Origin of the sequence: Methylobacterium sp. C1 (assembly GCF_001854385.1) — a bacterium.
Lineage (GTDB): Bacteria > Pseudomonadota > Alphaproteobacteria > Rhizobiales > Beijerinckiaceae > Methylobacterium > Methylobacterium radiotolerans.
The window spans coordinates 337,967-453,309 of the sequence record NZ_CP017640.1 but is presented as its reverse complement, the minus strand read 5'-3'; the positions used below and the strand labels follow the sequence as shown (position 1 = coordinate 453,309).

93 protein-coding genes and 4 pseudogenes (2 of these 97 running past the window's edge) are annotated in these 115,343 nt (G+C 68.5%); 48 read left to right on the top strand and 49 right to left on the bottom strand.

What is annotated here, in order from left to right; translation table 11 throughout:
- From BKE41_RS29945 to BKE41_RS29930, 5 genes are all read left to right on the top strand, one after another.
- Positions 1 to 898: the 3' portion of a TniB family NTP-binding protein gene (locus BKE41_RS29945; protein ID WP_083374269.1), read on the top strand. It extends 182 nt beyond the left edge of the window; only the last 898 of its 1,080 coding nucleotides appear in the window; the start codon falls outside the window, past its left edge; its stop codon occupies positions 896 to 898.
- A 17-nt stretch (positions 899 to 915) separates the two neighbouring features.
- Entirely contained in the window at positions 916 to 2,838 is a 1,923-nt protein-coding gene (locus BKE41_RS29940; protein WP_159392701.1) for a TniQ family protein, read from the top strand.
- Positions 2,835 to 4,349, top strand: a complete 1,515-nt coding sequence (locus BKE41_RS29935; RefSeq protein WP_159392700.1) for a TniQ family protein — start codon at positions 2,835 to 2,837, stop codon at positions 4,347 to 4,349. Before BKE41_RS29940 ends, BKE41_RS29935 begins: the two co-directional genes overlap by 4 nt.
- Positions 4,350 to 4,617: 268 nt before the next feature.
- Positions 4,618 to 6,786, top strand: a complete 2,169-nt coding sequence (locus BKE41_RS02005) for an AAA family ATPase (protein WP_063111990.1) — start codon at positions 4,618 to 4,620, stop codon at positions 6,784 to 6,786.
- Positions 6,786 to 6,989, top strand: a complete 204-nt coding sequence (locus BKE41_RS29930; RefSeq protein ID WP_083374266.1) for a hypothetical protein — start codon at positions 6,786 to 6,788, stop codon at positions 6,987 to 6,989. The genes BKE41_RS02005 and BKE41_RS29930 overlap by 1 nt, the downstream gene beginning before the upstream one ends.
- 329 nt (positions 6,990 to 7,318) lie before the next feature.
- On the opposite strand, the gene BKE41_RS02000 is transcribed toward BKE41_RS29930, so the two are convergent.
- The 20 genes from BKE41_RS02000 to BKE41_RS01910 form a co-directional block, all read right to left on the bottom strand.
- Entirely contained in the window at positions 7,319 to 8,062 is a 744-nt protein-coding gene (locus tag BKE41_RS02000) for a glutaredoxin (protein ID WP_043073051.1), read from the bottom strand.
- Positions 8,063 to 8,140: 78 nt separating this feature from the next.
- Complete coding sequence (locus BKE41_RS01995) at positions 8,141 to 8,533, bottom strand: DUF305 domain-containing protein (RefSeq protein ID WP_043073050.1); 393 nt, start codon at positions 8,531 to 8,533, stop codon at positions 8,141 to 8,143.
- Positions 8,534 to 8,557: 24 nt separating this feature from the next.
- Positions 8,558 to 8,923, bottom strand: a complete 366-nt coding sequence (locus BKE41_RS01990) for a hypothetical protein (protein ID WP_043073049.1) — start codon at positions 8,921 to 8,923, stop codon at positions 8,558 to 8,560.
- A 24-nt stretch (positions 8,924 to 8,947) separates the two neighbouring features.
- Positions 8,948 to 12,097 (bottom strand): efflux RND transporter permease subunit, encoded by a 3,150-nt coding sequence (locus BKE41_RS01985; RefSeq protein WP_070998396.1) that lies wholly within the window; start codon positions 12,095 to 12,097, stop codon positions 8,948 to 8,950.
- Positions 12,098 to 12,109: 12 nt separating this feature from the next.
- Positions 12,110 to 13,849, bottom strand: coding sequence for an efflux RND transporter periplasmic adaptor subunit (locus BKE41_RS01980; protein WP_063111992.1), 1,740 nt, complete (start codon positions 13,847 to 13,849; stop codon positions 12,110 to 12,112).
- Positions 13,850 to 13,938: 89 nt separating this feature from the next.
- Positions 13,939 to 14,367 carry a hypothetical protein gene (locus BKE41_RS01975; RefSeq protein ID WP_348628369.1) on the bottom strand — a complete coding sequence of 143 codons (429 nt, stop codon included), beginning with the start codon at positions 14,365 to 14,367 and terminating at the stop codon, positions 13,939 to 13,941.
- The gene (locus BKE41_RS32540; protein WP_083374265.1) at positions 14,364 to 14,687 is read right to left on the bottom strand and encodes a heavy-metal-associated domain-containing protein; all 324 of its coding nucleotides are present in this window, start codon (positions 14,685 to 14,687) and stop codon (positions 14,364 to 14,366) included. The genes BKE41_RS01975 and BKE41_RS32540 overlap by 4 nt, the downstream gene beginning before the upstream one ends.
- A 239-nt stretch (positions 14,688 to 14,926) precedes the next feature.
- Complete coding sequence (locus BKE41_RS01965) at positions 14,927 to 16,276, bottom strand: glycosyltransferase family 87 protein (RefSeq protein ID WP_083374264.1); 1,350 nt, start codon at positions 16,274 to 16,276, stop codon at positions 14,927 to 14,929.
- A gap of 74 nt (positions 16,277 to 16,350) precedes the next feature.
- Complete coding sequence (locus BKE41_RS29920; protein WP_083374263.1) at positions 16,351 to 16,755, bottom strand: GtrA family protein; 405 nt, start codon at positions 16,753 to 16,755, stop codon at positions 16,351 to 16,353.
- Between the two features lies 1 nt (position 16,756).
- A complete protein-coding gene (locus BKE41_RS01960) occupies positions 16,757 to 18,253 on the bottom strand; it encodes a UbiA family prenyltransferase (RefSeq protein WP_070998394.1) in 1,497 nt (498 codons plus the stop codon).
- A gap of 647 nt (positions 18,254 to 18,900) precedes the next feature.
- Positions 18,901 to 19,635, bottom strand: a complete 735-nt coding sequence (locus tag BKE41_RS01955; protein WP_043073023.1) for a DUF4396 domain-containing protein — start codon at positions 19,633 to 19,635, stop codon at positions 18,901 to 18,903.
- An 8-nt stretch (positions 19,636 to 19,643) separates the two neighbouring features.
- A complete protein-coding gene (locus tag BKE41_RS01950; RefSeq protein ID WP_280944530.1) occupies positions 19,644 to 21,980 on the bottom strand; it encodes a heavy metal translocating P-type ATPase in 2,337 nt (778 codons plus the stop codon).
- Positions 21,981 to 22,172: 192 nt separating this feature from the next.
- The gene (locus tag BKE41_RS01945; protein WP_043073021.1) at positions 22,173 to 22,670 is read right to left on the bottom strand and encodes a DUF305 domain-containing protein; all 498 of its coding nucleotides are present in this window, start codon (positions 22,668 to 22,670) and stop codon (positions 22,173 to 22,175) included.
- A gap of 55 nt (positions 22,671 to 22,725) precedes the next feature.
- The gene (locus BKE41_RS01940) at positions 22,726 to 23,058 is read right to left on the bottom strand and encodes a four-helix bundle copper-binding protein (protein WP_043073020.1); all 333 of its coding nucleotides are present in this window, start codon (positions 23,056 to 23,058) and stop codon (positions 22,726 to 22,728) included.
- A gap of 509 nt (positions 23,059 to 23,567) precedes the next feature.
- Positions 23,568 to 24,005, bottom strand: a complete 438-nt coding sequence (locus BKE41_RS29915) for a hypothetical protein (protein WP_245295883.1) — start codon at positions 24,003 to 24,005, stop codon at positions 23,568 to 23,570.
- 130 nt (positions 24,006 to 24,135) lie between these two features.
- The gene (locus BKE41_RS01930; protein WP_043073018.1) at positions 24,136 to 24,348 is read right to left on the bottom strand and encodes a heavy-metal-associated domain-containing protein; all 213 of its coding nucleotides are present in this window, start codon (positions 24,346 to 24,348) and stop codon (positions 24,136 to 24,138) included.
- Between the two features lie 225 nt (positions 24,349 to 24,573).
- Entirely contained in the window at positions 24,574 to 26,283 is a 1,710-nt protein-coding gene (locus BKE41_RS01925; RefSeq protein ID WP_043073017.1) for a DUF2326 domain-containing protein, read from the bottom strand.
- Positions 26,273 to 26,515 carry a hypothetical protein gene (locus tag BKE41_RS01920; protein WP_043073038.1) on the bottom strand — a complete coding sequence of 81 codons (243 nt, stop codon included), beginning with the start codon at positions 26,513 to 26,515 and terminating at the stop codon, positions 26,273 to 26,275. The genes BKE41_RS01925 and BKE41_RS01920 overlap by 11 nt, the downstream gene beginning before the upstream one ends.
- Positions 26,508 to 27,467: an SMEK domain-containing protein gene (locus tag BKE41_RS01915; RefSeq protein WP_043073016.1), complete on the bottom strand. Its 960-nt coding sequence runs from the start codon at positions 27,465 to 27,467 to the stop codon at positions 26,508 to 26,510. Before BKE41_RS01915 ends, BKE41_RS01920 begins: the two co-directional genes overlap by 8 nt.
- 482 nt (positions 27,468 to 27,949) lie before the next feature.
- On the bottom strand, positions 27,950 to 29,161 hold the full coding sequence (locus BKE41_RS01910) for a Fic/DOC family N-terminal domain-containing protein (protein WP_043073015.1): 1,212 nt from the start codon (positions 29,159 to 29,161) through the stop codon (positions 27,950 to 27,952).
- Positions 29,162 to 29,304: 143 nt separating this feature from the next.
- Here BKE41_RS01910 and BKE41_RS32535 point away from each other — a divergent pair.
- A pseudogene (locus tag BKE41_RS32535) lies at positions 29,305 to 29,379 on the top strand (arsenical resistance protein ArsH); the annotation flags it as partial.
- A gap of 92 nt (positions 29,380 to 29,471) precedes the next feature.
- On the opposite strand, the gene BKE41_RS01905 reads toward BKE41_RS32535, so the two are convergent.
- The 8 genes from BKE41_RS01905 to BKE41_RS01870 form a co-directional block, all read right to left on the bottom strand.
- Positions 29,472 to 29,948, bottom strand: coding sequence for a DUF411 domain-containing protein (locus BKE41_RS01905; RefSeq protein WP_043073037.1), 477 nt, complete (start codon positions 29,946 to 29,948; stop codon positions 29,472 to 29,474).
- Between the two features lie 20 nt (positions 29,949 to 29,968).
- Entirely contained in the window at positions 29,969 to 33,130 is a 3,162-nt protein-coding gene (locus BKE41_RS01900) for a CusA/CzcA family heavy metal efflux RND transporter (RefSeq protein WP_043073014.1), read from the bottom strand.
- A complete protein-coding gene (locus BKE41_RS01895; RefSeq protein WP_070998392.1) occupies positions 33,127 to 34,659 on the bottom strand; it encodes an efflux RND transporter periplasmic adaptor subunit in 1,533 nt (510 codons plus the stop codon). Before BKE41_RS01895 ends, BKE41_RS01900 begins: the two co-directional genes overlap by 4 nt.
- On the bottom strand, positions 34,656 to 35,060 hold the full coding sequence (locus BKE41_RS01890) for a FixH family protein (RefSeq protein WP_043073013.1): 405 nt from the start codon (positions 35,058 to 35,060) through the stop codon (positions 34,656 to 34,658). The genes BKE41_RS01895 and BKE41_RS01890 overlap by 4 nt, the downstream gene beginning before the upstream one ends.
- An 81-nt stretch (positions 35,061 to 35,141) precedes the next feature.
- Positions 35,142 to 35,546: a hypothetical protein gene (locus BKE41_RS01885; protein ID WP_043073012.1), complete on the bottom strand. Its 405-nt coding sequence runs from the start codon at positions 35,544 to 35,546 to the stop codon at positions 35,142 to 35,144.
- Positions 35,547 to 35,601: 55 nt separating this feature from the next.
- Positions 35,602 to 35,835, bottom strand: coding sequence for a hypothetical protein (locus BKE41_RS01880; RefSeq protein ID WP_043073011.1), 234 nt, complete (start codon positions 35,833 to 35,835; stop codon positions 35,602 to 35,604).
- A 164-nt stretch (positions 35,836 to 35,999) separates the two neighbouring features.
- Positions 36,000 to 36,650: a DUF1109 domain-containing protein gene (locus BKE41_RS01875; protein ID WP_070998390.1), complete on the bottom strand. Its 651-nt coding sequence runs from the start codon at positions 36,648 to 36,650 to the stop codon at positions 36,000 to 36,002.
- Positions 36,647 to 37,201 (bottom strand): sigma-70 family RNA polymerase sigma factor, encoded by a 555-nt coding sequence (locus tag BKE41_RS01870; RefSeq protein ID WP_107645284.1) that lies wholly within the window; start codon positions 37,199 to 37,201, stop codon positions 36,647 to 36,649. Before BKE41_RS01870 ends, BKE41_RS01875 begins: the two co-directional genes overlap by 4 nt.
- A gap of 524 nt (positions 37,202 to 37,725) precedes the next feature.
- On the opposite strand from BKE41_RS01870, the gene BKE41_RS01865 reads away from it, so the two are divergent.
- From BKE41_RS01865 to BKE41_RS01815, 11 genes and pseudogenes are all read left to right on the top strand, one after another.
- On the top strand, positions 37,726 to 38,484 hold the full coding sequence (locus tag BKE41_RS01865) for a DUF2231 domain-containing protein (RefSeq protein ID WP_043073010.1): 759 nt from the start codon (positions 37,726 to 37,728) through the stop codon (positions 38,482 to 38,484).
- Positions 38,485 to 38,681: 197 nt separating this feature from the next.
- Positions 38,682 to 39,128, top strand: coding sequence for a hypothetical protein (locus BKE41_RS01860; protein WP_043073009.1), 447 nt, complete (start codon positions 38,682 to 38,684; stop codon positions 39,126 to 39,128).
- 177 nt (positions 39,129 to 39,305) lie between these two features.
- Positions 39,306 to 39,602, top strand: a complete 297-nt coding sequence (locus BKE41_RS01855) for a hypothetical protein (RefSeq protein WP_043073008.1) — start codon at positions 39,306 to 39,308, stop codon at positions 39,600 to 39,602.
- 47 nt (positions 39,603 to 39,649) lie between these two features.
- Complete coding sequence (locus BKE41_RS01850) at positions 39,650 to 41,179, top strand: TolC family protein (RefSeq protein ID WP_043073007.1); 1,530 nt, start codon at positions 39,650 to 39,652, stop codon at positions 41,177 to 41,179.
- 41 nt (positions 41,180 to 41,220) lie between these two features.
- The gene (locus BKE41_RS01845; protein ID WP_043073006.1) at positions 41,221 to 42,639 is read left to right on the top strand and encodes a copper oxidase; all 1,419 of its coding nucleotides are present in this window, start codon (positions 41,221 to 41,223) and stop codon (positions 42,637 to 42,639) included.
- Positions 42,640 to 42,806: 167 nt separating this feature from the next.
- Entirely contained in the window at positions 42,807 to 43,097 is a 291-nt protein-coding gene (locus tag BKE41_RS01840; protein ID WP_043073005.1) for a copper-binding protein, read from the top strand.
- Positions 43,098 to 43,175: 78 nt separating this feature from the next.
- Entirely contained in the window at positions 43,176 to 43,877 is a 702-nt protein-coding gene (locus BKE41_RS01835) for a copper-binding protein (RefSeq protein WP_070998388.1), read from the top strand.
- A pseudogene (locus tag BKE41_RS31890) lies at positions 43,877 to 44,290 on the top strand (transglycosylase SLT domain-containing protein); the annotation flags it as partial. The gene BKE41_RS01835 and the pseudogene BKE41_RS31890, both read left to right, overlap by 1 nt.
- A gap of 425 nt (positions 44,291 to 44,715) precedes the next feature.
- Positions 44,716 to 45,510 carry a GNAT family N-acetyltransferase gene (locus BKE41_RS01825; protein ID WP_043073004.1) on the top strand — a complete coding sequence of 265 codons (795 nt, stop codon included), beginning with the start codon at positions 44,716 to 44,718 and terminating at the stop codon, positions 45,508 to 45,510.
- A gap of 66 nt (positions 45,511 to 45,576) precedes the next feature.
- Positions 45,577 to 46,881 carry a multidrug ABC transporter ATPase gene (locus BKE41_RS01820; protein WP_070998386.1) on the top strand — a complete coding sequence of 435 codons (1,305 nt, stop codon included), beginning with the start codon at positions 45,577 to 45,579 and terminating at the stop codon, positions 46,879 to 46,881.
- A gap of 377 nt (positions 46,882 to 47,258) precedes the next feature.
- The gene (locus BKE41_RS01815) at positions 47,259 to 47,669 is read left to right on the top strand and encodes a MerR family DNA-binding protein (protein WP_043073002.1); all 411 of its coding nucleotides are present in this window, start codon (positions 47,259 to 47,261) and stop codon (positions 47,667 to 47,669) included.
- 561 nt (positions 47,670 to 48,230) lie between these two features.
- On the opposite strand, the gene BKE41_RS01805 is transcribed toward BKE41_RS01815, so the two are convergent.
- The 8 genes from BKE41_RS01805 to BKE41_RS01770 all read right to left on the bottom strand — a co-directional run bounded on the left by BKE41_RS01805 (position 48,231) and on the right by BKE41_RS01770 (position 59,584).
- Entirely contained in the window at positions 48,231 to 49,025 is a 795-nt protein-coding gene (locus BKE41_RS01805; RefSeq protein ID WP_043073000.1) for a copper resistance protein B, read from the bottom strand.
- A complete protein-coding gene (locus BKE41_RS01800) occupies positions 49,025 to 50,824 on the bottom strand; it encodes a copper resistance system multicopper oxidase (protein WP_070998383.1) in 1,800 nt (599 codons plus the stop codon). The genes BKE41_RS01805 and BKE41_RS01800 overlap by 1 nt, the downstream gene beginning before the upstream one ends.
- Before the next feature lie 403 nt (positions 50,825 to 51,227).
- On the bottom strand, positions 51,228 to 52,511 hold the full coding sequence (locus BKE41_RS01795; RefSeq protein ID WP_107645283.1) for a type II restriction endonuclease: 1,284 nt from the start codon (positions 52,509 to 52,511) through the stop codon (positions 51,228 to 51,230).
- Between the two features lie 630 nt (positions 52,512 to 53,141).
- Entirely contained in the window at positions 53,142 to 55,586 is a 2,445-nt protein-coding gene (gene gyrB, locus BKE41_RS01790) for a DNA topoisomerase (ATP-hydrolyzing) subunit B (protein ID WP_012317341.1), read from the bottom strand.
- 179 nt (positions 55,587 to 55,765) lie between these two features.
- Positions 55,766 to 56,728: an aldo/keto reductase gene (locus BKE41_RS01785; protein WP_024827729.1), complete on the bottom strand. Its 963-nt coding sequence runs from the start codon at positions 56,726 to 56,728 to the stop codon at positions 55,766 to 55,768.
- Between the two features lie 5 nt (positions 56,729 to 56,733).
- On the bottom strand, positions 56,734 to 57,378 hold the full coding sequence (locus BKE41_RS01780) for an MBL fold metallo-hydrolase (protein ID WP_012317339.1): 645 nt from the start codon (positions 57,376 to 57,378) through the stop codon (positions 56,734 to 56,736).
- Between the two features lie 89 nt (positions 57,379 to 57,467).
- Positions 57,468 to 57,851, bottom strand: coding sequence for a hypothetical protein (locus BKE41_RS01775; RefSeq protein WP_012317338.1), 384 nt, complete (start codon positions 57,849 to 57,851; stop codon positions 57,468 to 57,470).
- A 65-nt stretch (positions 57,852 to 57,916) separates the two neighbouring features.
- Positions 57,917 to 59,584: an alpha-amylase family protein gene (locus BKE41_RS01770; protein WP_024827731.1), complete on the bottom strand. Its 1,668-nt coding sequence runs from the start codon at positions 59,582 to 59,584 to the stop codon at positions 57,917 to 57,919.
- Between the two features lie 156 nt (positions 59,585 to 59,740).
- Here BKE41_RS01770 and BKE41_RS01765 point away from each other — a divergent pair, with 156 nt between their 5' ends.
- On the top strand, positions 59,741 to 62,776 hold the full coding sequence (locus tag BKE41_RS01765) for a transglycosylase domain-containing protein (RefSeq protein WP_012317336.1): 3,036 nt from the start codon (positions 59,741 to 59,743) through the stop codon (positions 62,774 to 62,776).
- Positions 62,777 to 62,804: 28 nt separating this feature from the next.
- Entirely contained in the window at positions 62,805 to 63,866 is a 1,062-nt protein-coding gene (locus tag BKE41_RS01760) for a hypothetical protein (protein ID WP_063111006.1), read from the top strand.
- Positions 63,867 to 63,879: 13 nt separating this feature from the next.
- Here the strand turns inward: BKE41_RS01760 and BKE41_RS01755 are convergent, their stop codons facing one another.
- On the bottom strand, positions 63,880 to 64,098 hold the full coding sequence (locus tag BKE41_RS01755) for a hypothetical protein (protein WP_012317334.1): 219 nt from the start codon (positions 64,096 to 64,098) through the stop codon (positions 63,880 to 63,882).
- A gap of 268 nt (positions 64,099 to 64,366) precedes the next feature.
- Between BKE41_RS01755 and BKE41_RS01750 the strand changes: the two genes are divergently transcribed.
- On the top strand, positions 64,367 to 64,615 hold the full coding sequence (locus BKE41_RS01750) for a hypothetical protein (RefSeq protein WP_012317333.1): 249 nt from the start codon (positions 64,367 to 64,369) through the stop codon (positions 64,613 to 64,615).
- A gap of 175 nt (positions 64,616 to 64,790) precedes the next feature.
- The gene (locus tag BKE41_RS01745; RefSeq protein ID WP_012317332.1) at positions 64,791 to 65,429 is read left to right on the top strand and encodes a hypothetical protein; all 639 of its coding nucleotides are present in this window, start codon (positions 64,791 to 64,793) and stop codon (positions 65,427 to 65,429) included.
- 15 nt (positions 65,430 to 65,444) lie between these two features.
- Here the strand turns inward: BKE41_RS01745 and BKE41_RS01740 are convergent, their stop codons facing one another.
- Positions 65,445 to 66,023 carry a polysaccharide biosynthesis/export family protein gene (locus tag BKE41_RS01740; protein ID WP_024827735.1) on the bottom strand — a complete coding sequence of 193 codons (579 nt, stop codon included), beginning with the start codon at positions 66,021 to 66,023 and terminating at the stop codon, positions 65,445 to 65,447.
- A gap of 189 nt (positions 66,024 to 66,212) precedes the next feature.
- Here BKE41_RS01740 and BKE41_RS01735 point away from each other — a divergent pair, with 189 nt between their 5' ends.
- On the top strand, positions 66,213 to 68,426 hold the full coding sequence (locus BKE41_RS01735; RefSeq protein WP_070998382.1) for a GumC family protein: 2,214 nt from the start codon (positions 66,213 to 66,215) through the stop codon (positions 68,424 to 68,426).
- Positions 68,427 to 68,439: 13 nt separating this feature from the next.
- Here BKE41_RS01735 and BKE41_RS01730 read toward each other — a convergent pair whose 3' ends face one another.
- Positions 68,440 to 69,591 carry a GNAT family N-acetyltransferase gene (locus tag BKE41_RS01730; protein ID WP_234741264.1) on the bottom strand — a complete coding sequence of 384 codons (1,152 nt, stop codon included), beginning with the start codon at positions 69,589 to 69,591 and terminating at the stop codon, positions 68,440 to 68,442.
- A gap of 273 nt (positions 69,592 to 69,864) precedes the next feature.
- On the opposite strand from BKE41_RS01730, the gene BKE41_RS01725 reads away from it, so the two are divergent.
- Positions 69,865 to 70,926: a polysaccharide deacetylase family protein gene (locus BKE41_RS01725; RefSeq protein WP_029358503.1), complete on the top strand. Its 1,062-nt coding sequence runs from the start codon at positions 69,865 to 69,867 to the stop codon at positions 70,924 to 70,926.
- A 24-nt stretch (positions 70,927 to 70,950) separates the two neighbouring features.
- Here BKE41_RS01725 and BKE41_RS01720 read toward each other — a convergent pair whose 3' ends face one another.
- A complete protein-coding gene (locus tag BKE41_RS01720; protein ID WP_012317327.1) occupies positions 70,951 to 71,607 on the bottom strand; it encodes a DUF2155 domain-containing protein in 657 nt (218 codons plus the stop codon).
- A 128-nt stretch (positions 71,608 to 71,735) separates the two neighbouring features.
- Complete coding sequence (locus BKE41_RS01715; RefSeq protein ID WP_012317326.1) at positions 71,736 to 72,152, bottom strand: NADH:ubiquinone oxidoreductase subunit NDUFA12; 417 nt, start codon at positions 72,150 to 72,152, stop codon at positions 71,736 to 71,738.
- Between the two features lie 513 nt (positions 72,153 to 72,665).
- On the opposite strand from BKE41_RS01715, the gene BKE41_RS01710 reads away from it, so the two are divergent.
- Entirely contained in the window at positions 72,666 to 76,397 is a 3,732-nt protein-coding gene (locus tag BKE41_RS01710) for a vitamin B12-dependent ribonucleotide reductase (protein ID WP_029358504.1), read from the top strand.
- 278 nt (positions 76,398 to 76,675) lie between these two features.
- Here BKE41_RS01710 and BKE41_RS01705 read toward each other — a convergent pair whose 3' ends face one another.
- Positions 76,676 to 77,071: a tautomerase family protein gene (locus tag BKE41_RS01705; RefSeq protein WP_070998381.1), complete on the bottom strand. Its 396-nt coding sequence runs from the start codon at positions 77,069 to 77,071 to the stop codon at positions 76,676 to 76,678.
- Positions 77,072 to 77,195: 124 nt separating this feature from the next.
- Here BKE41_RS01705 and BKE41_RS01700 point away from each other — a divergent pair, with 124 nt between their 5' ends.
- The 7 genes from BKE41_RS01700 to BKE41_RS01670 all read left to right on the top strand — a co-directional run bounded on the left by BKE41_RS01700 (position 77,196) and on the right by BKE41_RS01670 (position 85,758).
- The gene (locus tag BKE41_RS01700) at positions 77,196 to 78,080 is read left to right on the top strand and encodes a LysR substrate-binding domain-containing protein (protein WP_070998379.1); all 885 of its coding nucleotides are present in this window, start codon (positions 77,196 to 77,198) and stop codon (positions 78,078 to 78,080) included.
- 356 nt (positions 78,081 to 78,436) lie between these two features.
- The gene (locus BKE41_RS01695; protein WP_070998377.1) at positions 78,437 to 78,820 is read left to right on the top strand and encodes a tautomerase family protein; all 384 of its coding nucleotides are present in this window, start codon (positions 78,437 to 78,439) and stop codon (positions 78,818 to 78,820) included.
- Positions 78,821 to 79,098: 278 nt separating this feature from the next.
- Complete coding sequence (locus tag BKE41_RS01690) at positions 79,099 to 80,310, top strand: ABC transporter substrate-binding protein (RefSeq protein ID WP_012317321.1); 1,212 nt, start codon at positions 79,099 to 79,101, stop codon at positions 80,308 to 80,310.
- A 102-nt stretch (positions 80,311 to 80,412) separates the two neighbouring features.
- Positions 80,413 to 81,285, top strand: a complete 873-nt coding sequence (locus BKE41_RS01685) for a branched-chain amino acid ABC transporter permease (RefSeq protein WP_010682997.1) — start codon at positions 80,413 to 80,415, stop codon at positions 81,283 to 81,285.
- Positions 81,286 to 81,323: 38 nt separating this feature from the next.
- Complete coding sequence (locus BKE41_RS01680; protein ID WP_051252236.1) at positions 81,324 to 83,372, top strand: branched-chain amino acid ABC transporter ATP-binding protein/permease; 2,049 nt, start codon at positions 81,324 to 81,326, stop codon at positions 83,370 to 83,372.
- Positions 83,365 to 84,087 carry an ABC transporter ATP-binding protein gene (locus tag BKE41_RS01675; protein WP_024827743.1) on the top strand — a complete coding sequence of 241 codons (723 nt, stop codon included), beginning with the start codon at positions 83,365 to 83,367 and terminating at the stop codon, positions 84,085 to 84,087. The genes BKE41_RS01680 and BKE41_RS01675 overlap by 8 nt, the downstream gene beginning before the upstream one ends.
- Positions 84,088 to 84,402: 315 nt before the next feature.
- A complete protein-coding gene (locus BKE41_RS01670; protein WP_083374475.1) occupies positions 84,403 to 85,758 on the top strand; it encodes a hemolysin family protein in 1,356 nt (451 codons plus the stop codon).
- Positions 85,759 to 86,194: 436 nt separating this feature from the next.
- On the opposite strand, the gene BKE41_RS01665 is transcribed toward BKE41_RS01670, so the two are convergent.
- Positions 86,195 to 86,446, bottom strand: a complete 252-nt coding sequence (locus BKE41_RS01665) for a hypothetical protein (protein ID WP_012317316.1) — start codon at positions 86,444 to 86,446, stop codon at positions 86,195 to 86,197.
- A gap of 785 nt (positions 86,447 to 87,231) precedes the next feature.
- On the opposite strand from BKE41_RS01665, the gene BKE41_RS01660 reads away from it, so the two are divergent.
- Positions 87,232 to 87,489 (top strand): hypothetical protein, encoded by a 258-nt coding sequence (locus BKE41_RS01660; RefSeq protein WP_012317315.1) that lies wholly within the window; start codon positions 87,232 to 87,234, stop codon positions 87,487 to 87,489.
- A 144-nt stretch (positions 87,490 to 87,633) separates the two neighbouring features.
- Positions 87,634 to 87,885, top strand: a complete 252-nt coding sequence (locus BKE41_RS01655; protein WP_012317314.1) for a hypothetical protein — start codon at positions 87,634 to 87,636, stop codon at positions 87,883 to 87,885.
- Between the two features lie 208 nt (positions 87,886 to 88,093).
- Here the strand turns inward: BKE41_RS01655 and BKE41_RS01650 are convergent, their stop codons facing one another.
- A complete protein-coding gene (locus tag BKE41_RS01650; protein ID WP_012317313.1) occupies positions 88,094 to 88,378 on the bottom strand; it encodes a hypothetical protein in 285 nt (94 codons plus the stop codon).
- A 318-nt stretch (positions 88,379 to 88,696) separates the two neighbouring features.
- Here BKE41_RS01650 and BKE41_RS31885 point away from each other — a divergent pair.
- Positions 88,697 to 88,897: pseudogene (locus BKE41_RS31885) on the top strand (MOSC domain-containing protein); the annotation flags it as partial.
- A gap of 97 nt (positions 88,898 to 88,994) precedes the next feature.
- On the opposite strand, the pseudogene BKE41_RS30705 reads toward BKE41_RS31885, so the two are convergent.
- Positions 88,995 to 89,435 (bottom strand): annotated as a pseudogene (locus BKE41_RS30705) (FAD-dependent monooxygenase); the annotation flags it as partial.
- Positions 89,436 to 89,823: 388 nt separating this feature from the next.
- Between BKE41_RS30705 and BKE41_RS01640 the strand changes: the two are divergent.
- From BKE41_RS01640 to BKE41_RS30700, 3 genes are all read left to right on the top strand, one after another.
- A complete protein-coding gene (locus tag BKE41_RS01640; protein ID WP_071000618.1) occupies positions 89,824 to 91,446 on the top strand; it encodes an adenylate/guanylate cyclase domain-containing protein in 1,623 nt (540 codons plus the stop codon).
- A 446-nt stretch (positions 91,447 to 91,892) separates the two neighbouring features.
- Complete coding sequence (locus BKE41_RS30980) at positions 91,893 to 92,288, top strand: substrate-binding domain-containing protein (protein ID WP_133250864.1); 396 nt, start codon at positions 91,893 to 91,895, stop codon at positions 92,286 to 92,288.
- Between the two features lie 26 nt (positions 92,289 to 92,314).
- Positions 92,315 to 92,455, top strand: a complete 141-nt coding sequence (locus BKE41_RS30700; RefSeq protein ID WP_085985305.1) for a LacI family transcriptional regulator — start codon at positions 92,315 to 92,317, stop codon at positions 92,453 to 92,455.
- 26 nt (positions 92,456 to 92,481) lie between these two features.
- Here BKE41_RS30700 and BKE41_RS01625 read toward each other — a convergent pair whose 3' ends face one another.
- Entirely contained in the window at positions 92,482 to 93,015 is a 534-nt protein-coding gene (locus BKE41_RS01625; RefSeq protein ID WP_012317310.1) for a TetR/AcrR family transcriptional regulator, read from the bottom strand.
- Positions 93,016 to 93,182: 167 nt separating this feature from the next.
- Between BKE41_RS01625 and BKE41_RS01620 the strand changes: the two genes are divergently transcribed.
- The 5 genes from BKE41_RS01620 to BKE41_RS31520 all read left to right on the top strand — a co-directional run bounded on the left by BKE41_RS01620 (position 93,183) and on the right by BKE41_RS31520 (position 100,006).
- On the top strand, positions 93,183 to 94,343 hold the full coding sequence (locus BKE41_RS01620; RefSeq protein WP_070998375.1) for an efflux RND transporter periplasmic adaptor subunit: 1,161 nt from the start codon (positions 93,183 to 93,185) through the stop codon (positions 94,341 to 94,343).
- A gap of 25 nt (positions 94,344 to 94,368) precedes the next feature.
- Positions 94,369 to 97,527 carry a multidrug efflux RND transporter permease subunit gene (locus tag BKE41_RS01615; protein WP_070998373.1) on the top strand — a complete coding sequence of 1,053 codons (3,159 nt, stop codon included), beginning with the start codon at positions 94,369 to 94,371 and terminating at the stop codon, positions 97,525 to 97,527.
- A gap of 117 nt (positions 97,528 to 97,644) precedes the next feature.
- Positions 97,645 to 98,916 (top strand): MFS transporter, encoded by a 1,272-nt coding sequence (locus tag BKE41_RS01610; protein ID WP_245295882.1) that lies wholly within the window; start codon positions 97,645 to 97,647, stop codon positions 98,914 to 98,916.
- 9 nt (positions 98,917 to 98,925) lie between these two features.
- On the top strand, positions 98,926 to 99,666 hold the full coding sequence (locus tag BKE41_RS01605; protein WP_070998369.1) for a phosphatase PAP2 family protein: 741 nt from the start codon (positions 98,926 to 98,928) through the stop codon (positions 99,664 to 99,666).
- A gap of 172 nt (positions 99,667 to 99,838) precedes the next feature.
- The gene (locus BKE41_RS31520) at positions 99,839 to 100,006 is read left to right on the top strand and encodes a hypothetical protein (protein WP_164891327.1); all 168 of its coding nucleotides are present in this window, start codon (positions 99,839 to 99,841) and stop codon (positions 100,004 to 100,006) included.
- An 18-nt stretch (positions 100,007 to 100,024) separates the two neighbouring features.
- On the opposite strand, the gene BKE41_RS01600 is transcribed toward BKE41_RS31520, so the two are convergent.
- Complete coding sequence (locus BKE41_RS01600) at positions 100,025 to 101,995, bottom strand: M23 family metallopeptidase (RefSeq protein WP_083374258.1); 1,971 nt, start codon at positions 101,993 to 101,995, stop codon at positions 100,025 to 100,027.
- Between the two features lie 511 nt (positions 101,996 to 102,506).
- Between BKE41_RS01600 and BKE41_RS01595 the strand changes: the two genes are divergently transcribed.
- Both BKE41_RS01595 and BKE41_RS01590 read left to right on the top strand, forming a co-directional pair.
- Positions 102,507 to 102,836, top strand: a complete 330-nt coding sequence (locus BKE41_RS01595) for a CsbD family protein (RefSeq protein ID WP_012317303.1) — start codon at positions 102,507 to 102,509, stop codon at positions 102,834 to 102,836.
- Between the two features lie 613 nt (positions 102,837 to 103,449).
- Positions 103,450 to 103,710 (top strand): hypothetical protein, encoded by a 261-nt coding sequence (locus tag BKE41_RS01590; RefSeq protein ID WP_012317302.1) that lies wholly within the window; start codon positions 103,450 to 103,452, stop codon positions 103,708 to 103,710.
- Between the two features lie 64 nt (positions 103,711 to 103,774).
- Here BKE41_RS01590 and bcsS read toward each other — a convergent pair whose 3' ends face one another.
- Complete coding sequence (bcsS, locus tag BKE41_RS01585; protein WP_012317301.1) at positions 103,775 to 104,590, bottom strand: cellulose biosynthesis protein BcsS; 816 nt, start codon at positions 104,588 to 104,590, stop codon at positions 103,775 to 103,777.
- Between the two features lie 162 nt (positions 104,591 to 104,752).
- The gene (locus BKE41_RS01580) at positions 104,753 to 107,182 is read right to left on the bottom strand and encodes a response regulator (RefSeq protein ID WP_070998367.1); all 2,430 of its coding nucleotides are present in this window, start codon (positions 107,180 to 107,182) and stop codon (positions 104,753 to 104,755) included.
- A 435-nt stretch (positions 107,183 to 107,617) separates the two neighbouring features.
- Between BKE41_RS01580 and bcsA the strand changes: the two genes are divergently transcribed.
- The 4 genes in view from bcsA to BKE41_RS01565 are tightly spaced (at most 5 nt apart) and all read left to right on the top strand, a layout consistent with a single transcriptional unit that may run on beyond the window.
- Positions 107,618 to 110,002, top strand: coding sequence for a UDP-forming cellulose synthase catalytic subunit (gene bcsA, locus BKE41_RS01575; protein WP_012317299.1), 2,385 nt, complete (start codon positions 107,618 to 107,620; stop codon positions 110,000 to 110,002).
- Positions 110,003 to 110,007: 5 nt separating this feature from the next.
- Positions 110,008 to 112,596, top strand: a complete 2,589-nt coding sequence (locus tag BKE41_RS01570) for a cellulose biosynthesis cyclic di-GMP-binding regulatory protein BcsB (protein WP_053620694.1) — start codon at positions 110,008 to 110,010, stop codon at positions 112,594 to 112,596.
- A complete protein-coding gene (locus BKE41_RS29900; protein WP_029358354.1) occupies positions 112,593 to 113,747 on the top strand; it encodes a glycosyl hydrolase family 8 in 1,155 nt (384 codons plus the stop codon). Before BKE41_RS01570 ends, BKE41_RS29900 begins: the two co-directional genes overlap by 4 nt.
- Positions 113,732 to 115,343 carry the 5' portion of a hypothetical protein gene (locus tag BKE41_RS01565; RefSeq protein WP_083374257.1) on the top strand. Its footprint extends 398 nt past the window's final position, so only the first 1,612 of its 2,010 coding nucleotides appear in the window; the start codon lies at positions 113,732 to 113,734; the stop codon falls past the right edge of the window. The genes BKE41_RS29900 and BKE41_RS01565 overlap by 16 nt, the downstream gene beginning before the upstream one ends.

The following is a 115,343-nucleotide window of genomic DNA, read 5'->3' as shown; positions in this document are numbered from 1 at the left end:
ATCCACCGCACTGAAGATGCTCGAAGCCGCACACCCTCGCGAGAAAGATGCGGTCGAGATCAAGACGCCAGCGGGGATCGCAATTTGCGATCGGATCCCCATCCTGGCGATCGAGATGCCTGGACAACCTACGCCGAAGAAGATCGCGCGTGAACTTCTTAAAGCTTTGGGTGACCCGTTCTACAAGCGTGGTGAGCGAGAAGACCTCAGGGACAGGGTCGTGCATCTCGCCGGTCAATGTGGAGTCAAGGTCATACCGATCGACGAGGCTCAGCGGGCGGTCGACCGCGATGGCGAGGTGCGAAGCGAGGATATCGCGGAGTTCATGAAAGAATTGCACGGCATGATGAACGTGTCGTTTCTTCTGTTCGGTATGGGAAGAATCCGAAGGCTTCTGGATTTCGACGAGCAGATCGACAGACGATGGTGTTCGGAGAAGGAGATACTGCCGTACGAGTGGGGTGGATCCGAGGCCGATCCACCTGAAGATAGGCTCAATTTCATGGGCATTCTGGCCGCTTTGGCGGATAATTGCCCGTTTCCGTTCGCTGAAGAACTCGATATCATGTCGTACGACTGTGCCAAACGGTTCTATTATGCTTCCCGCGGATTGGTTGGCTTGTTAAAGAAGCAGTTGAACGCGGTCGTCTGGGATGCAGTAGTTCACGGCGAAAAACAAATCACTCAGGAACTGCTGGAGTTTTCGTACAATCGCGTCTTCCGAACTCAGAAAGCGCACGAGGTACTCATAAACCCTTGGGGCTGCGACTGGTCGGGCCAACTTCCGCCCGCACTACGCCACCATTCGCTTCCCCTGGCATCGAAGCAGCGCCTATCGGCGCTGAAAAGGAAATCGGCTCGGCGTACCGAACTCGTCTCCGCCCTGACGAAGGCGTGACTTCGATGTCTCCCCGCTTGGTCGTCCGCCCCCGGATCCATCCGCGAGAGTCGCTGCAGCAGTTCATCGTGCGGGTCAGCGAGACCAATGGCTTCGGCCATCCCGCTCGGCTCCTCGCCCTCGCCGCGCTGCCCGGCTCCATCCTGTCGCGGCGTTGCGATCTGACCTCTCTAGCGGCGCTGCTTGCGATGGACGATCCGGCCGCACTCTCCGACGCCGCTTATTGGGCCGACGAGAGCCGAGACGGCCTTTTGGCCTTCGGGAACTCCTTCGTGCCAACCTGGGCAGTCAACTTCAGCCGCTCACGCATCTGTCCATCGTGTGTGCGCGAGACCGGGACTTGCAGCCGACTTTGGGATCTTGGCGTCGTCACCGCCTGTCCGGCTCATGGAACTCCGCTCGTCGATGGTTGCGCCTGCGGCCGAGCCCTTTCACCGCTCAGGTCGGCCATTGCCGCCTGCCGCTGCGGCCGCGTGATCGAGGTGCCGGAGCAGGCCGCTCCCGCAACTCTCGTTGCCGTCGCCGCCACGCTGTCCCAGTTGGCTGACGATCGGCCGCCAACAGGATGCGCACCCGTTGCCGATCTGGCGGCAGGCCTTCGCCTGCTCCGGTTCGCGGTCGCGGCGAAGGTTCGTCATCCCTCGTCGAGACATGCGGCTACGGTGTCGAAACCCGGCACTACCGAGATGGCGGCACGCCTCGAACGATCCGCCGACGTGTTGCTGGACTGGCCTTCTGGCCTCCACGAGCTGTTGGCGGAGCACGCCACCGTCCAGGTCGGCCAATCCGGTCGAGTGGGCCTGGACGCGGCCTTCGGCACTTTCATACACCGTCTGAAGGCGGTGCTGTCGGAACCCGGTCTCTCGCTCGTCGCGGACGAGGTTCGGAAGTGGCTGAGCAGGCGTGTGGATGCACCCGCGATCAAAGCATGGGCGTTCTTCAGTCCATGTCGGGTCGAGCACGAACGCCTGACTGCGGCGGGTGCAGGCCGTATTCTAGGCATCTCGCCCGATAGGGTTGCCGCTCTCGTGGATCGGGGCGTGTTGGCGGGGCACGTCCTACCGGCCGGTTCTCGACGGGTCGTACTCGTCGAAAAGACTTCTGCCGAACGCATCTGCGCTTCGCGTGCATCGCTCATCACCGCCGAGGCCGCCGCGGCGTCGCTCGGCATCGGTGTCAAGCAGCTCCATAAGCTCCGACTACACAGTCTGCTGGTCGAGTTCGGCTTGATCCGAGATGGTCGCGGTACGCTTTATCCGCCGACCTTTGCAGCCGATCTGGACGCCAGGCTCGCCGCCCTGGCAAACGGTCCGGGCTGTACCGGATCCATTGACCTCGGAAGCCTCCCGAGGCTGAGGCGCGTCAAGCTACATGACGTTCTCCGCTCGGTTCTATCCGGTGACATTCCACTGCTGCACGCGCGCGCGACCGGAGATGGGGTTCCAGTCCTCGCCAGATATTCTGTTCCCGCGGACGCCACGTACAAGCTCGGCATCCGACCCGAGCAACCGGCGCTAGGCGCCGCACGAGCCGCCAGACTGTTGGGCGTCGCACCTCGGATGATCCCCGTCCTGCTTGCGGCAGGTTGCCTGACGTCGGCCGAGAAGCTTCGTGGCGGTCGAAAACGAGGTGTCACCTTAGAGTCGATCGAAGCGTTCAAACGGAAATTCACCCTTGCCCGGACCGTTGCACGTGAACATGGGACCAGCGCCCGAAGAGTGGCAGCAGAATTGGCGATCGCCAACGTAGCTCCAGTGATTGAAACGAACAGCGGACGCGGCATCTCCGCCGTCTGGACGGTAGATGCCATCGCCCACATCCGCCCCCTGTTGCAGCGATCTGTTTTGGTCCGCAGGAAGGCCGAGCGACCGCTCAGGGCTCGACGGATGCCCGCGGTGGAACGGCACGGCGATGCCCCGCACGGAAACGACCGCCCTTGACCTGGTCCAACATCCGTCTGGTCATCCGCTCCGACCCCCTACCTGGAGAAGGATTGCAGGATTGGGCGTTGCGCCTGTGCGAGCTCAACCGCATTCGAAACGTCTCTCAATTTCTGCTACCACCGGGCGTCCTCTCGCGCTGCGATGTCAGTCGCGACGAATGGATCACCTACCTGGTGGCTGCTACGGGCACCCCGGAGGACCTGATCGAGCTTCTGGTTGGGGAGGATGTCGGATCAGGTACATCCACCGCGATTCCGGGCGTGCCTCTTGCTCACAAATTCTTCAGGACGCATCCGGCCAGAGCTTGTCCGCTTTGCCTGCGCGAACAACCATACTCCAGAGCCGTCTGGCGGCTGAGGGCCTGGACTTGCTGTCCGCTTCATCGCGTCTACTTGGTGGATAGTTGCCCAAAATGTCGCAAGCATCTGGCTTGGCGGCGTCCCGGCGTCGATCGTTGCGTAGATACCGACTGCGATGGACGACCATCCGAAGCTTCAGCAGTCCCTGCCTCGTCCTTAGAACTGGAGTTGCTCGCCTTGATTGCGAGCGCACTCGGTCAAGCGGTTTCGCCAATCGTGGGTACAGAGAGCGACGTGTTTGGCCACCTTCCCGCTGAGGAGCTTCTACCGTTCGTCGGCTGGGTAGGCCGAATATGTGCAAAAGGCGTTCCTGACGATGCCGAGGTAGTTAGGCGAGCAGCCAACATCCTCGGCGACTGGCCGAACAACTGGCATGCGTTCATAAATCAAGATTATAGAGAGTGCAACGCGCGTCATGTTAATTTATCATCGCGGTATCCAACTATTTATTCGATGATATCCGCTCGCCATTGCTCATGGAAGACGTCACGAGCCGCTAGAAAGATCCTACATGACGAGTTCATCAACGTAGTTTGCTCTCTGGCGGGCAGCGAAGGCGTGGCTTACCGCAGTCATGGCCATAAGAGTCATTCTAATGGTACAATGATCTCTTTGAGGGAGGCGGCAAACATACTACATGTGGGAAGAGGCACTTTGTTGCGCATGGTGGATGCCGGCATCTTCAAGTCTGTCGAGGTGCTACACGGGAGCGGGCGAGTTTTACATTATCTCTACAGAAGCGAGGTGCACGCGCAGGCGGCGAGCATACTGGATTACGAGTCAGAGGGACTTATTAGTTTCGAACAATGTGTCAAGCAGCTGGAGATTAGTCCTGGCGTATTGAAATCGCTGATCGCCAGCGGGTATATAGAAATGATTAGTAACCATTTAACAAGAAAATTGTCAAACAGGTCGGTCGAAGTATTATATCAAAGACTCGATTGTTTGGCTGCTCCAATGGACTCGAGTTACAGCGTGCCAATTCATCACGCTTGTCGCAGACTGAAAGGTAAATCGATACCTGATATCATCGCACTCATGCTATCCGGCGGGCTAGTTTTTAGTATAGACCATAATCAGGGGCGCAGACTGCGGAGATATGTTTTTCAGGGGCGCAAACGATCTCAGAGGCAGTGTCAAGTTCGTTGAGTCGAGAGTCATTTGGGGGGCTTTCAGCTTCCTATGATTTCGAGACGCACTTTCATATTCCTAGGAATGGCGACCTGTGGACAAACGTTGGCGACGCTAGCCTTTGTTCTTGTTTTGTACCAGATTTGCTCATCGCCTATGAAGCAGGCGAACTCCTGAAGCCGACGCCTGCCAAGTGCTCCGAGTCGAGCCAGCCGCGTCGCCCCATCCATTCCAGCACCTGAGCTGACGGTCGACGTCCCTGTCGCACGGCCGCGGGAGATCTCGCATGCTTGCTTCACAAAAATCGGTACCGACGATCGTCTCGGATCCGCCGGACATGGCGCCGTCCGACCAACTCGCGCGCGCCTTCCTGCAGCAACTCGCCCAGGACGAGCGCAAGCGACTGAAGGGCCATCATCGGCTCCATTCCCTCGGCTTGGAGGACGACGCGCTCTTCGCCGAGAGCGACGCCGTCGAGAAGATCGTGGCTCGGGACGAGATCGAACGTCCCGAGACCACGCATGTACCCGTTCCCGCCGATCTCGCCGCCGTCGCCGTCATGCTCGCCCGTGCCGTCGCAAGCGAGCCCGACCTTGTCCGCCGTCTTCGCCGCGAAGCACCTGTCGTCACCGTCGCCACTCACGTTTCGGAACTCATAGAGCCGACCCGTATCGTCGCCGAGGCGTGCCTGTTCCGTCCGAACACAAAGGTCATGGATCTCGCGAGCGGACGAGCGCGCGAGCTGAGCCGGCGGCATGCCGCCCTTTTCGTTTGCGATGGAATCAGCCGCGATGCGCGGCCGGATAAAGGCAACGACATCATCGGCACGGCGCTGCATGTTCGGGTGCCGATCGTCGGCATTGCCCCCGACCCGAAGCGGCAGTTGCCGCGCGATCTGATGCGTTCCGCCGAACATCGGATCGCTCTGCAGAACCTCGACCAGGCCGGCCTCAATCTCGTCGTCGAAGCCGTCACCGGCGGCAAGCCGACCCGCTCGCTCGATCCAGATCTGCTCCGTATGATCGAGATCGCAGATCTGCCGGTCGCTTTGCGCAGGAGGGCTTCGCCGGACAGCTGCGTGGAAGCGATCGAGAGGATCATCGCCGCCAAAGCCGACTTCCTCGGTGCCGGCGCCGCACTCGAGGAACTCGACGGCTATGGGGCTGCAAAGACTTGGGGATTGGCGGTCGCAGCCGATCTGCAGGCTTACCGTTCCGGCCGTCTGTCGTGGGCCGAGATAGACCATCGCGGCCTGCTACTGTCGGGGCCGCCCGGCGTCGGCAAGACCAGCTTCGCGCGCGCGCTTGCCAAAAGCGCCCGGGTTCCCCTGGTGGCGACCTCCGTGGCCGAATGGAACGCAGCCGACTACCTGTCGGGCACGCTTCAGGCGATCCGCAAGGTTTTCGCACGGGCGCAGGCACAGGCGCCTTGCATCCTGTTCATCGACGAACTCGACGGAATCTCAGACCGAGGTCAGATCCGGGGCGAATACGTCCAATACTGGACGCAAATCGTCAATCTGTTCCTCGAGCTGCTGGCAGGCGTGGACGAACGGCCGGGTGTGGTGGTGGTGGCAGCCACGAACCACCCTGGGAAGATCGATCCTGCGGTAAAGCGGGCCGGGCGCCTCGACCGGGAGATCGCGATCGAGAAGCCGGACACGAACTCGCTTGCGCGGATCTTCCGGCACCATCTCGGTCGAGGGATCCTGCCCGATGCGTCGACCCTGCCGCTGGCGCTGGCCGCACGTGGCATGACGGGTGCTGATGCTGAGGCGTTCGTCCGGCGTGCCAAAGGAGCAGCGCGCCGCAATGGACGAAGCGTGACCCTGGACGATCTATTGGCCGAGATCCGCCAGGGACGTCGTCCACTCACGTCGGCGATCAGGCATCGAGTGGCAATCCATGAAGCCGGCCATGCAATCGTTGCCCGAGCACTGCGCTTCGGCGAACTTGTGGACCTGTCTCTTCACGACGACGGCGGGCAAGCCTGTCTGGAGAGCACCCGCGACGGCGGTGTGACGCTGACCCAATTGGAGGCGGGTCTGGCTGCGCTCGTGGCGGGTCGGATCGCAGAAGAGATCGAACTTGGTGACAGTTCCATCGGTGCGGGATCGGGGCCTAGCTCCGATCTCGCCATGGCGACCGGGATTGCCCGTGACATCGAGCTGAGATTCGGCTTCGGGATCTTTGGCAACATCTACCTTGAGGCCGTCGGGACCGAGACGGTCATGATCGCGGGCCTGCTTCCGGCGATCGTAGAACGGCTGCGTAGGGCGAGCGAGCGGGCACGCGGCATCCTGATGGAGCATCGATCGGCCCTGCAGACAGTCGGCCGCCTGCTTGAGGAAGCCGGCTACCTGACACGCGGCGAAATCGACCAAGTCCTTGAGAAGAAGATGCGGACGGATGCGATGCTGGTCGTACCGGCCGCGAGCGGCGGGGAGGTGTCGTGATGTTCGAAATCCCGCCTGCAGCCCCGGAGATCGACGACCTTCAGCCTATCTCCGATGCCATTGATGAATTGTGTGAGGTCCTCGAGGGGAACCGCGAGGCTGTCATCGAAGAATTGGCGGAAATCATACGGCGGCGAGCTGCCTTCGAACATTGTAGGCAGGCATGCGAAAACGATGGTGAGGACGGGTCATTCGTATTTTGATGTGGCCGAGCATGGCGGCGCTACCAGCTTCGCTTCCGTCGTAAGCGATAGAGTAACGCCGTCAGGCTTCCCGGCGTTCGATGCGTTGAACCACAACTGCTTTTTGGCATGTTGACGAGGCTCGATCGTAGCGAACCGGCCGTAGCAGAAGTAGGTCCTGAGCACGACGGGCGTACTGGATAGCGGCCGGGCCGGTCGGATGTCTTCTCCAGAAAATGTGTTGTGGCTGTCAGTTGCCCGCCACAACAGCCGCGGTTGCCGGACGCCTCTGGCAGGAACGACGCGACGGAGAGGGCATCGAAAGCCAGTTCTCCGCAGTGGAGATGGCACTAATGGTGCGCCGCCAGCATCCAGAGTGCCATGGCTATCATCATGACATTCTCGGTAAGCGAGACGAAGCCCAGCGGCACCTTGCTCGATCCGCCGACGCAGGCGCATTTGATGTCCCGCTTGTCGACATAGACCGCCTTGAACACCGAGACCGCCCCGATCGTGCCGATGAACAACGCCACCGGGATCGAGATCCAGTTCAGGGCGCCTGCCACCATCAGCACGCCGGCGACGCCTTCCAGGAACGGATACGCGTAGGCGTAGCGGACCCAGCGTCGGCCGAGCAGGTCGTAGCCCAGGAACATCGATGAGAAGCTCTCCACGTCTTGAAGCTTCAGGAGCGCCAACACGCACATGCTGAAGGCGATGAACCACTCGGCTGCGTGCATCGTCAGCGGCGTGCCGTAGACGGCGTAGCTGGCCGCCAAGGCCATCAGCGCCGTCATCGAGAAGACCGCGATGACGGGCGTGTAGGTCGTGGCGTTCGGGTCGTTGGCGGCCTTGCCGAAGTGGCGTTGCAGGTCGTCGAAGCCGCCGACGCGCTCGCCGTTGATGAAGGTCTGCGGCGTCGACTTCACCTGGTGCTCGGCCTTGAAGCGGTCGGTCTCCGCCCGGTCGGTCAGTAGGTGGTCCTCGACTTCGAAGCCCTGGCGTTCGAGGAGGTCCTTGGCCTTCAGGCCGTAGGGGCAAGTGTGTTCGGGGGTGACCATCCGATAGAGGACGGCCTTTCGGGTGGATTGCATTTCGGACTCCTGGGCGGACAGAAACTGCAACGGGGAAGCTGGCCGGGACCGCCCTGGCGGCGGTCCCGGGGTCGGCGGCTACTTTCCGTGCCGCTTCAGCCACGCCTCCATCTCCGAAATCTCCTTCTCCTGGTCGTCGACGATCTTCTGGGCCATCGCCTTAGTGGCTGGGTCTTTGGCGTGCTTCAGCGCGACCTTGGCCATGGCAGCCGCGCCCTTGTGGTGCGGGATCATGTGCGTGCGGAAGTCCACATCCGGATCGCCGGTGTATGGGACGTCCATGTCCTTCATCATCGCCATGTCGGCGGCCTTGAAGTCCCTTGTCGAGGCGTTGTCCTTTGGATCCGGCTTCATCGAGTCCATGTCCTTGCCGGGCATGGAGCCGTGGTCGTGCATGCCCTGCGCGAGGGCAGCGCCGGCCAGCCCGGCCGACAGAAGGGCGGAGGCGAAAAGGGTGCGGAATTGCGTCATGGATCTTCTCTCTCCGAGTGAGGATCAGTTGAATTTGCCGCTGGCGGCCGAGCCGTCCGGGCTGGTGATCTGCACGGCGCCTTTCGCGCTCTCACCCAACGCCGTCGCGGCCTTACCGGTCAGGCGGTTGCCGTCGGCGGCCTCCAGAGGCACGCGCGCAGGCTTGCCACCCACGACGAGAATCGCCGTGCCCCTGAATCCGGTCGATGGGACAGGCTTCTGTTCGCCGTCGGTTAGGAACACGTCGACGGTATCGCCCTTGGCGACAAGCTCGACGTGGAACTTGCCGGCGTCCGCCACCCGGCCCCCGTGCTGGCCGGCAGTCTCGTGGGCACACACGCCAGATGCTGCGAGAAGGGCAGCGATCAATGCCAGTCTGGGAAGGATCATGGAGGATCTCCTGAGGTATGCGGGTCAGTAGGCCTCGGCCGGGCGCGGGCGCGCGCTGTCCGAGAATGGTTGGGCCGGCGTCTCGGCATGGAGGACGCGCAGCCGCTCCAGCGGCTTGCGCCCGAAGCGTAGGAACAGGACCGGGGTCAGGAAGGAGTCGAGCAGCGTTGCGCTGACGAGTCCGCCGAAGATCGTCACAGCCACCGGGTGCAGGATCTCCTTGCCCGGGCTCGCCGCGTCGTAGAGAAGCGGCACCAGGGCGACGCCGGCCGAGAGCGCCGTCATGAGCACCGGAGTCAGCCGCTCCAGGCTGCCGCGCACCACCAGGTCGGGCCCGAACGGCACCTCCTCGTGCAGCGACAGGTTCAGGTAGTGGCTGATCTTCAGGATGCCGTTGCGCGCCGCGATGCCGGTCAGCGTGATGAAGCCGATCATCGACGCCACCGACAGCGGCTGCCCGACCAGCCACAGCGCGACCACCGAGCCGATCAGCGCCAGAGGCACGTTGCCCATGATGATCAGGGCGAGCGCCGCCGACCTGTAGCGGCTGAACAGGATGGCGAAGACGAGCGACAGCGACAGCGCGGAGAGCACCGCCATGGTCCGGCTCGCCTCCTCCTGCGCCTGGAAGGTGCCCTCCAGGCTGGTGAAGAAGCTCGGGGGCAGCGGCTCCTTAGCCACCGCCCCGCGAATGGCCGCTACGACGGTGGCCATATCACTCTCGCCGTTCGTATTGGCCTGCACCACGATGCGACGCCGGGCGTTCTCGCGCAGGATCTGGTTCGGGCCGTCGGTCTCGCGGATGTCGGCGACTTGGCGCGCCGGTACCCAGCCCGAGGGCGTCTCCAGCAGCAAGTCGCCCAGGCCCGTGGTGGTCCGGCGGTCCTCCGACAGGCGTAGCACCACGTCGAAGCGGCGCACGCCGTCGACCACGGTCGAGACCACGCGCCCGTTCGACAGGCGGCTGATCTGGTCGACGACCGCCGCCGGCTGGACGCCGTAGAGGGCGGCCCGGGTGTAGTCGACCCGAACCTCAAGCTGCGGGATACGAACCTGCCGCTCGACCTGGAGATCGACGAGGCCCGGGATCGCGGCCATCCGGTCGCGCAGGGAGTTGGCCACCCGGCGCAGGGCGTCGAGGTCCTCCCCGTACACCTTGAGCGCGATCTCGGCGCGCACGCCCGAGAGCATGTGGTCGAGCCGGTGGGAGATCGGCTGGCCCACGTTCACCGCCACCGGCAGGGCCGCGAGGCGCCCGCGGATGTCGGCGACGAGCGCTTCCTTCGGGCGTTTCGTCGCCTCGTCGAGGGCCACGTCGATCTCGGAGGCGTGGACCCCCTCCGCGTGCTCGTCGAGCTCGGCCCGGCCGGTGCGGCGGCCCACCGCCTTCACGCCCGGGATCTCCAGCAGCAGCCTTTCCGCGATCAACCCGACTCGGTTGCTCTCGGCCAGCGAGATGCCCGGGTTGAAGGTCATGTTGACCGTGAACGAGCCCTCGTTGAACGGCGGCAGGAAGGCCCGCGGCAGGTTCCAGGCGGCGACGCCGGCGGCGACCACCGCGACCGCGATCGTACCGACGAGCAGGCCCTGGTGATGGAACGCGACCCGTAGGAGAGCGGCGTTGCCGCGCTTGAGCAGCTTGAGGAAGCGGCTGTCGTGCTCCTCCAGGTTCCTCAGGCCCGGCAGCAGCAGGGACGCCAGCACCGGGGTCAGCGTGATCGAGGTTAGTAGGCTCGCCAGGATCGAGATGATGTACGCCTGCCCCAAGGGCGCGAAGAGGCGTCCCTCGATGCCTGACAGGGCAAACAGCGGCACGAACACCAGGATGATGATGAGCGTGGCGTAGACGATGCCGGAACGGACCTCGTTCGAGGCCTCCACCACCACCTGGAACACCCCCTTCGGATTGCCGGCCCGCCGGTTCTCGCCGAGGCGCCGGTAGATGTTCTCGACGTCGACCACCGCGTCGTCGACGAGCTCGCCGATGGCGATGGCCAGCCCCCCGAGGGTCATCGTGTTGATGGACAGCCCGAACAGGTGAAACACCGCCGCGGTCGTCAGCACCGAGACCGGGATGGCCAGCAGCGAGATCGCCGTGGTGCGCACGTTCAACAGGAAGGCGAACAGCACCACCGCCACCACCAGCACGGCCTCGACCAGGACGCGCTCGACGTTGCGGATCGAGGTCTCGATGAAGTCGGCCTGCCGGAACAGGACCTGGTCGGCCCGGATGCCGGACGGCAGGGTCGGGCCCATCTCCTTCAAGGCGGTCTCGATGCCTCGGGTGAGCTGCACCGTGTCGACGTCCGGCTGCTTCTCGACCGAGACGACGACCGCGGGCCGGGCCATGTAGCCGGCGTCGCCGCGCTTCACCTTCGCGGCGAAGGAGACCTCCGCGACCTGCCGCAGGTAGACCGGCGTGCCGTTGACCGTCGCCACGACGAGGTTGCGCAGGTCGTCGAGGCTCATGGTCCGGCCGATGTTCCGGATCAGGTACTCGCGCGCGTTCTGGTCGGTGAAGCCGCCGCCGGCGTTGGTGCCGAACTGGGCGAGCGCGGTCTCAAGCTGCGCGCTGGTCACGCCGAGCGAGCGCATGGCGGCGGGGTTCGGGCCGACCCGGAACTGGCGGACCTCGCCGCCGATGGGGATGACCTGCGCGACGCCCGGGATGGTCAGCAGCCGCGGCCGGATGGTGAAGTCGGCGACCTCGCGCACCTGCATCGGGCTCGCGGTGTCGCTCGTGACCGCCACCAGCAGGATCTGGCCCATGATGGACGAGATCGGCCCCATGACCGGGGTCACGCCCCGCGGGAGCTGGTCCTGCACCAGGGCGAGCCGCTCGGCGACCTGCTGGCGATTCCGGTAGATGTCGGTGCCCCAGTCAAACTCGACGTAGGTGATGGACAGGCCCACGCCCGAGACCGACCGCACCCGGGTGACCCCGGGGAGACCGTTCATCCGGGTCTCGATGGGATAGGTGACGAGCTGCTCGACCTCCTGGGGCGCGTAGCCCTCGGCCTCCGTCATGATGGTGACGGTCGGACGATTGAGGTCGGGGAAGACGTCGACCGGCAGCTTGGTCGCGGTGAAGGCGCCGTAGAGCACCAGCACGGCGGCGAGCGAGAGGACGAGCAGGCGGTTGCGGACCGACTGGCCGACGAGGAAGGTGAACATCGGACGGCCTCCTCAGCGGACCTGGTCGAGGAGTTCGGCGCCTTGGGTCACGACCCGCTTGCCGAGCCCGATTCCCTCGGCGACGAGCACGCGGCCGCCGTCGAGGGGCTCGACCCGCACGGGCCGCGCCTCGAAGCGCTCGGCTGAGGTGTGCTCGTAGACGACGTCCTGCCCGTTGCCGGCGCGCACGATTGCCGTGCGCGGCAGCGCCAGGCCGGCCTGCTCCGTGTCGGTCCCGGCAAGCACGGTGACGAACTGCCCGACCCGCAGGCCCGACGCGTCACCCTGGATCGCGAACTGCACCGGGATGGCCTGGTTGCGGTCGGCGAGCCCGGACCCCTGGTAGACGAGCTTCAGGGTGCGGCCGTCGGCGAGCCGCGCGGTCGCGTCCTGCGCCGGCGTCAGGGCGTCGAAGCTCAGCGCCTCGACCCAAAGCCGGTTCGGATCGACGACCTGGAAGACCATGGCGCCGGGCGCCGCCATCTGGCCGGCGACCGCGCTTGCCTGCGCGACGACGCCGTCGACGGGGGACACCAGCGTCTCGGGCTGCTGCCGGGCCCTGTCGAGGGCCGCGCGGCGGTCGTGCAGGCCGTTCAACTCGGCGACCGCGTCGTCGAGTTGGGTCGTCGCCACGGCGCCGGTGGTGGCGAGCTTGCGGTAGCGCTCGACCCGGCGCTCGACGATGGAGATCTGCTGGTCGAGCTCGCCCTGGCGTTGGCGCATGTCGGAGACGTCGACGGCCTGGACCGGTGGCGTCACGGTGGCGAGCACGTCGCCCTTCCGGACCTTGGTACCGAGGCGCGGGAACAGCCCGGACGCCGGCGGTGACAGGCGGCCTCCGACCGAGGACTGCACGACGCCGCTGGCGTTCGGGTCCGGGATGATGCGGCCGGGCATCTCGACCGAGCGATGGAAGCGGCCCTGCTCGGTCATGGTCGTGCGCAGGACGAGCAGCCGCTGTGTGGGCTTGGGCACGAACACGGAGCCATCGGGAAGGCGCTGGGCCAGGTCGGACGACGGGGCTGAGCCCCCACGCGGCTCGATCAGGGCGGCCCCTTGCACGGGCGGGCCGTGGTCCTCTCCGCCGTGCGCGAAGGCGGCGGTGCCAAGCACCAAGGTGATGCCGACGGCCAGCAGCGCCACGGCCGGAGCGCCACGGCGACCGCGGGCGAGCGCCGTCACGAGCACGCCGAGAAGGAAAGCCAAGGCGACCGCGGTCACTAGGATCGGGTCCTTCTCGCCGAGGCGCTCCCTGATCCCGCGCGCGACCTCGGAGAAGCGCGACATGGCGGCCTGTGCCGGATCCGGCTTGGCGGGCGCCGCGGCCGCAGCGGCCTTCGGGTCGGGCACGGTGACCGAGACGGTGAGCACGTCGACGGCGTCGCCGGCGGTGATGGTCGTGACGAACTCGTGCCGGCCGGGCTTCGACAGCCACGGTGCCGGCAGCACGTAGCCGCCCTCGCTCGTGGCGGTCGCCGTCCTCGGCCCGTCTGGCGTCTCGACCTCGACCGTCGCGTCCGGGACGGGCTCGTTCGTCCGGAAGCGGTCGAGGAATAGGTTCAGGGTGCCGTCGCGCGGGATGGCGACGAGCTCGAAGGCATCGGACAGGGCTTCGCCGCGGGGGGCGATGGACTTGGAGACGGGGGGTGGGGTCGCGTCGTGGTCGTGCCCGCCATGGGCAAGTGCGGGCCCCGCCATGACGGCGGCAAGCAGCGCCACCGCGCCGAGGGCGGCGGCAAATCGGGTGGACATGGATGGGAATCCTCGCGTCGGGGATGCCGGAAGCACGCCGCCGTTCGCGGACGCAATCCGGGTGTCGCGCGCCTCAGGCGCGCCTCATCTCACGCGAGGGTTCGTGGAGGCTCGGGCAGCGCCTCGGGGCCAGCGCCCGCGCGACCAAAGACGTCGTCCGGGATCAGCGTGATTGTCCGGAAGAAAGATGGCGATAGGGCGTAGGGACCGGACACGATGCCAGTGACGCAGCAGGCCATCGGCCCGCAGCAGCGCGTCTTGCAGGGCCCAGGGAAGTCGCCGCCGTCCTGGTCCGCATAGATGCGCGCGAACTCGACGTCAGCGATCGGGAGCGCGGCCGTCGACCAGGCAAGAGCCTCGGCCTTGGCCCCGGGCGTGAAGGACATGGGCGGGATGGCCGAAGTGCTCGCGGGGACCACCTTCGGCTGTGCCGCGGCCACGTGGTGGCCGTGATGCGCGTGCCCATCGTGAGCCAGGACGGTAGATGGCGCAGCGAAGGCGATGATCGCAAGGATCATCGCTGCCAACAGGCGCAGGATCTGCCGGTCAGAGCACATGGACAGGAGTTTACACCGGTTGGGGCGACGGGACTATATACGAGGCCGGGACGGGAACGTCGCACCGACGGTTTGGTTGCCGCGGCCTCGGTTCGAGCCGCCGCAGGCAGCGGCGTCGCCGGATAACCGGCAGCGATGATGGCGTCGGCAATCCGGTCGGACTGGATGGTGGCGGCGGATACGGCAACGAGCTTCGTCGCCAGGTCGACGTCCACGTGGGCGCCTGGCTCGACGGTTTGCAGGGCGCTGGTCACCGACTTGGTGCAGCCGCCGCACTCCATCTTCTCGACCTCGAAGCGGACCTTGACGCTCTCCTTCCGATGACGCCCGACGGGATAAGGCTTCCCATCGTTGGAAGGTCAAGGGCAGCGGTGAAGCGCGTCTCGTCCACTTGGTCACGGCCTTTGCTGCAGCACGACCCCGCCGGTCGTGTCGGAGGCTCCTCCAGACGCGCCGGCCGGCGTAGGGGCTGGTCGGTGCAATTCTGACGACCGAAGCAAAGAACCGAGAGGCAGCGACGCTAAATGGCTAATTGGGGTTGCCGCGACCTCTTTCGACTCTCCGCGCTCGCGCTGAGTGCATACAGGGTAAGCACACAGGCAACGAAAACCGCGATGCCGTTTCTGCCGCTCAGGAGAATCTGTGCGCCTTCGAGCACCGGCCACGTCGGTGAGACGACGAAAGGCACGATGACAGGCAGCGCGAATACCCAGAAAACGGCGCACCATCCTGCTGCAGCCATTATCCAGCGCCCTCGCTCTATCCGAGCCGTTGCTGGAGCACGCTGCGCGCACAAAACAGATCCGTAGAGGGCCGGCCAGATCAGGATCAAGTGATCACCTTCCAAAAGCGGGCCGCAACTCAGAGCGAGACCGACGGTAAGGCCGACTTCGGCGAGCTGTCTTCCGGCATTCAAGGTGTCATCGGCGGCCTCGGCGCGGTCGGGGTATGCCGCGATGGCGGTGAGGAAAATCGATACGGCGACTATGGCAGCTAGAACGCTGACGCACTGCGCCAGCACGGGCGCGTCGATCCATGGAATGCTAAACGGATTCTCGGTGAAGAGGCGCTTGGCGAGAGCCGGCAGCGACTGGTGATCGGGCCGCGCGCCTGCCGGAAGTGTGGTGTAGAAGGCTGATGCCGCAATCCAACCTCTGACCCCCGCCAGAGGGCTGCTGATCAACAGGAACGGTCCGGTAAATAGGACGGCTGCCATGCCTGCGGTCACTGCGGCCGCTCGCCACCCGCGCCGACATAGAAGGTAGAAAATCAGCACGCCCATAAACGGTTTGCAGACGATGACGAACGCCCAAGCGATCGCGCCCCGAATAGTCGCTCGATCGAGGAACGACCGAAGACCGATTAGAAGGACGAAAAGCAGGAGAATATTGATCTGGCCATGAAAAAGATCGGAGCGGATTGCACGGCTGCACAAGATTACGCCGGTCGCGAGTAGCAGCCATCCGTCAGACATGATGCGTCCGAAGCGGCGCAACAGCAGTACGCAGCCGGCTACGAGCACGACGTTCAAGCACGGCCAGAAAATCCAGAGCTTGCCGTAGCCTATGAACTGACCGATGGCAGCAACGATCACGCCGAGAAAAGGCGGGTAGGCAAATGGATCTCGGCCGTCAACTATAATATAGGGGTTCTGACCCTGCGTTAATAATTTGGCGGCGTCTAGATATAAATCCAGGTCCGCTGTGATAGGCCATCCGGGCTGCTTTGCGATAGAAAATAATGCGCTCGCGGTGCCTATTGCGAAAAGCGCCATGCCAACAAGCATTGCGCTGCGCTCGCTCTTCGTACTTTCTTTTTGTAGACTTGTGACGATGTTGGGCGCGACAAACGCGCTGCGTAGCTTGAGCATTGTTCGCTCCAGAGTCGCCTTAGCGATATGCGCCTTCAAACGTATTCCAAGATAATTTAGGCTTTTGACGTGGATCACGCAGTGTTGAATGTAATTGTTTTATGGCCGAGATAATTTGCGACTGCTCCTGCTGCGATGCCGATTGCATGAGAAGCCGGCGCCGCGGCAGCAAAACCGAGGGGTAAAAGTACATGATTGCATGTGAACATAGCTACAGCGACTGTCACCGCACCTCCGATTAGATTCACAACCAGAAATCCGCAAAGTTGCGCGATGAGCGGACGGCGTGAATCCGGGAACACGAGGTTCCGATAGGCGAAGAAGCCGAATATCATCCCCGTTGCGGTGGCTGCCGCAACAGCGGCCGGGTAAGGCAACGCAGTGCTGAAAAGGAAGCGTGCGACCCAACTCAATCCAGCGGCGGAGCCGCCGGCGAACAGGAACCGAACGCGCCGGTCGAGGTGCTCGAGACGCCACATCTCAGGCCGCAAGACCGGCCCAGGCCAGCACGAAGCAGACCGAGAGACCGCTTCCTGCCGCAAGCGCGAGCCTGTCTGTCAACGCGAAGACAACCGGATCGTCCTGCAACTCGCCACGCTGACAGGCGACCCAGATCCGTCCCACGATGATAGAGAGTGCAACCGGGAAACCCCAAAGCCAGGCGACATCGCCGTAGAAAGTCTGCTGGAACGCGTCGTTGATAATGTAGAACACGAGGACAAGAAGCGCTGATGTACCTGCTGCTACACCCGCCGCGAGAACCAGCGGCAGGTCTGCCGCGAAATAGCCGCGTCCGTTGATTCTCGCCGTGCCACGCTCGATGGCGCGTGCGATCTCCGTGTGTCGCTTGGCTAGTGCCAGCGATGTGAACAGAAATATCGAGAATACGAACAACCACGGTGACGCCTTGGCCGCGACCGCGACCGTGCCGACGGCCAGGCGGAGCGTGAACAAGAGGGCCAGCGTCAACGCGTCGAGAAGAACGACGCGTTTGACGTAGAAGGAGTAAAAGAGCGTCAAGACCGTATAGCAGGCCAACATCAGGACCACCTTGGGCCCGGCGACCGCTCCGAGAGCGAAGCCGGCAGCCAAGCCGATCGGGACTGCTGCAAAGCCGACAGCCATGGGCAATCGCCCGCTGGCGAGCGGCCGGTTCCTTTTCGACCAGTGCCGACGGTCGTCAGCGACGTCCCAGATATCGTTGAGTATGTATGTTGCGGAGGCAATCAAGCTCAGAGCTATGAAGCTAACTATAAGCTGCCAAACCGCGAGAACGTCGAAGATACGCCCAGCCAAAACAGCCGGCACCAGAACTAAAGCATTTTTAGCCCACTGATGGGGTCTCATGCTTTCGATGAGTGGCCCTAGATAAGAAGGTCGATGAAAGATACCAATGACATTCGCGACAGTACTAGCTGCTTTCTCGACCCGACTTGATGCTTCAACCACTATGGCCCGCCGGGCAGCATGCCATACGGGCAGGTCAGCTCTGCTGTCACCAGCGTAGTCGAAACCCATCGGGAAGCGGCGAGCGAGCTCAGCCGCCTTGGCGTGCCCCTTCAGATTTGTCGTACCGTCACTCGCGATGACTGTCGTTATGAACGGAAATCGTCGAGCGATTTGAGCGGCCGTCACGTTGTCGGTCGCCGTCGACATATGTACCGGCCGGCCGCCATTGGCCTCGGTCTGCGCAAATTCAATCAACTCAGCGTTGACCGGCAGTGTATCTATGTCCAGCTTGGCATCTTGTGCCATCCGCCGCTTCAGGTAGGCGCGGCCACCAAGGGACCAGTACACAATTTTGAAGATGTTCAGAGGGTCTGCCCGAACGAGGGACAGGGCTTTCTCGTAAAGGACATCTGCGCGCAGCAGCGTCCCATCGAGATCTAGGATCAGTGGAACTTGGTAGGATGTCGACGCTGTCGACTCCGCCGTCGTGACCACCGTGTTTGCCGGGTCGATTTGCGCCGTCAGCATTCGTTCGCCTCCGAAGCCGGATCGCACTCGACACGGCTCCTTCAAGGAAGGAAACGTATTCTTTGGCGGTACACGAATATGTTCCTATTGTAACTGGAATAGCGTCTCTCCACATATGAACGGTGGATAGTATGTGTCTGCCATATAGACTTCTGATGACCTCAAGGCATTCGGCGCAACGCGAGGATCCGAAACGCCTCCGGCGAAAGCTTTGATGCAGCTCAATAGGGGCACATCGCGAGCCAAATGGCCCTGCCGCGGTTGTGTCCCCTGCCGCTCCTGCTGGGGCGGCTCTTAAGCCAAAGGACGTACTTCGCGGTACGAACTTGTAGCCATACTTAAGCAACCGGGACCGGCGCGGCGGTCCCGAAGGTCGCCGTGGGCGAGACCGCTGCCGGACCTTTGCGACTCCGCGTGCTGTTCCGGCTCGGGCCGGCGGGCAGGCGTCCATGCTCCTGTCGAAGTGCGACCGCTGCGGGCGACCGATCCGCGCCAATGCGTCGAGGTGCCCGACGTGCTTGGCCGTCGCCGGGCCCGACCCGCGCCCGCCCCCCCGCGACGAGGTCCGCTACCGGATCGCCATGCTGGCGACCGCGTGCGCGATCCTCGTCTACCTCTTCTTGATCCGCCGGTAGGCGGCGGTCGGCCTACATCCGCTCCTTGATGCCAGAGCCGACGAGCCACCAGTTCACCGGGTAGCTGGTCAGGAATCCCGCGACCATGGCAGCTTGCATGGCGAACCAAAACTCCACCGAATTCACCGGTGCCCGCTGCCCGGCTAGATGCGGGTAGAGCCAGAACTGCACCAGCGCCATGAGACCGTACATGCCGATCTGCCACGCGATCAGCGAGGCGGTGTCCGCCTTCACGGCCGCCACGACGCCCTCGCCCGGCGAGAGGCCGCGCATCGGCACGATGGCGTAATACTGGAACACGATCCCGAGCGCGTAGGCGAAGACGAAGTCCAGCACCCAGACGGCGTACATCTTCTCCTCGAAGAGCGAGTGCCAACCGAACCACACCGCCACTTTCGGCACCAGGAATGCGAGCCACTCCGCGGCAACGTCGCCCAGCATGCAGCCGCTGCCGCAGTGGAGCGCGCCTTTGCCGACCATGACCGCAAATGGGGTGCCGGTCATGTTCGGTGGCTCCTCACCCCGCTCCTTGGCGTGGTGGTGCGCCTCCATGGTTGCGAGCCGTCCGTAGCGGAAATAGGCCCAGACCACGACCAGCGTTCCGAACAGCGCTGAGACCGGCCAGACCACGTTCATCACAGCCATGTGCTGCGGATGGCGGATGACCTGCACGGACAGAAGCAGCGAGCAGGCGGCACCCAGCAGCAACGCTGCGATTGAGAGGGCATGAAGCCAAATCGGGAACATCGGTACTCCTAGCGAGCGGAGAACGGGTCGAGCTTCGCCGCGCGAAGGCGAAGAGCGTTGCCGATCACGCTGACCGACGACAGCGCCATGGCGGCCGCTGCGAGGACCGGCGAGAGCAGGATGCCGAGGAACGGGTAGAGGATGCCCGCCGCAACCGGCACGCCGGCCGCGTTGTATATGAAGGCGAAGAACAGGTTCTGGCGGATGTTGCCCATCACCGCCCGCGACAGCCGCCGGGCTCGCACTATGCCGAGGAGGTCGCCCTTCAGCAGCGTGAGGCCGGCGCTCTCGATCGCCACGTCCGTGCCGGTGCCCATGGCGATGCCGACGTCCGCCGCCGCCAGCGCCGGGGCATCGTTCACGCCGTCGCCGGCCATCGCGACCACCTGCCCGGCCGCCTTGTGGCGCTCGATTACGTCGGCCTTCTGGTCGGGCAGGACCTCCGCCTCGACCTCCTCGATGCCGAGTCGGCGCGCTACCGCCTCGGCCGTCGTGCGGTTGTCGCCGGTCAGCATCACCACCCGGATGCCCTCGGCTCGGAGCGCGGCGAGCGCCTCCGCCGTCGTCGCCTTCACCGGGTCGGCGATGGCGATGACCCCGGCCGCTCGGCCGTCGACGCCTGCGAAGATCGCTGTTGCGCCGTCGCGCCGGAGTTCGTCGGCGGCGGCGTCGTGGGTCGAGACGTCGACGCCCTGCTCGCTCATGAAGGCGACGTTGCCGAGCGCGACGCGCCGGCCCTCAACCGTGCCGAGTGCGCCCTTTCCGGTCGGGCTGTCAAAGTCCGTGACGGGGGCGGTTGCGATCCCGCGCTTCCCGGCGGCCGCCACGATGGCGAGGGCGAGCGGGTGCTCGCTCGCACGCTCGACGCTCGCGGAAAGGCGCAGCACCGAGTCCTCGTCGAAGCCTTCGGCCGCCACCACCCGCGTCACAACCGGCCTGCCCTCGGTCAGCGTGCCGGTCTTGTCGACCACGAGGGTCGTGACCCGCTCCATCCGTTCCAGCGCCTCGGCGTTCTTGACGAGGACGCCGGCCCCGGCGCCCCTACCGACGCCGACCATGATCGACATCGGCGTGGCAAGCCCGAGCGCGCACGGGCAGGCGATGATCAGGACCGCCACCGCCGCCAGCAGCGCGAAGGTGAAGCGCGGCTCAGGCCCGAAGACCATCCAGGCGAGGAAGGCGAGCACCGCCACGCCGATGACCGCCGGCACGAACCAGCCCGCAACGTGGTCCGCAAGGCGCTGAATTGGCGCGCGCGAGCGCTGGGCTTCGGCCACCATCTGGACGATGCGGGCCAGCATGGTGTCGCGTCCGACCTTTGTCGCCTCGACGACCAGCGATCCGGACTGGTTGAGGCTGCCGCCGATGATGGAGGCGCCAGCCTCCTTGGCGACAGGCATGGATTCCCCCGTCACCAAGCTCTCGTCGACGGAACTGCGGCCCTCCACGACCGCGCCGTCGACCGGCACCTTCTCGCCGGGGCGCACCCGCAGGCGGTCGCCGACGGCGATGGCGTCGAGCTGCACCTCCTCGTCCGTGCCGTCGGGCCGGACGCGCCGCGCCGTCTTCGGCGCGAGGTCGAGCAGCGCCCGCAAGGCGCCGCCGGTGCTCTCGCGAGCTCGGAGCTCCAGCACCTGCCCGAGGAGCACGAGCACGGTAATGACGGCGGCCGCCTCGAAGTAGGCCGGCACCGCCCCGTCATGCCCGCGCAGCGCCTCGGGGAACAGCCTGGGGGCTAGCGTCGCCACCACGCTGTAGAGGTAGGCCGTGCCCGTCCCAAGGGCGACCAGGGTGAACATGTTGAGGTTGCGGGACAGAACGGAGTGCCAAGCACGGACGAAGAACGGCCAGCCGGCCCAGAGCACGACCGGGGTGGCGAGCGCGAGCTGGATCCAGTTGGAGGTCTGCTGGCCGAGGCGTTCCGTCAGGCCGAACAGGTGCCCGCCCATCTCCAGCACGAACACCGGCACGGTCAGGATCAGCCCGACCCAGAACCGGCGCGTCATGTCGACGAGTTCCTCGCTCGGGCCGTCGTCCGCGCCGACCATCGCCGGCTCGAGCGCCATTCCGCAGATCGGGCATGAACCGGGCCCGACCTGCCTGACCTCCGGGTGCATGGGGCAGGTGTAGATCGAGCTCTCGGAAACCGGTTCGGTCCTCGTCGCCCCTTGGGCTGGATCGACGTAGCGGAACGGGTCAGCCTCGAACTTGGCCCGGCAGCCGTTCGAGCAGAAGTAGTAGGGATGGCCGTCGTGCTCGGCCCGGTGCTCGGTCGCGTGCGGGTCGACCGTCATCCCACAGACCGGGTCCTTCACGCGTCGGGCGCCGGCTTCGTTCGCCACCATGCCGGCATTGCCGTGCGCGTGCGAGGCGGCGTGACCGGAGTGGTCGTGCCGGTGCCCACCGGAGCAGGCGTGGTTCGCCGTGGCGGGATGCGTTTCCGACGAATTGGTCATGGGTGGCCTTCGCGCGACTTCGTTGTCCGTGGTCCGCGCCTGACGGCGCAGGACGGGCCACGGACAGGCAATATTTCGGGGTTACTGCTTGCCTTCCTTCCGGGCATTCCTGTCGAGCCAGGCGGTCAGCTCCTTGATGCTCTTCTCCTGCTCTTGAATGCTCTTCTCGGCGATCTTCTTCGCCTCGGGATTGTCGCCGTTCTTCAGCCCGACCTGGGCCATGGCGATGGCACCCATGTGGTGCGGAATCATCGCGCAGATCCAGGCGACGTCGGGATCCCCGGCCATCATGCCCTGCATCATCGGGCCGTTCATCTGCATCATGGCGTGCTGCAGGCCCTTCTGCGTGTCAGTCGCTCGGCCGGACATGCCCTGCATCGCCATCGACATGTGGTCCTGCATAGCCTTCATCGAAGCCTCCTTGCCGGCCGACGCGGCCGTGCAGGCCGCGGGCAGCTCGAACGAGGGTGCCTGCATGGATCCGTGATCGTTGGAGCCGTGATCGTGGTCCGCGGCGAGGGCCGTGCCCGCTCCAGTCAGTGCCAGGGTCGCAGCTAGGGTCAGTGTAGGAACGCGCATGACGATCTCCTTCTGTGGACGAATGGCGACGGCCGGCTCGGCCGCCCCATAAAGTTCAGGCGGCCATCTTCCGGCAGCTCTCGGCGCAGCGGCGGCACTGCTCGACGCAGGCCTGCATGTCGCCGACCTGTTCGCAGCTGCGAGCGCAATCCTCGCAGACGTCGGCGCACTCGGCGCAGGTGTGCTTGTGGTGCGAGGTCCCGAGCAGCATGAAGTGCGCCGAGGTCCTGCAGATCTCGGCGCAGGCCAGCATCAGCCGGAGGTGACTCGGCTCGACATGCTTGCCGCCGGTCGGGAGGCAGTGGTTCGAGGCCATGCCGAGGCACGTCTGGTAGCATCGCAGACACTCGTCGATGCAGGACTGCATCTCGCTCGACATCTGATGCATTTGATATCTCCTCTTTTTGATAGAGCTTCCTCAAAGCGAGACTTAATATACCATCCTTATATAAGAACAGTATTGCAGTTATCGCGGCAGTTCAACCTACACAATCGTGTTAAGTTCAAAATTATATTTCCAGATAATCTCACCTAAGCCGGCGTGGTTCGGGAGCGGAGATGCACCACAACCGATGCCGGCCGGGCCGGGCCGAGCCGCTCACGATCCGCACGGCCGGGATGCCGGGAGGGTGCGAGGCTTCGATCCCTGGCAGCTCCCGAGCTGCAAGCCGGAGCGCACGCCGCCCGCGGGTTTGGGGCCGCTGAACCCGACCCGGCCATGCCGACGTGAAGCATGAACCCCAATGCGGTCCGTTGGGGCGGCCTCAAACGGCGCCGACGCGCCGAAGGCGGAAGGACGTTCCGGCATGCACAAGGAGGCCTCGCGGCAGGATGTCCGGGTGCGGACCATGTTGGCGGTCGCACCTCGGGCGTCGCGCGCCTCAGGCGCGCCTCATCTCACGCGAGGGTTCGTGGTGGCTTGCGTAGCGCCTCGGGGCCAATGCCCGCGCGACCGGGAAGGTCGTGCGGGATCAGCACGGCCGCCCGAAATACGGGGGCGACCAGGGATGCGGCTCCGGCGACGATGCCGACCGTGCCGCAGACCATCGCCCCGCAGCAGCCGCGCTTACAGGCGCCGGGGCAGCAGCCTCGGTCGGCACCGGCCGCCCGAAGCGAAGCGGTCGGCCGACCAGTCGCCGCCTGGAGGCGGGGCGTTGCAAGGAGCTTCACCGGCATTTCTGGGATGCGCGACGACGCGGCGGGAGCTAGGTTCTCCTCGGAAGCGGACGCCGTAGAGACCACCGATACCGCGCGCTTGTGGCCGGCGCAGTGGACGTGCCCCTCGTGCGCTTCGACGGCGAACGGCGCGACGAAGGCGATGATCGCGAGGACCATCACCGCCATCGAACGCACTATAAGCCTGTCGCAACCCATGCCGATCGCTGTTCTCGATCCCGGATGCCGGGGCGGCGTCGCCCCTGGCACGTGAATGCGCGCAGCCGGGTTTGGTTGCCCACCGGCCGTCTCACGTGATCGTGCCGAGCGTCTCGGCCGGGTAGCCCGCGGCGGCGATGGCCTGGGCGATGCAGTCGGCCGGACCGGCGGCGCCGGATACGGTCACCAGCTTGGCCCCCAGATCCACCTCGACTCGGGCGTCCGGCTCGATGCCATGGACGGCGCGGGTCACGGACTTGGCGCAGCCGCCGCAGCCCATCTTGTCGACCTTGTAGCGGTACATGACGCACTCCTCGTTGTAGCGTCCAACACAAATGGGGCTTCCAACGGTGGGAAGGTCAAGGACCCGGGAGCGCGCAAGGGCAGGTGGCACCAGTCTCGCTCCGAGCCCCGTCCCCCGACAGCTGACGGAAGCGTTGGACGCAGCTGTGCAGGGCCGGCGCGCGGCGGAACCAGCCTCGAGGCGATCATGGCAGAGTTCCGATGATCCGGATCCGAGCAGTCGATCCTAGCCAAGTTCCTGATATTGAGCTTTGAGAAAACGATTGCTTTTGGTAAAAGAGGCTCTGACGCTCTGTTCAAGCTCGTAGTACCATACTTCCTCTCGGGCATGCTCGATGCGGTCGACGTTCAGCGTTAGGATGTATTGTTGGTCGTCGTCGAACCTTGCGCGCGTGAGCACGAATTCCAAGCTCTTTTGCAGGGTATCGTCGTCCACATCGAAGATGTTGTCGTGAACCAGAATGCCGGGATGGCGTGATTTGGTGTACTCGTTCAGCAACAGCGCCATGTCGTAGATGAAGACTTTTTCTCTCTCGACGCTATGACTGCCGTCATCGTCGATCCGCAGGACGATGTCGACAACGTGCTTTCGGGAAGTGGTCCGTACCGCGAACGAAGCTTTACGATTGCCCTGGATGAACTGGTGGATGGTGAGGATCGTCCGTTCGAAAGATCGCAGGCGCTCCGCGGCGGCCGAGATGCTGGCCTGCAACGCCAAACGTTCGGCCTCGATCTCAGACCTCTTGGTCTGCCGTTCGATCAGCAGCTGGTCGTAACGGCTGAAGAAACTCCTAAGTTGTCCGAGCTCATCGCTCTTGGCCTGGAAGGAGGCGTAGGTCTGGCGAAGATTGCGCAGCTGCCCTTTCTGGTCGAGAACCGCAGTAAGTTTGGCGTACCTCCTGTCGAGCTCTGCGAGCTGTCTGTTCAGTCCTCGGATCTCGACGTCCACCACTCTCGACTTTTCATCCAGCAGGTGGCGCTGGAACTGCTCGATCTTGGACTTGAAGGCGATCACTTCCGTGAGTTCGCGGACGATGCTGGCACCCAAACCGGCGCGAAGCTGATCGTAGAAGGCGCGGATCTCGTCGCCGTCTATGCCGGGTTCGAGGGCGATCGGCGCCAGGTTCGCAGAGCGCCGAACCAGCACGTCCTTGCTACGGCGCAGCTCCGACATCCGGTCCTCGATCTCCAGGATTTCGCCCTTGACGATGTCGTAGGCCGGGGCGTTCTCCAGTGCATCGATGCCCTGACGGATCGTCTCGACCTCCTCGTCGAGGGCATTGAGGTCGGATCGGGCGTCGTCCAGGTTCTTCTGGCGGACGAGCTTCACGCTCTCCTTGATGCGAGCCTCCTCGATGGCGATCGCATCGAGTTCCTTCTGGATCCCCTTGATGGCACGGTAGATGTCGAGATCGATGCCCAGCAGCATGAGGTGGGGAGCGTAGTTGTCCGGGATGCGGGCCTTGGTGTCGAAGCAGGATACGATCGACTTGAACTCGGATCGTTCGTCGCGGATTAGCGGCCCCAGCATCTCCCGAAACCCCACCTGCGCCTCCTGGTCGGCAAAGAGCCTGCCTGTAAGGAAGTCGGTCGCATCCTTGAGCTTCGCGTAGACCGTCTCGCGTCCGTCCACGATGATGCGAGGGTGCTCTGCCTCTTCGAGGGATCGCTTGATGGTATAGTGGATCCCATGCAGCTCGAAATCGACGCAGATGAATGTGCGCGGGTCGAAACTCTCCCGCGGGATCTTGGCCACTCGGCTCTCCCCCTTGCGTTTGAGCAAGGCGAAATTCAAGAATTCGATGCAGAGCGATTTGCCGACGCCGTTGTTTTTTGAGCTTGTGGCATCGCTTTCACCAAGGATCACATTGATCCCCGGTGTAAAGACGATCGGGTCGATGGTGGCCGGCTCGGTGAAGAGGCGCTCAATCAACATCGCGGGCGATCAAATATGGCTCTTCGAATTCGATGAGGCCGACGGCGTACAGAAAGGTGATGCCATAGAAGAACGAATTCCAGGCGAACCAACTCTCGCGCTTGAAGCGCTCGACCACGTCGAAGATACTGATGCGGCCCTTGCCGGATTGTTTGATGTAACGTGCAATCTCGAACCCGACGATCGCGGGCGATTTCTCGAGGGCCTCGTCTTTTAGAAAGATGCTAGGCATCGAGCGCGCGCTTGTTCGGGAACACGTTGCAGGCGATCAACTGGTTGATGAGGTAGTATCGGATGGCGCCATCGTCGAAGGCAACCTCGCTGCTGCCCATCATCCTGAGAACCTTCCCGGCCAGCGCCTCGAGTGCGGCTTTGGGATCGCCTCCAAGCTCGCTAAGGACGCGGTCGCTCCAATTCATGAGGTAGACCTGGAGCTTGCGGACACGCACGTGTCCGAGGTCGGCATGCCTATTCACTTCAGCCAGCGCGCGTCCATATATCTCGTGCAGGTCGACGAACTGCTGCTCGAGAAACGCAGCGTGATCCGCGAAGCGGTCGCGGATCTTCCTATCGGGATCCGGGTCCTCCCGATTGTCGCCCGCCAGAATCCCTTCCTCGGCGGCGCTGAGAACCTCGATGAGACGGATCAGCGTACAAACCTCGTTCGACTGTCGGGGCTCGACGATGGCCAATTCGCTGCGCAGGAAGTCGCAGCAGCGCTCAAGCTTGCTTGATGGAAGATCGGCGACCTTCCTCAATAGTTCGTGAATGTCCCAGACATCGTCCACCAGCGACATGCTGAAGACGCCCTCGCCGCCTAGGGCCAACTCGCGGTATCGGAGCTTCTCTCCGATTATCAGGACCACCAACCGGTCGTATCTGCCATTGAGACCGCTCGCTACGAAGCCCTTGTGGGTATGCTTGATCTTTGCGAGTTCCGCGGTCGAGGTCACCTGAATGGCAATGCGCTCGTCTTCATCTCCGAGGTCAATCGCTCGTGCGTTCCTCTCGATGATGTTGATGTTCTTGAGATTATATCCGAGCGCAAGGTTCAAAAAGTCACGAAAGAATGTTTCCGAATGAACGTTGATATCTTGTAGGTTGAGGCTATTGAGCTGCCCAACCGACACCCTCAAGTGCGCCAGATAGTGCGAGATCACTCCAAGGAGGCTTGCGCGGTTCATGGTGTGGACAGAAGGTCGCCTGGAACTCACGAGTTCTAGCGGTGTAACGCGACCTTAGCTACGCCAATCATGCTGTTTTATGGAAGACGCTGCTCAAGGCCGAGATGCCACTCACCTAGCGAGCCTCTTCGTCGGCCGGCATGCTTTCGACGCCTAGTGGGTTCGGTTGTCCCAAGGTCTCCGCGGCGTCGATGAACGCCCGCGCCAATTCGCGACGGATGCTTCCTGCCGCAACGGCGACCGTCAGGACGAATGGCCGGCCCGCACGGTCGCGGCTGCCAACCTGGTCGACACTTAGGCGCCGTCAGGCGTGCGCGGTCTCGATGGCCCGGGAGAGTTCAGGCGTGGCCGCGAGCGGCGCGAAACAGTGTCCACCATCTCGTGGCCGGTCGGGAAGCCGTCGGTGGCCGGCACGTCCCGGCTCGCCGCCTCCAAGAGCGTTAGGTAGGCACGCCTCAGTCCGGAAAGCCGAAGGACTCGACCTAATCGGTTGGCTCCGCCTCCTCGTGCTCCACCGGAAGCGCGGGAGGATGCCCAAAGGGCCGGTTCACGATGGTGAGGACCTCCGTCGCGGCGAAGATGCGATTGCGTGCGTAGCCCGTGCGTTCGGAAAGGATCCCGGTCCCGACAAGTTGCTCGACCGCTTGGTTGGCCTGCGCGACGGTCACGTCGAGCAGGCCGGCGAGGCGCTTGACCGTAAGGACGGGATGGTCGGTGATCAGTTCAAGCGCGCGGGTCGAGGCCGCGCCCTTGCGGAACTTGCGGCGCCCGGACCAGTCCGCGCGCAGCGCGGCGAGTGCCGCGCGCGTGACCAGCAACTCGTCCACCGTGGCAACCACCGCGTCGGAAACGAAGCCGACGATGGCTTCCCATTCGAGCCGCTGCTGCGCGCGCTTCAGGGCCGCGTAGTAGTCGTCCTTGTGCGCATCGATGTAGGGCGAGAGGTACAGGGGCACTTGGCCCTCCGCCGCCATCATCAGCGGCAGCAGCAGGCGCCCGACGCGACCGTTGCCGTCCCTGAACGGGTGCACCGCCTCGAAGTGCGCGTGCGCCAACGCCATGCGGACCACGAGGTTCTGCGTCATGGACTGCATGCCCTCGTTCCGCAGGTAGTCGATGGTTTCGAGAAGGCAGTGGCGGACCTGGGCGGGCGGCGGGGGATTCCACGTGGAGTAGGCGATGTGGCCCTTGCCGCCGATCCAGACCACGCTGTCGCGAAGCTCGCCGGGCTCATCCTTGTAGTCCGGATCCGACCTCATCACCTCCGCGTGCAGACGCTGGATCAAGTCGAGGTCGAAGACCTCGTAGCCACGCTCCATCGCGTCCGGCAGCAGACGGTCCAAGAGCTGCGCATAGTCTCGGACCTGCCGCACCTCGGACCGACCGTCCTCGTCGGCATCCTCGACGACGAGGAGCTCGTCTAGCGTGCTGTTCGTCCCTTCGATGGAGGACGAACTCACCGCTTCTTGGCGCTTAAGGATGCGGCTGATCAGGTACGGGTCGGCCATCTCCCGTGCGATGGCCTGCACCTTCCCGAGGGCGGCGCTGGCCGCGACGAGGCGGTCCAACGCACCGTCGAGCGTTACATGGTTTTCCGGTGGGGAAATCGGCACCACGCCGTAGTGGCTGTCGTGCGGGGCCGGTAGGCGCACCAAGCGCTGCCGCACGGCGTGGATCAGGTGATCCCGCTTCACAAAAATCCATCCTATGGCGTCACTATCCCAGCCATATTATGGTTTTTTTCCAAAAGCCACAACACTAGCCGCCGTAGAGCGCTTTGATATGGCTTTTCCGGCTGTTGCCGTACAGCAGGTCGACCGCCGTCCTCAAAACCGGCAAGGAGCTGATGAAGTTCACGCTGCTGAACCGCGGATGGGCCGATCGCCTCGTCGCCCGCTACTCCGATCGCTAGGATCGCGAACCCGGACGCCTCAAGGCCGTCGCCGCCCACGTCGGGTTCGCCGAGCGTTGGCGCACATCCCGCATCGATGCCGCCGGACCGCCTCAAATCGCCTGGCCGCCGCGGTAGCGCGCGAAGGTCGTCCGGCCGTCAGGCCCGAACAGCACGACCTCGTAGGTGTCCGGCACCATGCCCTCGACCTCCATGCCGGGCGAACCGGCCGGCATGCCTGGCACGGCCAGACCCGTACCCTTCGGGTGCTCCGCCAGCAACCGCTTGACCGCATCGGCCGGCACGTGTCCCTCGACGACGTAACCATCAACGACAGCGGTGTGGCAGGAGGCGAGGTCCCGCGGCACGCCGAGGCGCGCCTTGACCGGGTTCACGGCTCCCTCGGTCACCGTCACCGTGAAGCCGGCCTCGCGCAGATGGTCCACCCACTTCCGGCAGCAGCCGCAACTCGGGTCCTTCGTCACTGCGACCGTCGGCAATCCCTCCGCCGCTACGGACCGCCCGACCGCCAGTCCCACCGCCAAGCCTGCGAGCACGGCTCGCCGGGACGGCGTCACATAAGATCTCATCGTCTGCTCCTGTCGGTTCCTCATTCGGCGGCCAGCGGCATCCGTGCTTCGTCCTTGGTCTCCGCGGCACCCTGCGGCAGCCCGCGCCCCTTCACCAGCGCGTAGACGGCCGGAATCACGACGAGGGTCAGCACGGTCGAGGAGACCATCCCGCCGATCATCGGCACCGCGATGCGCTGCATGACCTCGGAGCCCGAGCCGGTACTCCAAAGGATGGGCAGGAGACCCGCCATGATGGCGACCACCGTCATCATCTTGGGGCGGACCCGCTCGACGGCGCCGACCATGATGGCCCGCCGCAGATCTTCCCGAGTGAGCGGGCGATCTTCGCGCCGGCAGCCGGCCCGGACTTCGTCGAGGGCGTGGTCGAGGTAGACCAGCATGATCACGCCGGTCTCGGCGGCGACGCCGGCGAGCGCGATGAACCCGACCGCCACCGCGACCGACATGTTGAAACCCATCCACCACATCAGCCACACGCCTCCCACAAGGGCGAAGGGCAGCGACAGCATGACGATCAGCGTCTCGGTCAGGCGCCGGAAGTTCAGGTAGAGCAGCAGGAACACGACCAGCAGCGTCAGGGGCACCACGATCCTCAGGCGCGCCTCGGCCCGCTCCAGGTACTCGTACTGTCCGCTCCACTGCAGGGTCGTGCCCGGCGGCAGCTTGACTTCGCTGTCGACCGCGGCCCGCGCGTCGGCGACGTAGCCGCCGAGGTCCCGGCCCGCGAGATCGACGAAGATGTAGACCGCGAGCTGCCCGTTCTCGGTGCGGATCGAGGTCGGTCCCCGCGTGAGCTCGACCTTGGCCACCTCGCGCAGCGGCACCGTTCCCCCCGCAGGCAGCGGCACCTGCACCTCGTCGGCAATGGCCCGCGGATCCGAGCGGAAGGCGCGCGGGTAGCGCACGTTCACCGTATAGCGCTCGCGACCCTCGACGGTGTTCGTGACGGACTGGCCGCCGAGCGCCGTCGCGATGACGTCCTGCACGTCGCCGACGCTCAGGCCGTAGCGCCCGAGCGCCTCCCGGTCCGGCGCGATGTCGAGGAAGTAGCCGCCGATGACCCGCTCGGCGTAGGCGCTCGACGTGCCGGGTACGCTTCGCACCACGGCCTCAACCTGACGGGCCACCTTCTCCATGGCGCCGAGGTCGGTCCCGAGCACCTTGACGCCGACAGGGGTGCGGATGCCGGTCGCCAGCATGTCGATGCGGGCGCGGATCGGCTGCGTCCAGGCATTCGACACGCCCGGGAACTGCAGCGCTTGGTCCATCTCGGCCTTCAGGCTCGCCAGCGTCACGCCCGGGCGCCACTCCACCTTCGGCTTGAGGCTGATGATGGTCTCGGCCATCTCCATCGGCGCCGGATCCGTCGCCGTGTTGGCGCGCCCGGCCTTCCCGTAGACCGACGCCACCTCCGGGAAGCTCTTGATGATCCGGTCCTGGGTCGCCAGCAGTTCGGCGGCCTTCGTCACCGAGATGCCGGGCAACGTGGTCGGCATGTACATCAACGTCCCCTCGTTCAGCTCCGGCATGAACTCCGAGCCGAGCTGACGCGCCGGCCACACCGTGGCCGCCAGCACGCCGATGGCCAGCACGATGGTCAGGACCCGGGCCTGGAGCACGCCGGCGATGAGGGGCCGGTAGAGCCAGATCAGGAGCCGGTTCACCGGGTTGCGGTGCTCCGGGACGATGCGCCCTCGCACGAACAGCGTCATGAGGGCCGGCACCAGGGTCACCGACAGGAGCGCCGCCGCCGCCATGGCGAAGGTCTTGGTCAGGGCGAGCGGCCCGAACAACCTGCCTTCCTCGCCTTCCAGGGTGAAGATCGGCAGGAAGCTCACCGTGATGATGAGCAGCGAGAAGAACAGGGACGGGCCGACCTCGGCGGCGGCCTCGACCAGGATCTCGACGCGCGGCTTGCCTTCGGGCGCCCGCTCCAGGTGCTTGTGGGCGTTCTCGATCATGACGATGGCGGCGTCGATCATCGCGCCCACCGCGATGGCGATGCCGCCGAGCGACATGATGTTCGCGCCGAGCCCCAGAGCCTTCATGCCCGCGAACGCCATCAGGATGCCCACCGGCAGCATCAGGATGGCCACCAGCGCGCTTCGGACGTGAAGCAGAAAGACGATGCAGACCAGGGAGACGACGACGCTCTCCTCGACCAGCGTGTGCCGCAGCGTCTCTATGGCCGCGTCGATGAGCTGCGAACGGTCGTAGACCGGCAGGATCTCGGTGCCGGCCGGCAGGCTCTTGGCCACCTCGGCGAGCTTCGCCTTCGCGTTCTCGATGACGCTGAGGGCGTTCGCGCCGAAGCGCTGCAGGACGATGCCGCCCGCCACCTCGCCCTCGCCGTTCAGCTCGGTGATGCCGCGGCGCTCGTCCGGCCCGAGCTCGACCCGGGCTACGTCCCGGACCCGCAGCGGCGTGCCGCCGGAGGTCTTCAGCACGATGTTCTCGATGTCAGCGACGCTCCGCAGGTAGCCGCGACCGCGCACCATGAATTCGAACTCGGAGAGCTCGACCGTGCGGCCGCCGACATCGGCGTTGCTCGACCGGATCGCGTCCCGGAGCTTGTTGAGCGGGATGCCCTGGGCACGCAGCCGGTTGGGGTCGACGACCACGTTGTACTGCTTCACGAACCCGCCGACGCCGGCGACCTCGGCCACGCCCTCGGCGCGCGAGGCCCCGAAGCGGATCACCCAATCCTGCAGCGAGCGGAGCTCGGCGAGCGTCCGCTCTTTCGCCACCACCACATACTGGTAGACCCAGCCCACGCCGGTCGCGTCGGGCCCCAGTGTCGGCGTCACGCCGGCCGGCAGGCGGCTCGCCGCGCCGTTGAGGTACTCCAGCACGCGCGACCGGCCCCAGTACGGGTCGGTGCCGTCCTCGAAGATCACGTAGACGAAGGACACGCCGAAGAACGAGAAGCCCCGCACGACCTTCGCCTTCGGCACGGTCAGCATGGCGGTGGTCAGCGGATAGGTGACCTGGTCCTCGACCACTTGGGGAGCCTGGCCCGGGTACTCGGTGTACACGATGGCCTGCACGTCCGAGAGGTCGGGGATAGCGTCGAGCGGCAGCGTCCGCAGCGCCATGACGCCTGCTGCGACGGCGAACACGGTCCCGACCAGCACCAGGACGAGGTTGCGGGCCGACCATCCGATGAGACGTGCGATCATGGCTTGGTCTCCATGTTCGCGGCCTGCCGGTCGTCCGCCTTCGGGGACGCCATCGATTGCAACGCAGCCTTGAGGTTGCTCTCGGCGTCGATCAGGAAGTTCGCCGCCGTGACCACCCGATCACCAGCCGTTACGCCCTCGCGGATCTCGGTGTAGCCTGGGCCGCGTGCCCCGATCTTGACCTCGCGCGGCTCGAACCGGCCCTCGCCGCGGTCGAGCAGCACCACCTGTCGCGCGCCCGTGTCGATGACCGCGTCGTCGGGGACCGCCACGACGGGCTTTCCGGTTCCCGTGGCGATCTCGACCTCGGCGTACATGTCCGGCAGGAGCGCGCCGTCTGGGTTCGGCAGCTCGATGCGGACCCGTGTGGTGCGTGTGTCCGGGTTCACCTGCGGGTAGATCACGCCGACCTTGCCCGAGAACGTGCGCCCCGGGGCCGAGCGGACTCGGAGGGTCACCGGCTGTCCGACCCGCACCCCGGCGAGGTCGCGCTCGGGCACGTCGGCCAGCACCCACATCGTCGAGATGTCGCCGATGCGGAACAGCGTGTCGCCGGCCGCGGCCTTCATGCCCTCGATGGCGGTCCGCTGTAGGACCACGCCGTCCCGGGCCGACGACCAGGTGATGGCCATCGGCACCTTCCGGGTACGCTCCATCTCGTCGATCACCGCCTCGGAGACGTTGAGGTTCTGCAGGCGACGCCGGGCGCCGTCGAAGCCGGGATTGGCGATGAGCTGGGCGGCCGCGGCGTTGATGTCGGGCGAGTAGATGTGGACGAGGGGTTGACCCCTGCGGACACGGTCGCCGGTGGTGACGTCCTCGACGTGGTCGACGTACGCGTCCGAGCGGGTCGCGATGACGGTCACGCGCCGCTCGTCGAGGGCGACGGTGCCGGGCACGCGCACGGGCTGGGCGACGACCCGGCGCTCCACCGTCTCGGTCCGGACGCCTGTGCGCTGGACCTTGCCGGGCGACACGGTGACGACGTTGCCGCCCTCGTCCTCGCCCGCGTAGACCGGGATGTAGTCCATCCCCATCGAGTCCTTCTTCGGCACCGGCGAGGTGTCGGGCAGGCCCATCGGGTTGCGGTAGTACAGGATTCGCCGGTCGCCGGAGCCGGGCTTGGACGACCCGGCCGGCTGGCCGTCGCCCGCCATGCCGTGGGGGGCCATGTCGACGGACATGGCCTCCGCGTCCTCGCCGTCGAAGCGGACGTCCTCGCTGGCGCGGACGGCCCGGAACTCGCGTCCGTCCGTCGTGACCATCGGCGCGAGCGAGTAGACCGGCTTCCCGTCCGGGTCTTGGTAGTAGACGACCGGGCCGGACGGGGCGGCCCTCGCGGGGCCCGCCGCGGGGGGCAGGAGATGCGCGAGCCCGTCGCGAGCCCGGTCCGCGAACGCGGTCGGCAGCCCCGAGACCGCGCGTCCGGCGAGTTCGGACACGGCGGGGCCGTCGTGCCCCGCCCAATACCCGACGCCCGCGGCCGCGAACGCGGCGAGGGCCCCGGCGAGCCATCCGGACCGGCTCATTTCGCGGCCTGGACGGTCAGATCGCCCTCGACCGTGCCGGTCTCGCCCTGGACCTTGGCGGCCAGCGACAGTCGCCAGCGGCCCTGCATGCCGAGGTGGGCCTTGAAGCGGTAGATGCCCGGTTCGGTCGATGGCACCTGCTCGACCTTGGTGGCCATCTCCTCCATGGCGTCCGGAGCCATGTCGAGGCGCTTGGCGAAGATCACGGCGTCGGTCACCGGCTCGCCGCTGCGCTTGTCCACGAGCCGGACGGCGAGGACCGCGTCCCCGACCTTCGCCTCGGGCTGGACGAGCTGGAACTGATAGTCGTCGATGCCGGCGAGCGCCGGCAAGGCTTGGGCCGACATCGAGGCGCCGAGCAGCGCAGCCGCAAGGGCGCGCGCGAAGGGATTCCTGGTCACGGGTGCAGTCTCCTGAACGCGATGGTCGCCGGCGCGCGGTCGCGCGCCATCGTGCCGGCGCTCACGCCGGCGGCATCGGGTTCAAGCTCGGGGGGGCTCGGGTAACGGTGGCCCGTGCATGCTGGCGAAGAACGCGGCGTTGGGCCACGCCCGGCTCGTCCGCGTCGCGACCGGTGCCGGTACCGACACCGCGGACGGCGGGAGGGAAGCGATGCCGGCGAGGCAGAGCGCCAGCAGTGGGCAACCCGCCTTGGCACAGTCGGGCTTCGCCGTCTTCACTGGCGGACAGCATGGCATCTCGGCCATGTCGATGTCCGCCATGTTGGCGGGGTCCGCGATCGGCATCGCCTCGTGCCCGACGCCTGCCTGCGCCATCGCGGACGCGCGCATGCCCGCGACGGCCGCGGGGACGGCCACCGGCGTCAGGGCGAGGCTGAGAACCGCAAGCAGCGGGAGCAGCCGCCGAAAGGCGAGCCAGAACGTCACGGACCCACGATGCCAGTTTTTCGGTCCTGGCGGAAGGCCAAGTGATTCGACGGCATCAGAAGTCCCCGGTGGGACGCGTGGGCCGGTCGGCGGAAGGACGCTGGGGCATCCCGGTGATCGACCCGGTCGCCGAGCCGATCTCCACCGGTTCGACAGGACGGGGCGGCGTCCGGTGCGTCTGGGGTACGAAGCGGGACGGGACGTTGTCCATCCACCCCGCGAGCGCATAACCTGGCAGTGCGGCAAGCATTGCAATGCCGGCGAAGACGGGAAGGATCTTGGTTCTCATGGCGGAACTCGATCATTACTCGGAAGCTCGCGGCTCCTTTCCTTGAGTCCGTACGTCCCGCGCTCATCGTTACGACATTGCGCGAATTCTTTTTCGTGCTGCGGCCGGCGCCATGGGACCCAGTCATCTTCGCCGACCGCCTTGGTACGCCCTTGGCTTGTTCGCTACCATCGGAGCAGGCGCGGTCCCAGGAGTGCCCCCGCCAGCGTGCACAGCGCGATGGTCCCTCCGTACCAGACCGCGACGAACGGCACGGTGTCGTCCATGCAGTGCAGGGAATAGCCGAGCGCGCTGACCGCGCCCGAGGCGAGGCCAACCAGGGCCCCGGCCCGCACAAGGTCCGTCGGCGCCCCGAACCGCCGGACCGCCCACGTGACGACGGCGAACGGCACGACGGCGATCAGCGGGATCGAGACGAGGCATTCAAGCCAGGTGTGGCCCGAGATCAGGCCGTGCCAGTGCTCGCGCGGGGTCATCGACAGGCTCGCCCCCGCAAGCGCCGCGACCGCGACGAACGGCAGGGCGGCGACCCCGAGATGGACGCGGCTCTCGCCGCCGGGCCTCGCGGCCCTGACGAGATACCGGAGCGCGAGGCCTCCGACCGCGGCCGCGAACGCAAACTTGAACGCGAGGAACAGGAGCGGCCGGGTCTGCGTCAGGCCGGGGCGCACCCCCAGCACCACAAGTGCGAGGCATAGCGCGGCCGCGGCGCCGACGGCGACCGCCATCCCGAGTCGGCGGGTCATCCACGGGGTCCGGACCGGCTCCTGCTCGAAGCTGTTGCCCAGGAGGCCGATGAGTTCGTCGGTCTTCATCGCGTCTTACCCCCCACCAGGTTCGCCAGCGCCTTCAGGCCGCGATGGACGCTCACCTTGACCGCGGTCTCGGTCATGCCGGAGCGTTCGGCCGCCTCTGCGGTGCTCAGTCCCTCGACCTTCGTCGACCGGATCGCATTCCTCATCTTGGCCGGCAGGTGCGCGAGGAGGCGCTCGACGTCGTGCGAGCTCTCCGCCGCGACGTGATCGTCATGGGCCACCAGCACGCCTGCATCCTCGACCGGGACGTCGGTCGTGGACGCGCGCGTGCGCCGGAGATGGTCGATGAGCTTGTACCGGGCGATGGCGTGGATCCACGGCGTCACCGGTTGCGTGAAGTCATAGGTGTGCCGGCGCGTGTGGATCACCATCAGGGTCTCCTGGACGAGATCCTCCGCTTCGGTGTCGCTCCGTCCGGAACGGACCAGCTTGCCCTTGTAGTACGCGCGTAGGTGCGCGCCGAGACGCTCGAGGAAGCGCCGGTAGTCGGCCGCATTCCCCCCGAGGCTGGCGATGAGCAGCCCGCGCAGTTCCTCCTCCGCCCGGGGCACCTGCGCTAGGCGAGCCGGCTCGTGGATGCCGGGCCAAAACTCGAGTTCCGTCGCATCATCCACCACCCCGCAGTGCCCCTCGCGACCGCCGCGCCGTGCCGCGTGGGCGCATATGTCGTCCGACGATCCGCATCACGCAGTCGGTCGCCGGGTCGCGACAGGGAACCGCCCCACCGCTCGAAGGTCAGTCCGGAAACGAGGCCCGAAAGGTTACAGCGCCCTGGGCATGCCCGCACGCGCAGGCATGTGCGGCGAATTATTGCCAAGCCTGGGCGCCGATCCCTAGACCGTCCCGGGCACGACGAGAGGGGGGCGGGCACGGGGCTCCCGAGCCTTCCGGCCGGCATGCACCGTCCGCGATGATCGGTCTTACGGATCGCATCCCAAAGGGGCCTTTGCTCCGGTCCGGCGACTGCGGCGGGGTCGTCTTGGCGCGACGCCCCGCTCGCCTCCTTTCACGCATCCGAACTAGTCCGGGCCAAAACCGGCCATCACGCAATTGAAGCCTTTCTGGGAGTACGGCCATGATCGAGGTGATCCCGAACTGGCATCCGGTCGCGGTCCATTTCACGATCGCCCTCCTCATCACGGCCAGCGCGCTGTTCGCCGCAGGGACGCTGTTCAGGACTTCGCCGTCCGGGGCCGCGCTCACGACGGCCGCCCGCTGGAACCTCGCGATCGGCATCGCGGTCACGGTCGCGACCCTGGCCACCGGCTGGACTGCGTACAACACGGTCGCGCACGACGCGGCCTCGCACGCGAACATGTCCGTCCACCTACGCTGGGCCGTCGCCACCGCGTCGGTCTTTCTCGTCGCCGGGGGCGTAGCCTGGCTGGAGCGCCGGAAGGGCGCCGGCGCGGGCTTCGCGCTGCTGGCGCTCCTCGCAGGAGGTTCCGGGGCGCTCGCGGTCACGGGCTGGCTCGGCGGCGAGAACGTCTACCGCTACGGCCTGGGCGTCATGGCGCTTCCGAAATCGGGCGACCACGTCCATCCCGGAAGTGGCGGCCACTCTCATGATCATGCCCACGATCATGCTCACGACCACGCGCCCGCAAACGGGACAGCCGCGCCAGATGCCGCCTCAGGCCAGGCAGGGACCGCCCCGGCTCCCACCGTTCCGCACGACCACGCCAACGGCCATGAGCACAGCCACGAGCACGGCCAAGTACAGGATCAGGCCCCCGCGGAAGGTTCGGTGACGCCCGATGCCGCCGCCGGCAAGGCCGAAGCGGCTCCGGATGCCGCCGCTCCGCACAACCACGATCACGACCACGCGCACTGACCGGCGCGTCGCCGGTCCGGTTCCAGCTCGACGAAATGCGTCGTCGCACGTCGGTGCATTCGCGATCGCCTCACCGAAACTGGCTTGTGGCGCAAATCCAACAGACTGTTCTTCCACGGCGCATGTCCGGTGCCGCGGATTGCCGCTTCCGCCAAGCCGTGCGAATGTCCGCCAAGATTAGGCCGGAACCCTGATCATTGAACATCGTGCGCACATTGCTGCTTGCCGTGCTCGCCTTGGCCTTGGCCATCGCGCCGGCTGCGCCGTGCACGATGGGCCGGCATGCCGCGATGGCCGACCGCCTGGTCGCCCAGGTTGCGGGGGCGATGTCCCACGCACGTCACGCGCAGACACGCCAGGGCGACGATGGTTGGGATGACGCCGCGCTTCAGGCTGGATCCCAGGACGTGGCGGCCGCGACCGCCGGCGATGACGGCTGTCCGGGACATCGGCACCGTTCGAAGCGCCCGGCCTGCCCGTCGCCGTGTTGCACCCTCGGGTGTCAAGCGGCGCTTCCGGTGGCTGTCTGGATGGACACGCCTGCGGACTATCGTCCTTCCGACCGGGTCCTGATCGTCCAGGAGGACGGGGCCGTCGACGCGCATCCGCTCCGGATCGAGCGACCGCCGAGGCGGGGCGCCTGACGTAAGGGCGGGTCTAGCGACCGCCCACGGCCGCTTCGGCGGGACGAGCAACCATTCCGTTCGACGACCCGACGCCTCGGTCGGGCGCGACCCCGTCGCCGGCACAGGCCACGCGACCGGCGCCGCGCCGCGCCGGGCCTCGCCCGCGGCCGTCCGCCTCAGTCCGGGAAATCCACAATGTTCAAGTTGCCGAGACCGGCCGCGCTCGCGGCGGTCCTGCCGCTCGCCGGCTGCATGCCCGCCGCGGTGCCGGTTGGGCTCGTCCTGCCCTCGGAACCGAACGTGCCGGTCCCGCCACCCCGCTACGCGAAGGTGACCGCGGGCGTGCAGGATTTCCGCGTCGTCGAGCCGAAGGACTGGCGGGAACTCAACCGACAGGTCGCACCCAAGGCGGGGTCCGGCGGGATGGAAGGCATGCCGGGCATGGACGGGATGCCCGGAATGGGCGGCAAGCGCGATTCCGGAGGCCGATGATGCTCCGTCGCTGTAACCGAACCGGCTTGCATCCCGGACTACCCGATATGGGACGCACCACGACCGCGCCGGAACGAGGCGGCAGGACCGCGCGCGCGCCGGGCGACCCCGTCCGGGGGCATCCCTGGCGCACGGCCGCGAGCTTGGCCGTCCTGGCAGGGCTCCTGGGAGGCTGCGCGAGCTTCTCGCCGGACGCGGGCCTGTCGGTCGCGGGTGACTACGCGTCCCTCGAACTGCGCAAGGACATCGTGAAGGGGGATGACCAGGGGATCGCGCCATCCGCGGAAGCGCAGGTAAACGAGCTGCTGCGGCATCCCCTGACGGCGGATGGCGCCGTGCAGGTCGCGCTGCTCAAGAACAGGGGCCTGCAGGCCGCGTTCAACGACCTCGGCGTCTCCGAGGCGCAGTTCGTGCAGGCCACGCTGCCGCCCGCCCCGCGCCTCTCCATCACGCAGTGGGGTCTGGGGTTCAACACGGACATCGAGCGCTCCGTAGCCGCGAGCGTGCTGGAGCTGGCGACGCTGCCGGTGCGCGCCGAGATCGCGCGGCAGCGGTTCAGAGCCGATCAATACCGCGCGGCGGAGCAGGTCCTGCGGCTCGGGGGCGAGGCGCGGCGGCAATACTACCGCACGGTTGCAGCCAATCAGGCGACCGCCTTCCTGGAACAGGCGCTGGCGGCTGCCGGATCGGCTTCGACGCTGGCGAAGCAGTTGGGCGAGACGGGCGCGCTGAACAAGCTGGAGCAGGCGCGCGAGCACGCCTTCTACAGCGAGCTGGGCGCGCAGCTCGGAAAGGCGCGCGTCCAGCAACGAGCGGAGCGCGAGCGCCTCACCCGCCTGCTCGGCCTATGGGGGCGCGAGATCGACTTCCGGCTGCCGAACGGCCTGCCAGCCCTGCCGAAGCGTCTCGTGGACGGCCGCGCCATCGAGGCCGAGGCGGTGAGCAAGCGGGCCGACGTGCAGGCCGCCCGGTTCGAGCTGCAGTCGCTCGTCGGGCAGTTCGGGCTGAACCAGGCCAGCGGCTTCGTCAGCGTCTTCGACGTCGGTTTCGCGAACCAGTTCGAGCGGTCGAGGACGTTCGAGAGTGGCTCCGCCCCGAAGGTCGACAAGAGCAGCCTGAACGGGTTCACGGCAGATCTGGTGATACCGATCTACGATTTCGGCACGACAGCCGTCCGCGGCGCAAAGGAAAGCTATCTCGCCACCGCCAACCGCCTGGCGGAGCGCGCGGTCAATGCCCGCTCCGAGGTCCGCGAGGCGTACCAGCGCTATCGCGGGCAATACGACATCACCCGGCACTACCAGACCAGCGTCCTGCCCCTGCGAAGGACGATCCAGGACCAGGCGCTGCTCCAATACAGCGGCATGCTCCTCGACGTGACCACGCTGATCGTGGACGCCCGGGCCAGGATCCTGAGCAACATCCAGGCGATCGAGGCCCAGCGCGACTTCTGGATCGCGGCGACCGACCTCAAGGCAGCCACCGTCGGCGGCGGGTTCTCGGCGGACAACTACGGTGGCGAGCCCGCCGGAGGGAGCCCGGGCACCAGCCTCGCCGTCGCGACGCCCGGCGGCTGACGCAGGCACCCCGGTCCGCCCATGACATTCGGAGAGACATCATGACCGACATCTCGCGCAGAGGGATCTTGGGAGCGGGCGGCCTCGTGCTCGCTGGCACGTCCATGATCAGCGGGCGGGTCCAGGCCGCGGGCCTGCCGGAGGCCCCGATCATGGACAAGGCGACCATGCAGCCGCCGCTCTACCCGACCAGCGGGCCGGACTATCAGCCGGTGGTGACGCTCAACGGCTGGACGCTGCCGTGGCGCATGCGCGGCGACTGGAAGGAGTTCCACCTGATCGCCGAGCCGGTCGTACGCGAGATGGCCCCCGGCATGAACGCGCGGCTCTGGGGGTACAACGGCCAATCGCCGGGACCGACCATCGAGGCGGTCGAGGGCGACAAGGTCCGCATCTTCGTCACGAACCGCCTGCCGGAGGCGACCGCCGTGCACTGGCACGGGCAGACGTTGCCCAACGGCATGGACGGGGTCGCCGGGCTGACCCAGCCCGGCATCCCGCCGGGCAAGACCTTCGTCTACGAGTTCATCCTCCGGCGCTCCGGCACCTTCATGTACCACCCGCACTCGGACGAAATGGTCCAGATGGCGATGGGCATGATGGGCTTCTTCGTCGTGCATCCGCGCGACCCGGCCGAGCGGCGGGTCGACCGCGACTTCGTCTGGCTGCTGAACGCCTACGACATCGAGGCCGGGTCCTACGTGCCCAAGGTCAACACGATGCTCGACATGAACATGTGGTGCTTCAACAGCCGCGTGTGGCCGGGCATCGACCCCATGGTCGCGCGCCAGGGCGACAAGGTCCGTATGCGCTTCGGCAACCTGACGATGACCAACCACCCGATCCACGTGCACGGCGTCGACTTCAAGGTCACGGGCACGGACGGCGGTTGGATCAATGAGGGCAACCAGCTGCCGGAGGTGTCGGTCGACGTCGCCGTCGGACAGATGCGGGCCATCGAGTTCAACGCCGACAACCCTGGCGACTGGGCGATCCACTGCCACAAGTCGCACCACACCATGAACGCGATGGGCCACTCGGTCCGGACCTACATCGGCGTGAATCTCAAGAGCACCGCCAAGCAGATCCAGAAGATCGCGCCGGGCTACATGCCGATGGGCTCGACCGGCGGCGGCATGATGTCCGAGATGGAGATGCCGCTCCCCGAGAACACGCTGCCGATGATGACCGGCGCGGGCCCGTTCGGGTCCGTGGAGATGGGCGGGATGTTCACTGTTCTGAAGGTCCGCCCGGGCCTCGCGGCCGGCGATTACCGCGACCCGGGTTGGTACCGGCACCCGGAAGGCACCTTGGCCTACGAGTGGACCGGCGAGCCGATGCCCGAGCCGGCCCGGGCCCCGGACACGCCCAAGGGTCGGCGCGCCCGCCAGACCGATCTGCGGGTCGTCGATCCGCGCACGCGCCGCACCGCCTCGAATTCGGGCAGCCACGAGCACTGAGCGGGCGGCCACGGGCCGCCCGATAGCCTGCTGGGGCGCCTCGCGCGCGGCGGGCAGACCCGTTCGGAACGGGAGCACTCCCTTCCGAAGCCCGCCGCGCCGGTCGCCGCTCCCCCCCCTCGAGCGGCCGGCGCGGCGGTTCGATTGACCCAAGGAGAAGAGAAGCCATGAGACGCAAGATCACGCTCGCCGTCGTTTCGGCGGCCTTCCTGGCGGTCGCAGCACCGGCGTGGGCACAGTCGGTGAAGGGCACCGTGACCAAGGTCGACCCGGCCGCCGGCAAGGTCACGCTCGACCACGCCGCGATCCCGAAGCTCGACATGGACGCCATGACGATGGCGTACCCAGTCAAGGATCCCGCGATGCTCAAAGATCTCAAGGCCGGCGACAAGGTGGACTTCGACGTCGCCGAGACGGGCGGCTCCTACACCGTCACGAAGATCCAGAAAACGAAGTAGCGCCCTGGAACGAGGCCCTCCGCGCGGTCGTCGCTCGATCCCGCGCGAGGGCCTCCGGACCCTTGAGATGGAGCAACCATGCGACGCCTGATCCTGTCCACCGCGCTGGCCGCCGCCCTCCTCGGCCCCGTCCCGCAGCACGCCGGCGCGCAGCCCGCGAGGGGCGCGCCAGCGGCCCTGGAACGGGCGCGCGAGACGATGGCGAACCGGTTCCGGGACACGAAGCTGACCGGCGACCCGGACCGGGACTTCGCCGAGCTCCTCATCGCGAGCTACGAGGAGACGCTGTTCCTGGCCAAGACGCAGCTCGACTACGGCGGGGACCGGCAGCTGCGCGAGGCCGCCCAGAAGATCCAGGACGAGCAGCAGGCGAAGATCGATGCGCTGAAGCAGTGGCAGGTCCGCAGCCGTGAGGCCGGGTACCGGCCGCAGCCGAACCAGACGCCCTCGGGCGAGGGACCGCTGGACCGACAGGCGCAAAAGGCCCCGCCGCAAAGCCAGCCCGCATCGCCGCCCACCACCGAGAAAGCGACGCCGCCGGCACCGCCGTCCAATGCCCCTCTCGTCGCCGGGACCGTGAAGAAGGTCGACGAGAGTGCGGGCAAGGTGACCCTCGATCACGAGAACATACCAAACATCGGGATGGACGCGATGACGATGGCCTACAAGGTCCAGGACCCTGCCCTGCTCAAGGGGTTGAAGCCCGGCGAGCGGGTGCGGTTCTCCGCCGACCGCGTGAACGGTTCGATCGCCATCACGCGCATCCAGAAGTCCAAGTGATGGGAGCCGGCCGGTACCGCCCGAGCCCGGCTGCGGCGGCTCGCGCCTCTGGCGTCCTCCTCGACGTCGCGGCGGCCGCCGGCGCGGCATCGGCGGAGGAAGGGCCGAGGGGTACCGCGGGAGCAGCCATGGGCGGTGGCGTCGAGGACGTCACGGCCGGTGGGCAAGCCGTCTATGGCGAACTCCTGGCGCGGGAGGCTTCGGCCCGCGGGGTCCCGCCCGCGCTCGCCGAGGCGGTCGCGTTCGTCGAGAGCGACTACGACGCCGGGGCTGTCGGAACGGTCGGCGAACTCGGGCTGATGCAAGTCCGGCCGGTGACGGCGGCGATGCTGGGCCACCGCGGGCCGGCCGCGGAACTCCTCGACCGGGCCACGAACGCCCGCTTCGGCGTCGCCTACCTCGCACGAGCCTGGAGACTTGCTGGCGGCGACGTATGCCGTGCCCTCGCCAAGTATCGCGCCGGCCGCGGCGATGGAGCGCATGACGCCGCGCTCCATCGCCTATTGCCGGCGCGTCCGCGACCGGCTGGCCGCCGTGGGGTCGCCGCTCGCGACGGTCGCGGCGACGGCCGGCCCCGCCGTCCCGTGGGCATCCGCATGGAGACCCCGCGCGGTGCCGACAGCCGTCTCGCTCCTGGCGAACCGGTTCTGGGCCGCCCACGTCGCGCGGGTCCGCGCCGTCGAGATCCGGACCGCCCGGATCATGGGGGGCGGCTGATGCGGCCCAGAAGGGCGATGCCCCCGCGGTCGGCTCAAGTGCGCCGGAGACCGCCAGGGACCGGTACCCGTCGGTACACGGTCGCCTTCGCGCGTCTCCGGACAGGTGAGGCAGGCCCGGCATGACGTTCAAGCCCTACCCACAAGCGCGCGGCGACGGCTCACTCGGTGCTGGATGGGCCATGCTGCGCGCCAGGTTGGCCCGCCGCATGGCCCTCGGCCTCTACTCCGAGCGCGTGTCGATAGGTTTTGAGCGGAATCTGACGGTCCCCGTCGAACCGCCAGCTGCCAGGATCCCGGTCCGGCTGCGCGATTTCCGATCCGAAGACCTGCCGGCCCTCTTCCCCGTTTGCGACGAGGCGGCGGAGCGCGAGCGCGACGACGTCTTGTGGCGATTGCGCGCCGCCGCGCATGGCGTCCTGCCGAGCCGATGCTACGTGCTCGTCGACGCCGGATCTGACCGAGCTTGTCACATGCAGTGGCTTACCGGGCCGGGTTACGGCGACGCGGTCCGGCGGTCCGGCGCCCTGCCGGTCCTGGCGGTCGACGAGGCCATGCTGGAGAATGCCTTCACGCCGGTGGGCTTCCGCGGCCTGGGCGTCATGGCGGTCGCCGTGCACCTGATCGCCGAACGCGCCCGGTCGGAGGGCAAACGACGCTTGGTGGCCTTCGTCGACGCCGACAACGCCGCCTCCCTCAAGGCCATCGAGCGGGCGGGCCTCAAGCCCTGTTCAATCCGCACCAGACGCCAGTTCGCCTTCGGGACATTCCAGACCGTCCGGTTCGAACCGAACACGGGGACCGTAGGTCGATGGGCGCGCCTCGCTGCACGGGACGTGGGCGACCGCGTGCCCGTCGAGGACGGCATCGCCTTGGAGTGGGACGCACGAAAGGCAGAGCCGCCGGGTGCCGACTGAGACCATCTCGAACGCCGGACCACGAACCGCGCCCTCCCGTCCCGACATTTCGAACCGAGCTGCCCAGTGACGGCAATCGAAGCCATCCATGCCCTCGCCCACAGGCTCACGGGTCTCGACTACCCGCACGGCCACTGGTGGATCGTCGCCGACGCCGTCCTCATCTTCGTCGTGGCGCCCGCGTGGACCGCGTGGCTCGTCGGCCGCGCCGCAATGCGCCGCCATCGGCGGTCGGCGGCCGGCCTCGGTGCCGGGGGATCCACCGATGGCCAGCGGACCGCGCCATCCCGCGGCCGTCGGCCTCGCGGCGTCGGGCTCCGACCGGGCCGGCGCCTGGAGGCATACGTCCTGGACGCCACCCTGGGCATCCAGTTCCGCTTGGTCTTCCTGTCGCTGGCGACGCTGCCGGCGGCCTGGCTGACCCTTGAGATACCCAAGCACATCGTCAACCATGCGCTCGCCGACGCGCGGGGCGACGGTCATCCCGGCATGACCTTCCTCGGCCTTCCGCTGGGCCGCACGGAACTCCTGTTCGCCCTGTGCGCCGGCTACCTCGCCGTCCTCACTCTGAACGGGCTCACGAAGTACGCGGCGAACCGGGTCCGCGGACGCGTCAACGAGCGCGTCGTGCGCCGCCTTCGCCTGGCCGTCCTACGGCGCGCGCGCACGGAGCGCTCGGCCGACCGCCGGACGACGCTCGCCGCCGTGGCGGTCCAGGAGGTCGAACCCATCGGATATTTCGGCGGCAGCCTCGTCGCGGTCCCCATCGTGCAGGGGGGCGTGCTGATCACGAGCGTCGCCTTCCTCCTGCTTCAGGACGTCGCCCTGGGCTTCGCCGCGCTGATCATGCTGCCTGTGCAGCTCACGGTCCTGCCCCGCCTTCAGCGACGCCTGAACGCGAAGGTGCGGCAGCGCGTCCTCGCCACGCGCACCCTGGGGGCCTTCGTCACGACGCCCGAGGGCGACGGGGCGCCGAGCCCGACCACGTTCGCGGCGGGGCGCGATCGGCACGCCTCGTCGTTGCGGCAGCGGATGGTCCACGTCGAGGAGCTCGAGCGGGTGCGGGTCGCCATCAACGACATGAAGGGCGGCATCAAGAGCCTGTACAACTACACGTCCAACCTGACGCCGTTCTTCTTTTTCCTGATCGGCGGATATCTCGTCGTGCAAGGTCGCCTTTCACTCGGGGCCCTCGTGGCGGCGCTCGCCGCCTACAAGGAGATCGCGCCCGCCCTCAGGGAGCTATTCGATTTCGCCCAGGATTGGTCGGACGCCGCCGCGCGCTTCGCCGAGGTCACGCGGGCCGTCGAGCTCCCGGCCGGCGTTCGGCCGGGCCTCGCGAGGTCGGTGTCGACGCGGGAGGCGGCCTAGCCGATGCGCGCTCTCGTCCTGCGTTTCCCCGATTGCGGACATGCCCCTTCCCCCTGCCCGGTTGGCGCGCCGGACGCGGTTCCGGTGCGGCGGCACCCGAGCGTGAAAGCGGACGGGCGCGCGGCGCTCGGGGTTCCATCGCCCTCGATCCCTGCCTCGGCGACGCCGCGGGACCTGCGACCGCGCGGACCCGGTCGCCCGCCCGCGATGCGACCGCGCCTCGTGTTCTTCCCGGGTTCGCCCGAGCCGGGCGTTCGCGGGGCCGGGTCGATCGCGGCGTTCGGGCCCGTCCGGGCGGGCCAAAGGGCCTCGACGAACCGGGAGGACGGGCGATGAGGATCGGGGAGGCGGCACGCGCCTGCGGGATTTCGCCCAAGATGATCCGCTATTACGAGCGCGCCGGCCTGATCCCGGCGCCGACCCGGTCGGTCTCGGGCCATCGGGTCTACGCCGAGGACGAGGTGCGCACGCTGCGGTTCGTGCACCGGGCCCGCCTGCTCGGCTTCTCCGTCGCCGACACCGCCATGCTGCTGCGCCTGTGGCGCGACGAGGCGCGCGCCAGCGCAGGAGTGAAGGATCTGGCCATCCGGCGCGCGACCGACATGGAACGACGCGCCGCCGCGCTCGCGGAGGCCGCGGCCTCGTTGCGGGATCTCGCAGGGACCTGTCCCGGTGACGAGCGGCCGGAATGCCCGCTGCTCGACGCCCTCGCCCGCGACCCGGCGCGGCCGGGGGGTGGGCCCGCTCCAGCCCCGTCGACGCGCGTCGAGGCCGGCTCGACGAAATGACGGGCTCGGTCCGGATCGGCTGGCGATCCGGGGCTCCGGCGCGCCACCCGTACGTACTTGGCGGACATCCGCGTCGGCGGGCTGCGGCTCAGCGCCTTTGGGCGGTGTTGCCCGGCTGGGTCCGGAGCGAACGCCGGAGTTGGTCGCACCGCGCGGCCAGCAACTCCGGGGTCTCGCCCGGAGCGAGGGCGGCCTCGCCTCTGTCGGCGGCGGCGCAGCGGCCGAGCATCTCGGGAAGCGTCCTCCCTTCCACCGCCCTGATCCCGAAGCCCTTCATCCCCGGCTCCGTGACAGCCTGCGCTTGCGCGGAACAAAGGCCGGCCAGTAGCCACAGCGCAGAGATGATCGGGCGGGAGGCGAGCGGCACGGTCGATGTCCTTGGTTTTGTGGAGAGAGGCATCGCGTCGGGCGTTTCAGACGCGCCCGATGTAGACGCCTGACACGTCAGCCGTGGTCTTCAAACGATATGCCGCGGCCTCGAACGCCTTCGCGGCATCTGGCGGCCACCCGGCGCCCCGGCTTCGCGACACGGTGCGGTGCCTCGGGCCGTCGGGACGCGGCTCAGTACCAGAGGCGCAGACCGGCCAGCGCCCGCAGGTCCCCGCTGCCCTCGCCAGACCGGCGCCGGTAGTCCGCCGTTCCGCCGAGGAACTGCTGGTAGGAGAGGCCCACGTAAGGCGCAATTTCGCGGGTAAATTCGTAGCGCAGGCGCAGGCCCATATCGATGTCCGAGACGCCCGAACCGAGTTCCCGACCACGATCGGCCTTCGAGTAGGCGTTCATCTCGATCTGCGGCTGCAGGATGAGGCGCTGCGTCAGGTAGAGGTCGTAGGAGGCGTTGCCTCGGAAGGCGAAGCGTCCGTTGTCGCTGGCGTAGCCGGTCAGTTCGAGGTTCCAGAACCCGATGGCGAGGCCCTGGATGCCGAAGGCAGCCCAGGTCCGGTTGCGCAGGCTGTCGATGTCCGAACGCACGCCGACCTGCATGTCGAAGTAGGTCGAGATCGGACGGGCGTAGAGGGCCTCGTGGTCGCCGTCCGAGAAGCGGCCCCGATTGTCGGCGTTGTAGCGGCCCTCCGACTTCAGCCAAAGCTTGTTGTAGTCGTCGCCGATCCAGGCCTGACCGTCGTAGCGGAAGTAGCTCTCGCTCCCGAGGCGGCCCTCGAACTGGTCGAGGAAGGCGTGGGCGTAGACCCGGTCGTCGCGGATGGGATTGCCATAGGGCGCAGCACCTTGGAGCGTGTCCGGCCCGAGGCGAGTGCCGCCGTTGAGGAGGCCCGTGACGCTCTGGGCGAATGCGGCCGAGGGAGCGAGGGCGAGGAGCGAGACCGCAAGGGAGAAGGTTGCCGGCGCGCGCATCAGGCCCCCTTCGGCAGGACGCGGAGGGTGCGGAACATGCCGGCTTCGAAATGGTACAGGATGTGGCAGTGCAGCGGCCACTGCCCCGTCGCCACGGGCGTGACCAGCATCGACAGCTTCTCGGCCGGTGCGACGCTGACGGTGTGGAGATAGGGCCGGTGCCGGCCGTGGCCGTTCTCCAGCTCCATCCACATGCCGTGCAGATGGATGGGGTGGCTCATCATCGTCTCGTTGACCATCACGAGCCGGAACCGTTCGCCGACCGTCACGTCGATGGGGCCGACCTCGGTGAATTTCTTGCCGTCGAAGCCCCAGATCATCCGCTGCATGTTGCCGCTGAGCCTGAGCACGATCTCGCGGGTCGGCGGGCGGTCGTCGACCGCAGGGTTGATCGAGCGCAGGTCCGCGTAGGTCAGCACGCGGCGGTTCAGCTGATTCAGGCCGTCGCCCGGGATGCGGGTCCGGTCCGTCAGCATCTTCGGCTTCATCTGGACCTCGACGCCGGTCTCGTCGAGTTCGACGCCTGGCGGCAACTTCGCCATGGGTTGGTGGCCGGCGAGGCGACGCTTGTCGGGGACGATCTCGTGGGTGTGCTCGCCGAGAATGCCGCCGATGCGCGAGCCGTCGGGGTGCGACGCGCCGATCTGGTCGCGGCCCATCATGCCCTGCATGCCCATGTCGGTCATGGTCCGCAGGGGCCGCGGGTCGAAGGGCGGGATCTCGGCCTCCATCCCCGGCCGGGGCGCAAGCGTGCCGCGGGCGTATCCGGAGCGGCCGAGGTCCTGCGCGAAGATCGTGTAGGCCCGCGCCTCGCGCGGGCGCACGATCACGTCGTATGTCTCGGCCACGCCGATGCGGAACTGGTCGACCTGCACCGGGACGACGTCGTTGCCGTGGACGTTGACCACGCTCATGGCCAGTCCCGGGATACGCACGTCGTAGTACGTCGCCGCGGAGGCGTTGATGATGCGCAGCCGGATCCGCTCCCCGGGCCGGAACAGCGCCGTCCAGTTGGCCCCAGGCGGCTGCCCGTTCATCAGGTAGGTGTAGGTCTCGCCGGACGGCGCCTCCAGGCCGGAGGGGTCCATGCGCGACTCGGACTCGTGCCAGCGCTCCTTGATCGTGTCGGCGAGCCCGCTTCGCTCGGCGTCGGCGAAGAACGTCCGGACTGTACGCTTGCCGAAGTTGTAGTAGTCGGCCTGGTACTTGAGCTTGTTCTGGATGCGCTCGGGATCCTCGTCGGTCCAGTCGCTGAGGAGCACGACGTAGTCTCTGTCCGCCTGGACCAAGTCACGGCCGCGCGGCTCGATGATCAGCGCGCCGTAGACCCCCTTCTGCTCCTGGTAGCCCATATGGCTGTGGTACCAGTAGGTGCCGCTCTGAAGCACGGGGAAGCGGTAGGTGAAGGTCTCACCCGGCTGGATACCCGGGAACTCCAGGCCGGGCACGCCGTCCATGTCGTTGGGCAGGATGATGCCGTGCCAGTGCATGCCCGTCATCTCGGGCAGTTCGTTGCGGACGTTGATGGTGACGACGTCGCCCTCGCGCCAGCGCAGCACCGGCCCGGGCACGCCGCCGTTGATGGTGTTGGCCCAGGTCGGGGTGCCGGTCTTGTCGACCGTGCCGCGGGCCAGGGTAAGGTCGTACGTGGCCGCGCGCGGCACGATGGGCTCGCCAGGGCTCGTGAGGGCGAAGGCGGAGCGGTCGCGCGCCGCGAGGCCCACGGCGGCGCAGGCGCCGAGGCCTGAGACGAACCTCCGACGCGTCGGAGAGGTATTCTTTCTTAGGGTCGATGCCACCTGCGGTCCCCCAGATGGGCCGCGGCATCGGGCCGGGCGACATGTCAGGTTGCTGAGAGGCTGCCGCCTTCCCACGTGGGAGGATCAAGCCGGCCGTCGCGCCGCTGGCGCGTTCCGCGGTCGATGTGATCGCGGGGCAACACCGCCGCCGGCGGCGCGGCCCGGCGTTTCGGCGGGGTGCCGTGCATTCCCGCTCGACCCTATGCGTTCCCAGACAGGCCTGTCGGCGCGCGCCGCATCCCCACCTTCATGTCGTGGGAGACCGGGCGGATGACTGCACCGGTGCTTTGACCTGCGTCGGACCGGCGTCCACGCTATGCAAGGTACGTCCGTGGCCGCGGCCGATCCGGCGACGTCGCAGGTGACGGCCGACGGCGGGGTGCCGCGGGCTGACTACGGGACCTCAAATCCCTGGCGAGATCGGCTTGGCGATGGCGAGCACGCCCTTCAGGCCGCTGCCGAAGCGGGCGATGGCCTCGCGATGGCCGCGGAGCTCGCTGTAGGGCAGATAGCGCAGGTCCAATTCCGCGACACGGGAGAACGCCGGCCGCGCGAACTGGGCGCGGACATCACCCTCACGCTCGTCGGGTGCGACCAGGAAGAAGTTGCGGGCCGTGGCACCCTCGACGCCGAGCGCGAGGTCGAGCATTCGCACGATGCCCGAGTAGATGCTGGTCGTGTGCTCCACCTCGAACGCGGCCGCCACGTCCGCGGTCCCCTTGCCGATCCAGAGCACGTCGATCAGGCGCACCGTCTCCGTCGACCCCTTCGCGGCGAGGCTCGCCGGAAGGCGGTCCAGGCACCCGTCGGACAGCCGCCCGGACCCGTAGGGCCGGTTGCCGTCGTTCGAAGCGATCCAGACGTCGTAGCCGAGAGCGAGCCCGAGGTCGCGCAGCCAGCCCTGGACCTCGGTGTGCGTATGGTCGGCCTCGCGCCCGGCCTGGACCGAACGCGACGCCGTCGCCGCGGCTTCCGTGCGGACGCGGTTGAGATCCTCCCGCCAGCGCGCCAAGGCTTGGTCTCCATCCAGGTCCGGCAACGGATAACGTCCCGATCCGACGTCGAACAGGAATCCCGCGACGGCCCCGAAATCGTTGGACAGCAGCGCCCGATGTGTTTCGTTGAGCTCCACGATGCCGCGCCGCATCGCCAGATACTCGTCCCAGCGCCCGAGCTTCACCTTCGCGCCTGTGAGCGCGTTGTAACCCTTTACGATGGCGGTGTTGAACGGCGGTACCCAGGTCGGGTGTAGAAAGTAAAGGAGGTTCGCAGCGGCCGGTCCCAGGCCCTTGATCCGCGCTTGATCGAGTGCTTGAACTGCCGCCAAAACCTGCGCCTCGGCGTTGCAGCACAGGCAGGCGTCTAGGAAACGCCCGAATGCAAGTTGGTTGTGCCGATCCTCGTAGATATCGGGAATGCGCAGCTTCGGCTTCCAGAGGAATGCATGATCGGCACCTTTGAATACCTGACGCTGCTCGGCGATCGAGTGGACAACAGTCTCCAGTGAGGAGCCCCGGTAGGTATTGCCAAAAGTGTCTGCTTGAATCTCGTCCACCACGGCATGAAGGCCGCGTCGGATCGACCGGAAGTTTTTGATGCGCTCTTCCCACAGGAACCACGTCCGATAGGAAGCGCCGGGATCATCGCGCCAGCATCGAATAAGATTAGCTACCCATGCGCTATCCACGTGCCAACCTCTTCCTTCCGAATTGTCGATGGTGCCATCTTAGGCCGGGGCGGGACGTAGCGGTGGGACCTACCATGCGAGGAAGCTAAAGATGGACAGTCAATCGTGGTGTTCCCAAAACAGTCATGTTGCCATGACGAACATGCAGTTACTCATACGATTGGTAACACAGTTTGCCAGATATCAGCTTCAAACAATCAACAAAATGTAGAGGAAAAACGCGTAAGAACGCCTAAGCGAATGCAAAACGAGCATGTCATTCGGCGCCATAAACATGACACGACAGTATCGGCTGACTAACTCACTGAAAAGCCGATGATTCCGCGCCACCGCGACGCGGCGATACGTAGAGCCGGTCGCATAGTCTTCCCGATCTCGCCTCCTAGGCGATCAACGTACCTTTGTTTTGGAGGACCCGCTCCCGACTTTAGCCGGAGGCGGGTCAGCGGATAATTGCCCGAACGCTCGCTTTTATTGCGATCGAAGCGCACGCGTTTGAGGAGCCACGAACGCAATCTTGAATGCGGGCAGCCAAACCGCTCAGTTTGAGTGCTTGAGCGTGTTTAGACATTTCTCAGGTAGTCTCAGATCTTTCTCACAAACACGTAGAATGGCCACCTCATGCACGCCTCAAACGTCCAGATTCGCGACGCTCAGTGCGTTCTCCTGGATGAACTCGCGCCGCGGCTCGACGACGTCGCCCATCAGCTTCACGAACAGGTCGTCGGCGTCGGTGACGTCCTTGACCCTGACCTGCAGCAGCGAGCGCACGTCGCGGTCCAGGGTGGTCTCCCAGAGCTGCTGGGCGGTCATCTCGCCGAGGCCTTTGTAGCGCTGGAGCTGCAGGCCCTTGCGGCCGAAGGCCATGACGGCCTCGAACAGGGCCACCGGCCCGTGGAGCACGGTCTCGTCGGACTTCCGCATGAGCGTGGCCGGCTCGCCGTAGATCTCCCGGAAGGCGTCGGCTCGCTCGGAGAGGCGCCGGGCCTCCTGCGAGGTGATCAGGCCGGCGTCGAGGATCGAGACCTGGCGGACGCCCCGGAGTGTCCGGCTGAGGCGATAGCCGCCCTCGAACGACTCGCCCTGCCAGCCCCGCTCGATCTCGTCCGCGATGGCGTCGAGCCGGCGGGCGGTCATGTCGGCCAGCACCTCGGCCTCGCCCGCCCGCGACGCCGCCTCGGCATCGAAGGCCCCGGCGAGCACCGCCTGCTCGACCACGGAGCGGTCGTAGCGCGTGTGCAGGCCCTGCAGGATGCTCCGGAACGTCCGGGCCTCCTCGACGAGGCTCTTGAGCTGCGCGCCGGCGAATTCCGCGCCGGATGAGAGGCGCAGGACAGCGCCCTCGGTGCCCTGGTCGATCAGGTAATCCTCGAGGGCGCGCTCGTCCTTCAAGTAGATCGCCCGGCGGCCGCGCTCGGCTTTGTAGAGCGGCGGCTGAGCGATGTAGAGGTGGCCGCGCTCGATCAGCTCCGGCATCTGCCGGAAGAAGAAAGTCAGCAGCAGCGTGCGGATGTGCGAGCCGTCCACGTCCGCGTCCGTCATGATGATGATGCGGTGGTAGCGCAGCTTCTCCGGGTTGAAGCCCTCCCGGTCCGTGGAGGAGCGCCCGATCCCGGCGCCCAGCGCCGTGATCAGGGTGCCGATCTCGGCGGAGGACAGCATCCGGTCGGCGCGCACCCGCTCGACATTCAGGATCTTGCCGCGCAGCGGCAGCACGGCCTGGAAGGTCCGGTCGCGGCCCTGCTTGGCCGAGCCGCCGGCGGAGTCGCCCTCCACCAGCAGGATCTCGCACTTGGTCGGGTCGCGCTCCTGACAATCGGCGAGCTTGCCGGGCAGCGAGGCGATGTCGAGCGCGCCCTTCCGGGTCACGGTCTCGCGCGCCTTGCGGGCGGCCTCGCGGGCGGACGCCGCCAGGACGACCTTGCCCATCACCGACCGCGCCTGGCTCGGATTTTCCTCCAGCCACGTGGACAGGCCCTCGTTGAGGACGTTCTCCACGGCCGGGCGCACCTCGGACGAGACGAGCTTGTCCTTGGTCTGCGACGAGAATTTCGGGTCCGGCACCTGCACCGAGATCACCGCGGTGAGGCCCTCGCGGCAATCCTCGCCGGTCAGCGAGACCTTCTCCTTCTTGGCGATGCCCGAAGACTCGGCGTAGCCGGTGACCTGACGAGTCAGGGCCGCGCGGAAGCCGGCCATGTGGGTGCCGCCATCCCGCTGCGGGATGTTGTTGGTGAAGGGCAGGACCGTCTCGTTGAACGAGTCGTTCCACCAGAACGCGACCTCGACGCGGATCCCGTCGCGCTCGGAGCTGACGACCACGGGGCTGGTCATCCCGTCGATCGGCTTGCGGGAGCGGTCGAGGTACCGGACGAAGGCCTCGATGCCGCCCTCGTAATAGAGCTCCTCGCGCTTCTTCTCGGCGTGCCGGGCGTCGGTCAGGACGATGCGGACGCCGGAATTGAGGAAGGCGAGCTCGCGCAGCCGCTTCTCCAGCGTCGCGTAGTCGAACTCGATCATCGTGAAGGTCTCGGTCGAGGGCAGGAAGGTGACTTCCGTGCCGCGCCGGCCGTTCCCGGGTCCGATGACCTCCAGGGGCGCCACGGCGTCGCCATGGCGGAACTCCATCGCGTGCTCCTTGTCGTTGCGCCAGATGCGCAGGCGCAGCCACGACGACAGGGCGTTCACCACCGAGACGCCGACGCCGTGCAGGCCGCCGGAGACCTTGTAGGAGTTCTGGTCGAACTTACCGCCGGCGTGCAGCTGGGTCATGATGACCTCGGCCGCCGAGACGCCCTCCTCCTTGTGGATGTCCACCGGGATGCCGCGCCCGTTGTCGGAGACGGTGCAGGAGCCGTCGGCATTGAGGGTCACGGTGACGAGGTCGGCGTGGCCCGCCAGCGCCTCGTCGATGGCGTTGTCCACCACCTCGTACACCATGTGGTGGAGGCCTGAGCCGTCGTCCGTGTCGCCGATATACATGCCGGGCCGCTTGCGGACGGCGTCGAGGCCCTTCAGCACGCGGATGGATTCCGCGCCGTAGACGGCGGGCTCGGTCTGGGGGGTGTCGGCCATGAACTTCCTCGGGCAGGCGGGCCTGATCGCGGCGGTGGCAGATGCGCCGTCGGGCGCCCGCGCCTGAACTCTCGCTTGGTCCGCCTGATATAGGGGTTCCGCGTTGAGATTGCACGATTTTACGGGTCCGCGGTTGGCCCGTCCCGTCGCTTTTGTGACGCCCGCCGCTTAACGCTGCGTTAGCCCTCGATGCCGCCCGCGCTCGCCGCATCCAGGCGGTCGATCGCCTCGGGCGCGAGGGTCAGCCGGACGGCGCCGAGGAGCTCGTCGAGCTGCGCCACCGAGGTGGCGCTCGCGATGGGCGCGGTGATGCCCGGGCGGGCGATGATCCAGGCGAGCGCCACCTGGGCCGGGCTGGCGCCGCAAGCCTGCGCGACCGCGTCGAGGACGTCGAGCAGCGCGAGGCCGCGCGGGTTGAGGTACTTGGCCACCCGATTCTCGCGCGCGCGCCCCGCCGCGTCCCGGGCGCTCCGGTACTTGCCGGTGAGGAAGCCGGCCGCCAGGGAGAAATAGCCGATCACGCCGATCTGCTCGGCGCGGCAGAGCGGCTCCAGCTCGGCCTCGTAGCCGCGCTGGGCGAGGCTGTAATCCGGCTGGAGGCACTCGTAGCGCGGCAGCCCCGCTGAGGCCGCGATGCCCAGCGCCTCCGCGAGCCGCGCCGCCGTGTAATTCGAGGCGCCGATGGCCCGGACCTTGCCGGCCGTGATCAGGCGCTCGTGTGCCCTGAGGGTCTCCTCCAGCGGCACCGTCGCGTCGTCGAGATGCGACTGGTAGAGGTCGATCCGGTCGACCCCGAGGCGCCGCAGCGAGGCCTCGCAGGCCCGCTCGATATGGGCCGCCGAGAGGCCTTGGCCGGCCCCACCCAGATCCATGCCGACCTTGGTCGCCAGCACGATCCGGTCGCGCGCACCCGGCCGGGCCGCGAGCCACTTGCCGATCACCGTCTCGGACTCGCCCCCGACGTGGCCGGGGGCCCAGCGCGAGTAGACGTCGGCGGTGTCGATGAAGTCGAAGCCGCTCTCGACGAACCGGTCGAGGATCGCGAAGGACGCGGCCTCGTCGGCCGTCCAGCCGAAGACGTTGCCGCCGAGGCAGAACGGCGCGACCGTCAGGTCGGAGCGGCCGATGCGGCGCCTGTCCATGCGCGTCAATCCTGCAGGAAGGGGTTGGACACGCGCTCCGCGCCGAGGGTGCTGGTCGGTCCGTGGCCGGGAATGAAGGCGACGTCGTCGCCCAGCGGCAGGACCTTCTCCTTGATGGCGTGGATGAGCTGCTCGTGGTTGCCGCCGGGCAGGTCGGTGCGGCCGACCGAGCCCTTGAACACCACGTCGCCGACGAGGGCGAAGCGCGCGTCCCGGCTCACGAACACGACGCTGCCGGGCGAGTGGCCGGGGCAGTGGAGGATGTCGAAGGCGAGCCCGCCGACCGTTACGGCATCGCCCTCGTCGAGCCACCGGTCGGGTGTGACGGGTCGGGCGGCGCCGAGGCCGTAATTGGCCGCCGTCTCGGGCAGGGAATCGAGGAGGAACTTGTCGGCCTGATGCGGACCCTCGATCGGCACGCCGAGGCGCTCGCGCAGCTCGTCGGCGCCGGCGGCGTGATCGACATGGCCGTGGGTCAGCAGGATCTTCTCAACAGTGACGCCCTGCTCGCGGATCGCCGCCTCGATCCGGTCGAGATCGCCGCCGGGATCGACCACGGCGCCGACCTTGGTCGCGTCGTCCCAGATCAGGGTGCAGTTCTGCTGGAAGGGCGTCACCGGGATGATCCCGGCGCGTGGCGTACCTGGCATGTCGTCCCGCGTGTTGGCAGCGTCGCTCCCGACGCTCTCGGCCCGAGTCTACCGCAGAACGCGGGTGGGCGGCACCCTGTGCGAGACGCTCAGGCCACGTCGCCCCTGTGGCGGCGCAGGCCGTCGTGAAGCGCCAGCGTTTCGGTCATGCCGAGCGCCCGCGAGCTCCAGCGGGTCTCCACGGCGTTGACCTGCGTGAACCGGTCGTGGGACCGTCCGCCATAGGCCCCGAACAGGGTTTTCCCCGCCTCGACGGTCCCGTCGCCGCGCGCCGTCTCGTCCGGCCGGTCGATCCGGTAAGACGGCGTCGGCGATCGGCCGGTCACGCCGATCCGCACCCAGGCGTCGCCGTAATGCTTCTGGCACATCCGCATGGTGACGAGCACCTGGCGCAGGTAGTCCTCACCGTCGGCGAGGTCCGGCAGGACGTCGGCGATCGTCGCGTCCGGGGGGTAGTGCTTCGTCCGGGCCATGTCCCACCTCTCGGAGGTGTCCTACCGTGTCGGCCGGCCGAGGGCGAGCCGGGCCCCGGTTTCCCTCACGCCGGCCGCCGCTTCAGCAGCGCGTCGAGCCCGCCGACGCGGAACCAGTGGTAGCCGTACCCTTCCATGAACAGGCAGTGGCGGCCGTCCTCACCGACCTCGCTGCGCGAGCCGGTGAGCACGTCGACGAGGATGTCGTGCTCCGGATCAGGGGATCCCGACGCCATCGCGACCTCGACGGGCTCCGGCGCGAGGTTGTGGACGCACAGGATGGCGTTACCGCGCCATTCGTAGCGCAGTGCCAGGACCGAGGGGCGCCCCGTCTCCATCGCGACGACGTCGCCCCAGCCAATCTCCGGCGCCTCCTTGCGCTGCCGGATCATGCTCTGCATCCAGTTGAGCAGCGAGCCCTCCTCGTGGCGCTGATCGGCGACGTTCACGTGCGCGTAGCCGTAGGGCCCGTGATCGATCAGCGGCAGCACGGTCCGTTCGGCCGTCGAGAAGCCGCCCTGGTGCTCGCTCGTCCACTGCATCGGTGTGCGGGCGCAGTCGCGCTCGGGCAATGCCAGCTCGTCGCCCATCCCGATCTCGTCGCCGTAGCGCAAGACCGGCGTTCCCGGGAGGGTGAACATCAGCGAGTAGGCGAGCCGGATGCGGCGCGGGTCGCCCGCCAGCATCGGCGCGAAGCGGCGACGGATGCCGCGGTCGTAGAGTTGCATCCCCTTCTCGGGGCCGAAGGCGTCGAACACGCTCTGGCGCTGCTTGCCGGTGAGGCGCCCCAGGTCGAGCTCGTCGTGATTCCGCAGGAAGATGCCCCACTGGCAGGAGAGCGGACGGGGCTTCGTCTGCTCGATCGCCTTGACCAGGGGCCGGGCATCGTGGGCCGCCAGGGCGTAGAAGGTCGCCTGATTGACCTGGAAATTGAACATCATGTGCATGCGGTCGGCGTCGTCGCCGAAATAGTCGAGGTCCTGCTTCGGCAGGATATTGGCCTCGGCCAGGATGATGGCGTCGCCCTGGCGCCACTGGAGGAACTCGCGCAGGTCGCGGAGCATCTCGAACTGCTCGCGAGGCTTGCCGCCGACATGGGCGCCCTTCTCGGCGATGACGAAGGGCACCGCGTCCATGCGGAAGCCGGAGACGCCGAGCTGGATCCAGAAACCCATGATCTTCAGGATCTCGGCGAGCACCTCCGGATTGGCGGTGTTGAGATCCGGCTGGAAGTTGAAGAAGCGGTGGAAGTACCACGCCTTGGCCTTCGCGTCGTAGGTCCAGGTGGTCTCCTGCACGCCCGGAAAGACCATGCCCTCGTCGGCGGTCGCCGGCCGCTCCTTCGACCAGACGTACCAGTCGCGGTAGGGCGAGTCCGGGTCGGACCGCGCCGACTGGAACCACGGGTGCTGGTCGGAGGTGTGGTTGACCACGAGGTCGATGAGGACGCGCAGGCCCCGCTGCTTAGCGGCGTGCGCGAAGGCGACGAAGTCTCCGAGCGAGCCGTAATCCGGATCGACGCCGTAATAGTCGGCGATGTCGTAGCCGCCGTCCTTCTTGGGCGAGGGCTGGAACGGCATCAGCCAGACCGCGGTGGCGCCGAGTCCCTGGATGTAGTCCAGGCGTCGCTCGAGTCCGGCGAAGTCCCCGATGCCGTCGCCGTTGGCGTCCATGAAGGTGCCGACCGACAGGCAGTAGATGATCCCGTTCTTGTACCACAGGTCGTTGATCATGGGCCCCCCGGCGTCGTCGCGCCTGACGAACGTGGGAGCCGGCCAAAGCGTTGCCGTTCGGCGTCACCTTAAATCAGCCGCGTTGTGCACGCCCTGTTCAGGCGCGCTCCCGAAAGGTCCGCGCCCGCCCCGTCGCGTCCCCCGAACCCGGCCCGTATGAACGCCATCCTGATCAAGCTGTTCGCGACTGCCCTGACGCTGAGCCAGGTCACGACACGGCCGGACGCGGTCCGGACGCAGTTCGATCCCGCGACGGACGGCCCGGAGGTGGTGCGCCTGTTGCGCGACGGCTGCGCCCACATGCGCAAGGCGTTCGACATCGAGGACATCAATCTCGATGAGTTGATCACCACCGCGATGGAGGATCCGTCGACGGTCGCCGGGCCGGCCGCGCCGAAGATCCTGCACGGGCTCGATCTGAACGAGCTGAACACGAGCTACAAGCAGTTCTGCAAGGGCGAGAACCCGGCGAACTCGCCCTTCGACGCGAAGGCTGTGATCGAGTTCTACGACAACGCCACCAAGGACCTGCCCAGCGCCGAGGCCCTGCGCGACAAGGCCCTGCCGGGCATGACCCGGATCCTCGACGGCGCCGGCAAGCCCTTCGCGGAGGCGTCGGAGCCGAACGGCCGCCGCATCGTGGTGCCGATCACCGCCGTCCCGAACCTCGTGCAGAAGGCCTTCATCGCCGCCGAGGACAAGCGCTTCGAGACCCATCACGGCATCGACGAGCGCGGTGTGATCCGCGCCTTCATCGCCAACCTCGCCTCGCCGGGGCGGCCTGCGGGCGGCTCGACCATCACCCAGCAGGTGGTCAAGAACCTCTCGGTCGGCGACGACGTCACCTACGAGCGCAAGATCCGCGAGATGATCGTTGCGTCGCGTCTGGAGCGCATCCTCACGAAGCCGCAGATTCTCGGGCTCTACCTCAACGGCATCTATCTCGGCCGCGGCGCCTACGGCATCGAGATGGCGGCGCAGAGCTATTTCGGGAAGCCGGTGGGACAACTGACCCTGCCGGAGGCGGCGCTCCTCGCCGGCATGCCCAAGGGGCCGAACTTTTACAGTCCCGACAAGTATCCCGACCGGGCACGGGAGCGGCGCGCCTACGTGCTCGCTCGCCTCAAGGAAGAGGGCACGATCACCGAGGCCGAGATGAACGCGGCGATCAAGGCCGATCTCGGCCTGAAGCCGATCGAGACCGCGCGGCGCGATTCCGGCTTCTACGTGGTGGACTTCCTCAACCGGGAGGCCCGCACCTTCGCGGGGGTGGATTCGCTGACTTCCGGCTCCCTGACCGTCCGCTCCACGATCAACGCGGGCCTGCAGCGCGCCGTCGAGGAGGCCCTGCAGGACGGCCTCGCCAACTACGAGCGCGGCACCGGCCGGCAGGTCTTCACGGGGCCCGAACTCAACCTCGCCGACAGCGTCCGCCGGATCCAGGCCGCGACCCCGGCACCGGAGGCCTCCGCCTCGGCCGCGCCGGCCGTCACCGGCGCGCGGCCGGAGGCCGCGAAACTCGACGCCAAGCCGGACGCGAAACCGCGCCGCGGTGAGAGGGTCGCGGCCGTGCCGCAGAAGAAGCCGGCGTGGCTGCTGGCGCTGGAGAGCGCCCGTCCGGTGCTCTACGACGTCCACTGGCCGCTGGCGGTGGTACTGGAGACCGGCCGCGGCGGCACGAAGGTCGGCCTGGCCGACGGCCGCACCGCCTTCCTCGACCCCGGCATCGCCCGCGGAAAGCTGCAACTCTACGACGTGGTCCGGGTGAAGATCAGTGCCGGCAAGGGCGGCCCGCGCGCGCAGCTTCGCGTCCGGCCGACCGTCCAGGGCGCGGCCCTGGTGATGGAGAACCGGACCGGCCGGATCCTCGCGATGGCCGGCGGTTTCTCCTATCCGCTGAGCCAGCTCAACCGGGTCACCCAGACGGTGCGCCAGCCCGGCTCGACCCTGAAGCCGCTGACCTATCTCGCCGCGCTTAACGCCGGGCTGCAGCCGAACACCCTGGTGATGGATTCCGCCGTGACCCTGCCGCCGATCGGTGGGACCGGCGATTCCTGGTCGCCGAAGAACTACGAGGGCGGCGGCTCGGGACCCACGACCCTCCGGCGCGGCCTCGAATTCTCCAAGAACCTCGTCACCGCCCGGCTCCTCCAGGGCGGGATCGCCCCGAAGGCACCGGCGAGCCTGAAGCGGGTCTGCGACATCGCCCTCGAGGCGCAGATCTATGCCGAGTGCGAGCCCTACTATCCGTTCGTGCTCGGCGCACAGCCGGTGCGGATGCTCGACCTCGCGGGCTTCTACGCGGCGGTGGCCAACGAGGGCGCGCGTCCGGCCCCCTACGCGCTCGAGTCGGTCGAGCGGGACGGCAAGCCCCTCTACACGCACGCGATCAAGGAGCCGGTGCGTATCGCGTCGGCGGACCGTGTGGCCTTCTACCAGCTCAAGACCATGCTGCAGGGCGTGACCCAGCACGGCACCGCCGCGGCGCTCGCGAAGGTCTCGGCCTACGTCGCGGGCAAGACCGGCACCTCCGAGAACGAGAACGACGCGTGGTTCGCCGGGCTGACCAACGAGATCAGCGTCGTGGTCTGGGTCGGCTACGACAACGCCGACGGCACCCGCAAGACGCTCGGCCGCGGCCAGACCGGCGGCCACGTCTCGGTGCCGATCGCCTCGGCGATCCTGCAGGCGGCCTGGGCGAACGGCGTCGCCAAGACGCCGCTGCGAGGCCCCTCCCCCGAGGCGCGCCCGTTCATCGCCGACCTGCCGATCGACCCGCGCAGCGGTGTGCGGGTCGCGGGCGGCGGCTTCCTCGAGCATTTCCGCACCAGCGGCGACGGGCAGATGGCGGACACGCAGTACCGCCTCGTGCCCCGCGAGACGCTCTACGCCATGCGGCCCGACGCGCAGGACGGCGATCTCGCGGGCGCCGACGACGGCGCGAGCGTCGCCGGCGACTACTACGGCAACATGACCGGCGAGCGGCCGCGGGCCGACTTCCTGGATCCGTTCGGCGAGCGTCCCGCGCCGCGCAGCCGCCGCGCGCAGGGCGATGTGGATCTCTACGGGCAGGATCCCTACAAGCCGTGGCCGGGGCAGACGAGTCGCTCGCCCTTCGGCGGGGATGACGACGTGCGCCGCCCGCGCCGCCGCGATCCCGACTACCTGTTCGGCGAAGACCCCGGTTACTGACAGCCCTCCCCGACAGACGAGTATCCCGTTGCGCCAGCAGCTTCCCGCGGCCCTGGCGGCCGCCCTCACGGTCGCGCTCCCGGCCTCCTCGGCCCGCGCTCAGACGCCCGCCGCCAACACCGCCCCGGCGCCCGGGCCGGAGCGGATCAAGGAGGTGCCCTCCGTCACCGCCGTCGATCCGGCAGCGATCAAGCCGGGCCAGATCCTGTTCACCGACCACCGCGACAACCCGTCGGCGCCGGAGAACGGCCTGATCCCGTATCTCGACTGGCTGAAGGCGCGGCCGGCTGAGGCGGCGGCGCTCGCCCCCTATCCCGGCTACAAGGAGCCGGACTACACCGTGACGGTGAACGGCGTGACGAAGCCGCGGCACGAGACCCTGAAGGTCTACGTCGCCGAGGGACGCTTCGTCGTCCCGCGACCGCCCGAGGCGATCGACCTCCAGGCCTTCGCCAACCTCGCCTTCGTCCAGAAAATGGATCCGGCGATCAAGCACCACACCCTGGCGGTCGCCGACGTGACCCCCAACAAGGATCCGGCCGCCGCCTTCGCCAAGCGGCCCGACCGCGCGTGGTGCGAGGGCGCGGGCGCCTGCATCGAGTCGCGCTACGACCTGGAGGGCAAGCTGCCGCTGGGCGTGAAACTCGCCAACAAGCTGGAGGAGGGCTCGGCCAAGAAGATCGCCGAGTTCGTCTCGTTCCAGAGCGAGCTGCGGGTGCTCGGGCCGGACCAGGGCGACCGGCTCAGGGCGCTCACGAAGATCGATACCGCGGTGACCGGCGGCCTGGAGCAGACGATCTTCTGGGTCAACCAGATCCTGCGCTTCGGCAAGTTCCTGGCCGTGCTCCAGCCGATGCCGAACGACCCGACCAAGACGGTGGTCACCGCCTACATGGCGCTGGCGATCAAGGGCGACGTGCTCGACCGCAAGGCAGAGTACGCCCGCGTGCCCGTGCTCAAGAACCTGCTCCCGGCGCAGGTGCTGATGGGTAATTCCAGCTTCAACACCGGCAATTCCATCAGCGCCGGCCTGCCGGTCTACGCCCGCAACCGGATCGCCACCTTCGCGGACGCGCTCACCAAGCGGTGACGCGCCGCGCGCCTCACATTCCGCGGTTGCCGATCGTCGGCAGCGTCGGCTGGGTGTAGGCGCGGTTCACGTCGCGGCGGGTCTGCGTGCCGTTGGTGTTCCCGGACGCCCGGTAGTTGTCGAGGTTGAAGGTCTCGGCGAGGCCGCTGCGGGTATCCGGGCCCTCGCTGGTGGTGCAGGCGCAGAGGCCGCCGAGGGTCAGCGCGGAGAGGGCGAGAAGGGTCAAGCGCATCGTCGATCCTGAAAGCGGGCCGTGGCCGGGCCGTACCCGGCGAGGGCCGGACCGAACCCTCACGGGGCGTCTGGCGGCATGGTCAGCGCGGCGGAGCGTCCGTCAAGGTCGCGCGCAAGATGTAAATCGGTTCTGCCGTCTCCGATGCGCAGCGGCCACGGAAAATGCACCACACGCCGGGATTGCGGCGGATAGGGGCGGTCATTCGTGTTGAGTCCGGTCCTCTCCCCCTGGCGAATCCCGGTCGTTTCGGGCGACAACCCACGCGATGAGCAACGTCTTGCCCTTCCGTCCGCGCCCGACCGTCACGCGTCTCGCTCGCTGCGAAGTTGTGACCGTGGCCGGTGATCTCCTCGCCCTGCTGGAGCAGCTCGAGGATGTGAGCGCCCGCGCCGCCGCGATGGGGCGTCCGGCGATCGAGGTCGAGCGCACCGTGCAGCACCTCCTGGATGCGGTGAGCGCCGTCGAGCGCGCACTCGACTGCATCGGCGAGGGCGAGCAGTCGGCGCCGGGCTAGCCCGCGTTCTCCGCGCCCAAACGCGCCGCGATGGCGTCGTCGGAAGCGTCGAATCCTGCACCATCGGGCCACTGCCCGTCGTTCCTGAGTAGACGCTAAATCATCCGGAACCCTCCAGTACGCCTTGCGGTTGAGGGTCGGATGCTCACGTCGGGCGTCGGTTCCGGAGGGTGCTATGAGGCTTCGCACGAGCAGCTTGCTGGCCGTCATGGCGGCCGGCGGTCTCCTCGCCGGAACGGCGATGCGCGCCCAGGCCGCTGAGGTCGGCTTCCTCGAGATGCTGTTCGGCGCCCGGCCGCCCGCGCAGCAGGCCCAGCCGGCCCCTGCCCCGGCGCCCGCCTTCGAGGGCCGCGCCTTCGGCCGCCACGCCACCCCGCGGCTCGGGGCGGCGCGCCGACGTTTCCAGACCCGCTACGCGGCGCTCCCGCTCAAGATCCGCGTGAAGGAGCGGGAGATCAGCGAGCGCCAGACGCCCATCGACATGAAGGCCGGCGCGACGGCGGCGCTCCTCAAGGATGAGACGCTGCGGCCCGGTGACATCGTGGTTCTGAATACCGGTGCCCGGGTCTTCACCGGGAATCCCGAGAAGCGCCACGCGATCCGGGACTTCGAGCCGGTTCAGAACTCGCGCTTCGTGAGCCGGGGCACGCGGAAGGTCCTGGCGGGCCTGTTCACGCCGGTCGGTGCGGTGCCCGCGCAGGAGGCGCGTCGGATGATGGCGCGCGCGCGTCAGCCGATGCCCGAGGTGGCGACGCCGATCCCGGCGCAGAAGACCGCCATGCGGGTCATCAACCCGTGGCAGAGTGGCCAGTGACCGTCGGGGCGCCGCTCAGAAGAATCGTTCCTTGATGACGATCGTGTCACCCGGTCGGACCGCGTAGGTCATCGGCACGATCCCGGAGATCAGCGAGCCGCCTGCATCGCGGGTCAGGACAGCGTAGTCCCGCGCGGCCCGGGGGCCGAAGCCGGCCGCGATCGCGACCGCCGTCTCGACGGTCATGCCATTCACGAATGGGTACTGGCCGGATGTCGTGACCTCCCCGAGGATGTAGAACGGCCGGTAGGCGTCCACCTCCACGGTGACGTGCGGCTCGCGCACGTATCCGGCGGCCAGCTTCGTCTCGATCGCCTTGGCGGCCTGCGCGGTGGTCTGGCCGCCGACCTGCACGGTCCCGATCAGCGGCATGGCGATGCGCCCGGCGCCGTCGACCGCGTAGATGTTGGACAGGTTGTCCTGGCCGAACACGATCACCCGAAGCTTGTCGCCGGCCGCCAGCGTGTACCGCGCCGCGATCGAGCCCGTGCCGGTGGCATCGAGCTGATCGGTGCGGAAGCTCGGTCGCAGGCAACCGCCGAGCGCCAGAGTCGAGCCGAGTGCGAGGAGCAGAGCGCGCCGGTTCATCACCATCGCCGTCATGGATGCAGTTGCGGGATCATCTAGGCCGTTAAGGTTAATGAACCTTGATCGCCGTTCGGCCGGCATTGCCCCGCCACCGGTCCCCGCGCGCCTTAACTCTTGAGCAACCTTAACATCCACTAATGGCGGCGGGACGGCAGTAATGCCTGTTCGGTTTGTCTCCGCGTTCAGAGCGTCCGCATGTCCACGATCCGTCAGCGCTCGATCTATGCCGTGCCCGGACCCCAGCCGCGCGCCGAGGAAGGCCTCGGCCTCGCGCAGCTGCCGCGGATCCTGCGGCGCTCGATCGGCTGGATCGTCGGGCCGACCCTGGTGGTCGCCCTGGGCGCGAGCGTCTTCGTCAACGTGGTCAGCCCCCGCTACACCGGCGAGGCGAAGGTTCTCCTCGAGAGCCGCGACCCGGCCTTCGCCCGGACCGCGCAGGAGCGCGGCGACCAGCTCGCACCGATCGACGAGCAGGCGGTGGCGAGTCAGGTGCAGGTGGCCATGTCCCGCGATCTCGCCCGCGAGGCGATCCGCCGGCTCAAGCTCGTCGGCAACGCCGAGTTCGATCCCGGTGCGGGCAGCATCGGCGCGGTTCAGCGCGTTCTGATGATGCTCGGCATCGGCGCCAATCCTCTCGACCGCCCCGCAGAGGACCGGGTGCTCGACGCCTATTTCGATCACCTGCTGGTCTATCCCGCCGGCAAGTCGCGGATCCTGACGATCGAGTTCCGCGCGAAGGACCCGAAGCTCGCGGCCGAGGCCGCCAACACCATCGCGAAGCTCTACATCGGCTCGCTCGAAGCCGATAAGGTCGACACCGCCCGGTACGCCTCCACCTGGCTCGGCGGCAACATCGACGGGCTGCGCAACCGCGTCGCCGAGGCCGAGGCCAAGGTCGAGGCGTTCCGCGCCAGGAACGGCCTCGTGGGCAGCACCGGCGTTGCCGGCCGGCCGCTCAACGCCCAGCAGCTCGGCGAATTGTCGAGTCAGCTCTCCGCGGCGCGGAGCCTGAAGGCCGACCTCGACGGCAAGGTGAAGGCCATCAAGGATCTGATCAAGGACGGGCGCGCCTTCGAGATCCCCGACGTCGCCAACAACGAGGTGATCCGCCGGATCGTCGAGAACCGGATCGCCGTGCGCGCGCAGCTCGCCCTCGAGTCTCGGACCCTCCTGCCGGCCCACCCGCGGATCAAGGAGCTGAACGCCCAGCTCGAGGACCTCGACGCGCAGATCAAGGCCTCGGCCGAGCGCGTCGTGCGCACGATGGAGAACGATGCCAAGATCGCCGGGGCCCGAGTCGAGAGCCTCCAGGCCGCCGTGGACGGCCAGCAGGACGTCGTCGTCCGCGGCAACGCCAGCGAGATCCAGCTCCGGGCGCTGGAGCGCGAGGCGAAGGCGCAGCGCGAGCAGCTCGAGTCCTATCTCGGCCGCTACCGCGAGGCGGCGGCGCGCGACGGCGAGGCCGCGACGCCCGCCGATGCCCGCATTGTGTCCCGCGCCGTGACGCCCGAGCTCCCGTCCTTCCCGAAGAAGCTGCCGATCGTCGCCTTCGCGACCCTGCTGACGCTCATGCTGTCGGTCGGCGGCGTCATCGCCAGCGCGCTGCTCGCGGAGTCCGGCCGCCCCGCCGGCGACCGCGACGGCGACCCGGCGGACGATCGCCGCCGCCGCGAGCCGGTGCTGGATCGGCCGTCCTTCACCTTCCCGGAAGCGACGCCGGCCGCGCACTGGTCCGAGCCTCCGCGGTCGGCCGCCGAGACGGCGCCCGTCGCGCCGACGGCGATCCGCAGCGCCGACACGTTCGATCTCGCGCCCCTCGTCGCCCGGATCGCGGCGACGCCCCGGGCCCCGGAGGCGCAGGCCGGTCGCCGGATCCTGATCGTCGAGACCGAGGATCGACGCGGCGTCCCGACGCTTCCCGAGGCTCTGACCCGCGCCCTGGGTCGTGAGGGTAGCCTCGTCGCCGTCGACCTGAACCTGCCGCACGACGGTACGGCAGGGCTCGGCTTCTCCGACCTCGTCGCCGGCGAAGCCGCCTTCCTCGACGTGATCCAGGCACGCCGGGACAGCGGCTATCACCGGATCGAGGCGGGCTTGCAGGATTCCGCCGTCCTCTTCGACGAGTTGGATGCTCTGGCGCTGACCTTCGAGGCCATGGCCGAGGCCTACGACTGGGTGATCTGCCGGCTCTACGCCGCGCCGCGGGCCGTCGACCTCCTCGAGCTGGTCGCCGGTTTCATGGACAGCGTCGTCATCGCGTCGAACGCCGATGCCGAGGATCCGGCGCTGGCCGACCTGTACGCCTTGGCCGAGGAGGCCGGTGCGGGGCAGATCCTAGTGGCGCAGGATCGTGCCGCCGCATCCGAGGTCGCGGACGCCCGGGCGGAATTGCGCCTCAACGCCGCCTAGGCCGGGACGCCGGTCACGATCGGCGCAGAGTGCGGAGCCGTTTCAGGAGGGCGTAGAGGCGCGGGTCCCGCTTGATCCGCCGCTTCGTGCGGTTCAGGCCGCGGCGGAGCGCACCGTAGATCCGGCCCCGGAGGGTGACCGGAATGATCGTCTCGACGAGGCCGATCGTCTCGTCGCAGATGCTGGCTTTGTAGCGGGCCTCACCGACGCCGAGGTCGAAGCCCTGCCGGCCGCGCGCGGTCTGGTCGCGCACCAGGTGCTGGAGCAGCAAGTCACCGGGGCTGTAGCGAGCGATCTCGGGGTCGCCGTCGAACGCCGTCATCATGCCGCTGAAGCGCCGCTCACTGACGGCGCCGCCGAAGGTCGCGAGGACGCGACCGCTCTCGGCGAGGCACAGGGCGTACAGCTCCACCGCGGGTTCGGCGCCGGTCGCCGCGGCCGTCAGGAAGGCCCGGATCGCGGGGTCGGCGTAGGGGTCGGACACCCCCATGCCGGCGAAGCGGGCCGATTTCTGCGCGAAGAACGCCGCCAGCAGGCGCCCCGCCTCGTCGGCGGTCTCGGCGCGGCGGTAGGTGATCGCGCCGTGCGCCTCCACGAGGCGCTTCTCCTTGGACCGCAGCTTCTTGCGGGCATCCGCGCTGAAGACCCGGCGTACGGTTGCCTCAGGGTCCGGCCCGAGCATGAGGCCGTAGGCGTCGCTGGCCTCCGCCTCGCCGCTAGCGGCGAGCGGGTTCGCCGCCCCGTCCCACATCCGGGGCTGATGCTTCAGGGCGAAGGCGTCGATCCCGTCCGCGCGGCCGGCGCGGATCAGGGCCGCGACGATGCTGCCGGGCGCGATGGCCGCCGCGCCGCGGGTGGCGAAGAGCGGCAAGTGATAATTGGCGTGGGTGTCGCCGACCGTGCGCGCGAGGCGCAGGCCGTGCTCCCGCTGAAGCGTGAACGGGATGAGGATGCGTGGCCGGCCGTCCGCGTCCCGCAGGACCGCGACTCGCGCGCGTTCGGCCTGCCCCGTCGCCCGCAGGTAGGCGCCGATCCAGTCGAACCGCTGGTAGGGTGTGCCGAGGCTCGCCGGATCGGCCTCGAGGCGCCGCCAGAGCGCCTCGGCCGCGGCGAGGTCCGGCATGATCTCCGCGACGAGCCCCCCGGCGATGCGCGTATCGACCATGTCCGTTCCCGTTACTTGGACGCCGACCGCCATGACCCGATCTCCCGGGGACCGCTCACGGTCCCGTGGCGCCCCAACCCTGACGGGAGGCGACTGAACAGCCCGTGACTTCAATCGACGATGGTATGATCCCGGTGCCGGATGGTCCGGCAAAGCTCAGTCGTGGCTAATGACAGCTTGCGATGAGCGCCGCTGCGCGTGCTTTCGGGTTTGTTTACCCCGGCACGCCAAGGCTGTGCCGCGCTGGGCCTCGGGCCCGAACGGTTCAGGGCCATGCTGTCGTCGCGTGCCAAGCATCGGGTCTTCGCGTCGGGCTTCCGCGCGATCCAGGCGCTGGGGGCAGACCGCTGGCTCAGCCCCGCGGCCCGCGGCCTCGGCGTGATCCTCACGTTCCACCACGTCAGCCCCGACCCGGTGCCGGCCTTCGCGCCGAACCGGCTGCTCGGCATCACCCCGGACTTCCTCGACCTCACCCTGCGCGAGCTCGACGCCCGCGGCTTCGAGATCATCGGCCTGGATGCGGTGCCGGAGCGGCTGGCCGAGCCGGATTACGGACCGCCCTTCGCCGTCCTGACCTTCGACGACGGCTATCGCGACAACGTCGTGCACGCCCGTCCCGTGCTGGCCCGCCACGGCGCGCCGTGGACGCTGTTCGTCACCAGCGGCTTCGCCGATCAGGCCGGCCGGCTGTGGTGGGTCGAACTGGAGCGGGCGATCGCGCGGCTGGACCGGGTGCGCATCGAGATCGGTGCGCGGAGTCTCGACCTTCCTGCGCGCAGCCCGCAGGAGAAGGCGCTGGCGTTCGAAGCTCTGTACCGCGACCTGCGCCACGGCGACGAGGCGGACCTCCTCGAGCGGATCGCCGCCCTCTGCCGGCAGGCCGGCTTCCCGCCGGGGCGCCTCGCCGCCGATCTGTGTCTGTCCTGGGACGAACTGCGCGACCTCGCCGTCGACCCGGCCGTCACCGTCGGCGCGCACACGGTCAGCCACCCGATGCTGGCTAAGCACGCCGCCGCGTTCGCATCGCGCGAGATCGCCGAGGGGCGCGCGCGGATCGAGACGGAACTCGGCCGACCGGTGCGACACCTCTCCTACCCGGTCGGAGACCCGTCTTCCGCCGGCCCGCGGGAATTCGCGCTGGCGCGGGAGATGGGCTTCGCGACGGCGGTGACCACGCGGCCGGGCCACCTCTTCGCCGAGCATGCCGGCCATCTCCAGGCCCTGCCCCGGGTGTCGGTGAACGGCTGCCACCAGACGCGCGCCGCCCTCGCCGGACTGCTCTCCGGCGTCCCGTTCCTGGCCTGGAATCGGGGGCGTCGCCTCAACGTCGCCTGAAGCGACGACGCGCTCGCGACGGCGTCAGCGGAACAGCGCGTCGAACAGGTTCTGCGGCTGCTGCTGCGGCGGCGGGGCCGGCGCCGGGCCCTCGTTCGACGGGAAGAACTTGCGCGAGGGCTTCTGGCGGGGCTGCACCGGCACGCCGCGCGGCGCCTCCACGTCGACCTGGCCGTTGGCGTTGAGCTGCTGGGCGGTCTTGGTCGCGTCCTTGCCGGGGCGCTTCGCCTTCTCGGGCTTGGCCGCCACGGCCGGGACGTCCTCCTGCTCCTTGGCCTCGGCGATCACGTCGCTGCCGCCCTTACAGTCGACCAGCCACACGTCGTAGATCGGGTGTTCGATCGCGTGGAGGCCGGGGCTCGACGCGAACATCCAGCCGGTGAAGATGCGGCGGTACTTGTTGTCGAGGGTGACCTCGTCGACCTCGAGGAACGCCGTGGTCTTCGCGCTCTCGGTGGGCGGGCGCGTATAGCAGACCCGCGGGGTGAGCTGCAGGGCGCCGAACTGCACGGTCTCGTCGACCGCGACCTCGAAATTGACGATCCGGCCGGTGATCTTGTCGAGCCCGGAGAACACCGCGGTCGGGTTCTTGATCTTGTCGGCAGCGGCGGGGCCGGCGCAGACGAGGAGCGCGAGGCTCGGGGCGAGCGCGCGGCGTGCGAGGGCGGTGATGCGGCTCAAGGCTCGGACCCCTAGACGAGGGTGGCCGGCCGCGCCAACGGCTGCGCGGCGGACGATCGGGATTGGCCCGTCATGAACACCGGAACGGTGGCGGCAAAAGGGCGCCCGGCCCGAGGCGGCGCGCGGACCTACTCGCCCGGCGTCCAGGACACGTAGTCGCCGGTCGCTGCCGGCCGCTGGCCCCAGGAGAGCTGCGAGCCCGCCGGCCGGTACGCGTTCGCGGTGCCGGTCTGGTTCTCGATATGCGGCTTCTGCCACGCCTTCGGCTGGTACTTCTCCTCGCTCGGCGCGACGTCGACGTTGTGGCAGAGCCAGCCCCGCCAGCCGGGGGGCACCTTCGAGGCGTCGGCGTAGCCGTTATAGACGACCCAGCGGCGCTCCGAGCCCACCGAGCGGTCGATCAGCGCACCTTCCGCCTTGTAGTACTTGTTCCCGAACTCGTCCTCGCCGACGAAGATGCCGGTGCGCGCGGTCTGGAGCGCGACGGAGACGGTCTGACCGTTCCACCACGTGAAGATGCGCAGCAAAGTGTCCTTCAGCGCCATCGCCGGTCCCGGAATCGTGCCGCGCCGCGAGGGCGCTCGTCGGCGCCGTTATGGTGACCGCGCGCGTGCGAGTCCAGCCGCATGACGGAAGTGTCGCTGCCGGGCAACGCTCGACCGCGGTTTCGGCCCCCGGGTCCGGCTGTTCGCCAGGTCCGCTCCCTAGGGTTGTGAATCTAAAATTTTCCCGATCCGATTCCCGAAAGCCGGAAGGACACTTATCCCGGTCCGGGACGATATCCACAGACTTTTGCGAGCCGGCACAACATCTAGCGGGGAACAAGCCCGCCGAACACCACTTGTTGACGTGAGAGTGAAGGCGGCGGTAATCTCCCTGCATCGGTCGCGCCCCGCGGAAGTGGTGCGTTGGGCAGGGGCGACCGTTCCTAATTTTCGTTCGCGGGACCGGGGCACGTCTCTCAGCCGGGCGTGGTCGGCCGCGAATCCCACTATCGGGCTAGACCCCGCGTCGCGCGGGGCCGGGACGTTCGCGTCCCGTCGGGAGAGGTGTGTTTCATGCGGTTCGAGCGTCGCTACACCACGGCCGGACAATCGCCCTACGCCGGGATCCCTTTCCGCAAGGCGCTGAGCGAGATCCGCAACCCGGACGGCTCGGTGGTGTTCCGCCTCGACGGCATCGACGTGCCGGAGAGCTGGAGCCAGGTCGCGAGCGACGTGCTCGCGCAGAAGTACTTCCGCAAGGCGGGCGTCCCGGCCCGTTTGCGCAAGGTCGAGGAGAACGCGGTTCCGTCCTTCCTGTGGCGCTCCGTTCCGGACGACGCCGCCCTGGCGGAACTCCCCGAGGACGAGCGCTTCGTCTCCGAATCCTCCGCCACACAGGTCTTCGACCGGCTCGCGGGTTGCTGGACCTACTGGGGCTGGAAGGGCGGCTACTTCTCCTCGGAGGAGGACGCCTCGGCCTTCATGGACGAGCTGCGTTTCATGCTGGCCCGCCAGATGGTGGCGCCCAACTCGCCGCAATGGTTCAACACCGGCCTCCACTGGGCCTACGGCATCGATGGACCGAGCCAGGGCCACTACTACTGCGACCCGCAGACTGGCGTGCTGACCAAGTCGGCGTCGGCCTACGAGCACCCGCAGCCGCATGCCTGCTTCATCCAGTCGGTCCAGGATGACCTCGTCAACGACGGCGGCATCATGGACCTGTGGGTGCGTGAGGCGCGCCTGTTCAAGTACGGCTCGGGCACCGGCTCCAACTTCTCGATGCTGCGCTCGGAGAACGAGAAGCTCGGCGGCGGCGGCAAGTCGTCGGGCCTGATGAGCTTCCTCAAGATCGGCGACCGGGCGGCGGGCGCCATCAAGTCGGGCGGGACCACGCGGCGCGCCGCCAAGATGGTGATCGTGGATATCGACCACCCGGACATCGAGGCCTTCATCGACTGGAAGGTGAAGGAGGAGCAGAAGGTCGCCGCCCTGGTGACGGGCTCGAAGGTCGTCTCCAAGCACCTGACGCTGGTGATGAAGGCCTGCACGCAGTGCGAGGCGGAAGGGGATGCATGCTTCGATCCGGAGCGCAACCCGGCTCTCAAGCGCGAGATCAAGGCCGCCCGCCGCGCCTCCGTGCCGGATTCCTACATCAAGCGCGTGGTGCAGTTCGCGCGCCAGGGCTTCACCAAGATCGAGTTCCCCGTCTACGACACCGACTGGGATTCGGAGGCCTACCTCACGGTTGCCGGCCAGAACTCCAACAACTCGGTTTCGCTGACCGACGACTTCCTGCGCGCCGTCGAGGCGGATGCCGACTGGCAGCTCACCGCCCGCACCACCGGGAAGGTCACCAAGACCCTCAAGGCCCGTGACCTGTGGGAGCGGATCGGCGAGGCCGCCTGGGCCTCGGCGGATCCGGGCCTGCACTTCAACACGACGATGAACGACTGGCACACCTGCCCGGCGGGCGGGCGGATCCGGGCCTCGAATCCGTGCTCCGAGTACATGTTCCTCGACGACACCGCCTGCAATCTCGCGTCTGCGAACCTGCTGACGATGTACGACCGGGAGACCAAGCGCTTCGACGCCGAGGCGTTCGAGCACCTCAACCGCCTCTGGACGGTGGTGCTCGAGATCTCCGTGATGATGGCGCAGTTCCCGTCGAAGGAGATCGCGGAGCTCTCCTACCGCTACCGGACGCTCGGCCTCGGCTACGCCAATATCGGCGGCCTGCTGATGACCATGGGCCTGCCCTACGATTCCGACGCGGGTCGGGCCCTGGCCGGCGCGCTCACGGCGATCATGACGGGTGTCGCCTACGCGACCTCGGCCGAGATGGCTTCGGAGCTCGGCACCTTCCCGGCCTACGAGGAGAATGCCGACGCGATGCTGCGCGTCATCCGCAATCATCGCCGGGCCGCGCACGGCGAGGCCGAGGGCTACGAGTTCCTGAACGTCGCGCCGGTCGCCCTCGACCACGCCAACATCCCGCAGGCGGATCTGGGTGACCACGCCCGCGCCGCCTGGGACCGGGCGCTGAAGCTCGGCGAGGAGCACGGCTACCGCAACGCCCAGGCCACCGTGATCGCGCCGACCGGCACGATCGGCCTCGTGATGGATTGCGACACCACCGGCATCGAGCCGGACTTCGCCCTGGTGAAGTTCAAGAAGCTCGCCGGCGGCGGCTACTTCAAGATCATCAACCAGGCCGCGCCGGACGCCCTGCGGGCGCTCGGCTACCGCGAATCCGAGATCGCCGAGATCGAGGCCTACGCGGTCGGCCACGGCTCGATGGGTCAGGCGCCGGGCATCAACCCGACGACGCTGCGGGCCAAGGGCTTCACCGACGAGAAGATCGCCGCGGTGGAGAAGGGCCTGAAGTCGGCCTTCGATATCAAGTTCGTGTTCAACCGCTGGACGCTGGGCGACGATTTCCTGACCCAGACCCTGAAGGTCCCGGCGGAGAAGCTGTCGGACCCGACCTTCGAGCTGCTGCCGTTCCTTGGCTTCTCTAAGAAGGACATCGAGGCCGCCAACACGCACATCTGCGGAGCGATGACGCTGGAGGGCGCTCCGGGCCTGAAGCTCGAGCACTACCCGGTCTTCGACTGCGCCAATCCGTGCGGCCGGATCGGCAAGCGCTACCTGTCGGTCGAGAGCCACATCCGCATGATGGCGGCGGCGCAGCCCTTCATCTCGGGCGCGATCTCCAAGACCATCAACATGCCGAACGACGCCACGGTGGAGGATTGCAAGGCAGCCTACCTGCTGTCCTGGCGCCTCGCCCTGAAGGCGAACGCCCTCTACCGCGACGGCTCGAAGCTGTCGCAGCCGCTCAATTCGGCCCTCATCTCGGATGACGATGACGAGGCCGATGAGGGGATCGAGGCCCTGATCCAGGCGCCGGCCGCCGCCAAGGCCGCCGCCGCCGCGGAGAAGATCGTCGAGCGGGTGATAGAGCGCGTCGAGCGAATCCGCTCCCGGGAGAAGCTGCCGGCCCGCCGGAAGGGCTACACCCAGAAGGCGGTGGTGGGCGGCCACAAAGTCTACCTGCGCACCGGCGAGTACGACGACGGCCGCCTCGGCGAGATCTTCATCGACATGCACAAGGAGGGCGCGACCTTCCGGAGCCTGATGAACAACTTCGCCATCGCGATCTCGCTGGGCCTCCAGTACGGCGTGCCGCTGGAGGAGTACGTGGAGGCCTTCACCTTCACGCGGTTCGAGCCGGCCGGCTTCGTCCAGGGCAACGACGCGATCAAGAACGCGACCTCGCTCCTCGACTACGTGTTCCGCGAGCTGGCAGTCTCGTATCTCGGCCGCGCCGATCTCGCCCATGTCAGCCCCGCCGAGATCGGCGGCACGGTGATCGGCGGCGGCGAGAGCGGCGATACGACCCGCGAGGGTCCGAAGCCGGCGCCGGCCTCCTCGGTCGTCTCCCGCGGCCTGCTGCGCGGCTCGGCCGACCGGCTCACCCTGATCCAGGGCGGCCCGGCCGGCGCTAGCCTCGGCGTGGGTGCGGCGAGCGCCGGACAGTCGGCTCCGGCCGGCGGTACGGTCCACGCGATCCGCGGCAGCGCGGCGCTGAAGGCGGAGCCGGCGACGGCTGGTCAGGCCGAGACGATCGCCGACACCCTCCCCTTCGCCAAGGCCGAGCGGAGCGTCGCCGACCGCCGCGCGGAGGCGAAGATGAAGGGCTACGTCGGCGAGGCCTGCCCGGAATGCGCGAACTTCACGCTGGTCCGCAACGGCACCTGCCTGAAGTGCGACACCTGCGGTTCGACGACAGGGTGCTCTTGAGCCCCTGACACTTCGAGCCTGAAGCGGCGGGCGAGCCATCGGTTGCGATGGCTCGCCCGCCGCGACTCGGTCGCTTCCGAGACCGCGAGCCTGCCGTCGCCGTCGGCGCAATCGCGGAGGGTGGCGCGAGATGCTCGGCGCAGCTGTGCCTCGCGAACGCGGCGATCGCGACCTCGACCGCGGCATCCGCGGGTGCGGCGGCGGCCTGTGTGAAGACCGCCGCAGTCCAGCCATCGAGACGGCATGCCTCCCCAACAGCGCGCGGCGCGCCGGTCGGGTCAGCGCACGTCGTTCTGGCTGTAGGACGCCAAGCCGTTGCCGAAGGACCACTCGTCGCGCGCGTTCGGCGACAAGACGATGAGCACGTCTTCCGGACGCAGGCCTGGATCGGCGACGAGGTTGTCGGTGATCGCCCTGTAGAGCGCCTTCTTCTGCGCCGTGTCCCGCCAGTTCCCCGCGACGATGTGGATGATCACCACGTCGTCCGTGCGGTGAAGCCCGAGATAGTCGGGATCGTAGATCAACTCGTCCGGCGCGTGCTGGTGGATGAGGTGGAAGCGGTCGTCGGCCGGTACGCCGTAGACGTCGCGCAGCCCGCGATGAACGCCGTCGGAGAGGGCGCGGATGTGCTCCGATGACTTGCCCTTTATGAGCGAGATCCGAACGAGAGGCATAGGTGACGGTCTCCAGCGAAGTCTCTCGGCACGATCCGGCCGGCTTGACGCCTCCCCCGATACCTGCCCATCATCGTCCGGAATATTTGAATTTCTGAAACTAAAACTTCCGTAAAACCGAACGATGGCCGCGCGCACCAATCTCGACATGGACGTGCTCAGAACCTTCGTGACCGGGTTCGAGCTCGGCAGCTTCGCCCGCGCCGCCGAGCGGCTGGGACGGTCGCAATCCGCCGTCAGCACCCAGCTCCGGAAGCTCGAGGAGCAGGTCGGGCAGCCGCTCGTGCAGAAGGCCGGACGCGGCCTCGCGCTGACAGCCGCCGGCGAGAGCATGCTCGGCTACGCGAAGCGGCTTCTGGAGCTCAACGACGAGGCGGTCGACCGACTGCGCGGAACGGAACTCGAAGGCTGGGCGCGGCTGGGCCTCGTGCAGGATTTCGCCGAGAGCTGGCTTCCGGCGGTGCTCAAGCGGTTCTCGCGGGCCTATCCGAGGGTGCGCATCGAGGTGCAGGTCGGGCTCGGCGCGCAGCTCATCGAGAAGACCCTGAAGGACGAACTCGACGTGGCGCTAGTCTGGGGCGACGGCGGCGGCGCCCCTCACGCGCAGCGGGTTGCGGACGTGCCGATCCGCTGGATCGGCCCGCCGGACTGGCCGGGTCTCGCAGGTCTCGGGCGGGAACCCGTTCCCCTCGCGGCCTTCGCCCCGCCGTGCACCTTCAGGTCTGCGGCCGTGTCTGCCCTGGACGCTCGCGGCCTGCCCTGGCGGCTGGTCTTCACGAGCCCCAGCCTCTCGGGCCTCTGGGCCGCAGCCGAGGGTGGCCTCGGCATTACCGCGCGCACCGCGGTCGGCCTGCCGAAGACGCTGAGCGTCCTCGACCCCGCCGCGACCGGCCTGCCATCCCTCCCGAACGCCGCTCTGACGCTCCATCAGGCGGAAGCCGAGCTGTCGCCGGCCGTCGCGCGCCTGACCGACATCCTTCTCGAAACGATCGGCGCTCACGTGGCGTGAGGCGGAGACTTCCTTCGCTCAGTCCTCTCCGTGAATCACGAATGTTCCCGGGGAATCGGGAAGCGCCGTCGTGACGGGTGTCAACGGAGAGACCGAACTTCGGTGGAGGTGATCCGTCCCAGCGCGGTCGCGGACCCGGATCGCGACGACGGATCGCGTATCGATCGGTTGGAAGGGGCCCGCTCGTTCGCCGGTGCACCGCTGTCAGCCCGCGTCGCGACGCTCCGGCTCGATGCCGTAGCGTTCGATTTTGCCGAAGTATCTCCAGAGAAATTCCGAATTTTCCGAACTCGACCTCTCAGCTAGACCTGCGTCGCGGACCGCTCGGGCGGTCTCGAACAGCGAGAGCGGCGTCCATGCCCTTCATCAACGTCAAAATCGCGGGCCGGCCGCTGGAGCGAGACCAGATCGCGTCGATCCAGGCGGGCATCACCAGACTGATGGTCGACATCCTGCACAAGGTCGGCCCTCTCGTCGGGGTGCTGGTCGAAGAAGTACCCCTGGCGGGATGGCGCGTCGGCGGCGAGCCGGTTTCCCGCGTCGCGCAGGTGGATGCCACCGTCAGCGCCGGCACGAACACGGCCGACGAGAAATCGCGCTTCATCGTCGAGGCGAACAGGCTTCTGAAAACTGTGCTCGGGGCCGATCTGACCGAAGTGTCCTATATCGTCATCCACGAGGTGCCGAAGGACAGCTGGGGATACGATGGGCTGACCCAGGCGGAGCGAGCGCGTTCATGAGCGAGCGCCCGAAGCGTGAGACGCCTCTGAGAGTAGATCACCCCGGCCGGCGGCGCCTCCATCACGTACGCCCTCCGCGCTTAATCCGCCGTCAGCGACGACCTGCCGTAAATTTGCTCACCTGCAGCTTTTCGGTCGTCCCAGACCGACAATCTGTATTAATCGTCTGGGATCCAGCAAAATGGTAGCTTGACGGCTCGACCTGAGTCGGGAGATCAGCCTTCCAGAGTGCCACGTCGAAGGGCACACCGCGCGTGCGGAATCTTGGAGAGGAAACGATGGTCTTCGCAGGTCGCGCTGCAGCCGCGGTGCTGTTATTGACGATGGTGTCGGCCCCGGCGCGGGCCGCGGACCCGATCAAGATCGGGCTGAGCGGCCCCTTCACGGGTGGGTCGTCTTCGATGGGTGTCTCGATGCGGGACGGCGCCAAGCTCGCCGCCGCCGAGATCAACAAGGCCGGCGGCGTGCTCGGCCGGCCGATCCAGCTCGTGGAGCGCGACGACGAGGCCAAGAACGAGGTCGGCGCGCAGGTCGCTCAGGAGCTGATCAACAAGGAGAAGGTGGTCGCCACCGTCGGGTTCATCAACACCGGCGTCGCGCTGGCCGCCCAGCGCTTCTATCAGGAAGCCGAGATTCCCGTCTTCAACAACGTCGCGACCGGGACGATCATCACCAACCAGTTCAAGGAGCCGGATTACGACGCGAACTACGTCTTCCGGAACTCCGCCTACGACGTGCTCCAGGCCGGACTGATGGTCGACGAGGCGCTCGCCCAGGGCCACAAGAAGATCGCGATCCTCGCCGACTCGACCAATTACGGTCAGCTGGGCCGCGAGGACATCGAGAAGTACCTCGCGACCAAGAACGTGAAGCCCGTCGCGGTCGAGAAGTTCAACATCAAGGACGTCGACATGACGGCCCAGCTGCTGAAGGCGCAGCAGGCCGGCGCCGAGGTGATCCTCGCCTACGGCATCGGGCCGGAGCTGGCCCAGATCGCCAACGGCATGGCCAAGCTCGGCTGGAAGGTCCCGATGATCACCAGCTGGCCGTCCTCGATGCAGAGCTTCATCGACATCGCCGGCACGAACGGCAACGGCGTGATCATGCCGCAGACCTTCATCGAGGATCAGACCCTGCCGAAGCGCAAGGCGTTCCTGGAGAACTACTACAAGACCTACGGCGTGACGAAGATCCCGACACCCGTGGCCGGCGCCCAGGGTTACGACTCGATCTACCTGCTGGCCGCGGCGATCAAGCAGGCCGGCGGCACCGACGGCGCGAAGATCCGCACGGCGCTGGAGAATTTGAACGAGAAGGTCGAGGGCGTCGTCACTACCTACGACAAGCCCTTCACCGCCAAGGACCACAACGCGATCTCGCGCAACATGGTCGTGTTCGGGAAGGTGCAGGACGGCAAGATCGTCTACGCGAAGGACGAGGACGCCAAGAACGCGGGCGTGGTCCGCGTCAAGGAGAAGTCCTCGAACTGAGGCCCGGTGAGGCCGCGCCTTCCCGGGCGCGGCCGCCGCTACGCAGCACGGTTGCGCGGCCCTCGCCGCGCGACCGGACGTCCCTCCGGTGACAGCGATCCCATGGAAATCCTGCTCCAGCTCATCGCCTCCGGCGTCGCGGTCGGCATGATCTACGCCGCCATTGCCTTCGGCTATCAGCTCACCTTCGCGACTTCGAAGACGCTCAATTTCGGCCAGGGCGAGGCCTTGGCGCTCGGGGCCCTGTTCGGGCTCACCCTGGTACCGTTCGTCGGCTACTGGCTGATGATCCCGCTGGTCCTGGTCTTCGGCTTCGCCCTCGGTGCGGTGGTCGAGCGCCTCGGCGTGCGTCCCGCCGTGAAGATCAAGTCCGAGTACGGGTGGATCATGGCGACCATCGCGCTCGGCATCATCTTCAAGAACGTCGCCGAGAACATCTGGGGTCGCGACGACTTGAAGTTCCCCTCCCCGCTCCCCGAGACGGCGCTGCAGGTCGGCGGCGTGCGCATCCTGCCGATGGAGCTGCTGATCGTCGCCGGCGCACTGCTGATGATGCTCGCGGTGGAGATCTTCAATCGCAAGTCGATCTGGGGAAAGGCGGTGGTCGCCACCTCCAACGACATCGACGCCGCCGGGCTGATGGGCATCAACACCCAGAAGGTAATCACCCTCTCCTACTCGATCAGCGCCATGACGGCGGCCTTCGCGGGCGTGCTGGTGGCGCCCGTCACCCTGACCGGCGCCACGATGGGCTCGGTCCTGGCCCTCAAGGCCTTCGCGGTGGCGATCATCGGCGGCCTCGAATCCGGCCTCGGCGTCATCGTCGGCGGCCTGATCCTCGGCGTCGCGGAGACGCTGACCGGCTTCTACATCTCGACCGGCTACAAGGACGTGCCGGGCCTGATCCTGCTTCTCGTCGTCCTCTCCATCCGCCCGGTCGGCCTGTTCGGCAAGGCCGTCATCAAGAAGGTCTGACCGTGACCGCCCGCGCAACCCTCACGGCAGCCTGAGCCATGGCGCAGACTCTCGCCCCCACCGACGCGCCGATCCCGGCCGCCGCCCCCAGCCTGTCGCGCCACATGGGCGTCCTCGGTGCCGTGCTGCTGGTCGTCGGCCTCGCCGTGTTCCCACACGTGGTCACGAGCTCGTACTACATCCACCTGATGGTGGTGATCGCCATCTACGCGATCCTGATCCTCGGGCTCGACATCGTGGTCGGCTATACCGGCCAGGTGAGCCTCGGCCATGCCGGACTGTTCGGTGTCGGTGCCTACTCGGCGGCGGTGCTGTTCCTGCACTTCAAGCTCGGGATCTGGTGGGGCATCCTGGCCGGGATCGGCGTGACCTCCGCCTTCGGCGTGCTGCTGGCCGTGCCGGCCCTGCGGGTGACCGGCCCGTACCTCGCCATGGTGACGCTGGCCTTCGGCACGATCGTCCAGATCTTCATCAATGAGCTGACGCCGCTGACCAACGGCCCGCTGGGCATCACCCTGCCCCCGGCCCGCGTCCTCGACTTCTCGCTCCTCGGCCTGCAGGCCCCCTGGGGCGCGGCCGGGCGCAAGCTCGAGTTCTACTATCTCGTCTGCTTGGCGCTGCTGGCCACCATCCTGGTGGTCAATCGGGTGGTGCGCTCGCCCTATGGTCGCGCCTTCGAGGCTCTGCGCGACTCGCCGATCGCCTGCGACTGCATGGGCGTGAGCGTCTACCGCTACAAGGTCTACGCCTTCGTGATCTCGGCGGCGCTGGCGGGCCTCGCTGGCGCGCTGTTCGCGTGGTCGGAGCGCTACGTGGCGCCGAACTCCTACGGGTTCGAGCTGACCGTGCTGTTCCTGCTGGCCGTGACGATGGGCGGCCGCAAGTCGCGGGCAGGGCCGATCATCGGCTCGGCAATCATCGTGATGATGCCGAACGTGCTCGCCGATATCGGCCTCGTCCGGATCATGGCGGGGATCATCGCCGCCGCGGCGCTGGTGGTGGGCGGGCTCGCCTTCCTGCGCCGCCGGGAGAACCGGTACGCCCTGTTGGTGCCGGTCGGCCTCTGCCTCGCCTTCTTCCCGGCGACGCTCGCGCTCGAATCCGTCACCGACTTCCGGCTGACCGTGTTCGGCCTGATGATCCTGTTCGTGGTCTACTACCTGCCGGACGGGATCGTGGGCTTCCTCCGCGAGAAGATCCCCGCCCTGCGCCCGGCCCACACCGCCGAGGGCAAGAGCCTCCACGCCGAGGGCGCGGCGCTCAGCGTGCAGAGCGGCGACCGGGGCGCCGACCCGCTCCTCTCCGTCGAGCAGGCCCTGATGCAGTTCGGTGGCCTCAAGGCCCTGGCGGGCGTCGACCTCACCGTGCGGCCGGGCACGATCCACGGCCTGATCGGCCCCAACGGCTCCGGCAAGAGCACGATGATGAACGTGCTCACCGGCATCTACCGGCCGACCGGCGGCAGCGTGACGCTCGCGCGCGGCCAGGGGACGAAGCGCCTCGACGGGCGCACGCCTTCCGAGATCGCCGCCGCCGGCGTCGCCCGCACCTTCCAGAACGTGCAGCTCTTCCGCGAGATGACGGCTCTGGAGAACGTGCTGGTCGGGCTTCACCACAGCTTCCGCGGCACCCTGTTGGACGCGATCCTCGGCACGCCCCGCCGGCGCCGGGAGGAGCGGGAGCAGCGCGCCCGCGCCATGGCGATCCTCGACTTCGTCGGCCTCGGCGCCCTGGCACAGGTGGAGGCGCGCAACCTGCCCTACGGCAAGCAGCGCCTCCTCGAGATCGGGCGGGCGCTCGCCCTCGACCCGGTGCTCCTTCTCCTCGACGAGCCCGCCGCGGGCCTGACCGCCCCCGACATCGCCGAGCTGACGGCGATCATCCGCAAGATCCGCGACGCCGGGATCACCGTCATCCTGATCGAGCACCACATGGATGTCGTCATGGGGCTCTGCGACCGCGTCAGCGTCCTCGATTTCGGCCACAAGATCGCCGAGGGCAGCGCCCGCGAGGTCCAGGCCGATCCGAAGGTGGTCGAGGCCTATCTCGGCAGTCCCGTCGCCGACGAGGAGATGACCCATGCTTGAGGTCACGGGTCTGTCGGCCGGCTACGGCCAGGTCGAGGTCCTGCACGGCCTCGACTTCCAGGTTCCGAAGGGTCAGGTCGTGGCGCTGATCGGCTCCAACGGCGCCGGCAAGACCACCACGATGCGCGCCCTCTCGGGCATGATCCGTCCGCGGGCGGGCTCGATCCGCCTGAACGGGCGCGAGATCGGCGGCCTCGACAGCCACGATGTCGCCCGGTTCGGCCTCGCGCACTCGCCGGAGGGCCGGCGGGTCTTCCCGACGCTCTCGGTCGAGGACAACCTGACGCTCGGCGCCTTCCCGCGGCTCACCGGCTCGCGCCCGAAGGGCGACGTCGCGGCCGACCGCGAGCGCGCCTTCGAGATGTTCCCGCGGCTGAAGGAGCGGCGCACGCAGCTCGCCGGTACCCTATCCGGCGGCGAGCAGCAGATGCTCGCCATGGGCCGGGCCCTGATGCTGCGGCCCGAGATCCTCCTGCTGGACGAGCCCTCGATGGGTCTCGCCCCGAAGCTCGTGGAGGAGGTCTTCCGGATCATCCGGCTGCTCAAGGCCGAGCAGGTGACGATGCTGCTCGTCGAGCAGTTCGCCATGGCGGCGCTCGGCGTCGCCGACCACGCCTACGTGCTGGAGAACGGGCGGATCCGCTTCCAGGGCCCGGCCCAGCAGATGCGCAACGATCCGGCCGTGCGGGCGGCGTATCTCGGCGGCAGCCACTGACACCGCGAGGGGCGGGCTCGTGCCGCGGGGCAAGGGCGCCCCGAGTCTCGGCGCGCGGGGATGAACCGATCCCCGGAGCCGGCGGGCGATGCCCGGCGCACCGCCGTCTGCGAAGCTCGAAGCCGCCTCGCGACCGGCCGCATCACCCCGCTGATAGGTGCGCTCTCGATCACCTGCAGGATCGGTCTGGGCCAGAGGCAGCCCGCCGAGGTGTCCCGGGGTTCGTCGGCGACAACGCCGAGGCCGCTCGGGCCCGGAAGCCCGTAGGCCGCGCGGCCTCTCTCCTGTACAGACCGTCGGGACGCGGGCGGCATGATGGCCACACGGGAGGTGTCGATTTTGGACGACGGTTGGGCGACTGCCTTAGGGTTGTTTGCCGTCCTCGCCCTGGTTCTGGCGAACGGCTTCTTCGTGGCAGCGGAATTCGCCCTGGTCGCGGTGCGCAGGAGCCGCGTGGCCGAACTCGTCGCCGAGCGGCGCGTGAACGCGAAGGCGCTGCTCTGGGCCACGGACCACCTCGACGCCCACCTCGCGGCGACTCAGCTCGGCATCACCATCTCGTCCCTCGCGCTGGGCTGGGTCGGCGAGCCGGCACTGGCCCACCTGATCTTGCCCGCCCTGACGTGGGCGCCGGACATGCTCTCCACGGCGGCCGCGCACACGGTCGCGGTGGTGATCTCGTTCGTCATCATAACGGCGCTGCACATCGTGCTGGGTGAGCTGGCGCCGAAGAGCCTCGCGCTCCAGCGCAGCGAGCGCACGGCCCTCGCGGTGATCCGCCCGCTCAGCGTATTCCTGTTCGTGTTCCGCCCGGCCATCCTGTTCCTGAACGGCCTCGGCAACGGCGTCCTGCGCCTCTGCGGATTGCAGCCCGGCCACGGCGAAGGTGGACACCACTCGACGGCGGAACTCAATCTCCTGGTCGAGGCGAGCCGCGAGGCCGGCCTCATCCGCGAGGCGCAGCAGGAAGCGGTCGAGCGCATCTTCCGATTGGGAGATCGGCGGGTCCGCGAGATCATGACGCCGCGCCACGAGGTCGAGTGGGTCGACCTCGACGGATCGCCCGAGGAGATCACGCGGGCGGTCCGCGCCTGCAGCCACGCCCATGTCTTGGTGAGCCGCGGCGGCATCGACGAGGTCGTCGGCGTGCTGCGCAAGCAGGATCTGCTCGATCAGATCCTCGACGGGCAGCCCCTCGACATCGCCGCCGCCATGCGGCCGCCGAACGTCGTCCACGAGGGCATGACGGTCCTCACGGCGCTGGAGAGCTTCCAGCGCAACCCCGTGCAGCTGGCGGTGATCGTCGACGAGTACGGCAGCCTGGAGGGGCTCGTCACGCAGACGGATCTCCTCGAGGCCATCGCGGGCGACATTCCCGAGATCGGGGAGGATCCGGCCGTGGTCGAGCGCGAGGACGGCTCGCTCCTCATCGACGGCATGATGCCGGCCGAGGACGCGTTCGAGCGCCTCGCCTTCACCGACCCGCCCGATACGGACGACTACACGACGCTGGCCGGCTACGTCATCTTCCAGCTCGGCCGCATCCCGGCGGCGGGCGACGCCCTCGTCGCGGAGGGTTGGCGCCTCGAGGTGGTCGATATGGACGGCCGTCGCATCGACAAGGTCCTGGCCACCCGATTGCCGGGGCGGGCGCTGACCGGGACGGCGTGAGCGCGGGTCGTCGGGTTGAGGAGGGTGCGGCGCTCGCCCCGTTAGTCCACCCGGCCGTCGCCTGACGATCAGCCGATCATCCGCTCCAAGACGCGCATCCAGATCCCGAGCGCGGGGTTCCCAATCAGGGCCCGCCCGAATCCTCACGCGGCGAGGGCCCGGAAGGTCGCCTGCGTGCCGGCCATCGAGCGGATGGCGTTCGAGACGACGGCCCCGTCGAAGTCCGAGCCGAGGCCGGAGCGGGTCTCGCCGAAGCGCTCGACGAGCGCCCTTTGCCAGAGGGCGTGCCCGCGCGGCTGGAAGACGGCCGAAGCGACGGTGCTCGCCTCGTCCCGTCAGCGTTTTACGACGCAGCGCTGGTGTGCAATCGTCTGGTCGACGCGGCCAGGCGAGGCTGGATGCTCCGGGCAGCACCGCCGCGCGAGCGGCCCGTCGCTCAGTAACGATCGTAGCGGTAACCGCCGTAGCGTCGCCCTTCGTAGAACCGCGCATCCCGGCGGCCGTACCCGCCGAATTCGTGCTGGCGGCGATAGCCGTGAGCGGGCGCCCAGGGTGGCGGGCCGCCGTGCCGGAAGCCGCGCTCCCCGCGGGCCCAGGGCGGATCGGCCATGGCGGCCGACGAGGACCCGAGAATACCCCCGGCCAGCGCCAGTGTGCCGAGGAGGATCAACGTTGGCGTGCGGATCATGGATGGCTCCCTCGTAGCGGGGATTGCCCCGCGTCAGTCCAGATACGGCGTCCGGCACCGAACCGTTCCCGGGCGTAACGAAGGCGTGGCTAAAGCCCGGCATTCCCGCGAGCAACGCTGCAGTATTCGGTATCACGCGAGACCGAGCGCAGATCCGGACCGCGGTCTACCCGCATCGCGATGCCCGAAACGCGCGTGCTGAGCGTGACTGCGTGCCGTCACGACAGCGAAGGTGGCGCGGGTCCCTGGAACGGTCTCGGCGAAGCTGCCGTGAGTGCCTCCAGAACAGGAGATGCGCGATGCCACGCTTGCCGATTATCGTCCTCGCTACCCTGGCTCTCGGGGCCAGCGCAGGCGCTACGGAACAGGGCGCATCGTCCACGTCTCCAGGCCGCGAGATGCAGCATCGTGGGCGCTTTGCCGGAAGCCCGGGTGCGTCCGGCTGCGCAGCCGGCCACGAGACGAAGTTCGGCGGAACGGAGTCGACCGGCTTGACCACGCAGAGCGGCGGCGGCGGGGCTGGCAGCCTCGGAAGCGACACGACCGTCACCCGTCGCTGACAGAGACTTCGTCCCGTCCGGAGCTTTCGGCCGGATGGGTTGGTCTGAGCAGAGACCGGTCATTCGAAGATGTCGAACACGCGTGGCCGAGCTTGGGCTCGGAACCGGGGCGCGGATGAACATGAATTTCGGATGAACAACACTGGATGATGAAAATTGCCCTCGATGGAACGCGATAAGTGCCTTCTGCATTTGTTGTTTGAAATCGTAACTAGAGGATTGATCATGAAAAAGCTCGTCATGACCTTGACTGCCGGCGCGGCGGTCCTGGGCGCCGCCTCCGCCGCTCAGGCTCACGAGTGGGGTAGCGGCTACGGCTACGAACCGGGTTACGGTCATTCCCGCGTGATCGTGCGCGAGGGCTACCGCGACGGCTATCGCGGCGTCCGCTTCGGCCACCGTGACTGGGATCGTCCGGGTGTTCGCGTGATCGAGCGTCGCGGGTACGGCTACGGCCACCACGATGGCGACTGGGACGACTGATCGGACTGGAACACAAGTGGCTCAGAGGGGCGCCCAGCCGGGCGCCCCTTCGTTTTTTATGGTCGCGATCGGTTCATCGCATGCAACGGTTTCCCGCCCCTTCGGCTTTCTGAGCGGTTCATCGACGCGAGGAACAGCATCACCATGCCGGTACGTCTGATTACGACCGCCCTGCTTCTGTCCGTGGCGGCCACGGCGGCTCTCGCCGCCCCGATGTCGGCCGACGACAAGGCGACGCTTCAGCAGCAATGCATGGGCGACTTTACGACCTTCTGCGGTGACATGCCGCCCGACGAGGGGGCCGAGACGCAGGCCTGTTTCGAGAAGAACATGGCGAAACTCTCGCCGGGCTGCCAGGGCGCTATTCAGAGCTACAAGCAGGGCAAGAAGGGCTGACCGAACCGACCGGTCGGAACTCGAAGACCGGAGCGGCTGCCCTCACCGGGGTGACCGCGCCTCCGCGCTGGGCGAACCGGCACGCCGTCGGCTCGTCTCGGTGCATGGGATCAGCCTCACGATGGTCTGACGGCGTTCCCGCCGCGCACGGAACGTGCCGGTTCGACCACGAGGGGTGCGGGGCGGCCCGAGCCGCCCCCGCTGTCTGTCAGTAGCTGTAGGACCGGCGCGGGTAGGCCTGGGGCGCGCCGTAACCGGTGTCGCGCGGCTGGACCCGCGAGCCGTACTCGATCTCCCTGCGCCGCGCCTGCCGGTTGGCGAGGTAGCGGCCGCCGAGACAGCCGGCGACGGCGCCGACGACGCCGCGCTCGGCCAGGTAATGGCCCGCCAGACCGCCGATGATCGCGCCCTTGATGCAGCCCTTCGCCTCAGCCGCGCCGACGCTCATGAGTGTCACGAGAGCGATGACGGATGCTTGTCCAATGATGCGCATGCTGATGCTCCTCTTCGATCCGGAAGAGAATGCACCTGCGACACGACCGTTCCGGCCATCGCCGAACCGCCGGATGATCCCCTCCAAGCATCGGAACAGGACGAGCCTCCATCGCACGTGCCTGCCTCAACGATCGCCCCCAGACCGAGGCCGCGGTGTCGCCGCGCTCCGATGAGATCAAGCAGCGAACCGGGACGACGCCGACCTTGCCGAGGGTGACGGCGATCGCGCACCTCGGCGGAACACCTGTCTCGCCCCTCGCTCCGGCGGATGCGGCGGTTGCCGCGGAGCCCCAGAGCCTCGTGGAGCCTCTAGGGACTGTCGCAGAAGCCGGCCCGGCAAGCGTCCGACCTCCGCTACCGTGGCGACTCTGATAAGACGCTCCATCCGTATCCGCAGGACAATCACGCCGCCTGGGCCTCGGAGATCGGCGATCATCCGCCGCGCTCCCCACTGGGCGCTCTCGGCGAGAACGTCGCGGCGAAAGGCTGGACCGAGCGATACGTCTGTATCGGCGACATAGCCTGTGTCGGCTCCGCCCCACCTGCAAGTCAGCCAGAGGGCGCCGGACCGTGCTGTGGGCGCCGTCGCAGCCGACGACGTGGCGGAAGCCCGCCTCCGCGACCGCTCCGCCGTCATCCTGCAGTCGCACGCGGACACCGGCATCGTCCTGCTCCAGGGCGGTCAGGCGCAGGCCGCGCTCGACCCGCAGGCCGCAGCGCTCCAGGTGGCGGGTCAGGACACGCTCGGTCTCGGACTGCGGAAGTCCGAGCGACGCGTAGGGCAGGTCCAGGGGCGGACTGAGCGCGTCGACCGGCGGCTGGCCGTAGAGAACCGTGCGCAGACCCGTGAGCCAGAGACCCGCGTCGATCATCTCGCGGGCAAGGCCCATGTCCTCCCAGACTTCGAGGGTGCGCGGGGTGACCCCGATCGCGCGGCAATAGGGCGACGGCTGCGCCGCGCCGTCGACGATCCGGCAGCGCGCCCCGTGCCGGGCGAGTTCGCAGGCGAGTGTCAGGCCGACCGGTCCGGCCCCGACGATCAGAACATCCGCCATCGCACCCTCCCCGGGTCGACGCTGAAGCGACACGGTTCTCCGTCCGGTCCCGCGTCCTCGCGATCAGACAGTCGAGGCGCCGACTATAGGGGCCGTTCGCGAAATCCCATGCTGGGAGGGCCCGGAGCGATCTGAGCGAACCGGACGACGGTGTGCCCAGCCGGCGGCGATCGGCCTGGCGCCAGGTCTCGGTGTCCGGCGCGGCTGTCCATGCGCAGCACGACATCTTGTGGTTGATAGACTCTGTTGACTTCATGTCCCACAGACACTGAATTGGCGCCGCGGTCCGCGTTTCGGACGGAAAGTAAATACGTCCCGGCAAAGAATTGCCTGTATATGGAAGGAGCCAAGCAAGGGGCTATGTGCTGGTGCCTCGGGGTTGTGGGTGATGTCGGGTTTTGACGAGTCGGTCGCGCGCCAGCAGCGATTCATGGGGCCGCTCCTCGTGGCGGCGATCCTGTTCGGCCTGGTCGGGCTGCCGGTCGCGGTGTGGCTCGACCTGCGCGGCCTGTCCGAGCGCATGCTCGCCACGCAGGCGATCGAGACCGGCCGGATCATCGATCAGATGCGCAGCTTCTACGCCAGTGACGTGGTCCAGGCGGTCAACGCGGCGACGGGCCGGGTCGAGACGCGGCACGATTACAAGGGCGTACCGAACGCGATCCCGATCCCCGCGACGCTCTCCCTGGAGCTCGGCGAGCGGATCAGCGGCGGGGACGGCTCGGTGAAGTATCGCTTCGTCTCCGATCTCCCTTTCAAGGACCGCAAGCCGCACGATCTCGACGCGTTCGAGGTCCAGGCGCTGGCGGACCTCCGGGCCCGTCCCCAGACCGGATTCGTCAGCGAGACGACGGGATCGATCTTCGATCGGCAGGTGCGCATCGCGGCGCCGATTCGCATGGAATCCGCCTGCGTGCGCTGCCACAATGCCCATCCCCTGAGCCCGAAGACGGACTGGAAGGTCGGCGACGTCCGCGGCATCCAGGAGATCGTCCTGCACCAGCCGATCGCCGCCAACGTCTTCGCCTTCAAGTACCTGCTCGGCTACTTCATCCTGGCGGCGCTCGCCGGCACCACCGTCCTGCTGCTGCAGGCGCGACAGTCGCGCCTCATCGACCGGATGAATCGCGAGCTGACCGAGTCCAACGGCTTTCTGGCGTCGGTCTCGGTGCAGATCGCGAAGTACATCTCGCCCCAGGTCTACAAGAGCATCTTCAGCGGCGAGCGGGACGTGTCGGTGGCGACCGAGCGCAAGAAGCTGACGATCTTCTTCTCCGACATCAAGGACTTCACCGCCACCACCGAGCGCCTGCAGCCCGAGGAGCTGACCGCACTCCTCAACGAGTACCTGACCGAGATGACCGCCATCGCGGTCAAGCACGGCGGCACGGTGGACAAGTATATCGGGGACGCGATGCTGGTCTTCTTCGGCGATCCGGAGAGCCGGGGCGTCCGCGAGGACGCGCAGGCCTGCGTCCGGATGGCGATCGAGATGCAGACGCGCCTCGGCCAGCTCAATGCCCGCTGGCGGCGGTCCGGCATCGAGCGCCCGTTCCAGGCGCGGATCGGGATCAACACGGGCTACTGCAACGTCGGCAACTTCGGCAGCGACGAGCGGATGGACTACACGATCATCGGCGCGGAAGCGAACCTCGCCGCCCGCCTCCAGGCGGCCGCGATGCCGGGTGGCATCACCCTGAGCTACGAAACCTACGCGCTGGTGAGCGATATCGTCCAGGCGAGCCCGCAGGAGCCGATCCGCATGAAGGGCATCAGCCGCGAGGTCGTCCCCTACGCCGTCGAGGGCGACCTCACCGCCGAGGCGACCGAGACGATCTTCTCCGAGCACGCCCGGGGGATCGACTTCTACGTCGACGTGGACGCGCTCGAGTTGGAGGGTGCGGCGCGGCTCCGGAAGCGCCTGCTCGATACCCTCGCCGCCGTCGACCGCCGGATGATCGGCGCGGGCGCCCCACCGGAGGCCGGCCCCCGGCCCTCCGCGGCCAGCTGACGTCCGGCCAGCGGTCACGAGCTGCCAGGTCCCCGCGAGCCTCACGAGGGAGAAGAGATCAACCGACGGTTTGGCGCCGACCACGGAGGTGTCCGGTATGTTTCTGTGGCGCAATGGAAATCGGGTCTGATCCGGATCGTCGATGTTCTGGCGCTTCGGTGGCAGCCGGAGCCCCGGGTTGATCTGGATCCCCGGATCCAGCTCCATCATGGCCTGCTCGGGATCTCGTGGACCGGTCCCGGCGCGCTCCGCGTCCGGGCGATGCTGGACAGGGCGAGCGGGCCGCAGGTTCGCCTCTCGAAGACGACAGCGACCGCGTCGAGCGGCCGGCCCGCGAAGGTGCCGGTCTACCGGGCGCCGATCTCCAGGGAGGGCTCCCCGACGGGCCGGCCCGATGTGCCGGCCATCGCGACGCGGAGCGGCGTCAGGCCACAGATCTCCCCGGGATGCGGCCGCCACACGATCTGGTCGAACCGGGCTATGCCCGAGCGGCCGAACCGGATCATCGCCGACAGGCCGCTGAGCACCGCGGCACGCCCGGTCACAACCCGCGTCGGATCGACAGTCTGTTCGGATCGTCGAATTCGGCCGCGCAGGAGCGCCGCGCCGCCTATCTGGAGGCCATGGGGCGGCACGGTCTGGCGTTGCAGGTCCGCAGTGTCGCCCCGAACGCGGCGGCCGCGAGGGAGGAGGCAACGCGCTGGCTCGAGGAGCCCGGCCAGCCGGTGGCGCGCGTCGTCCCGAACGGGCTCATCCCGACAAGCGCCGTGCGGGCGGCCAAGGCCGTGAACCTCGTGCTCCCGCGCCACCTCGCACCTGCCGGCTTCGGCAACGAGCCCTGACCGAGTTCGCTGGGCCGGCCCTCACCGTGATCGAGCAGCCAGTCGCCGAGATCGGCACCCAGGCGATGCGCCTGCTGTTCGAGGGGATCGAGCGGCCGGATCAGCCGGCCCGGGAGGTGTTCCTCAGCGGCAGCCACCTTGCCCGCGAGTCTAGAGCGGTGCGGTGACGGTCGTCGCTCCGGATCCCGGAGGTTCAGAGGAGCGCGAGGATGTCGTCGAAGACGGCGTCCCATTGGCCCTGGTCCAACGCCACGAGGCCGAGACTGCGCAGGAAGAAGGCGCCCTCGGCGGCGAAGAAGGCCGCGCGGGCCCTCCGCTCCGCCTCGGAGCCGGGTTCGAGGCGCGTCAGCCACGCCGCGTACCAGCCGCGCGCCTGCTCCCGATGTTTCGGCGATTGCAGCAAGCTCACGAGCATGCCGGCGATCTTGGTCTGTGTGGCCTCGTCGATCCGTGCCGACGCCGTCACGTAGCCGCGCACGTGGTCCACGCGGGTCCCGTCGGCCGGTGTGTGGCGGGCGACCTCCGCGTCGAAGCCCGCCAGCCAGCGGTCGGCCATGGCGGCGACCAGATCGTCCTTGCTGCCGAAGCAGTATTGCAGGCCACCCTTGGTGATCCCGGCCGCCCGCGCCACGGCGTCGAAGGTCAACGCCGTCGCCCCCTCCTCGCGCACGATCCGCTCGGCGATGTCGAGGACCTTGTCCCGGTCGATGCTCCGCGGCCGCCCCATCCAGACCTTTCCCCTTTTCAATCCATACGGATGGAATTAAACAGCCGGCCGCCAAGGCGCAAGCGCCGGAGCGGCGCGACACCCTCGTGGCGCCGACGCGGGCCGGATTTCAGGGGCCGGCGGACCGGTGTGCCGGATCCCGCTCAGTGGAAGGAGCATTTTGGTCCATGTCGATCTCGACCGCGCGCGGCTTCCGGCGCCCGACCCTCGTCGCGCTCGTGGTGAGCGCGTCGCTGAGCGGCTGCAAGCCCGCCGCCACCGACACGGCCGCGGTCGAGACGCCACCGCCGGACGTGTCGGTCGCGACCGTGACGCCCGCGACCGTGCCGCGCCTCTTCGACCTGCCGGGGCGCCTCGCCTCGACGCGGGTGGCGGAGGTCCGGGCCCAGGTTTCGGGCATCATCCGGGAGCGCGCGTTCGAGGAAGGCAGCCTCGTCGAGAAGGACGACGTCCTCTTCCGCATCGACCCGGCCGTCTACAAGGCCGAGGTCGACGCGAAGGCCGCGTCCCTCGCCCGAGCCGAGGCGTCGCGGGTGCAGGCGCTGAAGCAGTCGGAGCGGACCGAGACGCTGCTGGAGCGGCAGGCGGCCAGCACCGCCCAGCACGACGTCGCCGTCGCGACCCTGCGACAGGCCGAGGCCGACGTGGCGAGTGCCAGGGCGCAGCTTGACCGGGCCCGGATCGACCTGGACTTCGCCACCGTTCGAGCACCCATCGGCGGGCGGATCGGGCGGGCGCTCGTGACGGAGGGCGCGCTCGTCGGCCAGGGCGAGGCGACGAAGCTCGCGGTCATCCAGCAGGTCGACCCGATCTTCGCCGACTTCAACGCCTCCGCGTCCGATTACGGGTTGCTGGCGGACCGCGGTGGGGCCGGAGGCGCCGAGGTCCGGCTGGTCCACGCGGACGGCACCCTGCACACCGATCCCGGCAAGCTCCTGTTCTCGGACGTGAGCGTCGATCCGGGCACCGGTCAAGTCAGCCTGCGCGCCGCCTTCGCAAACCCGCGTCTCTCCCTGCTGCCCGGCGCCTATGTTCGGATCCGCGTCGCGCGCGGGGTGCAGCCGGGCGCCGTCATCGTGCCCGCGCAGGCGATCCAGCGCTCCAGCGCCGGCGAGGCCCAGGCCTTCGTGGTCGGCGCGGACCGGGTGCTGGCCCTGCGGCCCCTGCGCACCGGCGCGATGACCGAGGTCGGCTGGATCGTCGAGGACGGGCTGAAGCCCGGCGAGACCGTCGTCGTCGAGGGCTTCCAGAAGATCCATCCCGGCCTGGCGGTCAATCCGGTGCCGTGGGCGGGCGGCCGCACGGCCACCGCCGCCCCGCAGCCCTGACTCCGTCACGCAGGCTCGACCCGCCATGACCCGCTTCTTCATCGAGCGCCCGATCTTCGCCTGGGCGATCTCCATCTTCATCGTGCTGGTCGGCGCGATCTCGATCGTCTTCCTGCCGATCTCGCAGTACCCGGACGTCGCCCCGGTCACGATCCAGACGACGGCCATCTACCCGGGCGCGCCGCCCGAGCGGCTCTACGACGGCGTCACCCGGATCATCGAGGAGGAGCTGAACGGCATCCCCGGGCTGATGTACTTCGAGTCCACGAGCGACACGTCGGGGCAGGCGCAGATCCTCGCGTCCTTCGCGCCTGGCTCGGACCCGTCGAGAGCCACCGTGGCGGTCCAGAACCGCATCAAGCGCGTCGAGGCGCGCCTGCCCCGGGCGGTCACCCAGCAGGGCATCATCGTCGAGGAGGCCAGCACGAGCTTCCTGCAGTTCGTCGTGGTCAGTTCCCGCGACGGATCCCTGAGTGAGAGCGATCTCGGCGACCTCGCCGCGCGGCGCATCCTGGGCGAGCTGCGGCGCGTGCCCGGCGTCGGGCGCGCGACCCTGTTCTCGTCCGAGAAGGCACTGCGGATCTGGGTCGATCCGGTGAACCTCGTCGGGCTCGGCATGGTGCCGGGCGACGTCACGGCCGCGGTCCAGGCGCAGAACGCCCAGGTCGCCTCGGGGACCGTCGGCGCCCAGCCGGCGGCGGAGGGCCAGCGCATCGCCGCGAACGTACTGGTCAAGGGCCAGCTGACCACGGTGGCCGAGTTCGCCGAGATCGTGCTGCGCGCCAACCCGGACGGCTCGCTCGTGCGCCTGCGCGACGTGGCCGAGGTCGAGCTCGGCGGCCAGTCCTACGCGATGCAGACTCGCCAGGACGGCCGCCCGGCCGCCGGCATCGGCATCCAGCTCGCGCCCGGCGGCAACGCCCTCGCGGCCGCGACCGGCGTGAAGGCGCGGATCGCGAAGCTCCAGCGCACGCTGCCGGCCAATGTCAGCGTGACGGTGCCCTACGACACGACGCCCTTCGTCGAGGTGTCGATCCGGAAGGTGCTGATGACGCTCGCCGAGGCGATGGCGCTGGTCTTCGCGGTGATGTTCCTGTTCCTGCAGAACATCCGCTACACCCTGATCCCGACCATCGTCGTGCCGGTGGCGCTGCTCGGAACATGCGGCGCGCTGCTCGTCGCCGGCTTCTCGATCAACGTGCTGACGATGTTCGGCATGGTGCTGGCCATCGGCATCCTCGTGGACGACGCCATCGTGGTCGTCGAGAATGTCGAGCGGATCATGGCCGAGGAGGGGTTGCCTCCGACGGCGGCGACCCGCAAGGCCATGGGCCAGATCACCGGCGCCATCGTCGGAATCACCGCGGTGCTGATCGCCGTGTTCGTGCCGCTCGCCTTTTTCCCCGGTTCGGTCGGGGTGATCTACCGCCAGTTCGCGGTCAGCATGGCGACCTCGATCGCCTTCTCGGCCTTCCTGGCGCTGTCGCTGACGCCCGCGCTCTGCGCGACGCTGCTCAGGCCCGTCGAGGCCGGCCAGGGCCACGCCGAGAGTGGCTTCTTCGGCTGGTTCAACCGCCGGTTCCAGGCTGGCACGCGGGCCTACCGGTCCGGCGTCGCCGGGATGCTGCGCCGGCCCGTGCGAGCGCTCCTCGTCTACGCGGCCCTCGTAGCGGCCCTCGGCTGGGGCTACCTGCGCATGCCCACGAGCTTCCTGCCCATCGAGGACCAGGGCTACGTCATCGTCGACGCGCAGACGCCACCGGAATCGGCCGCGGGGCGCACCCTCGACGTGGTCCGGCGGATCGAGGACCATTTCGGAGCCGAGCCGGCGGTGGCAGCGCGGACGACGCTGCTCGGCTACGGCTTCTCGGGCCAGGGCCAGAACGCCGCCATCGCCTTCGTCACCTTGAAGGACTGGGCGGAGCGCGGTCCCGGCAACGGCGCCGAGGCGGTCAGCGCCCGGGCCAACGCGGTGCTCGGCGGCCTGCCGGACGCCATCGCCATGGCGCTGTCGCCGCCGGCCATCGAGGCCCTGGGCAATTCGAGCGGCTTCGCCTTCCGCCTGCAGGACAGGGCGCAGCAGGGGCAGGCCGCACTGGCCGCCGCGCGCGACCAGCTGCTCAAGGCGGCCCAGCAGAGCCCGATCCTCCAGGGCGTCTACGTCGAGGGCCTGCCGACCGCCCCGCAGATCGAGCTGACCCTGGATCGTCAGAAGGCGAACGCGCTCGGCGTCACCTTCGCCGACATCAACGACGCGCTCTCGACGAGCCTCGGCTCGGCCTACGTGAACGACTTCCCGAACCAAGCGCGCATGCAGCGCGTGATCGTGCAGGCGGAGGCCGGGCGCCGCATGAGGGCCGAGGACCTGCTCGACCTCAACGTGCGCAACGCCAAGGGGCAGATGGTGCCGCTCCAGTCCTTCGCACGAATTGCCTGGACGATGGGGCCGTCGCAGATCGTCGGCTTCAACGGCTACCCGAGCATCAAGATCTCCGGCAGCGCCGCGCCGGGCTACGCCAGCGGCGACGCCATGGCCGAGATGGAGCGCCTCGCCGCGCAATTGCCGCCGGGCTTCGACTTCGCCTGGACCGGTCAGTCGCTGCAGGAGAAGCTCTCGGGCAGCCAAGCGACCTACCTGCTGGCCCTGGCGCTGGTCTGCGTCTTCCTCTGCCTCGCGGCGCTCTACGAGAGCTGGGCCATCCCGCTGGCGGTGCTGCTCGTGGTGCCGACGGGCGTGGTCGGGGCGATCTTCGCCATGCTCGTCCGCGACATGCCGAACGACGTCTATTTCAAGGTCGGCCTGATCACCGTGATCGGCCTGACCGCGAAGAACGCGATCCTGATCATCGAGGTGGCCAAGGACCTCGTGGCGCGGGGCCGCCCCGTCCAGGCGGCGGCGCTGGAGGCCTGCGAGCTGCGCTTCCGGCCGATCATCATGACTTCGTTCGCCTTCATCCTCGGCGTCGTGCCCCTCGCGGTCGCCAACGGCGCGAGCATGAACAGCCAGCGCGCCATCGGCACGGGCGTGCTCGGCGGCATGGTCACCGCGACCGTGCTGGCCGTGTTCGCCACGCCGCTCTTCTACGTGCTGATCGCCCGGGCCATGGGCGCCCGCACCGCCCCGAGTCCGGCGGATGGCGGCGCGCGGGCGGGCGCCCCAGGAACGCCGGAGACGTCGCGCTGAGCCGCGTTCGCGGCGACGGGCCCTCCCGGTGACCGTCCGGGAGTGGGCCGCCCCCTCCGGGCCGGCGCCCGGTGCCCTAGGTTGGCTGAAAAGGGAGCCAGCCGGTTGACGCAGGACATGAGCGAGCGAGGAGGGACGGATCCGGCCCCGCGGGAACCGTCCGTCGCCCGAGCCCTCGATCTGCTCAATCTCCTGCTCATCGACGTCAATGGGGCGATCAAGCCCTATCTGAACGTGTACCTCTTTGTGCATCGCGGCTGGGACGACGCCGCGGTCGGGCTCGTCGGCACGGTGTCGGGGATCGTCGGCATCGCGGCGCAGACGCCGATCGGGACCGCCATCGACGCCGTGGGCGACAAGCGGCGGATCCTGCTCGGGGCGCTCGTGGCCCTGTCACTCGCCACCGTGCTCGTCGCCGTGGCGCCGCACTTCTGGCCCGTCCTCGCCGCGGTCGGCGGGATGCTCAGCCCGACGATCGCGACGCTGACCCTCGGGCTGTTCCCGGCCGGGAAACTGCCCCGGCGCTTCGGCCGCAACGCGGCCTTAGAGCGGACAGGGAACGTGGCCATCGCGGGACTGATCGGCCTCGTGGGCTGGCTGTTCCCGGACCGCGCCGTCTTCCTGCTCGTCCCGGCCTGCGCGATCGTCTCCGCCGCAGCGCTCTACGCGATACCCCGCCGGGCGATCGACGCGCGGCGGGCCCGCGGGGGCGGCGAAGGCGGGGCGGACGCGGCGCCGACGCGCTGGCGGACGCTGCTGACCTGCCGTCCGCTGATGGTCTTCGCGGTCTGCGTGATGCTGTTCCACTTCGCCAACGCGCCGCTGCTGACGCTGGTGGCGCAGGAGATCGGCCAGACCCGGCCGGACTGGTCGTCCGTCATCGTCTCCGTCTGCATCATCGGCGCGCAGGCGGTGATGGTGCCGATGGGCCTCCTCGTCGGCCGCCTGGCCGAGCGCTGGGGCCGCAAGCCGCTGCTGGTGATCGGCTTCGCCGCCCTGCCCGCGCGGGCCCTGCTCTATCTCGTCTGGCGCGACCCGTTCTGGCTCATCGCCGTCCAATGCCTCGACGGCGTCGGCGCCGGGCTGCTGAGCGCGGTCAAACCCCTGGTGATGGCCGACATCACCCGCGGAACCGGCCGCTACAACGCCGCCCACGGACTGATCGGGACCCTACAGGGCGCGGGCGCGGCGCTGTCCTTCGTCATCGCCGGGAGCCTCGTCCAGGCGGCCGGATTCCACGCGGCCTACCTCGCCTGCGCCGCGGTGGCCGTTGCGGCGCTCGCGGTGCTGGTGCTGCTGATGCCGGAGAGCGCCCCCGACGCGCCGCGCGGCAGCCCGGGCGCGTGGCTGCGGGGTCTCGTGCCCGGCGGCGTGTCGAGAGGCGCGTAGGGAGGAATCATGAGGCGTCGAATCACCGGTGCGGAGCGCCGCGCGCGGGCTGCCTGCCTCGCCGGTCTCGTCGTGTTCGCCCTCCCAGCGGTTGCCCCGGCGGCCGCCGGCACCCTGCACAGCACCTACATCGACCCGGAGGTGCTGGCGCTGCAGCGGGTCTTGCCGCCGCCGCCCGAGGCGGACTCCGAGATGCAGCGGGCGGATCTTCGGGCTGTCGAGGCCGCCGTCGGTGCCCGCACCCCTGACGACGAGCGCCGCATCACGGCGAACCTGCCCTGCACGCTCGACCGCTTCACCGAGGTTCTTGGACCGGCCTTCACGGCACGGGCGATGCCCGTCACCGCCGCGCTGATCGAGCGCGTGTTCCAAGACGGCGAACTGGCCGTGCTCGCCGCCAAGACCGCCATCGGCCGGCCACGTCCCTACACGCTCGAGCCCGATCTCGCGACGTACGGGCACCGCTCCGACAGCACGTCCTACCCGAGCGGCCACGCGACCTTCGGCCACCTCGCGGCGACGGTGCTGGCGCAGCTCGTCCCGGCCAAGCTCCGGGCCCTGTTCGCGTTCGCGGTCGGCTACGGCGCCAACCGGATGATCGCCGGGACCCATTTCCCGTCCGATCTGGAGGCCGGGCGGATCGCCGCGGCCGTGATCGCGGAAGCACTGCTGCGCGATCCCCGTTTCCAGCAAGATCTCGGGCGCGCCAGGGCCGAGATCGCGGCGGCCGGCGCCGCCTCCGCGCGATGACGGCGAGGTTGCTTCGGCCGGATCACGAAGGCGGGAGGCGGGTTGCGAGGCCGCCCGACGCCGTTATTTCCCGCCGGCACCGCGTTTCTTCCTCGAGAGACGCGGGCCGCGCTCGCGAATTCCGGAGACAGGCCGTTCGGCAACCGAACCTCGGACAGCAGGAGTTCCCGCCATGCACTACGTCACCAAGGAGAAGGCTGCCGACGGGCACTTCATGGTCAAGGTCGCTGGCCGCGCTGTCACGGAGACGTGCGAGAAGCGGCAAGCCAAGCGCCTCGTCCGCGCGATCCGCGGTCTGCGGCGCCTGAAGAAGGCCAAGCGGCGGGCACAGGCCGTCTGACTGGCGCGGACGACCGGCTCAGAGCGGCAGTGCGGACATCGCCAGGGCTCCGTGGTGGCGAAGTGTGTTCGTGGCCGCTACCTGCCGCTCGAAGGCCGTCATCAGCTTGGCCGATACCCCCTGGCTGTCGGGCAGGCGGATCGCCATCGGATCCAGGAAGTGGCCGTTGACGCTCACCTCGTAGTGGACGTGGGGCCCCGTCGAGAGCCCGGTCGAGCCCATATAGGCAATCACCTGCCCCTGATGGACGGCGGCGCCGGCCTGAACGCCGTGCGCGAGCCGCTGCAGGTGATTGTAGGCCGTCACGTAGCCGTTGGCGTGGTGGATCTCGACGCGGTTGCCGTAGCCGCCGCGCGGACCCGCATACGCCACCGTTCCGTCGCCCGTCGCCATGATCGGCGTGCCGGCCTTGTTGGCCCAGTCGACGCCATTGTGGAAGCGGGCGTAGTGCAGGATCGGGTGAACGCGCGTGCCGAACGGCGAGGTGATCCGCCCCTCCGCGATCGGCATGCGCATGAGGAACTTGCGGAGCGAGCTGCCCGTCTCGCTGAAGTAGCTGGCCGCCCCGGCCTCGGGCGCCTCGAACCGGTAGGCGCGGTGTTTCACGCCGTCGAGCGTCAGGGCAACGTAGCGGACCTCGGGCGGTCCACCCGCCTTCTCGCTCGGACTGAACAGCACCTCTAGCCGGTCGGACGGGTTGACCCGGTGCTGCATGTCCAGGCCGAATGCGAAGATTCCGACGATGCGCTCGGCCAGGATGCCGGGCAGTCCGTTGCGCAGGACCGCCTCGTAGATGCTCCTGTAGAGGGTCGCGCCGGAGCCGTCGCCATCGTCGCCCGTACGCGCCGCCGCGAACTGCGCGGACGGCGGCGCGACCGTGACGAAGCCGCCGGAATCCCGTTCCGCGACGATCTCCTCGACGCCCCCCGCGCCGTAGAGCGTCACGCGGCTGATCTGCCGCGCGGACTGGCCGGCGCGCGACCGGATGAGGAGCAGGTCCACATGCTGCCCCTCGGAGAGGCCGGTGCGGGCGTGGTCGCTGAAGGCGGCGAGGATGGCCTTCACGCGCGCGGGCTCGGCGCCGTTCGCCGCCAGCGTGTCGGCCAGGGTCTCGCCGCGCTTGAGCACGACGTCGCGGGTCTCGGTGAGGCTCAGGCCGGAGGCGGGCTCGGTCTCGGCGAGGTCCGTGATGTTCTCCGGAACGACCCGCACCTCGATCGCGTGAAACGGGTCATGGCCCGCATCCGCGCCGGCGGCCTTCGCGGCCCCGTCGTCCGGCGCGGCGACCAGGATCTGGGAGAGCTGCCTCTGCGGCGCGAACGGCACGGCGATCCGCGAACCCGCCTCCCGCGCAACCTGCGCCCGCGTCTCCACGAGAGCGGTGACATCCTCGTCGCTCAGGCCGGGCGCGTCGTCCGGGACCGGCGCTCCCGCGAGACCGGAGCGCGTGATCGTGACCATGGTGCCGGACGGATCGTCCTCCGGTTCGTCGGAAACCGCGGCGACCTGCCCGTCCTCGGCGAGCTGGCGCGTGGGATCGAAGGGCGGGATCTGCCCGTCGACCTCGTCGCCGGACGACAGGCTGGTCACGAGCCGCACGAAGGGCTGGGTCCGGATGATCTCGCGCGCGCCGACTTGGTGAGCCACCGGCGCGGAGAACTCCTCCCGGTCCGAGGCGACGAGCTGGTGCCGTACGAGGCGGTCGCCGCGCCGTCCGGCCACACCCTGCCCTTCCGCCACCTGGGCGGGACCCTTGCGGAACGTCGGCGGGGCGGGCCTGAGATCGGTGTCCACGGACATGCGGAGCGCCGCCCCCATCAGGGCCGCGCCGCAAGTAGCGATCAGAGAGCTGGCGCAGAGCCAGCGCCGATTCAGGCGTCGCCGGTCGAGCGGCGTCGCGCCGTCAGCCGGCGGCGCGGCAGCGCTGCTCAGCAGGGACCGGTGCAGTATGGGCAGCTCGCCGCGCGGTGCTCGTCCGCCCTGGTTCATCCGGTCCCCTCACACTCAAGCTTGCCGCTTCGGCGGTGAGTGCGGCCTGAATGAGGCTGCGGAACGCGCCTGACGCCATCGTCCGCCGGCCATGCGCATGCCTGGGTTTCCCGGTGCTCGGGTCCACGGCGCCACGGCCTGGCCTCGCCTCCGACCGGGTTGAAGGCAGCGGATTCCGGGACGACCGCCGCGCACGCGGCCGGGGGCGCCGAGCCCCCCCCGACGGGTCCAGGACCAGCCGCACGAGGTCTCGGAAGTCGCGATGCCGGACAGCCCGACGGGGCGAGTGATCGCCGCGCGTCGCGTCGACGGCACAGCGACGGCCCGTGAGCGACGAAGTCGTCGCTTCAATAGGCGACGGAACGGGGGCCCCAAGCGAATCGACCGGTGATCGCGAGCGATCTCGGGAACGGGCGGAGGCGACCGCTGTTGCCCCAGTCGCCACAAAGGGATGGGTGTTCGGCCGCCGCGGCTCCGACACCGGTCCGCGACGGATTCGGAGAGCATGGCAATGGTCGACACCGACAGGATCACGGGCGCCGCACGCGAGCTCGGCGGCAAGGTACAGGGCGCAGTCGGCGACGCGGTCGGCTCGAACCGACACTCGGTCGAGGGGCGCCTGCGCGAGGCGCAAGGCACCGCCGAGACTCTCTACGGCCAGGCCAAGGACGCCGTGCGGCACGCGGCCGACGAGGTCTCGGACCGGGCTGCCGAGGCCTACGACCGGAGCCGGCACGCCGCGTGGGAAGGCCATCAGGCATCCGTCGCGTGGCCTCACGCCTCCCTGATCTTGGCCGGTCTCGTCGGCTTCGGGCTCGGCTTCCTGGTCAGCCGTCTCTGACGCCGATCTCCGCGCGCCGCCGTCGGCTCCGCGTCGAGGGGATAGCGGCGCGCGGCCCTGTCCGAGATGGTAGCGCCGTTCGCGATCGGGTTGGGACCGAGGCCTTGGCCGAGCCCCTGCCGTCTGTGGCGCGGATGCCCCATCGCCTGCGGGGCCGGGACAGGGTGAGGGATCAATTCGTGCCGAAGGAGGATGGCCTGATCGAGCCCGCGACGGCGCGCGATCGGGAAGCGTCTTCGCTCCGACCCCAGCCCTCTCCCTCACGCATGAGGCACGGCGCGAATGCCTCGACCGGGGTCGCCGGCTTTCCATTCCGTTGCGACAGGATCGGAAGCGGCTTTAGCGGGCGCAGGCACATCTCTCCTACTCCCAAGTCGCCCCTTCGGAAGCGCCCCTCAACGCCGCTCGGACGATCTTGCCGGTGCGGCGTCCGCGCCGGCCTCCGGCGCAGGGACAGATCGGGGCTCGAGCAAACGTCGGCGACAGCCCGCGAGAACCTCGGACCAGGTCCGAGATTGGGCCGGCCGTATCCGCGCCTGTATGAGTTCTTGTTCCGATATGGAACAAAGTTCTTGGCGCTATTCTCGCTTTTGACACCGCTCAGAGGTGTCTAATGCATCAGTTTATCGGCCTATTCGCCATCTTCGTGACACTGGCTGGAGTGCTCCACACCTGGGGCGTGCCGCGCTGGGCGATCGCCGGTCTGTGCCTGATCGGTCTCGCCGGCGCGTCCGCCACGCTCATCGGCAGTCAGCCCAGGGTGGCCCCGTCGCCGATGTCACGGGTGAACGCGCTCAACGACGCGATGCAGCCGGTTTTCGAGGGCGTCTGGGACCCGCTGAGGCCCGGCCGCCTCCTGACGACGTCGCGGTAAGGTCGCCGGTCAGCGCGGTCGCAGTGGCAGCGCGCGGGTCGCTCTCGAGAGCCCGCGCATCACCCTAGAAGGTCGAGCGCGCCTCGATGCTGGAATAGTAGCCGGAGCCCTGCACCCGATCCCGGACGTACCCGGCGGCCACCGACATCTGGACGGGTCCGAAGCGGACGCCGGTCAGATGGGCACCGATGCGGTACTGGCGGAAGAAGTCGTCGCCTAGGAACAGCGCTTCAGGCCCGATATAGACGCCGTCCGCGAGCATGTAGCCCACACGCAGGCGTGAGTAGTAGGCGTTGAATTTGGTCGAGTAGGAGCCGTAGGCCGAGATCATGGTCCGGTCGGTCGGCGTCGCGTAGAAGTTGCCAGCGACCTTGAGCCCGACGCCCGTACCGACGACCGGGTTGCCCGGGTCGGGGATGGACAGCTGATTGCTGCGGACGTTGAAGCCGATAAATCCGGCGAGAGCGGCGTCCTTCCAGACCCACTCGTAACCCGCCTGAAGGGCGCCTTCCTGCTGGTAGCCGGTCACCCGCGTCGCGACGGACCTGCCGGGATACGAGTAAGTTCCCCCGATGGCGTCGACGCGGACCCGCAGGCCGTCCCGGGTGGGGGAGCCGTTGGGTGCGGCGGTGACGGTCACGGAGCCGAAGGCCGAGCTGTTCGACGTGACGCTGGTCGATCCGTCGACCGCGACGGCCCAGCTGTCGTCGACCGCCTGCTGCGAGGCACCCGTGTACCAATCGGCGCTCGCCCCCCGGGCCGGCAGGTCGGCGGCGGTCGCGTGCGTGACCGATGCGGCGGCGCAGGCGCACGAGAGAGCGAGAGCAGTCGTGAACGGCGTGAAAGGACGTCGGGCAGTCGGTTCCGCAGTCCCGCCCATATTCGCCGGCTCCGTTCAGGTACGATTTACGCTTTAACCAACACTCGGCGACAATGGTTAACATCCGATTTTGTGGTGACTGCTTCTCGATATCGGCGGCGTCATCGAGGTCGGGCGACGCGCGCTCGCGAACCGCGCGTGGCGTGCCGGAGCGCGCCGCGGTCAGGCCGCGCGGGCGCGGCTCGCCGCGGCGTCGAGGACGACCTGCAGGTCCTCGTTGCGGAAAGGCTTGTCGATCCGCAGGAAGGCGTCGGCGGATTGCGGCAGCTGGCCGTGCGGGCTGGCGAGGATGATCCGAATCTCCGGATACCGCTCGACCACCGTGGCGGCGAGCTGGAGGCCGGCCATCACCGGCATGGATTGGTCGACGATCATCGCGTCGAAGGCGGGGTCGCGGGCGAGAATCTCCAGGGCGTGCGCGCCTGAGGCGGCCTGCACCACCGCGTGGCCGAGATCGGCGAGCACCTCGGCGACGCTGGCCCGCACGAGACCGTCGCTCTCGACGAGCAGGATCTTCAGGCCCGCCGCGCGGGCCGGCGGGAGCTTGGCGACGGCCGGGGACGCGGCGGGCAGCCAGAACTCGGCCAGGAAGGGCTCGGAGTCGGTCCCGTCGCGGATCAGGCGCCAGAGGCCCCCGCTCTCGGTCACGAGGGCGGCGGCCGACGTCAGGGTCGGTCCGGTGCCGGCCGGCAGCGGCGCGGCCTCGGGGCGGCGACCGCTACTGACGAGCACCCGCACGTAGGATGCAAACGCCGCCTCGGCGCCCGCGTCCTCGGGCGCGCCCTCGACCGCCGCGATGGCGAAGCCGGCGAGGCCGGCGTCGCGGATATGGAAGGCCAAGTTGAGGAGCAGCAGTTCCAGCACGCGCTCGCTGCACAGGACGGGCGGCAACCCGGCGGGGATGCGATTGAGGACCGGCATCTCGCCGAGGGCGTTCGCGGCCAGGAATGGCAGGTAGCCTTCGAAGGTGGTGGCGAGGTCAGTCTCGGCCAGGGTGATGCTGGTCTCGTCGCCGCGCACGAGGTGCAGCATCCGGCGGGTCAGCGCCGCGCCCCGGCGCGCGCCGGCCGTAGCCCGCGCGACGAGCCGTTCCTGCTCCGGCGCGAGGGCGTGGCGGCGCGTCAGCAGCGTGAGATTCGTCAGAACGACGGTGAGGACGTCGTTGAACTCGTGGACGATGCCGTCGGTCACCCGCCGCAGAACGAGATTGCGGCGCGGCTCGACCTGCTGCGGCAGGGGCGCCGCCTCGCCGCCCGGGAGCTTGCGCATGAGGGCGAAGAGCCGTCGGTCGCCCCGGGCATCGGCGAGGCTCAGCAGCCTCACCTGAACCTGCTGCTCCGGCCAGTCGCGCAGGTGCAGGACCACGTCGTGCGGGCCGTCGGCTCCCAGGGCGGCAGCGCGCGCCCGGTCGAGAACGGGGCGGTCGTCGGCAACGAAACAGGCGGCGAACGGGGCGGCGGACGGGTTTCCGTCGCTGCCGAGCGCGGTCCGGGCATCCAGGAGGGTCCGGCCGGTGTCGGGATCGATCTCGCAGCAGGCCCAGCCGGAGACCGCCTCGAAGGTTGTCAGCCGCGCCTTGAGCCGCGCGACCTCGGACCCGGCACCGGCCATCATCAGCCCGGCGCTCCGGCGATGACCCGCGAGGACGTCCGAGAGCGCCGCGAACTCGCCGATCCACGGCAGTGGCGCCTCGGATTCGCCCGCAGCTGTCCCGCCCTCCCCCTTCATGAGGCGGCGCAGCGGTCGCGTCAGCCGCTCCCCCGCGACGTAGCCGAGGGCCGCCGCGCAGGCCACGAGGACGAGGCCGATGCCGAGCATCCGCCAGTCCGGCGGCGCGGTCCGCGCCGCGCCGGAGGGGACGGCTTGCGCTGTCACCAGCCATCCCGGGGAGCCGATCTCGGCCGCGACGCGCATCGGCGTCGTGGCCGAGGCGCCCGTTGTCCGGAACGGGCTCGGGGTCCCGGAGAGAACCCGACTGTCCGGGGTGGCGACGAGGAACGCGAGCGTCTCGGGCAGCGCCCCGGCGCGCCGCACGTCCTCCTCGACCTTGGTGAAGTAGCTCGGGTCGGCGTCGAGGCGCAGCAGGCCGTCCTGTCCGCGCTCGCCCAGCGCGACGGCCGCCCCGAACGGCGCGTCGGCCTCCGTACCGTCGCTGACCACGATGACCCCGGCCGCGCGGCCGCGCAGGAACCAGGTCTGCCGCGCGACGCTGCTGCCGATGCGGTGCTCGTCTCGGGCCGCCAGCACGGTGCCGTCGGGCGCGACGAGCACCGCGTCCCGGTAGGCCGGGTTCAGGGCGAGCCACGCGCGCAGGCGCGCGGCGCGCTGGTCGGCGGAGAGCAGGCCGTCGTCGTCGCGGAGCGTCAGAGCAGCGTTGCGCGCCTCGCCCACGGTCTGCCGCAGCCGCGCCGCGATGGCGGCGACGTAGGCGCGCGAGGCCGAGTCGACCATCTCCTGCGGGGACGAGGCGGTTCCGGGTTGGGCGGCCGGCACCACGATCAGGAGGGCGGCCGCGAACCCCGCCGCGGCGGCAATCGCCACCTGCAGCGCGTTGAGCAATCCGAGGGAGATCTTCAGCGGCTTCGCGGTCATCCGTACGCCCGGGGGTCGGTCCCGAGCGAGGCTCGATTTTCGTTAAGGGTCGATTAAGGCCCGCGGCGCACCGAGACGGCGGCACCGGGTCCAGGCCCAGCCGGCCGGCCGGAACGCCTAAATCGCAACGACTATTTGTGGCGCTCTTCCTCGCATGCGCCGGGCCATCACCGATTATCGAGAAGTTTACGAACGGATCGTTAATGTATTCAGCGTGGCGGCGCGTCTCAAGTCCGCTGCTGCAGCCAGATCCACTTCGTGACGCCGGCTCCCGACTGGGCTGGCCGCATTCCTTAGTTAGCTGTAATTTTCGATCAAGTGCATCTTGCCGGATATTGCGAATGGGTTTGTTCATTGACCTTCGTCGCTGTACAAAGCCGGCCTTAGAGCCGTTGCACCTCGATCCGAGGGTTTGTTGGCCCGGGAGGCTGTAGCGTGAGGCAGGCGTTGCGTTGGCTGGCCTGGGTTGGGGCGACAGTCGCCAGCCTCGCCTTGCTCAGCCAGCCCGTCGGGACGCAGGCCCAGCTCGCCATGAGCCTCGCCGCCATGGCGGTGATGATCGTGCTGTGGGCGGTGCTCGACGGGCCGCGAACGCGGTTCGTCTTCATGGCGCTCGGCAGCCTCGTGGTGCTGCGCTACATCCTGTGGAGGCTCACCAACACCCTGCCCTCGCCGGGCGACCCGGTCAGCTTCGGGTTCGGCCTGATCCTGCTGGTGGCCGAGCTCTACTGCGTCTTCATCCTGTTCGTCAGTCTGATCATCAACGCGGACCCGCTGCGGCGCGACCCGCCGCCGGCGGCCCCGGCGGCCGACCTTCCCACGGTCGACGTGTTCGTGCCGAGCTACAATGAGGACACTTCGATCCTCGCCATGACCCTGGCGGCGGCGCGGCAGCTGAACTACCCGCCCGACAAGCTCACCGTGTGGTTGCTTGATGACGGTGGCACTGACCAGAAGTGCAGCGATGCCGACCCGGCCAAGGCCGCGGCGGCGCGCGCCCGCCGGGGCGAGCTGCAAGCGCTGTGCGACGAGCTCGGCGCCCGCTACCTCACCCGCGCCCGCAACGAGCACGCGAAGGCGGGCAACCTCAACAACGGCCTCGCCCAGGCCCGGGGCGACCTCGTGGCGGTGCTCGACGCCGACCACGTCCCGTTCCGCTCGTTCCTGACCGAGACCGTCGGCTACTTCGCGCAGGACCCGCGCCTGTTCCTCGTCCAGACGCCGCACGCGTTCCTCAACCCCGACCCGGTCGAGCGCAACCTGCGAACCTTCGAGCGCATGCCCTCGGAGAACGAGATGTTCTACGCGGTCACGCAGCGCGGCCTCGACAAGTGGAACGGCTCGTTCTTCTGCGGGTCGGCGGCCCTGCTGCGGCGCACCGCTCTCGACGAAGCCGGCGGCTTCTCGGGCATCACCATCACGGAGGATTGCGAGACCGCTTTCGAGCTGCACTCGCGCAATTGGACCAGCGCCTACGTCGACAAGCCGCTGATCGCCGGCCTTCAGCCGGACACGCTGGCGGACTTCATCGGCCAGCGCTCGCGCTGGTGCCAGGGGATGTTCCAGATCCTGCTCCTGAAGAACCCGGTCTTCCAGAAGGGCCTCAAGCCCATCCAGAAGATCGCCTACCTCTCCAGCATGACCTTCTGGTTCTTCCCGATCCCGCGGCTGATCTTCATGTTCGCGCCGCTGCTGCACATCTTCTTCGACCTGAAGATCTTCGTGGCAAGCGTGGACGAGTCGATCGCCTACACGCTGACCTACATCGTCATCAACCTGATGATCCAGAACTACGTCTACGGCAAATTCCGCTGGCCGTTCGTGTCGGAGCTCTACGAGTACATTCAGGGCGTCTACCTGGCCAAGGCGATCGTCTCGGTCATCGCCTCGCCGCGCAAGCCGACCTTCAATGTCACCAACAAGGGCGCGACCCTCGACCACGACCATATCTCGTCGCTCGCCCTGCCGTTCTTCCTGATCTACCTGCTCCTGATGCTCGGCTGCGCGGTCGCGGCGTGGCGCTACCTGTACGAGCCCGGCGTGACCAACCTGATGCTGGTGGTCGGGCTCTGGAACTTCTTCAACCTGCTCACCGCGGGCGCGTCGCTCGGGGTCTGCGCCGAGCGGCGCCAGCTCGAACGCACGCCGTCGCTGGCGATCGATCGCCGCGGGGTCCTCAGCCTCTCCGGGCACAGCGTCGACGTGGCGATCGAGCGGGTCTCCGCGGACGCCTGCACCCTGCGCCTCCTCAGCGGCGCCCTCGATCCGGGTCTCACCCGCCCGCCGCTGCGGGGCGCGCTCAGCGTCGAGCCGACGGCCGGGGCACGCCGGGCCGCGCCGCTGCCGGTCCATCTGGAGCATGCGACGCGCGACGGCCCTGAGCTCGTCATGCGGGTGAATTTCGGCACGCTGGCGGTTCGCGACTACCCGGCGCTCGCGGGCCTCATGTACGGCGACGCCGAGGCGATGCGCCGTTTCCAACTGCGGCGGCGGCGGCACAAGGACATCCCCACCGGCACGCTGCAATTCGCGTGGTGGGGTCTCGTCGAGCCGATCCGCGCCCTGCGCTATCTCCTGGCCAGCCGGCGCCCGCGGCCCGTCGAGATCGAGGAGGCTCCGGTCTACGACGCGCCGTCGGCGGCCGTCGCCCCGACGCCGTCCGTCCCGGCCGCGGCGACGGCCGGTGCGGCGCCGACACTGCCCACGGCCGCCAAACCCACCGACGTCGAGAGCGGGGACGACTGGGTCCGCCTGATGATGGATTACGAGAACGAGCGCACCCTGGCCGAGCTTCGCGGCCGGCGCACGAGCGCGGCGTGACGGCGATGGCGACCCGGCTGCGCCTCCCCGTGCTGGGGCTGCTGGTCTGTCTCGCGAGCGGGCCGGCCCTCGGCCAAAGCTTCCTGGGCACGGGCCCCGCGGAGCGGCTGACGGTCCCGCCCAGCGGCAACGCCCTGCGCGCGCCGTCCGAGGATGGGGCAAGCCCCGCGCGCCGGCCGGACGCCGCGGCGGCGGAGCCGAAATCGACGCCGCGACCGCCCGAGCCGCCGCGGGCCGCCGCGCCGCAGACGGTGCCGCGCGCGGTGATCCAGTCGACGATCGCGCCGGCGCGTCGGCTTCCGTCCGGCCCGCGCGGCTTCCGCCTGACCGGCGAGGAGGATTCCCTGCGCTACCCGGTCTACCTCACCGACGCGCAGACGCGGGGACCGGTGAGGCTGCGCCTCTCGTATCTCTCGGCGATCTCGGTGGCGCCGGAGAGCTCCGAGCTCGCCGCCTTCGTCAACGGCGCGAAGGTCGGCTGGACCCGCATCCAGGCGCCCGGCGCCGTGAAGGTGGTGGAGTTCGCCATTCCCGACGGCGTGCTGAAGGCCGGCTTCAACGCCGTGACCTTCACCGCCAGCCAGCGCCACCGGGTCGACTGCTCGGTCGGCGCGACCTACGAATTGTGGACGCAGATCGACCCGTCGCGGTCCGGCCTCGTGGTGGGAACGGCGACCGACATGGACGTCCGGTCACTCGCTGCCGCGGAGCCCGACGAGAGCGGCGCCCTGCCGATCCAGGTCATCCTGAATGAGCGTCCGAACCTGGCCCGCCTGGAGCGCATGATCGAGGCGGCGCAGGCCCTCGCGCTCGTGGGGCGGGTCGCCCGGCCGACCGTGACCTTCGGGCCGCCCCTGCAGGGCCGCAACGGCATCAACCTCGTCGTCGGCACCGCCTCCGAGATCGCCGGCGTCGAAGGCGTCTCCGAACTCGGCCCGATCACCGGGCCCCGCCTCGCCATGCTGCCGACGCGGCCGAACACTCCGCCGACCCTGGTGGTCACCGGGGCCCGCGATGAGGACGTCCGTCAGGCCATCACCAATCTCGCCGTCCCGGCCGACACCGGGACGCCGAACGGGCTGAAGGCGGTGCAACTCTTCCGCGGCTACATGGTACAGGGCGGCGAGAACCTGACGCTCGACCGGCTCGGCGCGACGTCCCGCGAGTTCTCGGGCCGGCTGCTCCATGTCGGCTTCGCCCTTCGCTTTCCCGGTGATTTCGTCCCGGCCGATTACGGCAAGGTCATGCTGCACCTCGCTGGGGCGTACGTGGCCGGGCTCTCCTCGGACGCCCGCATCGTCATCGACATCAACGGACGCAACGCGGCCAGCGTCCCGCTCCCCGACGCGCGCGGCGAGGTGTTCGACGACAGCGCGATACCCCTGCCCTTCAGCCTGTGGCGTCCTGGGGTGAACCACGTGGAGATCTCGGCGCAGCTGCCGAACGCCGCCGACCAGGTCTGCGACACCCTGAGCCCCGCGGCCAAGCAGGCGCGCTTCCTGTTCCTCGACCGCTCCCGGATCGAGATCCCGCACTTCGCCCGGGCGGCGCGCAGCCCCGACCTCGCGGCGATCAAGGGCGGCGCCGTGCCGTTCGTCGTCCCGGGACGGCGCCCGCGCCTCGTGCTGCCGACGCCCGACCGCGACAGCGCCGACGCGGCCGCGACTCTCGCGGCCCGGCTGGCCATGGCCGCCGAGCGGGTCATCGATTTCGAGGTGGTGACCCAGCAGCAGGTTGCGTCCGATACCAGCCAGCTCGTCGTCGCGCCCGCCCGTGCCCTCGACCCCGCGCTCCTCGAGGCGGTCGGTTTCGATCCGCAGCAGGTTCAGCGAGTCTGGGAAGGCCGCGCCGATATGGTCGCCACACCGGGCCAGTTCGGCCCCGAGGGCGTGCTCACCCTCGATCGCCTGCGTCGCAACCTGCCGATGCGCTGCGCCCTGCCCACCCTGATCCCGCAGGTGCGCCCGGCTCAGCCCGCTCAGGCACCGGCGTCCCAGAGCGAGGCGAGCGCCGCGCCCGCGCCGACCTCGGCTACCGTCCCGGCCACCGCTCCAGGCTCCTCCTCGGACCGTGAGCTCATCGACCGCTGGGAGGCGTCGACGCGCGGCTCGCGCCAGATCTGGGCCGCCCTCGACTCCGTCTGGAACGAGATCACCGGGACGGCGCGCTCCCTGCGCCAGACGGTGACGGCGCAGGTGAAGCCGGACGAGACAGTGGAGGTCCCGGCCACGGCCTCGCTGCTCATCGCCGAGGGTCCGCCGGTCCAGTCGAGCAACACCGTGATCGTCACCGCGCCGAACGCGTCCCTGCTGAAGGCGTCCGTCTCCTGCCTCGTCGACCCCGTGGTCTGGGCGAGGCTCGGCGGCAGCGCCGCCTTCCTCGACGCGTCGAACGGCACGCTGGTGACGTCCCGGTCCGAGCGGATCGAGATCGTCGAGACGCAGCCGCGATCCCTGGCCAACCTGCGCCTCGTGTCCGCGGCGTGGCTGTCGATCAACACGGAATACTACGTCGGCATGACCCTCGCGATGGCCCTCTGCCTCGGCCTCGCGACCACGAGCCTCGTGCGCAACGTCGGCAGGAAGAACTCATGAGCCGCCGCGACCGCGCCCCTCTCGCCGCGGCCTTCCTCGTCGCGGCGATGCTGCCCGCGGCCGCGGTCTCGACGCAGGACGAGCCTGCCGTGCCACCGAGTACCGCGCAACCGGGCACGCAGCCCGCTCAAACCGCCAGGGCGGCGAGCCCCGGCCTCGCCGGCAAGCTCGGCAATGACGCCGCATGGCGCGCCTACCGCTCCCGGTTCATCACCGATCAGGGTCGCGTGGTGGACACCGCCAACGGTCTGATCAGCCACAGCGAGGGCCAGGGCTACGGCATGCTGCTCGCCGTGGCGGCGGGCGACCGGGTCAGCTTCGAGCGGATCTGGGGCTGGACCCGCGCCAACCTGATGGTCCGCGGCGACGAATTGCTGGCGTGGCGCTGGTCGCCCGACAAGCGGCCGGCGGTGAGCGACATGAACAACGCCACCGACGGGGACATCCTCGTCGCCTGGGCCCTCACCGAGGCGGCCGAGGCCTGGAACGAGCCGAGCTACCGCACCGCGGCCCGTCGGATCGCCATCGAGTTCGGGCGCAAGACCATCCTGTTCCGTGACCCGCACGGGGCGCTGCTGCTCCCCGCGGTCTCGGGCTTCTCGGCCCGCGAGCGCCCGGACGGCCCGCTGGTCAACCTCTCCTACTGGATCTTCCCGGCCTTCCCGCGCCTCGCCCTGGTGGCGCCGGAATACGACTGGGCGGCCCTGACGCGCAGCGGCCTCTCCCTGCTGCGGCAGTCCCGCTTCGGTCCGAGCAACCTGCCCACCGAGTGGATCTCCGCCAAGGACGCTCCGCACCCCGCAACCGGCTTCCCGCCCCTGTTCTCCTACAACGCCATCCGCGTCCCGCTCTATCTCGCCTGGGCGGGGCTGGTGCGGCCCGACGACCTCGCGCCGTTCCAGGCCCTGTGGTCGAGTTCTGACCGGGAGCGGCTGCCGATCGTCGACACCGGCGACGGGCGGAAGGTCGAGTGGCTCACCGAGGCCGGCTACATGGGGATCCCCGCCCTGGTGGCCTGCGCCCTCGACGGCACGCCCTTTCCGGAGGATGCCCGGGGCGACATCGGCAACCAGAACTATTATCCGGCGACCCTGAGCCTCCTCGCCCTGACCGCGGCCCGCATGCGCTACCCGTCATGCCTGAAGTCCTGAAGGGCCCTCCGCCGGCCCGGGTGCGACCGGCCGCCCCCTGCCTCCTACTCCTCGCGCTCGCCGCCTCGCCGGCCGCGGCGCAGGTCGACGCGCGTTCCGGACAACCGCCGCAGCCCTCCGCCGCGCCGACGCGGACCGAGCCCCGGATCGTCTACGGCGACGGCCCGCGCGCGCCGGCGATCCTGGCCGACCCGGCCACGTCCCGCACGACCAACATGGTCGACGAGAGCGCGCTCCGCTACTACGCGGCCCAGAAGCAGACGGCGCGGATGAAGGCCGAGATCGCCCGCCTGAAGCGTCTCTATCCGGGCTGGAACGAGCCGCCGGACCTCGACGCGCTGCAGCCGAGCCCGGCCGAGGAGGCGCCCCTGTGGGATCTCTTCACCGCGGGGCGGTTCGACGACCTCCGCACGGCGATCGCCGCACGCCGCTCGATCGATCCCGCGTGGCAGCCCTCCGAGGAGCTGGCGCGCAAGCTTCGCCGGGCCGAATTCCGCTCCCGGATCACGGCGCTCACCGGCAAGGAGGCCGACGCGATCATCGACCTCTACCGGGCCGATCCCGGCGCCCTCGACCCCCTCGACGTCCAGAGCATCTGGACGGTCGCGGACGCCCTGGGCGATTCCGGCTCGGGCGACGAGGCGTTCGAGCTCTATAAGTCGATCCTCGACGGCAGCGCCGATTCCGGGGTGCGCCTCGCCACCATCCAGAAGGCGATGGCGCATCTGCGCATGGCGCAGGCGGAGCGCCTGATCGAGATGGGTCACCGCGGCGCGAACGGGGCCTCGGAGTTCGACGCGATCCGCCTCGACATCACCCGCGCGCGGATCGCCGCCTTCCTGCACGAGGAGAGCGCCGAGACCCCGTCCCCGGCCGATCTCGCGGCTTTCCAGGCCGTCGCGCGCAAGAGCGGAGATCCGAGCCAGACCAGCCTGCTCGGCTGGTACGCCTACAAGCGCCGCCAGTTCCGGGAGGCGCTCGAGTGGTTCAAGCAGGCGATCGCCCGGGGCGGTGACGCCATGGTCGCCCACGGTCTCGCCCTGACCCTGCGCCAGCTCGACATGCCGCGCGAGGCCGAGGAGGTCGCTTACGCGTGGCGCGACCGGTTCGTTGGCAACGAGCTGCTCTACATCGACATCCTGGAGCAGAAGCTGACGTTGCCCCGTCCGCCCGCGATCGAGCCGGCGCGCATCGCGCGCTACGCCCAGGTCGTGACGGCCTCCACCTCGGGCGAAGGCGCCCAGGGGCTCGCGTGGTACGCCTACAATTCCTGCCAGTTCGACACGGCGCTGGAATGGTTCCAGCGGGCCGTCGCCTGGATGCCCAGCGAGGGAACCGTCTTCGGCTACGCCCTCACGTTGCAGCGGCTGAAGCGGCAGCGGCCCTTTTTAGAGGTCGTGAACCGCTACGACGGCCTCTTTCCGAAGGTGGTCGACCTGCTGTTCCGCGAGACGACAGGCGGGCCGCCGCTGCCCTGCGAACCCGCGTCCTCGACCGCCGCGGCCGCGCCCGGGCGGCACGCGGCTCCCGCGACGCGTGCCGAGACGCCGACGGCCAACCGGGTGCCGCGGCCGGACCTGCCTTCGGTCGCGGCGG

Bases quoted from the DNA above. Each gene is read 5' to 3' on its own strand.
- BKE41_RS02005 (WP_063111990.1), top strand. From the start codon at position 4,618: ATGCTTGCTTCACAAAAATCGGTACCGACGATCGTCTCGGATCCGCCG.
- BKE41_RS29930 (WP_083374266.1), top strand. From the start codon at position 6,786: ATGTTCGAAATCCCGCCTGCAGCCCCGGAGATCGACGACCTTCAGCCT.
- BKE41_RS02000 (WP_043073051.1), bottom strand. From the start codon at position 8,062: ATGCAATCCACCCGAAAGGCCGTCCTCTATCGGATGGTCACCCCCGAA.
- BKE41_RS01995 (WP_043073050.1), bottom strand. From the start codon at position 8,533: ATGACGCAATTCCGCACCCTTTTCGCCTCCGCCCTTCTGTCGGCCGGG.
- BKE41_RS01990 (WP_043073049.1), bottom strand. From the start codon at position 8,923: ATGATCCTTCCCAGACTGGCATTGATCGCTGCCCTTCTCGCAGCATCT.
- BKE41_RS01985 (WP_070998396.1), bottom strand. From the start codon at position 12,097: ATGTTCACCTTCCTCGTCGGCCAGTCGGTCCGCAACCGCCTGCTCGTC.
- BKE41_RS01980 (WP_063111992.1), bottom strand. From the start codon at position 13,849: ATGTCCACCCGATTTGCCGCCGCCCTCGGCGCGGTGGCGCTGCTTGCC.
- BKE41_RS01975 (WP_348628369.1), bottom strand. From the start codon at position 14,367: ATGATCCTTGCGATCATCGCCTTCGCTGCGCCATCTACCGTCCTGGCT.
- BKE41_RS32540 (WP_083374265.1), bottom strand. From the start codon at position 14,687: ATGGAGTGCGGCGGCTGCACCAAGTCGGTGACCAGCGCCCTGCAAACC.
- BKE41_RS01965 (WP_083374264.1), bottom strand. From the start codon at position 16,276: ATGCTCAAGCTACGCAGCGCGTTTGTCGCGCCCAACATCGTCACAAGT.
- BKE41_RS29920 (WP_083374263.1), bottom strand. From the start codon at position 16,755: ATGTGGCGTCTCGAGCACCTCGACCGGCGCGTTCGGTTCCTGTTCGCC.
- BKE41_RS01960 (WP_070998394.1), bottom strand. From the start codon at position 18,253: ATGCTGACGGCGCAAATCGACCCGGCAAACACGGTGGTCACGACGGCG.
- BKE41_RS01955 (WP_043073023.1), bottom strand. From the start codon at position 19,635: ATGTTCCCGATTTGGCTTCATGCCCTCTCAATCGCAGCGTTGCTGCTG.
- BKE41_RS01950 (WP_280944530.1), bottom strand. From the start codon at position 21,980: ATGGTGGCGAACGAAGCCGGCGCCCGACGCGTGAAGGACCCGGTCTGT.
- BKE41_RS01945 (WP_043073021.1), bottom strand. From the start codon at position 22,670: ATGCGCGTTCCTACACTGACCCTAGCTGCGACCCTGGCACTGACTGGA.
- BKE41_RS01940 (WP_043073020.1), bottom strand. From the start codon at position 23,058: ATGCATCAGATGTCGAGCGAGATGCAGTCCTGCATCGACGAGTGTCTG.
- BKE41_RS29915 (WP_245295883.1), bottom strand. From the start codon at position 24,005: ATGGTCCTCGCGATCATCGCCTTCGTCGCGCCGTTCGCCGTCGAAGCG.
- BKE41_RS01930 (WP_043073018.1), bottom strand. From the start codon at position 24,348: ATGTACCGCTACAAGGTCGACAAGATGGGCTGCGGCGGCTGCGCCAAG.
- BKE41_RS01925 (WP_043073017.1), bottom strand. From the start codon at position 26,283: ATGTTGATTGAGCGCCTCTTCACCGAGCCGGCCACCATCGACCCGATC.
- BKE41_RS01920 (WP_043073038.1), bottom strand. From the start codon at position 26,515: ATGCCTAGCATCTTTCTAAAAGACGAGGCCCTCGAGAAATCGCCCGCG.
- BKE41_RS01915 (WP_043073016.1), bottom strand. From the start codon at position 27,467: ATGAACCGCGCAAGCCTCCTTGGAGTGATCTCGCACTATCTGGCGCAC.
- BKE41_RS01905 (WP_043073037.1), bottom strand. From the start codon at position 29,948: ATGAGATCTTATGTGACGCCGTCCCGGCGAGCCGTGCTCGCAGGCTTG.
- BKE41_RS01900 (WP_043073014.1), bottom strand. From the start codon at position 33,130: ATGATCGCACGTCTCATCGGATGGTCGGCCCGCAACCTCGTCCTGGTG.
- BKE41_RS01895 (WP_070998392.1), bottom strand. From the start codon at position 34,659: ATGAGCCGGTCCGGATGGCTCGCCGGGGCCCTCGCCGCGTTCGCGGCC.
- BKE41_RS01880 (WP_043073011.1), bottom strand. From the start codon at position 35,835: ATGAGAACCAAGATCCTTCCCGTCTTCGCCGGCATTGCAATGCTTGCC.
- BKE41_RS01875 (WP_070998390.1), bottom strand. From the start codon at position 36,650: ATGAAGACCGACGAACTCATCGGCCTCCTGGGCAACAGCTTCGAGCAG.
- BKE41_RS01865 (WP_043073010.1), top strand. From the start codon at position 37,726: ATGATCGAGGTGATCCCGAACTGGCATCCGGTCGCGGTCCATTTCACG.
- BKE41_RS01855 (WP_043073008.1), top strand. From the start codon at position 39,306: ATGTTCAAGTTGCCGAGACCGGCCGCGCTCGCGGCGGTCCTGCCGCTC.
- BKE41_RS01850 (WP_043073007.1), top strand. From the start codon at position 39,650: ATGGGACGCACCACGACCGCGCCGGAACGAGGCGGCAGGACCGCGCGC.
- BKE41_RS01845 (WP_043073006.1), top strand. From the start codon at position 41,221: ATGACCGACATCTCGCGCAGAGGGATCTTGGGAGCGGGCGGCCTCGTG.
- BKE41_RS01840 (WP_043073005.1), top strand. From the start codon at position 42,807: ATGAGACGCAAGATCACGCTCGCCGTCGTTTCGGCGGCCTTCCTGGCG.
- BKE41_RS01835 (WP_070998388.1), top strand. From the start codon at position 43,176: ATGCGACGCCTGATCCTGTCCACCGCGCTGGCCGCCGCCCTCCTCGGC.
- BKE41_RS01825 (WP_043073004.1), top strand. From the start codon at position 44,716: ATGACGTTCAAGCCCTACCCACAAGCGCGCGGCGACGGCTCACTCGGT.
- BKE41_RS01815 (WP_043073002.1), top strand. From the start codon at position 47,259: ATGATCCGCTATTACGAGCGCGCCGGCCTGATCCCGGCGCCGACCCGG.
- BKE41_RS01805 (WP_043073000.1), bottom strand. From the start codon at position 49,025: ATGCGCGCGCCGGCAACCTTCTCCCTTGCGGTCTCGCTCCTCGCCCTC.
- gyrB (WP_012317341.1), bottom strand. From the start codon at position 55,586: ATGGCCGACACCCCCCAGACCGAGCCCGCCGTCTACGGCGCGGAATCC.
- BKE41_RS01785 (WP_024827729.1), bottom strand. From the start codon at position 56,728: ATGGACAGGCGCCGCATCGGCCGCTCCGACCTGACGGTCGCGCCGTTC.
- BKE41_RS01780 (WP_012317339.1), bottom strand. From the start codon at position 57,378: ATGCCAGGTACGCCACGCGCCGGGATCATCCCGGTGACGCCCTTCCAG.
- BKE41_RS01775 (WP_012317338.1), bottom strand. From the start codon at position 57,851: ATGGCCCGGACGAAGCACTACCCCCCGGACGCGACGATCGCCGACGTC.
- BKE41_RS01770 (WP_024827731.1), bottom strand. From the start codon at position 59,584: ATGATCAACGACCTGTGGTACAAGAACGGGATCATCTACTGCCTGTCG.
- BKE41_RS01765 (WP_012317336.1), top strand. From the start codon at position 59,741: ATGAACGCCATCCTGATCAAGCTGTTCGCGACTGCCCTGACGCTGAGC.
- BKE41_RS01755 (WP_012317334.1), bottom strand. From the start codon at position 64,098: ATGCGCTTGACCCTTCTCGCCCTCTCCGCGCTGACCCTCGGCGGCCTC.
- BKE41_RS01750 (WP_012317333.1), top strand. From the start codon at position 64,367: ATGAGCAACGTCTTGCCCTTCCGTCCGCGCCCGACCGTCACGCGTCTC.
- BKE41_RS01745 (WP_012317332.1), top strand. From the start codon at position 64,791: ATGAGGCTTCGCACGAGCAGCTTGCTGGCCGTCATGGCGGCCGGCGGT.
- BKE41_RS01740 (WP_024827735.1), bottom strand. From the start codon at position 66,023: ATGGTGATGAACCGGCGCGCTCTGCTCCTCGCACTCGGCTCGACTCTG.
- BKE41_RS01735 (WP_070998382.1), top strand. From the start codon at position 66,213: ATGTCCACGATCCGTCAGCGCTCGATCTATGCCGTGCCCGGACCCCAG.
- BKE41_RS01730 (WP_234741264.1), bottom strand. From the start codon at position 69,591: ATGGTCGATACGCGCATCGCCGGGGGGCTCGTCGCGGAGATCATGCCG.
- BKE41_RS01725 (WP_029358503.1), top strand. From the start codon at position 69,865: ATGCTGTCGTCGCGTGCCAAGCATCGGGTCTTCGCGTCGGGCTTCCGC.
- BKE41_RS01715 (WP_012317326.1), bottom strand. From the start codon at position 72,152: ATGGCGCTGAAGGACACTTTGCTGCGCATCTTCACGTGGTGGAACGGT.
- BKE41_RS01710 (WP_029358504.1), top strand. From the start codon at position 72,666: ATGCGGTTCGAGCGTCGCTACACCACGGCCGGACAATCGCCCTACGCC.
- BKE41_RS01705 (WP_070998381.1), bottom strand. From the start codon at position 77,071: ATGCCTCTCGTTCGGATCTCGCTCATAAAGGGCAAGTCATCGGAGCAC.
- BKE41_RS01700 (WP_070998379.1), top strand. From the start codon at position 77,196: ATGGCCGCGCGCACCAATCTCGACATGGACGTGCTCAGAACCTTCGTG.
- BKE41_RS01695 (WP_070998377.1), top strand. From the start codon at position 78,437: ATGCCCTTCATCAACGTCAAAATCGCGGGCCGGCCGCTGGAGCGAGAC.
- BKE41_RS01690 (WP_012317321.1), top strand. From the start codon at position 79,099: ATGGTCTTCGCAGGTCGCGCTGCAGCCGCGGTGCTGTTATTGACGATG.
- BKE41_RS01685 (WP_010682997.1), top strand. From the start codon at position 80,413: ATGGAAATCCTGCTCCAGCTCATCGCCTCCGGCGTCGCGGTCGGCATG.
- BKE41_RS01680 (WP_051252236.1), top strand. From the start codon at position 81,324: ATGGCGCAGACTCTCGCCCCCACCGACGCGCCGATCCCGGCCGCCGCC.
- BKE41_RS01675 (WP_024827743.1), top strand. From the start codon at position 83,365: ATGCTTGAGGTCACGGGTCTGTCGGCCGGCTACGGCCAGGTCGAGGTC.
- BKE41_RS01670 (WP_083374475.1), top strand. From the start codon at position 84,403: ATGGCCACACGGGAGGTGTCGATTTTGGACGACGGTTGGGCGACTGCC.
- BKE41_RS01665 (WP_012317316.1), bottom strand. From the start codon at position 86,446: ATGATCCGCACGCCAACGTTGATCCTCCTCGGCACACTGGCGCTGGCC.
- BKE41_RS01660 (WP_012317315.1), top strand. From the start codon at position 87,232: ATGAAAAAGCTCGTCATGACCTTGACTGCCGGCGCGGCGGTCCTGGGC.
- BKE41_RS01655 (WP_012317314.1), top strand. From the start codon at position 87,634: ATGCCGGTACGTCTGATTACGACCGCCCTGCTTCTGTCCGTGGCGGCC.
- BKE41_RS01650 (WP_012317313.1), bottom strand. From the start codon at position 88,378: ATGCGCATCATTGGACAAGCATCCGTCATCGCTCTCGTGACACTCATG.
- BKE41_RS01640 (WP_071000618.1), top strand. From the start codon at position 89,824: ATGTCGGGTTTTGACGAGTCGGTCGCGCGCCAGCAGCGATTCATGGGG.
- BKE41_RS30980 (WP_133250864.1), top strand. From the start codon at position 91,893: ATGCGGCCGCCACACGATCTGGTCGAACCGGGCTATGCCCGAGCGGCC.
- BKE41_RS01625 (WP_012317310.1), bottom strand. From the start codon at position 93,015: ATGGGGCGGCCGCGGAGCATCGACCGGGACAAGGTCCTCGACATCGCC.
- BKE41_RS01620 (WP_070998375.1), top strand. From the start codon at position 93,183: ATGTCGATCTCGACCGCGCGCGGCTTCCGGCGCCCGACCCTCGTCGCG.
- BKE41_RS01615 (WP_070998373.1), top strand. From the start codon at position 94,369: ATGACCCGCTTCTTCATCGAGCGCCCGATCTTCGCCTGGGCGATCTCC.
- BKE41_RS01610 (WP_245295882.1), top strand. From the start codon at position 97,645: ATGAGCGAGCGAGGAGGGACGGATCCGGCCCCGCGGGAACCGTCCGTC.
- BKE41_RS01605 (WP_070998369.1), top strand. From the start codon at position 98,926: ATGAGGCGTCGAATCACCGGTGCGGAGCGCCGCGCGCGGGCTGCCTGC.
- BKE41_RS31520 (WP_164891327.1), top strand. From the start codon at position 99,839: ATGCACTACGTCACCAAGGAGAAGGCTGCCGACGGGCACTTCATGGTC.
- BKE41_RS01600 (WP_083374258.1), bottom strand. From the start codon at position 101,995: ATGAACCAGGGCGGACGAGCACCGCGCGGCGAGCTGCCCATACTGCAC.
- BKE41_RS01595 (WP_012317303.1), top strand. From the start codon at position 102,507: ATGGTCGACACCGACAGGATCACGGGCGCCGCACGCGAGCTCGGCGGC.
- BKE41_RS01590 (WP_012317302.1), top strand. From the start codon at position 103,450: ATGCATCAGTTTATCGGCCTATTCGCCATCTTCGTGACACTGGCTGGA.
- bcsS (WP_012317301.1), bottom strand. From the start codon at position 104,590: ATGGGCGGGACTGCGGAACCGACTGCCCGACGTCCTTTCACGCCGTTC.
- BKE41_RS01580 (WP_070998367.1), bottom strand. From the start codon at position 107,182: ATGACCGCGAAGCCGCTGAAGATCTCCCTCGGATTGCTCAACGCGCTG.
- BKE41_RS01570 (WP_053620694.1), top strand. From the start codon at position 110,008: ATGGCGACCCGGCTGCGCCTCCCCGTGCTGGGGCTGCTGGTCTGTCTC.
- BKE41_RS29900 (WP_029358354.1), top strand. From the start codon at position 112,593: ATGAGCCGCCGCGACCGCGCCCCTCTCGCCGCGGCCTTCCTCGTCGCG.